The sequence below is a fragment of the Nocardioides sp. AN3 genome (genome assembly GCF_054653495.1).
Map to the genome: position 1 here is coordinate 1 of NZ_BAAIGC010000011.1, position 107,121 is coordinate 107,121.

At 69.5% G+C, this 107,121-nt stretch carries 121 protein-coding genes and 3 pseudogenes (1 of these 124 only partly in view); 45 read left to right on the plus strand and 79 right to left on the minus strand.

The features are described 5' to 3' along the window. Positions 1-23: 23 nt before the first annotated feature. Genes ACYQ1K_RS13585 through ACYQ1K_RS13605 form a run of 5 tightly spaced genes read left to right on the plus strand, consistent with a single transcriptional unit; the run spans position 24 to position 3,025 of the window. Positions 24-332 carry a bifunctional 3-phenylpropionate/cinnamic acid dioxygenase ferredoxin subunit gene (locus ACYQ1K_RS13585; protein WP_459983556.1) on the plus strand — a complete coding sequence of 103 codons (309 nt, stop codon included), beginning with the start codon at positions 24-26 and terminating at the stop codon, positions 330-332. A 33-nt stretch (positions 333-365) separates the two neighbouring features. Continuing rightward, complete coding sequence (locus tag ACYQ1K_RS13590) at positions 366-1,235, plus strand: alpha/beta fold hydrolase (RefSeq protein ID WP_459983558.1); 870 nt, start codon at positions 366-368, stop codon at positions 1,233-1,235. Positions 1,236-1,263: 28 nt separating this feature from the next. After that, complete coding sequence (gene hcaB, locus ACYQ1K_RS13595; protein WP_459983559.1) at positions 1,264-2,052, plus strand: 3-(cis-5,6-dihydroxycyclohexa-1,3-dien-1-yl)propanoate dehydrogenase; 789 nt, start codon at positions 1,264-1,266, stop codon at positions 2,050-2,052. Further along, positions 2,049-2,639, plus strand: coding sequence for a hypothetical protein (locus ACYQ1K_RS13600; RefSeq protein WP_459983562.1), 591 nt, complete (start codon positions 2,049-2,051; stop codon positions 2,637-2,639). Before hcaB ends, ACYQ1K_RS13600 begins: the two co-directional genes overlap by 4 nt. Then, positions 2,636-3,025 (plus strand): hypothetical protein, encoded by a 390-nt coding sequence (locus ACYQ1K_RS13605; protein ID WP_459983564.1) that lies wholly within the window; start codon positions 2,636-2,638, stop codon positions 3,023-3,025. Before ACYQ1K_RS13600 ends, ACYQ1K_RS13605 begins: the two co-directional genes overlap by 4 nt. On the opposite strand, the gene ACYQ1K_RS13610 is transcribed toward ACYQ1K_RS13605, so the two are convergent. Together ACYQ1K_RS13610 and ACYQ1K_RS13615 are read right to left on the minus strand one after the other, a co-directional pair. Then, a complete protein-coding gene (locus ACYQ1K_RS13610) occupies positions 3,022-3,723 on the minus strand; it encodes a hypothetical protein (protein ID WP_459983565.1) in 702 nt (233 codons plus the stop codon). The genes ACYQ1K_RS13605 and ACYQ1K_RS13610 overlap by 4 nt on opposite strands. Before the next feature lie 129 nt (positions 3,724-3,852). Further along, positions 3,853-4,998: an acyl-CoA dehydrogenase family protein gene (locus tag ACYQ1K_RS13615; RefSeq protein WP_459983567.1), complete on the minus strand. Its 1,146-nt coding sequence runs from the start codon at positions 4,996-4,998 to the stop codon at positions 3,853-3,855. Positions 4,999-5,151: 153 nt separating this feature from the next. Between ACYQ1K_RS13615 and ACYQ1K_RS13620 the strand changes: the two genes are divergently transcribed. From ACYQ1K_RS13620 to ACYQ1K_RS13630, 3 genes are all read left to right on the plus strand, one after another. After that, positions 5,152-7,317, plus strand: coding sequence for a malate synthase G (locus tag ACYQ1K_RS13620; protein WP_459983568.1), 2,166 nt, complete (start codon positions 5,152-5,154; stop codon positions 7,315-7,317). A 97-nt stretch (positions 7,318-7,414) separates the two neighbouring features. After that, on the plus strand, positions 7,415-8,389 hold the full coding sequence (locus ACYQ1K_RS13625; RefSeq protein WP_459983570.1) for an NmrA/HSCARG family protein: 975 nt from the start codon (positions 7,415-7,417) through the stop codon (positions 8,387-8,389). Positions 8,390-8,563: 174 nt separating this feature from the next. After that, complete coding sequence (locus tag ACYQ1K_RS13630; protein WP_459983571.1) at positions 8,564-8,704, plus strand: hypothetical protein; 141 nt, start codon at positions 8,564-8,566, stop codon at positions 8,702-8,704. A 122-nt stretch (positions 8,705-8,826) separates the two neighbouring features. Here ACYQ1K_RS13630 and dmpG read toward each other — a convergent pair whose 3' ends face one another. The 4 genes from dmpG to ACYQ1K_RS13650 all read right to left on the minus strand — a co-directional run bounded on the left by dmpG (position 8,827) and on the right by ACYQ1K_RS13650 (position 12,508). Further along, positions 8,827-9,843 (minus strand): 4-hydroxy-2-oxovalerate aldolase, encoded by a 1,017-nt coding sequence (dmpG, locus tag ACYQ1K_RS13635; RefSeq protein WP_459983572.1) that lies wholly within the window; start codon positions 9,841-9,843, stop codon positions 8,827-8,829. Continuing rightward, the gene (locus ACYQ1K_RS13640) at positions 9,840-10,811 is read right to left on the minus strand and encodes an acetaldehyde dehydrogenase (acetylating) (protein ID WP_459983573.1); all 972 of its coding nucleotides are present in this window, start codon (positions 10,809-10,811) and stop codon (positions 9,840-9,842) included. Before ACYQ1K_RS13640 ends, dmpG begins: the two co-directional genes overlap by 4 nt. After that, the gene (locus ACYQ1K_RS13645) at positions 10,808-11,620 is read right to left on the minus strand and encodes a 2-keto-4-pentenoate hydratase (RefSeq protein WP_459983574.1); all 813 of its coding nucleotides are present in this window, start codon (positions 11,618-11,620) and stop codon (positions 10,808-10,810) included. The genes ACYQ1K_RS13640 and ACYQ1K_RS13645 overlap by 4 nt, the downstream gene beginning before the upstream one ends. A 429-nt stretch (positions 11,621-12,049) precedes the next feature. Then, a complete protein-coding gene (locus ACYQ1K_RS13650; protein ID WP_459983576.1) occupies positions 12,050-12,508 on the minus strand; it encodes a hypothetical protein in 459 nt (152 codons plus the stop codon). Between the two features lie 223 nt (positions 12,509-12,731). Between ACYQ1K_RS13650 and ACYQ1K_RS13655 the strand changes: the two genes are divergently transcribed. From ACYQ1K_RS13655 to ACYQ1K_RS13665, 3 genes are all read left to right on the plus strand, one after another. Next, the gene (locus ACYQ1K_RS13655; RefSeq protein ID WP_459983577.1) at positions 12,732-12,965 is read left to right on the plus strand and encodes a DUF2188 domain-containing protein; all 234 of its coding nucleotides are present in this window, start codon (positions 12,732-12,734) and stop codon (positions 12,963-12,965) included. 126 nt (positions 12,966-13,091) lie between these two features. Next, positions 13,092-13,568, plus strand: a complete 477-nt coding sequence (locus ACYQ1K_RS13660) for a hypothetical protein (protein WP_459983578.1) — start codon at positions 13,092-13,094, stop codon at positions 13,566-13,568. Positions 13,569-13,783: 215 nt separating this feature from the next. Next, complete coding sequence (locus ACYQ1K_RS13665; RefSeq protein WP_459983579.1) at positions 13,784-14,563, plus strand: hypothetical protein; 780 nt, start codon at positions 13,784-13,786, stop codon at positions 14,561-14,563. A 353-nt stretch (positions 14,564-14,916) separates the two neighbouring features. On the opposite strand, the gene ACYQ1K_RS13670 is transcribed toward ACYQ1K_RS13665, so the two are convergent. From ACYQ1K_RS13670 to ACYQ1K_RS13680, 3 genes are read right to left on the minus strand one after another with little or no spacing between them, the layout of a single operon-like run. After that, positions 14,917-15,810: a hypothetical protein gene (locus ACYQ1K_RS13670; protein ID WP_459983580.1), complete on the minus strand. Its 894-nt coding sequence runs from the start codon at positions 15,808-15,810 to the stop codon at positions 14,917-14,919. A 9-nt stretch (positions 15,811-15,819) separates the two neighbouring features. Continuing rightward, positions 15,820-16,446, minus strand: coding sequence for a hypothetical protein (locus ACYQ1K_RS13675; RefSeq protein WP_459983582.1), 627 nt, complete (start codon positions 16,444-16,446; stop codon positions 15,820-15,822). Continuing rightward, positions 16,436-16,798 (minus strand): hypothetical protein, encoded by a 363-nt coding sequence (locus tag ACYQ1K_RS13680; RefSeq protein WP_459983584.1) that lies wholly within the window; start codon positions 16,796-16,798, stop codon positions 16,436-16,438. Before ACYQ1K_RS13680 ends, ACYQ1K_RS13675 begins: the two co-directional genes overlap by 11 nt. Positions 16,799-17,029: 231 nt before the next feature. On the opposite strand from ACYQ1K_RS13680, the gene ACYQ1K_RS13685 reads away from it, so the two are divergent. Continuing rightward, the gene (locus ACYQ1K_RS13685) at positions 17,030-17,884 is read left to right on the plus strand and encodes a hypothetical protein (protein WP_459983585.1); all 855 of its coding nucleotides are present in this window, start codon (positions 17,030-17,032) and stop codon (positions 17,882-17,884) included. Positions 17,885-18,101: 217 nt separating this feature from the next. On the opposite strand, the gene ACYQ1K_RS13690 is transcribed toward ACYQ1K_RS13685, so the two are convergent. From ACYQ1K_RS13690 to ACYQ1K_RS13725, 8 genes are all read right to left on the minus strand, one after another. After that, the gene (locus ACYQ1K_RS13690) at positions 18,102-18,329 is read right to left on the minus strand and encodes a hypothetical protein (RefSeq protein ID WP_459983586.1); all 228 of its coding nucleotides are present in this window, start codon (positions 18,327-18,329) and stop codon (positions 18,102-18,104) included. Between the two features lie 124 nt (positions 18,330-18,453). Beyond that, entirely contained in the window at positions 18,454-18,903 is a 450-nt protein-coding gene (locus ACYQ1K_RS13695; protein WP_459983587.1) for a hypothetical protein, read from the minus strand. Positions 18,904-18,920: 17 nt separating this feature from the next. Further along, positions 18,921-19,445: a thermonuclease family protein gene (locus ACYQ1K_RS13700; protein ID WP_459983589.1), complete on the minus strand. Its 525-nt coding sequence runs from the start codon at positions 19,443-19,445 to the stop codon at positions 18,921-18,923. Beyond that, a complete protein-coding gene (locus ACYQ1K_RS13705; RefSeq protein WP_459983591.1) occupies positions 19,442-20,374 on the minus strand; it encodes a helix-turn-helix domain-containing protein in 933 nt (310 codons plus the stop codon). Before ACYQ1K_RS13705 ends, ACYQ1K_RS13700 begins: the two co-directional genes overlap by 4 nt. A 14-nt stretch (positions 20,375-20,388) precedes the next feature. Beyond that, positions 20,389-21,105: a hypothetical protein gene (locus ACYQ1K_RS13710; RefSeq protein ID WP_459983592.1), complete on the minus strand. Its 717-nt coding sequence runs from the start codon at positions 21,103-21,105 to the stop codon at positions 20,389-20,391. Further along, entirely contained in the window at positions 21,102-21,269 is a 168-nt protein-coding gene (locus ACYQ1K_RS13715) for a hypothetical protein (protein WP_459983594.1), read from the minus strand. The genes ACYQ1K_RS13710 and ACYQ1K_RS13715 overlap by 4 nt, the downstream gene beginning before the upstream one ends. Positions 21,270-21,380: 111 nt before the next feature. Next, entirely contained in the window at positions 21,381-21,788 is a 408-nt protein-coding gene (locus tag ACYQ1K_RS13720; protein WP_459983595.1) for a hypothetical protein, read from the minus strand. A 96-nt stretch (positions 21,789-21,884) separates the two neighbouring features. Further along, complete coding sequence (locus ACYQ1K_RS13725; RefSeq protein ID WP_459983596.1) at positions 21,885-22,970, minus strand: IS110 family RNA-guided transposase; 1,086 nt, start codon at positions 22,968-22,970, stop codon at positions 21,885-21,887. Positions 22,971-23,282: 312 nt separating this feature from the next. On the opposite strand from ACYQ1K_RS13725, the gene ACYQ1K_RS13730 reads away from it, so the two are divergent. Further along, positions 23,283-23,528: a hypothetical protein gene (locus ACYQ1K_RS13730; RefSeq protein WP_459983598.1), complete on the plus strand. Its 246-nt coding sequence runs from the start codon at positions 23,283-23,285 to the stop codon at positions 23,526-23,528. Positions 23,529-23,936: 408 nt separating this feature from the next. Here ACYQ1K_RS13730 and ACYQ1K_RS13735 read toward each other — a convergent pair whose 3' ends face one another. Genes ACYQ1K_RS13735 through ACYQ1K_RS13750 form a run of 4 tightly spaced genes read right to left on the minus strand, consistent with a single transcriptional unit; the run spans position 23,937 to position 26,264 of the window. Then, on the minus strand, positions 23,937-24,149 hold the full coding sequence (locus ACYQ1K_RS13735) for a hypothetical protein (RefSeq protein WP_459983600.1): 213 nt from the start codon (positions 24,147-24,149) through the stop codon (positions 23,937-23,939). Further along, positions 24,146-24,781, minus strand: coding sequence for a hypothetical protein (locus tag ACYQ1K_RS13740; RefSeq protein ID WP_459983601.1), 636 nt, complete (start codon positions 24,779-24,781; stop codon positions 24,146-24,148). The genes ACYQ1K_RS13735 and ACYQ1K_RS13740 overlap by 4 nt, the downstream gene beginning before the upstream one ends. A gap of 5 nt (positions 24,782-24,786) precedes the next feature. Then, complete coding sequence (locus ACYQ1K_RS13745) at positions 24,787-24,954, minus strand: hypothetical protein (protein ID WP_459983603.1); 168 nt, start codon at positions 24,952-24,954, stop codon at positions 24,787-24,789. Between the two features lie 5 nt (positions 24,955-24,959). Beyond that, positions 24,960-26,264, minus strand: a complete 1,305-nt coding sequence (locus tag ACYQ1K_RS13750; RefSeq protein WP_459983605.1) for a hypothetical protein — start codon at positions 26,262-26,264, stop codon at positions 24,960-24,962. Between the two features lie 357 nt (positions 26,265-26,621). On the opposite strand from ACYQ1K_RS13750, the gene ACYQ1K_RS13755 reads away from it, so the two are divergent. The 7 genes from ACYQ1K_RS13755 to ACYQ1K_RS13785 all read left to right on the plus strand — a co-directional run bounded on the left by ACYQ1K_RS13755 (position 26,622) and on the right by ACYQ1K_RS13785 (position 31,130). After that, the gene (locus tag ACYQ1K_RS13755) at positions 26,622-27,023 is read left to right on the plus strand and encodes a hypothetical protein (protein ID WP_459983607.1); all 402 of its coding nucleotides are present in this window, start codon (positions 26,622-26,624) and stop codon (positions 27,021-27,023) included. Positions 27,024-27,031: 8 nt separating this feature from the next. Next, positions 27,032-27,742 (plus strand): RES domain-containing protein, encoded by a 711-nt coding sequence (locus ACYQ1K_RS13760; RefSeq protein WP_459983608.1) that lies wholly within the window; start codon positions 27,032-27,034, stop codon positions 27,740-27,742. A gap of 59 nt (positions 27,743-27,801) precedes the next feature. Beyond that, positions 27,802-28,056, plus strand: a complete 255-nt coding sequence (locus ACYQ1K_RS13765) for a hypothetical protein (RefSeq protein ID WP_257754579.1) — start codon at positions 27,802-27,804, stop codon at positions 28,054-28,056. Continuing rightward, positions 28,056-28,370 (plus strand): hypothetical protein, encoded by a 315-nt coding sequence (locus ACYQ1K_RS13770; protein WP_459983609.1) that lies wholly within the window; start codon positions 28,056-28,058, stop codon positions 28,368-28,370. The genes ACYQ1K_RS13765 and ACYQ1K_RS13770 overlap by 1 nt, the downstream gene beginning before the upstream one ends. Continuing rightward, on the plus strand, positions 28,367-29,158 hold the full coding sequence (locus ACYQ1K_RS13775; RefSeq protein WP_459983611.1) for a protein NO VEIN domain-containing protein: 792 nt from the start codon (positions 28,367-28,369) through the stop codon (positions 29,156-29,158). The genes ACYQ1K_RS13770 and ACYQ1K_RS13775 overlap by 4 nt, the downstream gene beginning before the upstream one ends. 8 nt (positions 29,159-29,166) lie before the next feature. Then, on the plus strand, positions 29,167-30,447 hold the full coding sequence (locus tag ACYQ1K_RS13780) for a restriction endonuclease (RefSeq protein WP_459983612.1): 1,281 nt from the start codon (positions 29,167-29,169) through the stop codon (positions 30,445-30,447). A 185-nt stretch (positions 30,448-30,632) separates the two neighbouring features. Next, positions 30,633-31,130 carry a hypothetical protein gene (locus ACYQ1K_RS13785; protein WP_459983613.1) on the plus strand — a complete coding sequence of 166 codons (498 nt, stop codon included), beginning with the start codon at positions 30,633-30,635 and terminating at the stop codon, positions 31,128-31,130. On the opposite strand, the gene ACYQ1K_RS13790 is transcribed toward ACYQ1K_RS13785, so the two are convergent. The 5 genes from ACYQ1K_RS13790 to ACYQ1K_RS13810 form a co-directional block, all read right to left on the minus strand. Beyond that, the gene (locus ACYQ1K_RS13790; protein WP_459983615.1) at positions 31,103-32,182 is read right to left on the minus strand and encodes a competence protein CoiA family protein; all 1,080 of its coding nucleotides are present in this window, start codon (positions 32,180-32,182) and stop codon (positions 31,103-31,105) included. The two genes, ACYQ1K_RS13785 and ACYQ1K_RS13790, sit on opposite strands and share 28 nt — an antisense overlap. Before the next feature lie 189 nt (positions 32,183-32,371). Then, the gene (locus ACYQ1K_RS13795; RefSeq protein ID WP_459983617.1) at positions 32,372-32,860 is read right to left on the minus strand and encodes a GIY-YIG nuclease family protein; all 489 of its coding nucleotides are present in this window, start codon (positions 32,858-32,860) and stop codon (positions 32,372-32,374) included. Then, positions 32,860-33,180 carry a hypothetical protein gene (locus tag ACYQ1K_RS13800; protein WP_459983618.1) on the minus strand — a complete coding sequence of 107 codons (321 nt, stop codon included), beginning with the start codon at positions 33,178-33,180 and terminating at the stop codon, positions 32,860-32,862. Before ACYQ1K_RS13800 ends, ACYQ1K_RS13795 begins: the two co-directional genes overlap by 1 nt. Further along, complete coding sequence (locus ACYQ1K_RS13805) at positions 33,177-33,887, minus strand: hypothetical protein (RefSeq protein WP_459983619.1); 711 nt, start codon at positions 33,885-33,887, stop codon at positions 33,177-33,179. Before ACYQ1K_RS13805 ends, ACYQ1K_RS13800 begins: the two co-directional genes overlap by 4 nt. Beyond that, positions 33,884-34,648, minus strand: coding sequence for a hypothetical protein (locus ACYQ1K_RS13810; RefSeq protein ID WP_459983620.1), 765 nt, complete (start codon positions 34,646-34,648; stop codon positions 33,884-33,886). Before ACYQ1K_RS13810 ends, ACYQ1K_RS13805 begins: the two co-directional genes overlap by 4 nt. Before the next feature lie 110 nt (positions 34,649-34,758). Here ACYQ1K_RS13810 and ACYQ1K_RS13815 point away from each other — a divergent pair, with 110 nt between their 5' ends. Together ACYQ1K_RS13815 and ACYQ1K_RS13820 are read left to right on the plus strand one after the other, a co-directional pair. After that, on the plus strand, positions 34,759-35,187 hold the full coding sequence (locus ACYQ1K_RS13815) for a LexA family protein (protein WP_459983622.1): 429 nt from the start codon (positions 34,759-34,761) through the stop codon (positions 35,185-35,187). A gap of 5 nt (positions 35,188-35,192) precedes the next feature. Beyond that, a complete protein-coding gene (locus ACYQ1K_RS13820; RefSeq protein ID WP_459983624.1) occupies positions 35,193-36,464 on the plus strand; it encodes a Y-family DNA polymerase in 1,272 nt (423 codons plus the stop codon). Between the two features lie 24 nt (positions 36,465-36,488). On the opposite strand, the gene ACYQ1K_RS13825 is transcribed toward ACYQ1K_RS13820, so the two are convergent. From ACYQ1K_RS13825 to ACYQ1K_RS13865, 9 genes are all read right to left on the minus strand, one after another. Then, the gene (locus ACYQ1K_RS13825) at positions 36,489-37,502 is read right to left on the minus strand and encodes a hypothetical protein (RefSeq protein WP_459983625.1); all 1,014 of its coding nucleotides are present in this window, start codon (positions 37,500-37,502) and stop codon (positions 36,489-36,491) included. After that, positions 37,502-38,020: a hypothetical protein gene (locus tag ACYQ1K_RS13830; RefSeq protein ID WP_459983626.1), complete on the minus strand. Its 519-nt coding sequence runs from the start codon at positions 38,018-38,020 to the stop codon at positions 37,502-37,504. Before ACYQ1K_RS13830 ends, ACYQ1K_RS13825 begins: the two co-directional genes overlap by 1 nt. A gap of 34 nt (positions 38,021-38,054) precedes the next feature. Further along, positions 38,055-38,180 (minus strand): hypothetical protein, encoded by a 126-nt coding sequence (locus ACYQ1K_RS13835; RefSeq protein WP_459983628.1) that lies wholly within the window; start codon positions 38,178-38,180, stop codon positions 38,055-38,057. A gap of 92 nt (positions 38,181-38,272) precedes the next feature. Continuing rightward, a complete protein-coding gene (gene dprA, locus ACYQ1K_RS13840) occupies positions 38,273-39,298 on the minus strand; it encodes a DNA-processing protein DprA (RefSeq protein ID WP_459983629.1) in 1,026 nt (341 codons plus the stop codon). Further along, a complete protein-coding gene (locus ACYQ1K_RS13845; RefSeq protein WP_459983631.1) occupies positions 39,295-39,459 on the minus strand; it encodes a hypothetical protein in 165 nt (54 codons plus the stop codon). The genes dprA and ACYQ1K_RS13845 overlap by 4 nt, the downstream gene beginning before the upstream one ends. Before the next feature lie 15 nt (positions 39,460-39,474). Then, a complete protein-coding gene (locus tag ACYQ1K_RS13850) occupies positions 39,475-40,503 on the minus strand; it encodes a DUF4192 domain-containing protein (protein ID WP_459983633.1) in 1,029 nt (342 codons plus the stop codon). Between the two features lie 16 nt (positions 40,504-40,519). Then, positions 40,520-40,909, minus strand: coding sequence for a single-stranded DNA-binding protein (locus ACYQ1K_RS13855; protein ID WP_459983635.1), 390 nt, complete (start codon positions 40,907-40,909; stop codon positions 40,520-40,522). A 119-nt stretch (positions 40,910-41,028) separates the two neighbouring features. Then, positions 41,029-41,445, minus strand: a complete 417-nt coding sequence (locus ACYQ1K_RS13860; RefSeq protein WP_459983637.1) for a hypothetical protein — start codon at positions 41,443-41,445, stop codon at positions 41,029-41,031. Between the two features lie 189 nt (positions 41,446-41,634). Then, on the minus strand, positions 41,635-42,090 hold the full coding sequence (locus ACYQ1K_RS13865; protein ID WP_459983638.1) for a hypothetical protein: 456 nt from the start codon (positions 42,088-42,090) through the stop codon (positions 41,635-41,637). Positions 42,091-42,413: 323 nt separating this feature from the next. On the opposite strand from ACYQ1K_RS13865, the gene ACYQ1K_RS13870 reads away from it, so the two are divergent. The 5 genes from ACYQ1K_RS13870 (at position 42,414) to ACYQ1K_RS13890 (ending at position 46,011) form a co-directional block, all read left to right on the plus strand. Then, a complete protein-coding gene (locus ACYQ1K_RS13870) occupies positions 42,414-44,018 on the plus strand; it encodes a ParB/RepB/Spo0J family partition protein (RefSeq protein ID WP_459983639.1) in 1,605 nt (534 codons plus the stop codon). A 115-nt stretch (positions 44,019-44,133) separates the two neighbouring features. Continuing rightward, positions 44,134-45,138, plus strand: coding sequence for a DUF932 domain-containing protein (locus ACYQ1K_RS13875; RefSeq protein ID WP_459983641.1), 1,005 nt, complete (start codon positions 44,134-44,136; stop codon positions 45,136-45,138). Between the two features lie 76 nt (positions 45,139-45,214). Further along, positions 45,215-45,475: a hypothetical protein gene (locus tag ACYQ1K_RS13880; protein WP_459983643.1), complete on the plus strand. Its 261-nt coding sequence runs from the start codon at positions 45,215-45,217 to the stop codon at positions 45,473-45,475. 57 nt (positions 45,476-45,532) lie between these two features. Next, the gene (locus ACYQ1K_RS13885; protein WP_459983645.1) at positions 45,533-45,763 is read left to right on the plus strand and encodes a hypothetical protein; all 231 of its coding nucleotides are present in this window, start codon (positions 45,533-45,535) and stop codon (positions 45,761-45,763) included. Further along, entirely contained in the window at positions 45,760-46,011 is a 252-nt protein-coding gene (locus ACYQ1K_RS13890) for a hypothetical protein (RefSeq protein ID WP_459983646.1), read from the plus strand. Before ACYQ1K_RS13885 ends, ACYQ1K_RS13890 begins: the two co-directional genes overlap by 4 nt. Before the next feature lie 432 nt (positions 46,012-46,443). On the opposite strand, the gene ACYQ1K_RS13895 is transcribed toward ACYQ1K_RS13890, so the two are convergent. Further along, entirely contained in the window at positions 46,444-46,905 is a 462-nt protein-coding gene (locus ACYQ1K_RS13895; RefSeq protein WP_459983647.1) for a hypothetical protein, read from the minus strand. A gap of 46 nt (positions 46,906-46,951) precedes the next feature. Next, on the minus strand, positions 46,952-47,338 hold the full coding sequence (locus tag ACYQ1K_RS13900) for a hypothetical protein (protein ID WP_459983648.1): 387 nt from the start codon (positions 47,336-47,338) through the stop codon (positions 46,952-46,954). Positions 47,339-47,650: 312 nt separating this feature from the next. On the opposite strand from ACYQ1K_RS13900, the gene mobF reads away from it, so the two are divergent. After that, on the plus strand, positions 47,651-53,557 hold the full coding sequence (mobF, locus tag ACYQ1K_RS13905) for a MobF family relaxase (protein WP_459983650.1): 5,907 nt from the start codon (positions 47,651-47,653) through the stop codon (positions 53,555-53,557). 201 nt (positions 53,558-53,758) lie between these two features. Here the strand turns inward: mobF and ACYQ1K_RS13910 are convergent, their stop codons facing one another. The 7 genes from ACYQ1K_RS13910 to ACYQ1K_RS13940 all read right to left on the minus strand — a co-directional run bounded on the left by ACYQ1K_RS13910 (position 53,759) and on the right by ACYQ1K_RS13940 (position 61,370). Then, on the minus strand, positions 53,759-54,460 hold the full coding sequence (locus ACYQ1K_RS13910; RefSeq protein WP_459983652.1) for a M48 family metallopeptidase: 702 nt from the start codon (positions 54,458-54,460) through the stop codon (positions 53,759-53,761). A 259-nt stretch (positions 54,461-54,719) separates the two neighbouring features. Continuing rightward, positions 54,720-55,091: a hypothetical protein gene (locus tag ACYQ1K_RS13915; protein WP_459983653.1), complete on the minus strand. Its 372-nt coding sequence runs from the start codon at positions 55,089-55,091 to the stop codon at positions 54,720-54,722. Further along, positions 55,088-55,795: a hypothetical protein gene (locus ACYQ1K_RS13920; protein ID WP_459983655.1), complete on the minus strand. Its 708-nt coding sequence runs from the start codon at positions 55,793-55,795 to the stop codon at positions 55,088-55,090. The genes ACYQ1K_RS13915 and ACYQ1K_RS13920 overlap by 4 nt, the downstream gene beginning before the upstream one ends. Continuing rightward, the gene (locus ACYQ1K_RS13925; RefSeq protein ID WP_459983657.1) at positions 55,792-57,255 is read right to left on the minus strand and encodes a type IV secretory system conjugative DNA transfer family protein; all 1,464 of its coding nucleotides are present in this window, start codon (positions 57,253-57,255) and stop codon (positions 55,792-55,794) included. Before ACYQ1K_RS13925 ends, ACYQ1K_RS13920 begins: the two co-directional genes overlap by 4 nt. Further along, positions 57,252-57,539 carry a hypothetical protein gene (locus ACYQ1K_RS13930; protein ID WP_459983658.1) on the minus strand — a complete coding sequence of 96 codons (288 nt, stop codon included), beginning with the start codon at positions 57,537-57,539 and terminating at the stop codon, positions 57,252-57,254. Before ACYQ1K_RS13930 ends, ACYQ1K_RS13925 begins: the two co-directional genes overlap by 4 nt. After that, positions 57,536-58,138: a hypothetical protein gene (locus tag ACYQ1K_RS13935; protein WP_459983660.1), complete on the minus strand. Its 603-nt coding sequence runs from the start codon at positions 58,136-58,138 to the stop codon at positions 57,536-57,538. The genes ACYQ1K_RS13930 and ACYQ1K_RS13935 overlap by 4 nt, the downstream gene beginning before the upstream one ends. 88 nt (positions 58,139-58,226) lie before the next feature. Further along, entirely contained in the window at positions 58,227-61,370 is a 3,144-nt protein-coding gene (locus ACYQ1K_RS13940) for a VldE C-terminal domain-containing protein (protein WP_459983661.1), read from the minus strand. Between the two features lie 206 nt (positions 61,371-61,576). Here ACYQ1K_RS13940 and ACYQ1K_RS13945 point away from each other — a divergent pair, with 206 nt between their 5' ends. The 3 genes from ACYQ1K_RS13945 to ACYQ1K_RS13955 are packed head-to-tail and all read left to right on the plus strand — an operon-like array spanning position 61,577 to position 64,903. Next, positions 61,577-62,662 carry a tyrosine-type recombinase/integrase gene (locus ACYQ1K_RS13945; protein ID WP_284536477.1) on the plus strand — a complete coding sequence of 362 codons (1,086 nt, stop codon included), beginning with the start codon at positions 61,577-61,579 and terminating at the stop codon, positions 62,660-62,662. A gap of 40 nt (positions 62,663-62,702) precedes the next feature. After that, a complete protein-coding gene (locus ACYQ1K_RS13950) occupies positions 62,703-63,062 on the plus strand; it encodes a helix-turn-helix domain-containing protein (protein ID WP_193671128.1) in 360 nt (119 codons plus the stop codon). Between the two features lie 47 nt (positions 63,063-63,109). Next, entirely contained in the window at positions 63,110-64,903 is a 1,794-nt protein-coding gene (locus ACYQ1K_RS13955) for a site-specific integrase (RefSeq protein ID WP_193671127.1), read from the plus strand. Between the two features lie 374 nt (positions 64,904-65,277). On the opposite strand, the gene ACYQ1K_RS13960 is transcribed toward ACYQ1K_RS13955, so the two are convergent. From ACYQ1K_RS13960 to ACYQ1K_RS13985, 6 genes are all read right to left on the minus strand, one after another. Then, a complete protein-coding gene (locus ACYQ1K_RS13960) occupies positions 65,278-65,481 on the minus strand; it encodes a YgaP family membrane protein (RefSeq protein WP_343905879.1) in 204 nt (67 codons plus the stop codon). Between the two features lie 82 nt (positions 65,482-65,563). Further along, entirely contained in the window at positions 65,564-65,746 is a 183-nt protein-coding gene (locus ACYQ1K_RS13965) for a hypothetical protein (protein WP_193591305.1), read from the minus strand. Between the two features lie 53 nt (positions 65,747-65,799). Next, positions 65,800-67,983: an MMPL family transporter gene (locus ACYQ1K_RS13970; protein WP_343905883.1), complete on the minus strand. Its 2,184-nt coding sequence runs from the start codon at positions 67,981-67,983 to the stop codon at positions 65,800-65,802. Between the two features lie 58 nt (positions 67,984-68,041). Continuing rightward, positions 68,042-68,872, minus strand: coding sequence for a sulfite exporter TauE/SafE family protein (locus ACYQ1K_RS13975; RefSeq protein WP_343905885.1), 831 nt, complete (start codon positions 68,870-68,872; stop codon positions 68,042-68,044). Beyond that, on the minus strand, positions 68,869-70,287 hold the full coding sequence (locus tag ACYQ1K_RS13980; RefSeq protein ID WP_343905887.1) for an MBL fold metallo-hydrolase: 1,419 nt from the start codon (positions 70,285-70,287) through the stop codon (positions 68,869-68,871). Before ACYQ1K_RS13980 ends, ACYQ1K_RS13975 begins: the two co-directional genes overlap by 4 nt. Positions 70,288-70,346: 59 nt before the next feature. After that, on the minus strand, positions 70,347-70,667 hold the full coding sequence (locus ACYQ1K_RS13985) for a rhodanese-like domain-containing protein (RefSeq protein ID WP_343905889.1): 321 nt from the start codon (positions 70,665-70,667) through the stop codon (positions 70,347-70,349). Positions 70,668-70,855: 188 nt separating this feature from the next. Between ACYQ1K_RS13985 and trxA the strand changes: the two genes are divergently transcribed. The 3 genes from trxA to ACYQ1K_RS14000 are packed head-to-tail and all read left to right on the plus strand — an operon-like array spanning position 70,856 to position 71,888. Beyond that, entirely contained in the window at positions 70,856-71,215 is a 360-nt protein-coding gene (gene trxA, locus ACYQ1K_RS13990) for a thioredoxin (RefSeq protein WP_343905891.1), read from the plus strand. Beyond that, positions 71,215-71,625: a DUF302 domain-containing protein gene (locus tag ACYQ1K_RS13995; protein WP_343905893.1), complete on the plus strand. Its 411-nt coding sequence runs from the start codon at positions 71,215-71,217 to the stop codon at positions 71,623-71,625. The genes trxA and ACYQ1K_RS13995 overlap by 1 nt, the downstream gene beginning before the upstream one ends. Then, on the plus strand, positions 71,625-71,888 hold the full coding sequence (locus tag ACYQ1K_RS14000) for a metal-sensitive transcriptional regulator (protein WP_343905895.1): 264 nt from the start codon (positions 71,625-71,627) through the stop codon (positions 71,886-71,888). Before ACYQ1K_RS13995 ends, ACYQ1K_RS14000 begins: the two co-directional genes overlap by 1 nt. Positions 71,889-72,032: 144 nt before the next feature. Here the strand turns inward: ACYQ1K_RS14000 and ACYQ1K_RS14005 are convergent, their stop codons facing one another. The 7 genes and pseudogenes from ACYQ1K_RS14005 to ACYQ1K_RS14035 all read right to left on the minus strand — a co-directional run bounded on the left by ACYQ1K_RS14005 (position 72,033) and on the right by ACYQ1K_RS14035 (position 77,024). Beyond that, positions 72,033-72,647 carry a recombinase family protein gene (locus tag ACYQ1K_RS14005; RefSeq protein ID WP_343905897.1) on the minus strand — a complete coding sequence of 205 codons (615 nt, stop codon included), beginning with the start codon at positions 72,645-72,647 and terminating at the stop codon, positions 72,033-72,035. A 334-nt stretch (positions 72,648-72,981) separates the two neighbouring features. Beyond that, positions 72,982-73,821, minus strand: a complete 840-nt coding sequence (locus tag ACYQ1K_RS14010) for an undecaprenyl-diphosphate phosphatase (RefSeq protein ID WP_343905900.1) — start codon at positions 73,819-73,821, stop codon at positions 72,982-72,984. Continuing rightward, complete coding sequence (locus tag ACYQ1K_RS14015) at positions 73,818-74,447, minus strand: phosphatase PAP2 family protein (protein ID WP_343905902.1); 630 nt, start codon at positions 74,445-74,447, stop codon at positions 73,818-73,820. The genes ACYQ1K_RS14010 and ACYQ1K_RS14015 overlap by 4 nt, the downstream gene beginning before the upstream one ends. A 38-nt stretch (positions 74,448-74,485) precedes the next feature. Further along, the gene (gene crcB, locus ACYQ1K_RS14020; protein WP_343905904.1) at positions 74,486-74,857 is read right to left on the minus strand and encodes a fluoride efflux transporter CrcB; all 372 of its coding nucleotides are present in this window, start codon (positions 74,855-74,857) and stop codon (positions 74,486-74,488) included. Further along, positions 74,854-75,221, minus strand: a pseudogene (locus tag ACYQ1K_RS14025) (DUF190 domain-containing protein). Before ACYQ1K_RS14025 ends, crcB begins: the two are co-directional and overlap by 4 nt. Next, positions 75,218-75,790 (minus strand): fluoride efflux transporter FluC, encoded by a 573-nt coding sequence (locus ACYQ1K_RS14030; protein ID WP_343905909.1) that lies wholly within the window; start codon positions 75,788-75,790, stop codon positions 75,218-75,220. The pseudogene ACYQ1K_RS14025 and the gene ACYQ1K_RS14030 overlap by 4 nt, the downstream one beginning before the upstream one ends. Before the next feature lie 280 nt (positions 75,791-76,070). Next, a complete protein-coding gene (locus ACYQ1K_RS14035; RefSeq protein ID WP_207083451.1) occupies positions 76,071-77,024 on the minus strand; it encodes a YeiH family protein in 954 nt (317 codons plus the stop codon). Between the two features lie 221 nt (positions 77,025-77,245). Here ACYQ1K_RS14035 and ACYQ1K_RS14040 point away from each other — a divergent pair, with 221 nt between their 5' ends. After that, positions 77,246-78,190 carry a LysR family transcriptional regulator gene (locus tag ACYQ1K_RS14040; protein WP_459983667.1) on the plus strand — a complete coding sequence of 315 codons (945 nt, stop codon included), beginning with the start codon at positions 77,246-77,248 and terminating at the stop codon, positions 78,188-78,190. 57 nt (positions 78,191-78,247) lie between these two features. Here the strand turns inward: ACYQ1K_RS14040 and ACYQ1K_RS14045 are convergent, their stop codons facing one another. Both ACYQ1K_RS14045 and ACYQ1K_RS14050 read right to left on the minus strand, forming a co-directional pair. Then, a complete protein-coding gene (locus tag ACYQ1K_RS14045; RefSeq protein WP_207083450.1) occupies positions 78,248-78,406 on the minus strand; it encodes a hypothetical protein in 159 nt (52 codons plus the stop codon). A 172-nt stretch (positions 78,407-78,578) separates the two neighbouring features. Continuing rightward, complete coding sequence (locus tag ACYQ1K_RS14050) at positions 78,579-79,382, minus strand: cyclase family protein (protein WP_084622976.1); 804 nt, start codon at positions 79,380-79,382, stop codon at positions 78,579-78,581. 199 nt (positions 79,383-79,581) lie between these two features. On the opposite strand from ACYQ1K_RS14050, the gene ACYQ1K_RS14055 reads away from it, so the two are divergent. Further along, positions 79,582-80,775, plus strand: a complete 1,194-nt coding sequence (locus ACYQ1K_RS14055) for a phosphotransferase enzyme family protein (protein ID WP_224275782.1) — start codon at positions 79,582-79,584, stop codon at positions 80,773-80,775. Between the two features lie 92 nt (positions 80,776-80,867). Here the strand turns inward: ACYQ1K_RS14055 and ACYQ1K_RS14060 are convergent. Together ACYQ1K_RS14060 and ACYQ1K_RS14065 are read right to left on the minus strand one after the other, a co-directional pair. Beyond that, positions 80,868-81,098: pseudogene (locus tag ACYQ1K_RS14060) on the minus strand (dihydrofolate reductase family protein); the annotation flags it as partial. 66 nt (positions 81,099-81,164) lie between these two features. Further along, the gene (locus ACYQ1K_RS14065) at positions 81,165-81,638 is read right to left on the minus strand and encodes a MarR family winged helix-turn-helix transcriptional regulator (protein WP_207083448.1); all 474 of its coding nucleotides are present in this window, start codon (positions 81,636-81,638) and stop codon (positions 81,165-81,167) included. A 59-nt stretch (positions 81,639-81,697) separates the two neighbouring features. Between ACYQ1K_RS14065 and ACYQ1K_RS14070 the strand changes: the two genes are divergently transcribed. The 3 genes and pseudogenes from ACYQ1K_RS14070 to ACYQ1K_RS14080 form a co-directional block, all read left to right on the plus strand. After that, positions 81,698-82,531: a sulfurtransferase gene (locus ACYQ1K_RS14070; RefSeq protein WP_129475681.1), complete on the plus strand. Its 834-nt coding sequence runs from the start codon at positions 81,698-81,700 to the stop codon at positions 82,529-82,531. Between the two features lie 38 nt (positions 82,532-82,569). Beyond that, positions 82,570-82,935: a hypothetical protein gene (locus ACYQ1K_RS14075; protein ID WP_129475683.1), complete on the plus strand. Its 366-nt coding sequence runs from the start codon at positions 82,570-82,572 to the stop codon at positions 82,933-82,935. 283 nt (positions 82,936-83,218) lie between these two features. Continuing rightward, positions 83,219-83,941, plus strand: a pseudogene (locus ACYQ1K_RS14080) (helix-turn-helix domain-containing protein); the annotation flags it as partial. Here ACYQ1K_RS14080 and ACYQ1K_RS14085 read toward each other — a convergent pair. The 4 genes from ACYQ1K_RS14085 to ACYQ1K_RS14100 form a co-directional block, all read right to left on the minus strand. Continuing rightward, entirely contained in the window at positions 83,914-84,762 is an 849-nt protein-coding gene (locus ACYQ1K_RS14085) for a glycoside hydrolase family 16 protein (RefSeq protein ID WP_459983669.1), read from the minus strand. The pseudogene ACYQ1K_RS14080 and the gene ACYQ1K_RS14085 sit on opposite strands and share 28 nt — an antisense overlap. A 92-nt stretch (positions 84,763-84,854) precedes the next feature. Beyond that, on the minus strand, positions 84,855-85,394 hold the full coding sequence (locus ACYQ1K_RS14090) for a fibronectin type III-like domain-contianing protein (RefSeq protein WP_207083446.1): 540 nt from the start codon (positions 85,392-85,394) through the stop codon (positions 84,855-84,857). Between the two features lie 238 nt (positions 85,395-85,632). Then, positions 85,633-85,872, minus strand: coding sequence for a DUF305 domain-containing protein (locus ACYQ1K_RS14095; RefSeq protein ID WP_372456056.1), 240 nt, complete (start codon positions 85,870-85,872; stop codon positions 85,633-85,635). Positions 85,873-86,155: 283 nt separating this feature from the next. Then, a complete protein-coding gene (locus ACYQ1K_RS14100; protein WP_129478242.1) occupies positions 86,156-86,638 on the minus strand; it encodes a MarR family winged helix-turn-helix transcriptional regulator in 483 nt (160 codons plus the stop codon). A 184-nt stretch (positions 86,639-86,822) separates the two neighbouring features. Here ACYQ1K_RS14100 and ACYQ1K_RS14105 point away from each other — a divergent pair, with 184 nt between their 5' ends. Together ACYQ1K_RS14105 and ACYQ1K_RS14110 are read left to right on the plus strand one after the other, a co-directional pair. Then, positions 86,823-87,425: a TetR/AcrR family transcriptional regulator gene (locus ACYQ1K_RS14105; RefSeq protein WP_129478245.1), complete on the plus strand. Its 603-nt coding sequence runs from the start codon at positions 86,823-86,825 to the stop codon at positions 87,423-87,425. Between the two features lie 38 nt (positions 87,426-87,463). Then, the gene (locus ACYQ1K_RS14110) at positions 87,464-89,803 is read left to right on the plus strand and encodes an MMPL family transporter (RefSeq protein ID WP_129478247.1); all 2,340 of its coding nucleotides are present in this window, start codon (positions 87,464-87,466) and stop codon (positions 89,801-89,803) included. Positions 89,804-89,934: 131 nt separating this feature from the next. Here the strand turns inward: ACYQ1K_RS14110 and ACYQ1K_RS14115 are convergent, their stop codons facing one another. Further along, positions 89,935-90,438, minus strand: a complete 504-nt coding sequence (locus ACYQ1K_RS14115; RefSeq protein ID WP_129478249.1) for a GbsR/MarR family transcriptional regulator — start codon at positions 90,436-90,438, stop codon at positions 89,935-89,937. Between the two features lie 936 nt (positions 90,439-91,374). Here ACYQ1K_RS14115 and ACYQ1K_RS14120 point away from each other — a divergent pair. Then, positions 91,375-92,004, plus strand: a complete 630-nt coding sequence (locus ACYQ1K_RS14120; protein ID WP_207083445.1) for a TetR/AcrR family transcriptional regulator — start codon at positions 91,375-91,377, stop codon at positions 92,002-92,004. 723 nt (positions 92,005-92,727) lie between these two features. Here the strand turns inward: ACYQ1K_RS14120 and ACYQ1K_RS14125 are convergent. Next, positions 92,728-93,222, minus strand: coding sequence for a peroxiredoxin (locus tag ACYQ1K_RS14125; protein WP_129478253.1), 495 nt, complete (start codon positions 93,220-93,222; stop codon positions 92,728-92,730). 52 nt (positions 93,223-93,274) lie between these two features. After that, positions 93,275-93,700, minus strand: coding sequence for a DoxX family protein (locus ACYQ1K_RS14130; protein WP_207083444.1), 426 nt, complete (start codon positions 93,698-93,700; stop codon positions 93,275-93,277). Positions 93,701-93,908: 208 nt separating this feature from the next. Between ACYQ1K_RS14130 and ACYQ1K_RS14135 the strand changes: the two genes are divergently transcribed. After that, positions 93,909-94,280 (plus strand): winged helix-turn-helix transcriptional regulator, encoded by a 372-nt coding sequence (locus ACYQ1K_RS14135; RefSeq protein ID WP_207083443.1) that lies wholly within the window; start codon positions 93,909-93,911, stop codon positions 94,278-94,280. Positions 94,281-94,432: 152 nt separating this feature from the next. Here the strand turns inward: ACYQ1K_RS14135 and ACYQ1K_RS14140 are convergent, their stop codons facing one another. Both ACYQ1K_RS14140 and ACYQ1K_RS14145 read right to left on the minus strand, forming a co-directional pair. Next, positions 94,433-94,912 (minus strand): PaaI family thioesterase, encoded by a 480-nt coding sequence (locus ACYQ1K_RS14140; RefSeq protein ID WP_224276416.1) that lies wholly within the window; start codon positions 94,910-94,912, stop codon positions 94,433-94,435. Between the two features lie 5 nt (positions 94,913-94,917). Further along, entirely contained in the window at positions 94,918-95,544 is a 627-nt protein-coding gene (locus ACYQ1K_RS14145; protein WP_207083442.1) for a TetR/AcrR family transcriptional regulator, read from the minus strand. A gap of 197 nt (positions 95,545-95,741) precedes the next feature. Between ACYQ1K_RS14145 and ACYQ1K_RS14150 the strand changes: the two genes are divergently transcribed. Beyond that, complete coding sequence (locus tag ACYQ1K_RS14150; protein WP_224275792.1) at positions 95,742-95,960, plus strand: hypothetical protein; 219 nt, start codon at positions 95,742-95,744, stop codon at positions 95,958-95,960. Between the two features lie 924 nt (positions 95,961-96,884). Here the strand turns inward: ACYQ1K_RS14150 and ACYQ1K_RS14155 are convergent. The 9 genes from ACYQ1K_RS14155 to ACYQ1K_RS14195 all read right to left on the minus strand — a co-directional run bounded on the left by ACYQ1K_RS14155 (position 96,885) and on the right by ACYQ1K_RS14195 (position 106,050). Continuing rightward, positions 96,885-98,432, minus strand: a complete 1,548-nt coding sequence (locus tag ACYQ1K_RS14155; RefSeq protein WP_459983676.1) for an ATP-binding protein — start codon at positions 98,430-98,432, stop codon at positions 96,885-96,887. After that, positions 98,432-99,937, minus strand: coding sequence for an SCO6880 family protein (locus ACYQ1K_RS14160; protein ID WP_459983678.1), 1,506 nt, complete (start codon positions 99,935-99,937; stop codon positions 98,432-98,434). The genes ACYQ1K_RS14155 and ACYQ1K_RS14160 overlap by 1 nt, the downstream gene beginning before the upstream one ends. A 74-nt stretch (positions 99,938-100,011) precedes the next feature. Beyond that, the gene (locus ACYQ1K_RS14165) at positions 100,012-101,976 is read right to left on the minus strand and encodes a type IV secretion system protein (protein WP_459983680.1); all 1,965 of its coding nucleotides are present in this window, start codon (positions 101,974-101,976) and stop codon (positions 100,012-100,014) included. Continuing rightward, on the minus strand, positions 101,973-102,746 hold the full coding sequence (locus ACYQ1K_RS14170) for a hypothetical protein (RefSeq protein ID WP_459983682.1): 774 nt from the start codon (positions 102,744-102,746) through the stop codon (positions 101,973-101,975). The genes ACYQ1K_RS14165 and ACYQ1K_RS14170 overlap by 4 nt, the downstream gene beginning before the upstream one ends. Further along, positions 102,746-103,624: a hypothetical protein gene (locus tag ACYQ1K_RS14175; protein WP_459983684.1), complete on the minus strand. Its 879-nt coding sequence runs from the start codon at positions 103,622-103,624 to the stop codon at positions 102,746-102,748. Before ACYQ1K_RS14175 ends, ACYQ1K_RS14170 begins: the two co-directional genes overlap by 1 nt. Beyond that, on the minus strand, positions 103,624-103,917 hold the full coding sequence (locus ACYQ1K_RS14180) for a hypothetical protein (RefSeq protein WP_011755687.1): 294 nt from the start codon (positions 103,915-103,917) through the stop codon (positions 103,624-103,626). Before ACYQ1K_RS14180 ends, ACYQ1K_RS14175 begins: the two co-directional genes overlap by 1 nt. A gap of 39 nt (positions 103,918-103,956) precedes the next feature. Further along, entirely contained in the window at positions 103,957-104,817 is an 861-nt protein-coding gene (locus tag ACYQ1K_RS14185; protein WP_459983686.1) for a hypothetical protein, read from the minus strand. Continuing rightward, positions 104,814-105,035 carry a hypothetical protein gene (locus ACYQ1K_RS14190; RefSeq protein ID WP_151578547.1) on the minus strand — a complete coding sequence of 74 codons (222 nt, stop codon included), beginning with the start codon at positions 105,033-105,035 and terminating at the stop codon, positions 104,814-104,816. Before ACYQ1K_RS14190 ends, ACYQ1K_RS14185 begins: the two co-directional genes overlap by 4 nt. A gap of 61 nt (positions 105,036-105,096) precedes the next feature. Further along, on the minus strand, positions 105,097-106,050 hold the full coding sequence (locus ACYQ1K_RS14195; protein ID WP_459983687.1) for a hypothetical protein: 954 nt from the start codon (positions 106,048-106,050) through the stop codon (positions 105,097-105,099). A gap of 529 nt (positions 106,051-106,579) precedes the next feature. Here ACYQ1K_RS14195 and ACYQ1K_RS14200 point away from each other — a divergent pair. Continuing rightward, a protein-coding gene (locus ACYQ1K_RS14200) for a hypothetical protein (RefSeq protein WP_459983688.1) crosses the window boundary here: on the plus strand, positions 106,580-107,121 show its 5' portion. Its footprint extends 334 nt past the window's final position; only the first 542 of its 876 coding nucleotides appear in the window; the start codon lies at positions 106,580-106,582; its stop codon lies off the right edge, out of view.

Consider the following 107,121-nt stretch of genomic DNA (forward strand, 5'->3'; position numbering starts at 1 on the left):
TCCATGAAAGGTGTGACCAGCACATGACTTGGACCAAGGCATGCAGCACGTCCGACATCGAGGAGGGCGAGGGGTACCAGTTCGCGCGGCAACGGCCGATCGCACTGTTCAACGTGGACGACGAGTACTTCGCCATCGATGACACCTGCAGCCACGACGATTCGTCGCTGGCGGACGGCTACGTCGACGGAGACATCGTGGAGTGCGCGTGGCACTTCGCGAAGTTCTGCATCAAGACCGGCGAGGCCCTCAGCCTCCCCGCGACGTGTCCCGTCGCGACCTACGCCGTGAAAGTCGAGGGCGACGACCTGTACGTCGACCTTCCCGACTGAGCCCACCTTCGCCCTTCCCCAAGGAGACGCACCATGACGTCCACGGTCGACCCCCGACCCAGCCTGACCTTCGAGAGCACCCACCGCATCGTGCGCACCCCGGACTACGAGATCCAGGTCAACGAAGCCGGCCAGGGTCATCCCGTCCTCCTGCTCCACGGGACCGGGCCCGGCGCGACCGGCTGGTCGAACTTCGAGCCGAACATCGAGCCACTGTCCCGACAGTTCCGCGTCATCGCGGTCACCCTGCCCGGCTGGGGCGAGTCGAGCCGTCAGCCGGTGGAGTCGGGGTTCGACCAGGGTGAGGCCGTCAAGCAGTTGATGGACGCCCTCGATCTCGACCGGGCGGCCGTCGTCGGCAACTCGATGGGCGGAGGAGTCGGGATCATCGCGGCTGCCCGCTGGCCCGAGCGCGTCTCCCACCTGATCACCATGGGATCGGGAGTGTGGGGCGTGAACGTCCTCTCCCCCGCGGGCATGAGCGAGGGCTTCAAGGTCCTGTTCGAGACCTACCAGGAGCCGACGCCCGCCAACTTCAAGCGACTCGTCCAGGTCATGTGCTTCGACCCCGCCTTCGCCACCGACGAGCTCGCCGAGCAGCGGTCCCGAGCGGCGCTGCAACACCCCGAGCACCTCCGCGACTGGCTCGAGCGCACCATGGCCGGCGCCGGACAGGACGCCTTCATGGCGGCCGCCGCCGCGCTGCCGACGTCGACGACTCCTGCTCTGGTACTCCACGGACGAGACGACCGCACGGTGCACTGGGAGGTCAGTCTGCGCGCGATGTCGATGATCCCGAACTCGCGGATGACACTGCTCAACCGCTGCGGGCACTGGGCCCAGCTCGAGCACGCCGAGGAGTTCAACCGGCTGGTCGCGGACTTCATCACCCACCAGGCCTGATCCGACGACGCGAGAGGTGCGGACAGACATGAGAGGAATCCAGGACCAGGTGGTCCTGCTCACCGGCGGCGGCTCCGGCATCGGCCGCGCCATCGTCGAGCGCTTCCTGGACGACGGGGCACGACTCGTCGTCCTCGAGCGGGACGCCGACAAGGTCTCCTCGCTCGAGGAGATCGCGACCGATCGACTGATCACCGTCACCGGGGACGTCACTTCGTTCACCGACAACGAACGTGCGGTCGCTGCTGCGCTCAGTGCGTTCCGACGGCTCGACGTCTTCATCGGCAACGTCGGCCTGTGGGACTTCAGCCGCGCCCTGACGGACCTGACTCCGCAGGAGTTGGAACACGGCTTCGAGGACCTCTTCAAGGTGAACGTACTCGCCTACCTGCTCGGGGTGCGGGCGGCCGCCGATGCCCTCCGGGAATCTCGCGGCGCGATCATTTTGACGCTCTCGAACGCATCCTTCTATCCCCAAGGCGGCGGGGTCCTCTACACCGCCTCGAAGCACGCCGGGCTCGGCATGGTGCGCCAGCTGGCGTACGAGTTGGCGCCGGAGATCCGCGTCAACGGCGTCGCCCCCGGCGGCATGGCGACGAGCCTGAGCGGCCCGAGGTCGCTCGGCCTCGACCAGCAGCAGATCAAGGACATTCCGATCACGGAGTACCTCGCGGAGCATTCCGCGCTCCGACGGGTGGTCGAGCCCGACGACTACGTCGGCGCCTACGCGCTGCTGGCGTCCCGGTCCGACGCGCTGACGGTGACCGGTACCGTCCTCGACATCAGCGCCGCAGGCACTCCACAGCGGCCGCGATGAGCGATCTGCAGCGCGGGGACGGCGTCGACCTTTCGGACATCCTGAATGCGGATCTCCTCTTGGGCAACTCGGCTCTCGCGGCGTCCGCCTGGTTCGGGAGCCGGCGTCTGTCGGGCACCGCCAAGCTGTTCCTGTCGCTGTCCGCAGCGCATGGCGCTGCCTCCCACCAGATCGCTCGTCGGTGCGGACAGGCGGGGCTCGCCGCCCACGTGTGCGCGCTCGCACCGCCCCGAGCCGACTTCGTCGATGCACTCGACGCCGCACAGGAGATCCTGCGGAGGGAACAGGCCGCCCTCGCGGCACTCGATCACGTCGCTCGGGCGAGCACGACACTCGCGCGTGGTTCGGGTGCTCTCGTCGCAGCGGTTCTCCAGACCCAGCGCACGCTCACGCGAGCCTCGTCGTTCCTCGAGAGGGGCACTGCTCGCCACGGCTCCGACGCCGGGCAGTTGGAGCGCTGGGCCTTGCGCGAGGCTCGGCGCTTCCACTCACTGCTCGCCGGGAACCCACCTCGTGTCGACACCTATCCATCACGCCCCCGGTCGGGCCGGCATGGCCGATCCCTCAGCAAGGAAGCCCTCGTATGAACCGTCACATCGATCCCACCACCCTGCATGTCGTCCGGACCGCCGACAACGAAGTCGAGGTGTTCTCCAGTGCGGACGACGCCCGTGAGTTCGCTAGGCACAAGCGGGGTGCCACAGTGCTCGAGCGGACGATCAGGAACTCGCTGCGCGACGCGCAGATCGTCTACGAGCGCCGGGTGCAGGTCACCAAGGGCGTCGTCACGCACGACGCCACCAACGACGAGCCGTTCTTCGCTGTCGGCGCCGACTCCTGGATCCGCACGGCCGAGGTCGAGTCCTTCGAGGGCAAGGACGACGATTGGACGATCGTCGGACTCGGCACCGAGCACCAGAAACTCGACGCCCTGGTGGATCGGGAGATCTCGCGGGTCGTGTCGTCCGCCTAGTGAGAAGCGAGCTCCGTCGGCAGCAGGTAGCGGCGTCGTCCGCCCGTTCGGAGGGGACGGACGGTGGCGAGCCACTTCTGCATGACGTCGACCTCGTTGCTGATGCCCACGAAGCTGCGGAATGCCGCGCCCCATCCCTCCACGGACCAGACGAAGACGAGCTCGTGCTCCCCCGTACCGTCCGGCGAACGCGACGCCATCAGCAGTCGCATCCCATGGCGGCGTGCCGCCGGGAGATAGATCTCTTCGACCGCGCGTAGGTAGTCGTCCGATCGACCAGGAACGACGTCGATGTGCTCGTGCAGGTGCACCTCGGGCGCCGAGATCCCGGCTGCTTCGAGGGCCGCGTCGGCCTGGAAGAGATCCGCCATCGCCGCAGGGTCGACCGGTCCGTCGTCGGTCCAGATAGACCCCGTCGAGCCGACCGCTTTCATCGAGTCGGGCGCATCGGGCGCGAGATGATCGTTGATCAGGTTCGCGTGGTAGGGGTGTCCCGCGTAGAGCCAGAACGCCTCGATATCACGCAAGACGTTGCGCCAGACGAGGTCGTGAGAATCGCTCTCCGGTGCGTCGACCAGCTCCGACTCCAGGAAGCCGGGGATGTGGTCGGGCGCGCGTTCGAGGATCTCGCGCAGCAGTTCGATCCGCTCCGGGGGGATCCCGTCGCGGAGCTTGATGGGGTACTCGCGGTGGAACATCGGTCGATCTCCTTGGTGCGGGACTGGTGGAGGACGGGAGGTGGCGTGCCTATGAGCGCCGAGCAGCGGTGCCCCCGACCACCGGTCGAGGGCACCGCTGGATGCGCACGGGGATGACAGGTCCGTCGGTCACATCGCCTTGCTGATCACGGACTTCATGACCTCGCTCGTACCTCCGTAGATGCGGGTCACGCGAGCGTCTGCATACAGCCTCGAGATCGGGTACTCCCTCGTGTACCCGTAGCCACCGTGCAGCTGAAGGCACTTGTCGATGACCGTGCCCTGGACCTCCGAGCAGAAGAGCTTGGCAGCGGCGGCGACAGCGGGCGTCAGATCGTCGGTCTCGTCCAGATCGAGGCAGGTGTCGATCAGGGTCTGCGCAGCGAGGACCTGCGTCTGGCACTCCGCCAGGACGAACTTCGTGTTCTGGAAACTGTCCAAACGCTGACCGAAGACCTCGCGCTCGGCCACGTAGGACCTCGCCATGCCCACGGCGCCCGCAGCCGCGGCGTAACAGGACAGCGCGATCGAGAGGCGCTCCTTGGCCAGATTCCGGGTGAGGTAGGCCCAGGCTTCGCCCTCTTCGCCGAGAAGCTCGGCGCGGGGCACCCTCACGTTGTCGAAGCTCAGCTCGACCGTGTCGACTGCATGAAGTCCGATCTTGTCGATCTGCCGACCGACGCTGAACCCGGGCAACGAGGTGTCGACCAGAAGGATCGACAATCCCTTCCGCCGGTCCGTCTCGGACGGTGGCGAGGTGCGACAGACCACGAGTACCAGTCCTGCGTTGAAGCCACCGGTGATGAAGGTCTTCGCCCCGTTGAGCACGTAGTGGTCCCCGTCGAGCCGAGCGGTGGTGCGGATCGCGGCCACGTCCGAGCCGGCGCCGGGCTCGGTGATGGCGATAGCCGCCATGCACTCCCCGCTCGAGTAACGAGGGAGCCAGCGATTCTTCTGGTCCTCGTCGGCCAGCTGAAGCAGGTACGGAAGCACCAGATCCGTATGAACCCGCAGTGCGCCGAGGGTCAGGCCGAAGCGGCCGGCTTCCTCCGAGATGACGGCGCTGTACTTGAGATCTCCCACACCGCCGCCGCCGTACTCCTCGGGCACTCGGATTCCCAGGATGCCCAGCTCACCGAGACGTCGGTAGAACGAGCGCGGCGGAGCACCGGCTGCCTCCCACGCGGGATAGTCGGGAACGACTTCCTTCTCGATGAACTGACGGACCATCTGACGGAACTGCAGGTGGTCATCGTCGTAGATCTTGCGCCTCATGTGGTGAACGTAGGGCAACCCATGGATCCCCCAAAGCAGTGTGTTCCGACTGCATGAACATCCCGCCTGTCCGCCGCTAAACGCGCGATCAACAAAGGTGCTGCTACGCACATTGCGCTCGACGCGGACCTTGGGAGCGTGCGAGGATCGGTCGTGAAGGCATCCCTTTCCGCCTACCGGAACGATCTGAGCGGCCTGCAGGTCGCTGAAGTGCTCTACGAGTTCGTCGAGTGCGAGGCGCTGCCGGGCTCGGGGGTCTCTTCGCAGGATTTCTGGTCTGGCGCAGCTCGGTTGTTCACGAAGTACAAGCCGCTGACGCGAGAGTTGCTTGCTCGCCGCGATGAGCTCCAGTCCGCGGTCGACGCCTACCATCAAGGCGGCTCGAACGAGCCGTACGAAGCCTTCTTGCGGCGCATCGGGTATCTAGTCGATGAACCTGCCGACTTCGAGATCACGACCGGGACGGTCGATCCCGAGGTCGCTTCTCTTGCTGGCCCACAACTGGTGGCGCCGGTGCTTGACGCGAGGCTCGCGACCGACGCGGCTAACGCCCGATGGGGGTCGTTGTACGACGCGCTGTACGGCAGCGACGCGATCGACGACTCGGCCGGTCCACGGGAAGGTTCCTACGATCCGAGGCGTGGAGCTGAGGTGATGGGACGAGCACGGACGTTCCTGGACACCTACTTCCCGCTCGCGGGATGCTCGCACCGCGATGTCGACGGCTACCTCGCCGACGAGCGCGGGCTGGTCGCGACGCACTCCGGTGGGAACGCGCGGCTTCTCGACCAGGATCAGTACGTGGGGCGCGCCGACACCCCGGGCCCGCACACCTACTTGCTGCGCCACCACGGCCTCCACGTCGAGCTGGTGGTCGACCCGGCCACCGCGATCGGCGCCGGCGATCGCGCCGGTCTGGCCGACGTCGTCCTCGAATCCGCATTGACCTCGATCATGGACCTCGAGGACTCCGTCGCCGCGGTCGACGCCGAGGACAAGGTCCACTGCTACCGCAACTGGCTGCTGCTGATGCAGGGGCGACTCACGACGGAGGTCGCCGAGGACGGACAACCCGTCAACCGACCCCTGGCACCCGACCGTCACTACCTCGACGCCGCTGGCAACCCAATCGTGCTACCCGGCCGTGCTCTGATGTTCGTACGTCACGTCGGCCACCACATGGACACCGACGCCGTCCTCGATCACGCCGGCGAGCCCGTCTCCGAAGGGCTCCTCGACGCCCTCGTCACCACCCTCAGCAGCCTCCACGACCTTCGCGGATCAGGCACCCTGCGCAACTCCCGCGCCGGTTCGATCTACGTCGTCAAGCCCAAGCTCCACGGCCCGGACGAAGTCGCCCTGACCTGCCGGCAATTCGACGACATCGAGCAGCTCCTCGGCCTCGCTCCTGGCACGATCAAGCTCGGCGTCATGGACGAGGAACGACGCACCTCGGTCAACCTGAAGGCAGCTATCCATGCCGCCCAGGACCGTATCGCCTTTATCAACACCGGGTTCGTCAGTCGTACGGCGGATGAGATCCACACCTCGATGCACGCCGGACCGGCAGTGAGGAAGAACCAGGTTCGCAAGCAGCGTTGGGTCGAGGCCTACGAACGGTCCAACGTCGCGGTCGCCCTGGCCTGCGGGTTCTCCGGACGCGCCCAGATCGGCAAAGGAATGTGGAACAAGCCGGACAACATGGCCGCGATGCTGGCCGACAAGATCGGCCACCCCGACGCAGGAGCCACCTGCGCCTGGGTACCTTCCCCCACCGCCGCCACCCTCCACGCCCTGCACTACCACCACGTCGACGTACGGGCCCGTCACACCGACCCTCGACTCCACGAACCCAGCTCCTTGATCGACCTACTCACCATCCCGATCATCGAGGACCCCGCGATCCTCACCGCAGAAGACATCGAACGCGAACTCGACAACAACCTCCGCAGCGCCCTCGGCTACGTCGTGCGCTGGATCGACGCCGGAATCGGCTGCTCGAAGGTGCCCGCCATTACCGGCACGAACCTGTTCGAGGACCGTGCCACCTGTCGGCTCTCGACCCAACACGTCGCCAACTGGCTCCACCACGACATCATCACCACCGACCAGGTCGAATCCAGCATGCGCAAGGTGGCAATCGCCATCGACACACAGAACACCGCCGACACTCACTACCGTTCCCTGGCAGCCGAGAACTTCACAGGCCCCGCCTTCCGGGCCGTGCACGACCTCATCTTCGACGGAGCCAACCGACCGGCCGGCTACACCGAATCCGTCCTCCACCGTTGGCGACGACACCGCAAGACGGAGCGCTGACGGCCTCACTCGCGATCGCGCCGGGGTGCGCGATCGTCGGTCCGTTCCGCTGAACGACTCCCTCGACCCCTGCGACGGAATCGAGGAGTCTCGCTGCATGACGGAGACGGACGACGTGATCGCGACCAGCACAGACAACCAGTCGGCGGTACTCGTCGTCGGAGCAACCGGCAAGCAGGGCGGAGCGACTGCCCGGGCACTCCTGGCTGCCGGCGTCCCTGTCCGGGCACTCGTCCGCGATCCCGGTTCCGAGCGTTCGACCAAGCTCGCAGAGCTCGGAGCCACACTCGTCGCAGGTGACCTTTACGACCCGGACTCGCTCTTGAAGGCGTGCTCAGGTGTACGCGCCGTCTTCGCCGCCTTCATGCCCGACATGCTCAACCCCGAGAAGGACTCTGAGCGCACCCACGGGAGGAATCTCGTCGAGGCGGCGCACGCCGCAGGCGTGCGCCACTACGTCCAGACGTCCGTGTCGGGTGCCGACAAGCACCGCGCGGCGCCCGGCTGGGATGAGGGTGTCTGGCATCGCGCCTACAGCGACCAAGCTCCGCCGATCAGCGACTACTGGGAGAGCAAGGCCGACGTCAACGACCTGGTCCGCGAGGCGGGCTTCGCGTCGTGGACGATCCTCTACCCCACGACGTTCATGGAGATGTATCTCCGCCCGTCGGTCTACTTCGAGGGATTCACGAGCAACCAGCTCATGGCGGTCGCGAACCCCAACACCATCGTCTCGCTCATCGCGGTCGATGACATCGGTCGAGCAGCTGCAGCCGCGATCGCCGAGCCGGAGCGGTTCAACGAGGTCGAGTTGCTCCTTGCCGGGGACAACCTTACTCATCCGCAGATCGCCGAAGTGCTCAGCAGCGCGTGGAACGAGGAGATCCTGCCCCCGCAGTTGCCGATGTCTCCCCAGGAGGCGCTGGACAGGGGCATGGTTGCTCCGATCGTGCAGGCGACCCAGTGGGTCCGCGACGTCGGTCAGCCGGGCACCCCGGATCTGCTCCGCGAGGTCGGTATCGAACCGCTGACCTTCGAGGAGTGGGCACGCGCCTCAGTCCCCGGACCATGAGCCGCGCAGCGATAACCAAGCGAACCGACGGGCCCGTCTGCCTACACAGGCCGACGGGCCCGTCTGCCTACACAGATCGGCTCTGAAGGGTCGGCTTGGCATCGTCGATTCTGATCGGTCCGCTGCCCGGAACGCCGACCTCGACGGCCTCTGCTCGACGAACAGGCTGTTCAGATGCTGCTCAAGGTGATTCTCGATGGACTGCAGAGTTGGGGCCGTCTGGTCATTTCGGCCTACGCCCAGATGCTTCCCGAATTCGTCATCGCGATGAGGGATTCGGAGGGACGGGGCGACCAACGGATCGAACGAAGGTGACCTCCTCTTCGCCCGTGGCGGGTCGACCAGAACGGTCGGTAGCCGCATCTCGCGGCGCGATGGTCGAGGTACCCGAGATCGCTCCGCAGTACGTGTCGCAGTGGCTGCGATCGCGGCGGTGGTCAGGCGGCAGCCAGCCTCAGGGCGATGTCGATGATCATGTCCTCCTGGCCGCCGACCAGCCCACGGCGGCCGCACTCCATGAGGATGTCGCGCACGTCGACGTCGTACTGGGTCGCGGCGCGCTCGGCGTGGCGTAGGAACGAGGAGTACACCCCGGCATAGCCCAGCGTCAGGGTCTCGCGATCCACCCGCACCGGGCGATCCTGCAACGGCCGCACGATGTCATCGGCAGCATCCTGCAACGCGAACAGATCACACCCGTGCTCGAACCCCACCAGATCGGCCACCGCCACGAACGCCTCGATCGGACAGTTCCCCGCACCGGCACCGTGCCCGGCGAGCGAGGCGTCCACCCGACGTACGCCGTGCTGGACCGCGACCACGGAGTTCGCCACCGACAGCGAGAGGTTCTCGTGGGCGTGGATCCCGATCTCGGTGACCGGGTCGAGCACGTCGCGGTACGCACGGACCCGCGCCGCGACCTCATCCATGGTCAACCGGCCACCGGAGTCGGTGATGTAGACACAGTGCGCGCCGTAGGACTCCATCAGCTTCGCCTGCCGCGCCAACTCCTCGGGCGGCGCCATGTGCGAGAGCATCAAGAACCCGGACACGTCCATCCCCAGCTCACGAGCAGCCTCGATGTGCTGCGCCGCAACATCGGCCTCCGTGCAATGCGTCGCAACCCGGACCGAACGAACCCCCAGATCGAAAGCCCGCTTCAGGTCATGGACAGTGCCGACACCAGGCAACAACAACGTCGTCAACCGCGCCCGCTCCAGCACCGACGCAGCCGCCTCGATCCACGCCCAGTCCGCGTGCGAACCCGGCCCGTAGTTCAACGACCCGCCAGCCAGCCCGTCGCCGTGGGCAACCTCGATCGCATCCACACCCGCCGCGTCGAGCGCGATCACGATCCGCTTCACGTCGTCAGGATCGATCCGATGACGCACCGCGTGCATGCCGTCGCGCAACGTGACGTCCTGAACGAAGATGCAGGTCTTCTGCTCGGTCATGCCATGGCCGCCTTGTCCGTGGAGAGAGCTGCTGCGATGCGCTCGGCGACCTGCAGGCCGGCCGAGGTCATGATGTCGAGGTTCCCGGCGTAGGCCGGGAGGTAATGCCCGGCTCCGGTGACCTGCAGGAAGACTGACACCTGATGGGTGGGGCGGGGCGCGTCGTCGTCGAGGAGGGTCTCGACCGGCTGGTCCGCGGGGATCTCCTGGATCTGGACGGACTGCACCAGCTGGTAGCCGGGAACGTAGGCCGCGACCTTCTCGACCATCGCCTCGACCGACGACTCGATCGCGCGGCGGGTGGCCTCATCCGGTGCGTGGACGAGCGCGAGGACCGTGTCGCGCATCATCAACGGCGGCTCGGCCGGATTCAGGATGATGATCGCCTTGCCCCGGCGCGCGCCACCCACCTCCACGATCGCAGCCGACGTGGTCTCGGTGAACTCATCGATGTTCGCCCGCGTCCCCGGACCCGCGGACCTCGACGCGATCGACGCCACGATCTCGGCATAAGCCACCGGCACCACCCCCGCGATCGCCGCCACCACCGGGATCGTGGCCTGCCCACCACACGTCACCATGTTCACGTTCACCGCGCCCAGATGCTCACCGAGGTTGACCGCCGGGATCACATACGGCCCGATCGCCGCCGGGGTCAGATCGATCAACCGCTTCCCGTACGACGCCAGCACCCCCGCGTTGTGCACATGGGCCTTGGCCGACGTCGCGTCGAACACGATGTCGATCTCGGCGAAACCCGGCAACCCGACCAGACCCTCGACACCCTCATGCGTCGTCGCGACCCCCAGATCCCGCGCCCGCGCCAAACCCTCCGACGACGGGTCGATCCCGACCATCGCACCCATCTCGACGTGCTCGGCCGTCGTCATGACCTTGATCATCAGATCGGTCCCGATGTTGCCCGACCCGATGATCGCGACCTTCACCTTCGCCGTCCCCGCGCTCACCGAGCCGCCTCCGAACCGAAGCTCACCGACACCGAACCCAGCGTGCTGATGGTCGCCGTGACCACATCCCCGATGCCGACCGCGACCATCGGGCCGAGCGCGCCCGAGAGCACGACCTGGCCGGCGCGCAGCGGGTCGCCGAACTCGCGCGCGGTGCGGGCGAGCCAGGCGAGGGCGATCAGCGGGTCGCCCAACGAGGCCGAGCCGCGCCCGGCGGAGGCCTCGACGCCGTTGAGGGTCATCGTCATCTCCACTGTCACCGGATCGATGGTCGCGAGGTCGACCTTGGGGGCGCCGATCACGTAGAGCCCGCTGGAGGCGTTGTCGGCGACGGTGTCGGCGAAGGTGATGTCCCAGTCGGCGATGCGGCTGTCGACGATCTCCAGCGCGGGCGCGGCCCAGGCAACGGCGGCGCGGACCTGCGCCTCGTCGAGGTCGCCGTCGGCGAGGTCGGCCGCGAGGCCGAAGGCGATCTCGGCCTCGACCTTGGGCTGCAGCAGGCGGCCCATCGCAGCGATGCCGCCGTCGGGCACCTCCATGTCGGCGAACAGGACGCCGAAGTCGGGCTGGTCGACGCCGAGCTGCTGCTGGACGACCGTCGAGGTGAGGCCGATCTTCCGGCCGACGACGATACCGCCGGCCTCGCGTCGCTCGTTGTTGTTGCGCTCCTGGATCGCGTACGCCGCCGCAACATCGGTCGAGCCGATCAGGTCGCGCACCGGCGCACAGGGCACGTGGCTCGTCGCGACCGCGAGCAGCCGCGACGCGGCCGCGCCAGTCGCAACGTCATCAGGGGGGGGCTGGATCATGACGCCACCGTCTCGCTTTGGCCGCCTCACGCCGAGCCATTCGTTCCACCCACCGGTACCGCTAACCACGCCCGCTGCCTGCCAAGGTACCCAGCCGAGTCTCACCACTCTGACCTGCGACAAACAGGTCCGTCGGCGGTCCAGAAATGCACCGAGGCCCCCGGTCACCGACCGGAGGCAGCCGTCGTTTAAGGGAAGGAGGCTGAATCGGAAAATTTCACCGCGCCGACCTTCGTCGGCATCTGCTGGCTCCGGTGACTCCCGTTTCCCGGGGGTGTGCAACAGCCATGTTCAGTGGCGGCGGCCACCGTCCCACGACCACAGTGTTGACTCCCACCCGCGTACAAGCGCGAGTGTGAAGTCTGCACCGAGAAGAGCTGGGCCGGACGCCGACAGGAGACCAAGCGCACAGCTCGGCTAGGCGAGATGCTAGGTGCAGTGGTAGTCGATGAGCGGCGCGACGGCCTCATAGAAGCGCACCAGCTCAGGTGCGTACGGACCGCTTTCGTCGGTGATGAATCTCGTCATGACCCGCATCTCGAGCACGGCGTCTTCAGCAGCCCTCACGACGTCGGGCGCGAGAAACTCAGCCGTCTCTGCAGCCGATTCATCTTCATCATCGGCGGCCGAGCGTTCGTAGGCAGCGACAAGCAGGCGAAGCTGCTGTGCCTGGTCCTCATGGTGCGCCAGCCGACGGCGCAGGCGGCGCCGCTCGGTCTGAGCCTCCCTCCGGCACAGCTCACTGCAGAACGATGCCGGCCGCCCGGCTCCGCTCGGACGAGTGAACAAGGTCGAACAGCCGGGTCGCGCACAGGTTCCCTGGAGCACATCTGCGCCAGCGACTCCACCGCCATGGATTGCGGACAACGACTTGTCGGGCGCGGCCATCTCAGATGCTGCGCGAAATCGTTGCAATATTCATGCCGCAATCGTAAGCCCTCTCTGCAGTTCAAAAGCTCCGGACTCGCCGCGAGGTCGCCCGCCAGGCGGGCACGACACGCAGCTGTGCAGCGCGTAACTCGAAAGAAATGTTGCGAATCGAGACTAGTGGTGCGACTGAGGTCGCCGAGACGTCAGATGACGCTCGTATCGACTAGGGAAAGTAATTGAAGTGGCCAACAAGAACCCAGACGTACATGTCACCCCTCGCGACGACGGCCGCTGGACCGTCACCCGCAGTGGCGCAAGTCGTGCGTCCTCAATCCATGACACACAGGCGGAGGCGATCGGTGCCGGCCGCAGCACAGCCCGGCGCGAAGAGACCGAACTCCTCATCCACGGTCGCGACGGTCAGATCCGTGACCGAGACTCGTACGGCAACGACCCGTTCCCGCCCCGAGGCTGAGCGGTGAATCGACGCGAGTTCGCTGAAGTGGACTGAGCAGCGCTCGATGGCACGGGCGGGACCTGGCGTTCGGTTGGGTCCCGTCCATGTCGCCTAGAGATCAACAACCCGCGGACGAGGTAGCCGATGAACAAATGGGAGCCGGTGTTAGCTCTCGGAACAGTGGCCCTGGGTGCACTGTGGACATCCGGCGGTCGAGCAGCACTTCAGCGGCGGACAATCCAGCATGAGCTCGATCTCGCCGCGAGGCTTCACGACCGCGAACTGGTGGAGGCCATGCGCACCAGTGCCCAAGATCGAGCGGCGATCTATCTGGCACGCACCCTGCCATCTGAGGTGTCAGCACGAACATTCATCTTGAACACGCTCCCCATCACCGCTGGCGTGGTGATCCTCTCCGGGACTGGCCTCGCCGGATCTGGGTCGATTGCTCGGGCGGTCGCGCAGCTTGTCGGTTTCCTCGTGGTCGGCGCTGGCTTGGGAAGCATGGTGGACTCCGCGATGCGGGATTGCCGAGCGTGGCTGGACAGCGGCCGCGTCAAGCAGGCGAGGAGCTGGCTGCGGGAGGCGGCAGATGCTGTGTCGAGGGACGCCCGAACCTGATCTCGGTCCTGCGTCGTCGGCTCGGCTGCCGATTTCCTGCTCGAACCCCTCAAGGACGACCGCACGCAATTTACTGGCAGTCATCGGCGTTATCGATTCGTCAGATTGCGGACCGTGGCTCTCGAACCAGCGCCAGCCTCACCCGGGCTGATCCCAGTCCGCTCGCCCCACACGACACGCGTGTGTGCTGGGGGCCGTCCTGACACCATGTAGCGGTGTTGTCAGACCCAGTGCCGGTTGGCGAGATGGACCTTGGCGAACTCCCAGCTCGATGGCAGACACTGGAGGCGCTGTACCGCCTGGCGCGCGATGAACTTCAAGCCCGCGATCCCGACATCCTCCATGCTCGGATGATCGATGAAGGGCAAACCGCTGGTCGACGCGCGTACATGGGCGCGCAACGCTGCTTGAGCGTCGCGTGGGACAACCACGACGCACTGATATCCCTTCTCCGACACCACGGGGCCACGCAGTTCGCTCCGTGGAATCTCCTGCGCCCGACCTTCGAGGCATCCTTCTACGCCCTTTGGCTGCTCGATCCCGAGGACAGCATTGAGCGCCGCAGACGCGGGTTGATGTTTGAGTGGTTAGATGAACTCGAGCATCGGACCTACTACGCCGACCTCGCCGCGGTCGAACGATTCGTGGGCCCTGATGACCTTGAGGAGTTGGCAGCCGCTCGCCTGCGTCAGGACGACGTGCGCAGGGACCACGACCGCATCTACCGAAGCGAGGCTGAGGACCTTGGTCTCGCGTGGCCGCTGCCCCGACGCATCAACGTTCTCAGCGAGCTCGGAAAGCTAGCGCACTGCAACGTGATCGACGGAACGGCTGTCGTGCTGCAGAGCACGTGGCGCACACTGTCGGGCATGCAACATGGCCGGGGCAGCGCCATGCTGCGCGGATCGGATCGTACGAACGAGGTCCCACCGAAGGTGGAGTGCATGCTTTGTTGTCGATCAACGACGAGGCTTTTGTTGGTGCCGCCAGCGTGACTAACGCTCTCCATCAGCAGGCAGTGCTTCGGTTCCGCGAACGGAGCGTCCCTGGGAGGAAGTGATCCCTGAGGCCTCGTAGTCGAGGGGTTACGAGGTAGCCGCTTCGCGGTGAAAGGACATGGCTTGGTGGCTGTCTTGCGACTTTCGAGATAGACACTGAGCTTCCTGCTGTGCAGGTCGGATCAGCTGAACCGGAGATAGCCAACGTCAAGGCACTCGTTCCTCCCTGTACTGCTCCCGAATCCTTCCGTGGCGACTCTTGACGAGTCACCGGATCGCCCGGCTCCCCCGACCCCTTCAGCCCTGCCAATCAAGCGGCACGCATGCTAGAACGGCACTTGGCCAACGACTCACAGCGTTACGCCCCTGCTTTGCTTCGCACCCAACGGCCGCCAGCCTGCATGCGTTCGCGAATCACCCCCCCGCCCCCGGTCGCTCGGGATGCCCCCGACTCGGGCCGGTGGCAAATGTGTTGAAGCTTCGCGGGATGCAGCGCCCGAAGCAGTCGCGGCCGTGGCACTCGCAGCCCGCAGAGCTGTCGCCACGGGTTTCGGCAGCGCTACCCAACGCCGGGCAAGGATGTCGGCCGGAGACACCCATACGACGTCACCTTCGGGCGGAGCGGCGACCATGCCCGAGTCAATGTCGTTGTGCGCTCGGCGCGAGAGCGAGCGAGCCGAACCCGTGAGATTGCGGTTATCGGCCTTCTCAGCGACGACGTGCGCGAGCTCGGAGCTGGCCTCGACAGCGCGCAGGGTCGCGGTCAAGGACCGCGGGAGACCCGGGCGTTCGGCGATCACCTCAGGGCTGGCGAGCGTGGTGGTGTCATTGGTGATCTGGCGGTAGGCGGCGCGGACCTCGGCGGCCGCGCGAGCTAGCGACTCCTGCATCCGGGCGCCCGGGGGAGCGAGGTCGCCCCAGCGGCTCGCCAGGTTGCTCCAGGAGCGGCCGGCGTCGGCGATCGCGGGAACGAGCCGGTCGGACGGCTCGAGGATGCCGCCAGTGGCGGCCGCGTCGACGAGCACCATGCTCGCGCCGGCGATGAGGCCCTGGGTGCGGGTGATCAAGAGGATGTTGGAGGGCTCGAGCTGACGGGCCAGGGCACGGTGGGACTGGATGTCCCAGTTGGCCAGCGCCTGGGTCAGCCGACTGGGGTCCTCGACGGGCCGGATCGCTTCGCCGGCGAGGGCCTGGGTGAACCGGTCGCTCAGGTAGCTGCGCGCGGTGTCCTCGCACGCACTCATGCGGTCGCCCTAGACTCCGGTGGGCGCGACGGCGTAGGGGGAGTGGTGTTGGGCGAGGTGGACGCGGCGACCGGACTCGCGGGCGTCGTTGACGCGGTCGCGGCCATTGTCGTGCAGGGCGACGTTGACGGCGTGGGCGGTCAGGTACAGCCCGTGCATGATCCTGGTGCGGGCTGCCTCGAGGTCGCGGTGGGAGTCGGGCTGTTCGTGGGGGATCTCGGCGCCGTAGCGGCGCACGAGCGCCGCGGCGTTGATGAGGGTCTGGGTCATCTGGTCGAGCCGCGGGTTGGTCGGGCCCTGACCTGGCCAGGCCTTCCGGCCGGTCAGGCTGGCCTCGATGGTGGCGGCCTGCGCATCGAGGCTGGCCATCGCTCGATCGCGCTCGTCGATGCCCGGCCGCCGGCCCGGCAGTGAGGCCCACAGGTCCTCCGCGGCCGCGACCATCGTGGGCCAGCTGCGCAGCAGTGTGCCGGCGTCGTCGCCGTCGACGTCCATGAGCAACTGGCGGGCGAGGTAGTCGACGTCGAAGAGCATCTCGCCGACGCTGCGCACGTCGCGCGTGGTCATCGGGACCTGGTCGACGTCGAAGAGCTCCTGGTCGATGTCGGCGTACGCCAGGCGCGGGTCAGTAGCCAAGGCCGCGCGCTTCCCGGATGAGGTCGCACAGGTCAACGACCAGCTGCGAGCCGTGGATCAGGTCCGGCTGGTGCAGCGGCAGCGGCCGGGTCAGCTCCTCGGCCTCGGTGAGCAGCTGCAGCGGCGTGCGCTCCTCGAGCTCGTCGGCGTCGACGTCGGGCAGCTCGTAGTCCTCAGGCAGCAGGGCGCTGGCCTGGGAGTGCGCGAGGTAGACGCCGAGCCCGAGGTCGTGCAGCGGCGAGTCGGCGGTGTCCCTGTCGGCGTCGCTCCATACCTGGGTGGCGGCCTGGTGCAGCAGGTGCGCGATCGAGCCGAGGCGGTCCCAGGTGCTGACCGGGTTGAGGGTGTCCACGGGTGTTCCTTTCGGTCGGAGGTCGGTCTGGCCCATGAACCCACGTCCGGGTCGGTCCTCGCTCCGCGAGACGGCGGGCTGTGGATAACTCGGGTGGTGTCGGCGGCTGGGCACAAACTGGTCTCGTTCGCCTATGTCGTATGGCGGTCGCCGGACGATCACTGCGGAGAAAGTCAAGAGATTCGGACTAGTGCTGACAGATGGAGGAGGGTTGTAATGATGAGGTTCCCGATGACCGTGCTGAGGGTGGTGACGCTGGCGCCGGCGCTGCTGGTGAGCTTCGTCCTCACCGTGGTGGTGTGCGCCCTGCTCACGCCTGCGCTTGGCCTGGTGGCGTTCCTGGCTGCTGCCGGCCTGCTGGTCGCGCTGGCGCTGGGCCGGTTCGAGCCGCAGGCGATCGCGGCGCTGACCCGTTCCCGGCCCGCGACTGCGGCCGAGCTCCAGGTGATGGGATCAGTGCTTGCCGAGCTGGGCGGCCGCGGGGTCGACGTCGACGCCCTGTTCGTACGCCGGCGTCAGACTCCGAGCACCCCGGTGGCTGTGGCGATCGCGGCTGGCGCTGTCGTGGTCAGCCCCGGTCTGGTCGACGCCACGTACCGGGGAGGGGTGACTGCCGCGGAGGCGGCCGCCGCAATGGCTCATGCCGTCGGCCGGCGGCGTGCGATCCGACCGCGGCTCGAGCTCGCGGTGCTGGCGGCGACGGCGCCGTGGCGGCTGGTGGTCGCGGCGTTCCGCGGCGTGGCCCGGGCGTTCGCCTGGCTCCCGTTCATGCGGCTGGCGTGGACGCTGCGAGGTGTCGCCGGGGTGATCTGCATCGTGCAGTCGGTCGCCGAGGGCCGGGCCTCTCCGGGGATCCTGGGAGGCGCCGTGATCCTCCTGACCTACCTGGTGCCGGCGGCCAGCCGGCGGATCGAGGCCAGCGCGGAGGCCGCGGCCGACCAGCTGGTGGTCTCCCTGGGCCTGGGCGCCGTGCTGGCTGGCCTGCTCCGGCGTCATGGCCATCCGATGACGCTCGAGCGGCTGCAGCGCCTGGAGGCGGCCGCCGAGCCCCCGGCGCGGCCGCGGCTGCACCTGGTCCACGGCTAGGCACACTCTCCGGCGCTGCAGGTCCGCCGGGCTACTCGTCGTCGACGAAGCCGGAGGTGGAGTGGTGCACACAGCCGCGGCCGTTGCACTCGTGCGGCTTGTGGTTCATGCACGGCAGCGAACCCAGCCTGTGGGAGCAGTCGACCCAACGGACCGTTGTCCGGCCGGGGACGTGACTGACGTCCGCTGATGCGAGCGCGGTTGCCATCACGAGCTCCTAGCGGCGCGGGCCGCGGCGGCGGCCGAGCTGGGGCCGCTGGTAGGCGGCCGTGCCGGTGTGGTCGTGCTGGCGACCGGAACGGTGGACCTGCGCGATCTCGGCGTCGGGGGAGGGGCCGGTGTCGGCGGCCGCGGCCTGGGCGGCCTCCTCGGTCGCCCTGATCTCCTCGGCGCGCTGTCGGGCCTCTTCCTCGAGGGCGGCTTCCTCGCGAGCGGCTTCACTCATGTGAACTCCCATTGGATCCCGTGGACCGGCACCGGCTGCGCCAGTGCTCCTTGGTCTCCTAAGTGCGGGCCAGGGGTGGGAGCGATCACCCGTGGCGGATCGGTCTCGATGGGCTCGGGTCCGATCACGCCGACTGGGCGAGCAGTGTGGCTCCCAGCAGCTGCGCGGTGTGCTCGAGGAACGCCAGTGACCCGTTCGCGCCCGGCCGGTCGCAGCACGGGTGGGTGTCGAAGCCCTCGTCGACGACGATGCGGTGCAGCTGGCCACCGCACGCGCGACAGCGGCGGTCGGCGTGGGTGGGGCACTGGTCGGCCGCCACGGCGCAGGGCAGGCACGCAGCAGGCGCCGGCGGGCTCACCTGGTGGTCGCGGTCCCAGTCGCGGCGCTGCCGCAGCAGCGTGGCGGTCTGTTGCCATAGCGCCGGCTCGAGGTGCTCCGGCGCCGGTCGGCCGAGGGCCTGGTCGACGGCAAGGCTGCGCAGCTGCTCGCCGCAGCCGAGGAGGCGTTCGTCGACGCCGCGGGCGTAGCACCACCGGGCCAGCATCTTCGCGGCCAGCGTCATCTGCTCGTCCATCACCTCCACCTGAGCTCTCAGCAGCTTCCCCACAAGCCGCGCTCAGCGCCCTGGGCGTCATCGAATGCGGCGGCGTACGACTTCTCGCGGGCAAGCGCCTGGTCTGCTTCGTAGCGGCGGGCGGCGCCGCTGGCTAGGAGCTCGCCGGCTACGTCGACGTCGTCATGGTCGACGTAGCGCAGCAGCCGGTCGTAGCGGTCACGGCTGGGCTGGGCGGTGTCGGTGACCAGGTCGACGGTGCTGCCCACCGGCGCAAGTCGCTCGAGCAGGCGCGTGGCATCCGTGGCGTAGCACTCGGCCGGCGCCGGCGGATGAGCGACTTCGGGGGCATCGATCCCGAGCAGCCGAACTCGGCCGAGCTGGCGGCCGCCGAGCGTCTCGACGCGGATCGTGTCGCCGTCGACGACCGCTGTCACGCGCACTTGGCTGGTCTTGCCCTCAGCGGGCTCGGGGCCTGACTGGACTCCGGGGATCGCGGCCTTGATCCCGCAGGCGGTGAGAGCGAGGACCGCGGCCGCGGCCAGACCGATCAGGGCCTTCACCGGGCCACCCTCAGCTGCGCCCGCTCGCCAGCAACGGGGATCGCCCGCTGCTGCTCGCGCAGGCCGAGGGAGCGGTGGCCGCCCTCGGGCACGTGCTCGTCGACGTCGAGCCGGCCGGCGCCGGCCGGCTGCTCGGGGAGATCCGCGGCGATCTTGGCGGCCAGGTCCCGAAGCGGCGGGGTCTTCTCGATGCGGCGGGTGGCCTGCAGCACCGTGGTGTGGTCTCGCTCGAAGTGCCGGGCGATCGTGGGCAGGCTGTGCCCGTGGATCCTGGCGGCCGTCATGGCCACGGCCCGGGCATCCGCGGCCGCCCGGCTCCGGTCCGTTCCCAGGAGGACCTCCGGGGTGGTGTTAAAGGCCCCCGCGGCCGCCACCACGGCGTGCTCGACCGGGCCATCGGGCTCGAACGTCGAGGCCGGCGGCCGCTGGGGGAGGTCGACCACGTTCTCCTCGGCGCGGGGGAGACGGGCGGTGTAGCGGCTGTTGATGTGCTCGCTCACCCTGGCCGCGGCGTCGGCGAGCCTGGGCCGCTCGGCGGTGCGACGGACCGCATGGATCACCGAGCCGTGGTCCTTGTTGAAGTGCTCGGCGATCGTCGGCAGGGACAAGCCGGTCTCGCGGGCGGCCGTCATCGCCACCGCACGGGCATCGCTGACTGGCCGGCTGCGCTCGGCGCTGAGGATCGCCTCCGGGGTGGTGCCGAACATCGGAGCGGTGGCGTTGATGGCCAGCTCGCACACCGCGGCCGGGCCTGTTGCCGAGGAGGCTGGCGCGCTCTGGTCGACCTGGGCGGCCAGCACCGTGACCAGCGAGCGCAGCTGCTCGGCGTCCAGCGGTGCGATCAGGTCGGCGACCTGGTCGTGTTCGCCGCGGCCGGCGGCATCGAGGATGAGGCCGGCCAGTTGGCGGCCGCCCTGGTCGAGGTCCATGAGCGTTCTCCCGCCTACCGTGCCGGCGATCCGTAAGCCGGGGCCGCTGCTTGGCGAGGCACCTGGGCGCGGCCCTGTTCGGCCATCCGCCGGCGTGCGTTGTCGGTGATCTCGGTGGCGATGCCGGCCGACTGCCGGGCGCTGGCCGCGGCGTGGTCCACGACGTTCTCCAGCAGGCGCACGTCTTCGTCGGCGCGGCCCAGCTCCTTGCCCGCGGTCGCGATGCTCCGCTCGAGGGTGACCGGTTCCAGCAATGACGGCGGGGTCACTTGCTGAGCCGCGAGGTGGGCGCTGTCGACGTGCTGGGCGGTCAACCGGGCAATCGGCTTGGCCAGGTCGATCATCTCGCCCATGACTGCGAGGCGTGGCTTCAACTGGGCGACCTCGACGGCGAGATCGGGATCGCTGCTGTCGACATCGCGGAGGACGTCGTGGGCATCGGCGATCGCCTGGGATGCACGCTCCAGGTGCCCGGTGAGCTCGTCGGCCAGCTCGGCGTTGTCGCTGCAGCGCCGCTGCAGACGGCTCAAGTGCTCGCCGGCGGCCTCCAGGTAGTAGCCGCCGCGTTCGCTGAGGCGGGCCTTCGCGGAGTCGAGCTCGGCGTCATCAAGCACCCGGATCGCGGAGTTGATCGTGGTGTGCAGCTCGTCGACGACGCCGCGTGCGCGTCCTACGGCCTGCTCGGCCATGAAGACTGCATCTGCCGCCTGCAGAGCGGTGTCCGTGGTCATGACGGCTCACCGCCTCCCGTGGTTGACGGGGGCATGCTGCTCGCCGGCGGGAGGATCTCACGGAGGCGATCGAGCGCGGCCAGGGCCTGCTCGAGGTGTTCGCGGGCCTCCTGGACCGGGTCGCGGTCGGCCGCGGCGGAGGGAGAATCGGTGGGCGTGCTCATGGCCAGCTCCTTGGTGGACCGGGGTCATCTCTCAGTCACCAAAGGAAGGTCGACCCACCGGGGCGATCACCCGGCGCGAAGAAATCTCGCGGCCGCCTCAGCTGGTCCGGGTCAGGGCTGGTCCCAGGGCATCGACTCCTGCCCGTCGTCGACCCCCTGGCTGATGACGTGCGCAGTGGCGTTGCGCGCGGCGTCGAGGTGCTTGTGCAGGTCGACCGCGAGGCCCCGGGCCTCCTCGAGGTGGAGCCGCGCAACGCCGATCGCCATTGCTGGGTCCGACTCGTCGGTTATCGCGTCCGTGCTGAGCACCTGTTGGGCCAGGGCCTGCTCGAGCGTGGTGGACAGCTGCGAGAACGCCTGGGGGAGCGCGGCCGCGAGGTCGGCGAACTCCGCGAGCTGGTCGGAGGTCTCGGACGGGATCTGGTCCCGGTCCCACATAGTTGCGCGGTTGAAGCCGTAGACGTGCTCGCGGGCCGCCGTCGCGTGCCCGCCTGCTGCGAGCTGGTCGTTGTCGTCCACCAGGTGCCCTTCCTGCCGAGAGGTAGGTATTGAGTCTCGCGGATCTCGCCGGCCGGTGCTCGGCCGCGGCGGCGAGGCTGAAGCTCCTATAGATCGTCAAGCGGCAATCTGAGTGGTAGACGCTGGTGCGGGCTTGTCGAGGGCGTCACGGATGAGCGGCAGAAGTTCGCGGGCGACGTAGCGCTTGAGACACCGCATGATCTCCCGCTTGCTGAGGCCCTGCTCGGTCCGCCTGGCGACGTAGTCGCGGGTGCGTTGGTCGTAGCGCATGCGGACCATCGCGACGGTGTAGAGAGCGCAGTTCGCGGCTCTGTCGCCGCCGCGGTTGAGGCGATGGCGATCGGTCCGACCCGACGAAGCGGGCAAAGGGCTCACGCCACACAAGGCGGCGAAGGCGGCCTCCGACCGCAGCCGCCCTGGGTTGTCCCCGGCTGTGACCAGGAGCTGTCCGGCGACCTCGGTGCCGACGCCGACCTGCTCGAGGAGACGGGGGGCGGTGGCGGTGATCAAGGTCTTGAGCTCGCGATCGGCGTCGGTGATCTCTTCGCCCAGGTGCTGGCAGCGGCGTGCGATTCTGCGTAGCGCGGTCTTGATCGCCTGCGTCGGGTCACGCAGGTCCTCGGTCGGCCGGAGTCGGGCGCAGGTGGCGATCAGCTCGGCCTGGCCGAGGCCGGTCATCTGTTCGCGGAGTTCGGCTGGTGCGGTGATCAGGGTCTGCCTCAGTGCGTTGATCGCGGCCGTTCTGGCCTTGATCGCGCCGCTGCGGGCGACTCGCAGTGCGCGGATGGACTCCACGACCCCGTCGTGGGTCTTGGGTGTTCCGGTGGCGGTGCCGGCCTGGACGGCGCGGGCTGCGGCGATGGCGTCGGCGGGATCGGACTTGCCGTGCTTGCGCCGAGCACGGCGGTCGGGCCGGTCGACCTCGACGAGAGTGGTGCCACGGCTGGTGAGGTAGCGGGCCAGGCCAGCGCCGTAGGAGCCGGTCCCCTCGATTCCGATTGCCGAGATGCGCCCGTGCGCCTGGAGCCAGCACAGGAGTTGGCCGTAGCCGTGCGTTGTCGCAGGGAAAGTCGCGTAGCCGAGTTGGCGTCCGAGTTGGTCGAGCGCGGCGACGGTGTGGGTGTCGGCGTGGGTGTCGATCCCGCCGGTGATCTCGTCATCGTCTGGCTGCGTATCTAGCATTGGTGCTGTTCCGTTCTCTCGTACCGATGGGATCGGCACGCACCGCCGGTCGGGCGGACAGCACAGTGACGAGGACGCGGCCAAGCTCCTATCAGGTCACGCTCCGTCCGGCCGGTACGTGCGCCCCCGGACGCCGACGGATCAGACCCAAGGCACGAAGCCGGTGGACAACTGGGTCAAACGCCCGGGGGGCTACCGCGCCCATCCTTGTGGAGAACGTGGCCCTCAGATCATCACTGTGGACAAACGGGGAAGGGGCTTCCCTCCGGGCCTGCGGGACGGGAGACTGAGCGGCCAGACGACCAGGCGGCTTTGATCGCGCGGCGGGTGGTGCTCGCCGCCGCGGCCTGGTTCAACGCTCCGGCCGACGTCGAGGCCTACCGCCGGCTCGCCGCCGCGGTTGAGGAGTGGAACGCCTACGCCTCGCCGCAGCTCGAGGGCGGCGATGTTGATGAGCTGCTCGACGACCTGGCAGACGTCGCCCCGCCGATGCCGCTGGGCCAGGGGGTCGCCGAGCTGGAGGCGGTGCTGCGCCGTCAGGCTCGGCGCGAGCTCTGATCAGCGGGCGATGCCGGCACCGGGTGTGCCCGGGTTGCCGCCGGCGTGCGGTGCGCGTGGTGAGAGCCGACGGCGGGCGGCCTCGTCCGGGCTCTCGGCCGGCGAGCCGATCTCCTTGATGTCCAGATCCGCCGGGGCGACCGCGGCGGGTTGGGCGGCCTCGCTGAGCGATCAGCCAGGTTCTCGATATCGGCCTCCAGGACCCGCTCGAGAAGGTCGGCGATACTCGTGGGGGAGCCGTCGCACCCAGCCACCAGTGCCTCGGCCAGCTGGTCGAGGGCGGCGTTGCCGCGGGCGGTGAAAGTGACGACTCCGGGGACCGGGTTCTCGGCTGGGGAAGTGCTCATGATCCACCTCGCTTCCTGGTCACCTATGTGCACAGGAAGGGTGGGAGCGATCAACCCGCGATCAATCGGTGGCGACTGGCTCGCGCTCGACCCGCAGGGCGATGATCCGCCACCCGTCGGGTACACGCCGGCGGGCGGCCGCGAGCGCCCGGTCGTAGTCGAGGTCCTCGACGATCAGCTCTTCTCGGCCGAGCGTGTAGCCGCCGCGGTGGTCGGGCGGGATCTCCTGAACCGTCGCGTAGAGGGTCACGGCTTGCGCAGGGTTGTCGGTCACGGTCGCTTGTCCTGGCCTGCCATGGTTCGCAGAAGGTCGACGTCGCGGCGCAATGCCGAGGGGAGTCCGGCGGCCTCGTCCGCGTCGCCCTCGTGTCCGACCAGTCCGGTCTCGGCCAGTTGGGCCGCGGTCTCGAGGAGGCGTGCCACACGCAGCAGCAGGGCTGGGGGCATCTGGACCGAGGGCTCGTCGTAGAAGTCCGTGGTCGCCACCTGGTCGCGGATGAGAAGGCCGAGGTAGCTCTGCGCATGGGCTACCTGCGCGACCCGGTCGCGGGTGTGCTCAAGGTCGTCGCGCTCGACCAAGAGAAGGCGGATGACCTCGCCCAGGCCGGCAAGGACCGTTCCCGCGAATCTCACGGGAATCGCTGCGGTTCGCGGGGCACTCATCAGGTCCGCGCCCGGTGTCTCCTCGACGAAGCCGAAGACGACCTCTCTGGCCATGCCGGCCAGGGCCTCGTCGGTGAGGTAGGTCCGTGCGGTGGTTGGGGTGACGCGCATCTGCTCGGCAACGAACTGGACCCGCTCGTCGAGCAGGTCGCCAGCCGCCGACCGGGACATCGTCATGCCGAGTTGGGAGACCGCCTCGAGCAGGTCGTCGATGCGCTTGTCGCGCCAGGTTCGTCTGGCCATCCCGCTCAGCCTTCCCGCACGGTGCTGACCGTGATCCGGAGGATCTGGCCAGAGGCGGTGATGAGGTCGAGCAGGTTGTCGACGACCTGCTTCATCTCCTCTGCAGTCGGGGTCGTGGTCTCGCCCATCGGGTGTGCGTCGGGTCCGCCGAACGCCTCGATCTTGTAGGCCACCTCAATCAGTCCTGGTCCCCGGCCGCGTCAGCTGGCCGGCCGTTGGCTTCGAGGAGACGCGACAACGGCGTCCCGGGGAGATCCTCGGGCGCTGGCGTGTCCATGAGCGCCTGCTCGACCAGGCGCTCGACGACGTAGGGCACGTCGGTGTGGCGGCTCAGATCTGAGGACCAGGTGAGGTCGACATCGACCAGGACGGGGACGGCCAGCCCGGGCAGCGCCCGAGCCGCGGCCTCGACGCGCTCCTTGAGGGCCTGGCCGTAGGCGGCGATCTCGCGGAGCCGCTGCTCCTCGATCTGCTCCTCGAGCGCATAGACAGGTCCCAGGAGGTCCTCGCGCTCCTGCTCGAGGCGGTCGTACTCGGCCGCGAGCTCGGGGGACTTCGGGAGCCACGTCTTGTCGATCGGCACGCCCGTGACACCCATCTCCTGACCGAGGAGCATGCGCTCGAAGTATGCCCGGGTCTCGGGGTTGGGGTCAGGGTCGGACGCCCGCCAGTCTTCGATCGACCACTCCGGTGCGGTTGGGTCGACGGGCTCCCACGGCCCCACCGAGAGCGGGTCGCCGTAGGCGTTGACGGTGCGCCGGTAGATCCACATGTAGGGCTCAAGGTCGACCGGCGGGTTGGCTGCTTCGGCGTCCTCGATCATCTGCCGGATCTCACGCTCGGCCGCGTCGTAGCTCTCCCACACCTGGGTCCGGTCGTTGACCAGGTCCTCGACGTAGAGGGTGATGGCCAGCGGCTCGGCGCGGTGTCGCCACAGGTCGTTCTCGTCGGGCCCGACAGTGCTCTCCAGGAGGCTGCGGACGCCGGCGGCCTCCCAGGAGCCGGAGCGGCCAGCGAGGGCGGTCTCGATGCCGCCGAGGTTCGCCGTGGCGCCGGCCAGGGCGAGGGTGACGAACTCTGCCCAGTCGGCCTGCTCGCTGCGGGTGGGGTCGACCTCCCAGCGAACGTCGCGCAGGCTGCCATCGGCCGGCACGTCGACCGGTCGCAGCACGTCGCGGCGCAACCGGCCTGCCTCGGTCAGGACGGCGATCGCCTCCCGCAGCACGCTCGCGTACGGGCGCGCCGGCGTCGAGGTGGGCAGCACCGTAGTGATCGGCCCGTAGGTGATGGGGTTGCGCGAGGTGTTGTGCAGCGGATCTGGCTGACCGAGCAGGGGATGGTGAGCCAGGATTCGTCCGTCGATCGCGACGCGGTCCTCGCACGGCGCGATGGCCTCGACGGTGCCCACACCTACGACCGTGTCGTTGTAGACGATCACCGCCAGGGTGCACTCGGCGAGCGTTGCCAGCTTCGCCTTCCACACGCCGCGGGCTCGGTTCCACAGCTCGGCCGGTCCGAGTCCGGCGACGTATCCGATGTGGGTGCGACCGAGCGGGTCGGGCTGCGGTGCCGGGCGTTGGTCGACGAGTCGGATGCGGACGGCCTGGACGACCTGCGGGGCGGTCCAACGGTCGGCCGCGGAGGACGGCTGGGGAAGGGGCTGGCTCTCGCTTATGGATGCAACGCTACCGCCCCAGATTCTAACTAGTCAACTAGTTAACTTGCCTACTAGTTAGCATGATAGATGTTACCGGCGGTGTGATTAGCCCTGTGATTTAGCCCGCGATTCCACCCGTGATTCACTATTGGATTGTGCTGCACCCAGTGGCACACTGAGGGTATGAGCACTCAGTCGACCATCGCCCGCGGCGACCTTCGTGCGTACGAGGAGTCGGTGCGGCTGGCCACGCCGGAGCTCGTCGAGCGGCTGCGCGACCTGCTCGGCGCCAAGCTCGTGGCCTACCTGGGTTCGGTCCAGGACACCCGTGCCGTGCGCCAGTGGGCCGACTCGGCCGACACGCGCACCCCGTCCACCGAGGTCGTCAACCGGCTGCGGATGGCCTACCGGATCGCGGCCCTGCTGCGCGGGAAGGACTCTGCCGCTGTTGTCCAGGCGTGGTTCCAGGGCATGAACCCGCGGCTCGACGACGTCGCGCCGGCGCGGCTGTTACGTGAGGGCGATCTGGAGCAGGTCGGCCCCGAGGTCTTGGCGGCCGCGCGCGCGTTCGCTGCGGCTGGGTGACTGCGCCGGTGACCCAGGCACCTCAGCTGGTCGTCGTCGACGCGGCCGAGCAGGTCTGGCGCGTTGGCTTCATGCCGGAGCCCTGGGCCTGGTCGGGTTGGGAGTGGGCGGGCGCCGATGGCCGGTTTCACGGCCGCTGGGATGACCGGCAGGGCAACTTCCGCACCATCTACGCCGGCTCCACTCTCCTGGCTTGCCTGCTCGAGGTCCTCGCCGGGTTCCGGCCCGACCCGACCCTCGCGCTCGAGCTCGACTCCATCGTCGAGGACGACGAGGACGCCGCGGTGCACCCGACCGCCCGGGCCGGCGAGATCTCCTACGCCTGGCTCGAGCCGCGGTCGGCAGCGAGTGCGACGTTGACGGGTCGCTTCTGTGCCGTGACTGCCGCGGAGTCGATCGCAGCGCTGCGCCCGCAGTTCGTCGCCCTCGCGCACCTGCTGAGCCTGCACGACTTCGACGCGGCCGCACTCAGGGACGGGCGCCCGCGAGCGCTAACCCAGTCGGTGGCCACCTACCTCCACGCGACCACCGAGCTCGACGGCGTCACGTTCGCCTCCCGGCACGGGGACGACCTCGCACTGTGGGCCGTGTTCGAACGCGCCGAGGACCCCGCCATCAGCCGGACCCTCGACGCGATCGAGCACCACGCGCTCTCCCCCGAGCACCCCGACATCCAGGAGGCCTTCCGGATCCTCGGCCTCAGCTGGTCGACCACCTGAGGCCGACTGCAGCCGCTGTTCCGCTCCTTCACAGCGGGTCGACATGCCACGATGCGAGCGTGGGAATCTTCAAGCGCAGCGAGGCCGTCCGGGCCAAGAAGATCGGCGCACACGCCCGATATGTCGATGAGGACGTGCAGCGCGTTGACCTCAAGGTGACCAGCACCGACGGCGAGACGGCGACCATCGACCTCAGTCTCGACCAGACACGCCAGCTCGTCATCGACCTGACCAACGCCTACGGGGCATGCCGCCCTGCGCTCCTGGACCAGAAGCAGGTCGACCGGATCACCTCGTTCTTCGGGATGCGCTGATGACGCGCTACGAGTACGACGAGGAGGCCAGCGCAGCGTGGCACATGGACGTCGTGCACGAGGTCGACGACGCCACCGCACCCGTCTCGCGATGGGTCGATGCGATGCGTCGCCTCAACACGCTCAACGACCCGCTCGCCCGCAAGCTCTTGACACTGCATCGCGACTGCGGATCCGGCACCGGCGTCTGCGACTCCCTCGATGACGAACCTGACCCGATGGACCGACGGTCCAGCTGGGGATGCGAGACAACGCAGATCATCGCCGAGCACTTCGACGTCGACTACCCGCGAGGCCGCGAGCGATCGCCGTGACCTCACAGGACTCCAACGCTCGGTTCGTCGAGTTGATCCGCGCCGGTCTGGCGCGAGCTGACGACGCTGGCCTCGCACGCGTCCCGCTCAAGCTCTACCCGGCCGAGGAACGGGAAGAGCTCCTGAACCTCCTCCACGCGTACTTGTGGGACACCGCAGCGCCCTACGACGACGAATGGCATCGCTCGCCGGGCAACATCATGACCCTGTGGGCGGAGCTGCTCGAGATCGGCAAGGAGACGCGCGAGCGGCTCATCCCGCTGCGGACTGACCTCGTCAAGGTCCTCACGGAGCGGGGCCTGGGCTATCGAAGGCATCCACGGTCTGTGCCGGTGCTCGTGTGCGAGTACAGCGGCCCGATCGAGACCCCAGTCCACCCTGGCGACCCACGCGAGACCTCGAGCACCATCGCCGTCGGCGCCTGGGGCGCCGGGTTCGGCGACGCGGCCACGAACCGAAAGGTCGAGTTGGCCGCCGAGGCGGTGGTCCAACGCCACTACGAAGCCGCAGGATGGGCAATCACACGCGTCGCGCACCTCAAGTGCGGCTGGGATCTCACAGCGACGCGCCACGACGAGCAGCGTCACCTAGAGGTCAGGGGCGTATCGAGCTCCATACCCTCGGTGCTCCTGACCCGCAACGAGCTGCGCACCGCCGAGACCGATCCCGACTGGTCCTTGGCCGTGGTGACTGGCGCCCTGACCGACCCGACACTGGTCGAGTACGACCGGCAGACCGTCGTGGCGGCCGCCGACCCATCCGTCTACCGGGTCAACCTGGCCCCCTGACCGCAGCCATGGACGTCAGCACCGATCCGCGGACCCGCGAAGCCTGGGAGGCCTCCACGCGGGCCTCCTCCCACGCGCTACCGGACTCGCGTGTGTGGCGTCGCTTGCTGGCCGAGTTCGACGCGGGCGAGCTGGTGCTGTACCTCGATGTCTTCACCGATGGATCCCGGGACGTGTTCGTCGCTGTCACTTCTGAGCGCCTGCTGTCGTGGACCGTGCTGAGCGACCGATTCCGCAGAATGGTCCGCCGCAGCGTCCAGGTCACCGAGCACACCCGGACCGTGAATGGCGTGCTGCGCCTCTCCGACGGCAGCTCCTCGACCCCCTTGCGCCTGGTCGGTCGGCCCGAGCAACGCACGTCGCTACTGAAGGTGCTGCGGCTGCCGGCAGATGCCCGCCCGGTCCAGGCCGTCGTGCTCGACCTGACCACTTCGCCCAAGACCAAGTCGGCGTATGCAGCCAGTCCACTGCCGCCACCGGCCACCGGGCCAGTCGCCGACGCCGTGCTCAGCGCGCTCGGGTCCGCCAAGGCCCAGTGCCTGGTCCGAGCCGCCCAGATCAGCCTGCACCCAGCCCTTCCCGGCGGGGAGGTCGTCGTCGGCACCGGAACGAAGATCACCTTCGTCGCTGTCGGAGCCGACGCGAAGTCCCGGCCAACCATGGGGATCGGTCGTGGCTCATTGCGCTGGGACCTGCGCGGCCACGACCTGACCCTGTTCCACGACCAGCCCACTCGTTCGACCGTCGCCCAGCTGCGCGGCGATGCGCGTGCGCTCGAGGCAGTGGTCGCCCTCGTTCGGCGCTGGGCTGAGCTCGATGCCGTCGCCGAAGGCCAGCGGACCGTCAAGCAGCAGGCGCGCCGGGTCGCTGCAGCCGATGGCGTCCCTGCCATCCCGGCTATCCGACGCACCGGTCTCCTGGGGCGCAAGCGGGCCGCGCCGATCGGCACCTGGCAACAGGCCGAAGCAGCGGCCTGCGCGTGGTTGCGACAGATGGGGTACCACGACGCCAAGGTGACGCCTACCGGCAAGGACGCCGGCGTCGACGTCATCGCCCGCAAGGTCGTCGCCCAGGTCAAGTGGGAGGCCACCCCTGTCGGGCGGCCGAAGGTCCAGCAGCTCCACGGCGCGGCGGCGCATGCACGCAAGAAGGGAGCATTCTTCTCCCGGTCCGGCTACACCGCCGATGCCCGGGCATGGGCAGAGACGGCGGGCATTGCCGCGTTCGTCCTGCTCGACGACGGCTCGCTGGCACCCACAACCTCGGCCGCAAAGAAGATGATGCGCTGATGGCGCCGCGCGTAGTGGCAGTCGACGTCGGGTCGGTCCGGAGCAACTTCGCTTGGGCCGCAGTCGACCTACCCGGCCGACGGCCGGTTGGCGAGGGTGGCCGCCACCCAGAGGGAGCGGCGCAAGCAGTCCTCGAAGCGCTCGACTCCGGCGTGCCCGTGGCTCTCGGGTTTGAGGCTCCGTTGATGGTTCCAGTCAGCCCGGTCGGGTCCCTCGACGGGTGGAAGACCTTGGGGCAGGCGCGCCAGGGTGAGACCGTCGACGGTCGCTCGCGGCCATGGTCGGCCGGCGCCGGCAGCGGCGCCCTGGCCACTGGGCTGGTGCAGATGGCCTGGGTCCTCGAGCGCGTCGGGTTGGGGCGGCCCGCGCTTCGGTGCACGACCCGTCCTGAGTTGTGGCTGGCCGGCGACGCCAAATTGTTCGTGTGGGAGGCCTTCGTGTCTGGAACAGGGAAGCCGGTGCCGGCCGGGATCACCCAGCATGCCGCAGACGCGGCCGCGGCAGCGGACACCTTCGCCGAGCGCCTCGAGCAGGGCACGCTGAGCGCCTCGGACGTCGTGTGCACGCCGGCGTCGTCGTTCAACCTCGCCGCTGCCGCGGCGGCGTACGCCGGGTTGGCGATCGCCAGCAGCGAGCTGCGCGGCCAGGTGCAGGTCTACCGCACGCGCCCTGCCCTCCTGTAAGTGACCGTCGGCGTCGGCCGGTCCGGGATCTCCACCTCAAACAGCACGATCCGCTGTGCTGGCCCGCACGCCCGGACCAGGGCGTGGCGCTCTGCCTCGGTGGCGACGAACAGCGTCAGGCCGCGGACCCGATCGAGGACCTCGGCCGAGATCCTGCTGACCACCGGGCTGATCACGCCCTGCGGCATGTCGTGGACGAACAGCGGCACACCCATCGCCCACTCAGGCGTCGCGTCTCGCACGCCGACGTAGCCGCGCGCCTCGCGGCCGATGAGCTCGACCGCCTTCGGCGTCAGTGCCTGCTGTCGGGCGAGCTTGGCTGCGATCGCGGCCAGGTGGCGCTCATGCTCCGCTGAGGCCAGGTCGTCGTGTTCACGTCGCCGCTCACTGGCTTCCAGCTGGTTGCGTTCGGTAATGACGTGAGGCCGCGTGGTCCACACGATCCGTGCGGACTCCAGGAGAAACCTGCGGTACGAGAGGGCCTGGTGCGCTCTGATCGTGCCGGCAAGGACGCCGGCGACGAACACGCCTAGGTCTACGCCGGGCTCAACCGGGCGCCACCAGCCATGACCAGGACATGGCCCGGGGGCGCCGCCGTCGTTCTCGCAGCGCCGGCGAGGGCACCACGACTCTCGGAACACGCCGGTCCCGTCGACGACCGTGGCATCCACAGCCGTGGACGGCCCGGGCGCATCGGCCAGGGACAGCCGGATGGCGGGGACCGCTCCGATCCACGGCCGGTCGTGATCGGTGACCCAGCACACCGGCACCCCGGAAGCCTCCATCCGGGCGGTGCGCTCGCGCAGCTCGTCGACGGTGATCTGTGCCAGCTGAGCCTCCCAGGCCATCCTGCGGGCGCCGTCGGGGCTGGTGGCCAGGACGTCGGCCCTCCAGCCGTCTCCGGCGACCTCGAGCTCGGCGTACCAGCCGGCATCGCGAATGGCTGAGGCAAGCTGCAGCTTGAGCAGCCGGTGGGCCCTGGTCTCCCCGACCAGTGAGCAGTCCGGCGCTGCGCGGTCGTGGGCGAAGAACCGAAGCCCTTCGGCGAACACTTGGCGTGGAGCCCGTGCCCGCACTCCCTGCAGGTCAGGGGCGCGCGGGGTCGCGCTCGGTGGATTGCCTCCCAGGGCAGGTCCTCGCCGAGCGGGTCAACGGTTGCGTCCAGCACGCCGGCGTCGGCGTGCTGCGCCGTCAATGGCACGAGTGAACTCTGCCCCAGGGGACCGACGGATGGAGGCGTATCAGTTGCGGTTGAGCCCGTGCCGGCGGGAGTCGAGGGCGTACTTGTAGTGACTCTCGGCGGCGTCGATCTCGCGGGTGGGGGTGGCGGGATCGAACACTCTGAGCACCGACACGCGGAAGCTGGACGGGTCGAGGTTGCGGAGCTCGACGTTGCCGCCGTGGCCGTTGGTCGCGTAGGCGGCCCAGCGCTGCAGGATGTTCTCGGCACCGTCGGCCTTGCCGACGTAGTGGCGGCCGTCGCGGGTGTCGGTGATCAGGTAGACCCCGATCACCGATGAGAGTGCGGTGCGCCAGGCGGCGTAGCGGTGCTCGCGGATGACGGCCTGCAGCTGGGGGTAGTCCAGCGTGAGGGCGTCGAAGCCGGGGAACCTGACCGGCTCGGCGTCGGCGATCTCCATCACCGGGTACGCGGCCGCGGTGGTCGCGTTGATCCGCCAGGTGCGCGGGGAGCGCCACTGGATCACCAGCCGGTTCCGCAGGTCCCCCATCAGCTCGGCGTGCTCGAGGTGGAGGTGCGGCGCAGACCGTCGTGCTCGGTCTCGCCGTGGTTCACCAGGACAGACCACAGCCGGGCGCGGTCTCCGCCCTCGGGCCGGAACACGATCCAGATTCGAGGCGGCGAGGCCGGGAAGGTACGGGTGTTGGCCGACTGGACACTGGTGTAGGCGAGGATCTCGGCGTCGGATGAGTCGCCGTGGATGCCCACGGTCCCGTCGTCGTGTTCGCGCACGTAGGCGTGCCGGATGACCAGGGCCTCGGCCGGGTCCAGGCCGGCGCTGGCGATGACCGAGGCGAAGGTGAGCGTCATGAGGGATCTTCCGTTCCGGAATCGGTGGCGGGCGCCGCGGCAATGCTGACCAGCACGTCGTGGCCCAGTGAGGCGTCGACGGCGACGTGCAGGCCGAGGTCGGTGATCCGCCCGTCCTGCGGGTGCCAGTCGCGGTCCTCGCGGGTGCGGCCCAGGAGCGGGTCAAGAGCATCGATCGTGGGCTTCCACAGGGTCAGCCAGTTGCGTTGTGGGCCGACGACGAAGGACAGCTGCAGCTGCACCGGGCCGGCGGGGATCACCGCGGCGTCGACGACCGCCGACCGGACCTGTTCCTTATAGGCCGTCGTCGAGGCCGAGGCTGTGGTGCGGACCGTGTAGCTGGCTCCTGGCCCCGCGGTCTCGGCCGCAGGCACAACGAGGATCCGCGAGGTGTCGGCGTGCCTCTTGGTGCACCACACCGCGACCAGGCCCTCGTTGCGGAGCCGGGTGGCCAGCGGGAAGGCGTAGTTGTCCAGGTCAGCCATGTCGACCAGGTCGCGGCCGGCGGTCAGGCCGACCTCGAGCATCAGCGTCCAGATGCCGTTGGCCACCAGGTGGGGCGCCACCAGCTGCGCGGTGTCGTCGAGGTACTCGCGCAGTCGGACCTGGTCGGGGTCGGTCGACCTGTTCCAGCTGGCCAGGCGCGGGACCTTCCGGAGCACCAGGCCGTCACCGTCCGGGCGGCGGTACCACCTCGGGACCGTCACGGACGATGCACCATGCCAGCCTGGTCGATCCACCAGACCTCGATCTGTGCCGCAGTGAGAGACCCGACCGTCTCGGCGTGGAGATCGCGGTAGCGAGGGAAGTCGGGCAGGGCGATCACGCTGCCCCACGCCGGTTCCTTGCCTCGCAGCCGCATCGCGGCGAGCACGGCTTGTGAGTACCAGTGGCCGGCCTGGGTGCTCGGGCTGGTGCGCTTGGCCTCGCCGGCGCGTGCCGGGTCGGCGTAGTTGCGGCTGGGGAACCCCTTGACCTCCACCCCGACGGTCCGGCCGTCACGGGAGGCGATCACGTCGATGCCGTGCTCCTTGGTCGCGGTGTTCGCCACCGACAGGATGCGCCAGCCTTCGCCGGCCAAGGCGGTCACGAGGGCGGCCTGCACGTTGGCCTCGTTGTGCCACTCCCCTCCGACCTCGAGCGGGGCGACAGCGGACGGGGCGACAGCGGGCGGAGCTGCGGGCGCGGTCGGTGGCTGCGTCCGGGACTCGACATCGCCGGCGACCTCGAACCCCAGCGCCGCCAGGTGTCGACGAGCGGTGTGAGAGATGAACTCGGACCGCTGGATCCCCGTGGCTACCTCGAAGGCCTGAACCGCGGGGTACCACGTGTCGTTGATCCTCACTGCATGCTTGCGGATCGCATCCGGCGCAACGTCTGCCAGACGGGCCTCAACGACCTCGGGCGCCAGCTCGTAGCGCTGGCCGTTCAGCGTGAACCGAATCGGCGCACGGCCCTGACTCTTCATGGCCAGAAACTACGGCACTGGGCCGACACAAGGAGACCAATGCGGCGGCCGGCTGGCCCTGCCGCAGGTAGGTTCGGCTGCAGCCCCATCGGGCGTCTACTCTTCGCAGTATGTCGAACATACGTTCGACCGCGCGGGGAATGGCGGTCGAGACGACCGCCTCGTTCCCCAACCCTACCCAGGACTACTTCGAGGGCCAGGTCTCGCTCGATCGTCACCTGGTGCGCCGGCCGGCCTCGACCTTCGTGCTGCGGGTCAGCTCGGACTCGTTGGCCAGCATGGGCATCCGCTCCGGCGACGAGCTCCTGGTCGACCGCGCCCTCGCCCCCGCGCCGGGACGCGTCCTCGTGGTCCTCCTCGACGACGAGCGCCGTCTTGGACGCTTCGACGTCGTCGACGGTATGGCAGTTCTGGCCACCGACCTCGAGCAGATCCCACTGACCTCCGACGTCGAGCCCTGGGGGGTCGCCACGGTGTTGCTGCATCACCTCCCTCTCGGCCCCGCCGGAGAACGCGGCGATCGCGACGTCGCGAGGTAGAACCGATGGCTGGCTACACCTGGGGCACCGCCAACTCATCGCCACCGCTCGCGCTCGTCGACGTCCGCTCGATGTTCGTCTCCGTGGAACGGGTTCTCGACCCGACGCTGCGCGATCGCGCGGTCATCGTGCTGTCCAACAATGACGGGTGCGCGGTCTCCAGGTCCGACGAGGCCAAGGCCCTCGGAGTGCAGATGGGCGACCCGTGGTTCAAGCTCCGCGACAAGCCCCATCTGGCCGACCTGGTCGCCAAGTCGAGCAACTACGAGGAGTATGGCGCGTTCTCCAGCAGGTTCCACGAGACCGTCGCCACCATCTCAGCCACCACCGAGACCTACTCGGTCGACGAGGCCTTCGTCGGGCTGCCCCGCACGGACCCGGCCACGGCCACGCTCCAGGCCCGAGTACGCCAGTGGACCGGCCTGCCCACCGCGGCTGGCATCGGGCCGACCAAGACGCTGGCCAAGGTCGCCCAACGACACGCCAAGGCGATCCGGCAGCCGCTCGTCGACCTCACCACCTGGTCCCCCAGCGACGTCGGAGATCTCCTCGCCGCCACCCCAGTCTCTGAGGTGTGGGGCATCGGGTCGCGCCTCACCGCCGGCCTTGCCGGGCTCGGCATCCACACCGCGGGCGACCTCGCCCTGGCCGACGCCGGTGTCCTGCGGCGCCGCTGGTCGGTCGTCCTCGAGCGCACCGCGCGCGAGCTCGCCGGCGTGCCATGCATGCCCGTCGGGTTCACCCCCAAGGACCGCCAGCAGTTGATGTACTCCCGCATGCTCGGGGCCACGGTGAGCTCCTCGGCCGAGATCCGCAGCGTGCTGGCGCAGTACGCCGCGGCCGCGGCGCGACGGCTCAGGGCGCACGGCCTGGAAGCCGCCCTGATGCAGGTCTGGATCTCCAGCAGCCGGTTTCGCGACCAGGTCGACCATCACTCACACTCTGTCGCACTCGACCCGCCAACGTCGGACCCGCTGGCGCTCATGGATGCGACTCGCGGGCTGCTTGCCAAGATGAGGGAGGGGCATCCGTACAACAGGGCGGGAGTGATGCTCACGGGCTTGTCTCCCGCCGGCGCTCATCCGCTCCTGTGGGCGAACGAGAACCGACGATCCGTGCTCGCCGGCACGGTAGAGGAGATCTCCGACCGCTTCGGACGCCAGACGATCGGCTACGGCCCCACCGGGTTCCGGCACCGCCTGCGTTGGGACATGCGCCGCGAGTTGCTCAGCCCTGCAGCAACGACGCGTTGGGACCAGCTCCTGACCGTACGGTGAGCAACCTCGAGAACGCGCGCCCGATCAGGCGACGCCGTCGAGCTCCTCCACGGTGGCGTCCGCGTCGAGGTCCTCGAGCGCGAGCGGGGGCACCCAGCCCTGTTCCTTCGCGTAGCGTCGCGCCCGGGTCGCGGAGACTCGCTGCGGCACTGTGTCGGTGGGCGGCAAGGTCATGCACAGCTGGTCGAAGAGCGCGTTGGCCTTGTGGGCGGTGGCGACGGTGATCCGCCGCTCGCCACGGACGATCGGGATCACGTTCGCTGCGTACCGCAGCCCGAGCCGGCGACCGATCTCGGACATGGACCAGCCCAGCGCGACGAGCGCCTGCAGGCGGCGGGACACCGCGGCCGAGCGTTCCTGGTCAAGCACCGCGCCACCGGCCAACCCCAAGGGCGCCGACCATGCGGGGTCCAGGGCGTAGAGCTTCTCAGCGGTCTCACGCAGCACCCGCCGCGAGGGCGTCCGCGAGCCGTCGGACTGGCGCTTTCCGTACATCAGCTTCCACAGCGCGCCGTGGGCGACACCCGAGCGGACGGCGATCGTCTTGAGCCCCATCCCGGCCTCGCGCAGCTCCTGGACGTGCAGCCGCAGCGGGTAGGCGTCGACATACCGGTGGTAGCGGCCGTAGGCCTTCAACCGGTTGCGCTCGTTCTGTGCGGCGGTGTTGGCCGTCGCGCACGGCGTGCACCGGCAACGATCCAGGACGTAGCAGGCGCGGGTTCCGTGCTGGTGGTTCGCCTGCTTGTGGTGGCACGGCTTGGGTGTCCGGTCCACCGCGGCCGCGCGCTCCTGAGCCAGGGCGGCGAGCAGCATCGCCTCTTCCTGCTTGCGGCACGAATGACGGGAGAACCAGTAGCGGGCCTCGGTTGCGCCGGCGTTCTCGTAGACCGCCTCGAGCCCGCAGCGGGCACATCGGTGCCTGCGGTTCGCGCGGCGCACGCCGGCGGCGCACGCGTGGTCAGCGGCGGCGGCCGACGCCTTCTCCCTGGTCTTGTAGAGGCGCGACCAGCCGCACCCGCACACCGCCCGGGCGGCCATCAGCTGACGCCTCTCCGTGCGCCCTGATCGACCAGGACCAGGCGGGCCTCAGTGCTGGCCACCGACCGCAGCAGGGCGCCCTGCAGGGTGTGTGGCAGGGGCTCGGAGTCGGGGTTGAGGACTGCGGGGACGACGACCCGCAGGGTGCGGGGCCCGTGCGGGATCAGCAGTCCCCACCCCTCGGGCAGGTCGTCGCGCACGATCTCCCGCGCGGCCGCGACAAGCCACCAGTAGTGCATGTGAGGCCGGAAAGCGGCGGCCTTCGACGGATCGCGCAGCTCGGCGAGCCAGTCAGACCGCGACACCTTGACCTCGTGGCCGTGGAACACCGGCGGGGACGCCGTCGGCTGCTCACGACTCCAGGGCGTCGAGTGCATCGAGGTCGCCACGTAGTCGCAGATGCGGTGGCGCTGCAGCCGCAGTCCGGCCGGCACGTGCTCAGCTCGTAGGTACTTGGCGCAGCTCCAGCCGCCGTTGGTGACGCGGCTCGAGTAGCGGACGTTCAGTCGGTCCAGCATCGACCGTTCGGTGTGAGCGCCGCGCATGGTCGACTCACTCGGTGCTAGGTGCGTCGGCCCAGGTGAGCAGGTCGGGTGCGGCGTCCAGGACGCGCTCGACGCTCACGGTCCACGTCCAATCGACGCGGACCGCCGGCGGCTCGGTGGTCACGGTGAACATCGGTGGTTCCTCCTTGTCGGTTCGGATGGTTTCCCGAGAGTAGGTGCGCGCTCAGACCCGAATAGGGTTATCCACAGGGGCCGCCAGCGGCTTCATCGACGGGGTGCGGAGACCCCGGCCGCCGGTGCAGGAATCTCGCGCTGCGTGGAGCGCATCGGACTCGGGACGAAGGACTCGTCGATCTCCTCTGCGCTGCCGGTGGCGGTCGCAGCGTGGTTCACGAGGTCGGTGATCACGTCTTGTGCGGTGGTGACCATGCTGGCCTGGCCGAGACGGATCAGCTGGTTCACGCCGGTGGAGGCCGCGCTGCTGACCGGGCCGGGGACGCCCATGACGGGGCGGTGCAGGTTGGTGGTCCAGTGGGCGGTGTTGATCGCGCCACTGCGCAGAGCGCCCTCGACGACGACGGTCCCCTCAGCGAGGCCGGCGACGATCCGGTTCCGGGCTAGGAAGCGGGTACGGGTGGGGCCGGCTCCCGGGGGTGCCTCGGAGAGAACGAGACCCCGTTCGGCGATCGCCTCGAGCAGCTGGGCGTGCGCGGCCGGGTAGGGCCGGTCGAGGCCGCCGGGCAGGACGGCGATGGTGGTGCTGTCGGCGAGGAGGGCTCCGCGGTGGGCGGCCTGGTCGATGCCGTAGGAGAGACCGCTGATGACGGTGTGACCCATGGCGCCGAGGTCGCGGCTCAGCTCGGTGGCCTGTTCGGTGCCGTAGCCGGTGGCGGCTCGTGATCCGACCACGGCCACTCCCCAGCCAGCGAACCCGCGCAGCTCGTGTGATCCACGGACCCACAGGCCGACGGGTTCGCCGCCACGGTCGTGGAGGGCGCCGGTGTTGCGGAGTGCGCCGAGCTGGGTGGGCCACTCGGCGTCGCCGGGGACGATGAAGCGGATGCCCTGCTCGTCGGCCTGCTCGAGCACCTGGGCGGGGTCGACGCGGCCGAGCTCCTGGGCGAGGGCGAAGCCCCAGTGGTTCTCCACTTCGCTGGCGGCCTCGAGGTAGCCGAGGACCTTGCCGGCGCCGAGTTCGCTGACCAGGCCCGTGACTCGGAGGTCTCCGGGCTCGATGATCTTGCTGAGGGTGACGCGGGCGAGACGGTCGGTGTCGTCGACGCCGCTCATCCCTGGCCTCCCCACAGCAGGTCGAGGTCGGGTTCGTGGATCACGTCGAGACGCTTGTCGGGTGCGTAGGCCGCGGGCTCGGGCACCATCAGGCGGCGCAGCTGGCGCTCGGTGGCGCTGGGCTGGGTCTGGTCGAGCGGGGCGGTGTCGTCGTCGTTCATCGCGGGGTTTCCTTCTCAGCGGCCTGGCGCGGGGCGGTCGGTGGTGGGCTGGGTGCGTGGCAGGTCCCGCTGCTGCTCGGGAGGCTTCGGCACGAAGGACTCGTCGAGCTCGCTGGCGAGGTCGCGCATCTGGGTCTGGTATCGCTCCCACTCGCGGGGGTGGATGCCGTTCTGCAGGGCGGAGGCGACGATGGCGGCCATGGAGTAGGGCCGGTCGGCCGGCACCTGGTCGAGAGCGCACCAGGCCTTGGCGCCGTCGCCATGCAGCCAGCTGGCGAAGCCGAGCATCGAGGCCGGCGCTGCCCGTACCTCGTCCGGGGCGCGGCGGGTGAGGTCGTTCCACAGCGCCATGTGGGAGGTGTGGTTCTCCCGGGTCATGTCCTCCCAGAGCGCGTCGCGGGTGCCGATCGTCTCCAGCGCGACGAGCATCCGTGCGCCGTCGACGTCGGAGATCCGGTTGCCGTCGGTGTGGAACTGCTCGAGACGGTCCAGTGCCCAGTCCCGCTCGACGGCGGGAGTGCTGCCGGCGGCCGCGGCTCGGGCCGTAGGGATCAGCTGGGCGATCGGTTCCCGGTCACCGACCATGGATGCGGCCAACGAGGCCCGACTGGTCGCCGGCTGGGCGGCGCCGGTCAGCACGGTCGCGGCCGCGATCCGCTCGGCGGTCGCCTGCGTCTGCAGCCCGGTCTGGCCGGTGTTGAACTCGCGCCACCGCTCGCCGTCGGCCCAGAGCCGGATGTGGGTGGTGATGCCCACGGTGTCGAGGCGGTTGGACAGGTGCTGGCTGGCCAGCTCGGCGCTGCGGCGGTCCTCGGTGAAGCAGAGGATCGCCAGGCGTGAGCCGGGGCGAGCGTGGCGGGCGTACGGGCCGCTGAGGGCGTCCCAGACCTGGTCACGGTCGGCGGCCGTCTTCGGGAGGTCGACGCGGGTGAACGGGAGCCCGGGCCGGAAGGGTACGAGGACGATCGACTCCTCGGGCTTGAAGCCGAGGACGTGCGGCACTGCGGCGAGCAGCTCGTCCGGGGACTGTACGACGAGATCCATCGGAACCTCCACGCGGTCAGCTGGCCTGGGCGGGACGGGCGGCGCGCTCGATGCGTGCGGAGACGTACTTGAGCGAGACGCCGACTTCGCCGAAGCGGTTGTCGACGACCACGACGTCCTTGGTGCGCTTCTCGCCGGTCTCCTTGTCCGGCCAGGCCTCGGTGCGCTCGAGGCCGTGGACGAAGATCGGGTCGCCGGATCCGCAGCTGTCGTGCACGTGCGCGGCGGCCGAGCCGAAGATCTTCACGTTGTGGGCGGTGGGCTCGTCGTTGACCCACTCCCCCTCGTCGTTCTGCACGCGCCGGTTGACCAGGACCCGGCAGCTGACGAACGGCTTGTTCTCGCGGGTGTAGAGCAGCTCGGGAGCCTCGGCCAGGTTGCCGGCGAAGGTGACGGTGGTGGACATGACTTCCTCCTTGATGACTGCGAGACGTTCGGTTCGGTCCCGCAGTCACCTAGGTCCCATCAGGGTCCGGGAGCGATCACATCGGCGAACTTGTTCGGATCCGCTCGCGCTCGCGCGGCTCAGCAGGGCACCAGGTAGTCGAAGCGGTACTTGAAGACGACGACGCGGATGCCCTTGTAGGTGGTCCGCCTGACGCCGGAGAGGTGGTACTCCCCGACCCGGCACTCCGCGCTGGCCAAGTGGTAGTTCAGCCGCCACTGCCTGTTGCTGAGCGCCCGGTAGGTCTTCGTCGACCAGCCGCGCTTGACCAGGCAGCCGCGGAAGGTGTGCCGCATGCCGTCGTGGGCGTAGGAGGTGTCGAAGACGCTGTCGGAGGCCCAGATGACCATACGGCAGCCCATGTCCTCGACGGGCACGGCCGCGGACGCGGGTGCGGCCGGCGCCAGGCACAGTGCGGCGGCCATGACGGCGGCGAGAGTGACCAGGACGGCCCTGACAGATGCGCCGCGGCGGTCGCGGTGGGGTGAGCTGGACATGCGTTCCTCCTCGGATTCGGGCGGGACGCAGGACGGGCCCCGCGGTCACCTAGGTCCGCGAAGGGGTCCGGGGCGATCAACGAGGACGCAAAGAAGCGCCCCGACCGGCTCTCGGGTACCGGATCGGGGCGCTGAGAAGCACGCTAGGGGAAGGCGCCGACACAACCCCCGTGCCGGCGCCCGGCTGACCTACCGTGCCGGCCGGCGCCGCGGCGGCCGGTTGCTGAGCTTCTGCGGGGGCGGAGGCAGGTCGCGGCCCAGCCGCCGGCGGGCGGCCTCGGCCGCGGCGATCACCGCCTCCTGGGCGAACGCCGAGCGGGCGAGCATCCGGCCGAGCTCCTGGCGGTCGGCCACGAGTGCGTCTTCGACCGCCTCGATGGTCGAGGCCGGCAGGTCGTGCTTCTTGTTGAAGCTCTTGCGGGTCACGCTAACCAGGGCGGGATGGTTCTCGCCGGCGGCCGCGAGCTCGACCCGTTGCTGTGGTGAGCGTCGGGCGTGCAGCTCGAGCGCCTGGGCGAGCCAGCCGACGAAAGAGCCGGGCGAGTCGACGTCGGTGTCCAGGTCGGCGAGGTAGGCCGATCGGGCGAGGTCCCACACGCCGGGCTTCCAGTAGATCCCGACCGGGATCGTGGTCTGGCTCGTCACCTGAACACTCCCCTGGCCGCGGCCGCCGGCATCGAGCTGCAGCGGCTAACACCAACGCCGCTGCATTCCCGGTCGGGGCCCTGCCTATCCGCTCGCGCAGCCGTTCCCACCCTCGCTCGATTCCTTCCGTTCCAGCCAGCTACGAGGTGCAGCTGCGCCGCGCCGCCGCAGCGGAGTCCGCGCCCGGCGAGGCCGGGGTTATCCCCACCCTCACCGGGTGTCCACCTTTCCACAGGTCCGCCCTGTGGCCCGGTAGGCGTCGGCCCCCGCTGGGAGACTTGGTCTTGTCAGTTCTTTCTATTCTACTCACGGAGGACAGCAGCATGACCGACACCATCCAGACCCCCGCCGAGACCACCGCCGACGAGGCCTCCGACGTCGTTCAGGCCGAGGAGTTCGCGTACCTCGACCCCGCCGCGATCATCATCGGCACCAACGTCCGGACCGACCTGCGGCCCGACCACAAGGAGTTCCGCAAGTCGATCAAGGAACGCGGCGTGATCGAGGCCGTGACCGTATACCGCAACGAGGACGGCCAGCACGTCCTGCTGCGTGGCCAGCGCCGCACCGTCACCGCCGCCGAGGTTGGCACGCCCACCGGTCTGATCCCGGCACGTGTAGTGCCGCAGCCCGCCGACCCCGACCGCATCGGTGACCAGATGGTCGAGAACATCCACCGGGCCGGGATGCGCGAGTCCGAGATCGTCGCGGGCGTGGAGCAGCTGGCCCTGCTCGGCGTGAGCGCCGCGCAGATCGCCAAGCGCACCAGCATCGACCGCCCGACCGTGAACGCCGCCCTGGCGGTCACCAAGGCCGACCAGACCCGCAACCGTCTCGACTCCGGCGACCTGACGTTGGAGGAGGCAGCGTTCTTCGCCGAGTTCGAGCACGACTCGGAGGCCGTCGAGCGCTTGGAGTACGCCATGCGATACCGGCGCTCGCTCGCGCACGAGGCCCAGCGGCTGCGCGACGAGGCCGCCGAGCGCGCCGCCGACGCCGCCGAGGTCGAGCGGCTGCGCGGCGAAGGCCTGCCGGTCCTGACCGCCGAGGAGGTCAGCGAGGCTGAGCAGTCGGGCGAGGTGCTGCGCATCGAACGGCTGGTCACCGAGGACGGCGAGCCGCTGGCCGAGGAGGAGTGGCCCAACGTTCCCGGCGCTCGCGTCCACGTCGTCAAGGAGTGGGTCTACCCCGAGGACGAGTACGACGAGGAGGACGAGGACGGCAGCGACAACCCGGACGGCGAGGACGGAGCCGACGAGGACGGCTACGAGACTGCCGAGCCCTACCAGCAGTACGTCCCGGTGTGGGTCGTCACCGACCTCGCCGCCTCCGGCCTGCGTCGTCGCGGCGGCGGCTCCGGCAGCGGCACCGCCGACAGCACCGCCGACAGCAGCGACGAGGGCGGGGAGGAGGCCGAGGCGCAGCGCGAGCAGCAGCGCCAGGAGCGCCGCCGCGTGATCGCCAACAACAAGGCATGGGCCAGCGCCGAGACCGTGCGCCGCGAGTGGCTGGCGGGGTTCGTGGCCCGCAAGACCGCCCCCAAGGGTGCCGAGGCCCTGATCTGCGAGGCCGTCGTCACCGGCCACCACTCGCTGAGCAAGGCCATGGACCACCGCCACCCGATGCTGTTCACCCTGCTCGGGGTCGAGCGGCCGACCGGCTACTACGGCGCGGGCCACGATGAGTGCCGCAAGATCGCCACCAAGGCGAGCACGCCGAAGGCCGCGACCATGACCACGCTCGCCGCCGTCGTCGCCGCATGGGAGGCCACGACCGGCAAGCACTCGTGGCGCAACCCGACCGCGTGGGACGCCCGCGTGCTCGGCGCGCTCGCGGAGTGGGGCTACCAGCCGGGCGAGGTCGAGCGGATCCTGCTCGGCGAGGAGCAGCAGCCGAGCGCCGAGGACGCCGACGAAAACGCCGCCTGACCCGGCCCCCTCCCCCACCTGAGGGCGGTTCTCCCTGTGGAGAACCGCCCTCAGTGGAATAGAAACCATCGACTGAACTCAGTTCGTTTGATCCGCTACCCGGGAGGACCCCGACATGTCACACGAGATCGAGACCCACGGCACGCAGGCCGCAGCCGTCTTCGCCCGCAAGGACGCCTGGCACCGCCTGGGCACCACCGTCCGCGACCGCGCGTTCACCGCCGAAGAGGCCATGCGGCTCGGCCACCTGGGCGGCTGGGACGTCCGCAAGTTGCCGCTCACCACCGCCGAGGTCAGCGAGGTCGGCGTCACCGCGATCGAGGTCCCCGGCTTCGCCACGGTGCGCACCAACCCGTTCACCGGCGAGCCCGAGGCGCTCGGCGTCGTGGGTGGCGGATACACCCCGCTGCAGAACGAGGACCACGCCGAGTTCCTCAACCTGCTGGCCGACGAGTCCGGTGCGGTCTTCGACACCGCCGGGTCGCTGCGCGGCGGTCGTCAAGTGTTCATCACGATGCAGCTGCCGGACTCGCTCACCGTAGGCGGCACCGACCGCGTCGACCTCAACATCGCCGCGCTCAACAGCCACGACGGGTCCAGCGCGTTCCGCATCCTCGTGACCCCGGTCCGCGTCGTGTGCGCGAACACCCAGAGCGCGGCCCTGCGCAACCACGAGTCGTCGTTCTCAATCCGCCACACCCGCAACGCCAAGGCCGCCGTCCAGGCCGCCCGTGACGCGCTCGGGCTGACCTTCACCTACGTCGACGCGTTCCAGGTCGAGGCGGAGCGGCTGATCCAGCAGGCCATGACCGACGCCGCGTTCGACGCGCTGATCGACGCCACGTTCGGCAAGGCCGAGGCCAGCGCAACCAAGCGTGTGCGCGAGACCGAGCGCCGCCGCCGCTCCCGACTTCACTGGCTCTTCGCCGACGCCGACACGCAGGCCGGCATCCGTGACACCGCGTGGGCCGGCTACCAGGCCGTGGCCGAGTACGTAGACCACTACGCCCCGGTCCGCGCCAAGGGCGACGAGAAGACCGCACGGGCAACGCGGGTGCTCACCAGCGACGACCCCGACCGGATCAAGCGCCGCGCCTGGACCGCGCTCGCACCGGCCTGACCCTCCCGCCAGTTCCTCCGGTGGCGGGCTGCGACCACGAGTCCGGCCCGCCACCGGCCCAACCGAAGGAGGAGCCATGACCGACACGACCATCACCCGCGAGCAGACCGCCCCCGCGGCCGAAGGCGCGACCAGCACCGCGAAGGACCGGCACACCCTCAGCGAGACGGCCTGCGACCTGATCGTCATCGAGCACCGGCTGCGCGACGTACGCCGCTGGACCCCCGAGACCGCCCGCGCCCACCTGGACGCGGCCCTGTCCAGCCTCGCCACCGCGCTGGACGCCCTGCACGCCGAGCACACCCACCGCGCCACCACCGAGCAGGAGCAGTCATGACCGATCACGACGCAGCTGCAACCACGACGACGATCAGCGAGCGCGACCAGCGCCGCCATGACCTCGATGCCCTACGCCGCCAGCAGCCGCGTCCCGAAGCCGTGGACAGCGATGCGCGAGACCGTCACCGCCGACGCGATCGTGGCGTTCCTCGACGGCCTCGCCGAAGTCCTGACCGAGGTCTCGGCCGAGAGCGACAAGCACCGGCGCCGCCTGTTCTCCCTCGAGGCCGACGTCGAGGCGTTCCGCCGCGTCATCGGCACCGCACCCGCCGAGGTGACCCCGTGAACGCGCACATCGAGTGGCTGGCAGCCCGAGAGACCAGCGTCCAGGTGTTCACCCCCGGCGAGGACTGGGTGGGTGCCGGTGAGCACCGCCAGCCGGTCCTGACGCTGGCCGGAGACGACGTGGTCGCCATCCAAGGCACTCCCGCCGAGTTGCGGGCGCTGGCCGCCCGGATCACCGCCGTGGCGACCGCCGCAGCCGGACGGCTCGACCTCGCCGCCGCGACCGCGCGGAAGGACCAGCCAGCATGAGCGACGACGCCACGCTCCGCGACCTGGAGGCGCACGCCACCCCCGGCCCATGGACTCCGGCAGGTGACAAGATCCGCGCCACCGCCGCCGACGCCCTCATCCCGGACAACATCCTCGTCGCCTACGTCGGTGCTCACTGGCAGCGGCTCGGGATCAAGAAGTACCCGCGCGGGGGCGACGTTCCCGAGCACGCGCCCGACGTGGAGTTCATGGCCGCCGCGCGCACCGCGCTGCCCGACCGGCTCGACCGGCTCGATCGCATCCGCGCTCTTCACGCCCAGTGGGGCGAGAGCAGTCGCCAGAGGACGCGGACGGCTACCTCGACCTCTGGGAGACGCTCGGTCGGCTCCTCGACGGCGAGCCAGCCTGACTACGAACCGCAAGGCCGCCCGCAACCCTCGACGGTGCGGGCGGCCTTCTGGGTCGGTCTGGTCACCACAGGGTCAGTTGCTCGCCCAGCAACTCCTGGAGCCGCGCGAGGTCGTCGGCTACGAGCTGCGGGTCCTCACGTGCCAGGTCGCGCAGTTCCCGCGCCCGCCGACGCGGCCCACGCGGGTCGGCCAGCGGGCTGTACGGCAGCCGCCGTTGCACCGACCACTCACGGCGATTCTGCGCCGCGCTCGACACCACGACGTGATCGGGTGCGATCCGCTGGCACAGCGGGTTGTGACAGCGGTGCCCGAGCAGCCGCGCCTCCGCGAGGGCGTCCACGCCGTGCATGACCGCGTACGCGAACCGGTGGGCGACCATCACGCGCCCCGGCGCGTACCAGAACCGGCCATGGCCACCGCCGTCGGTGCGCTCGCGCTCGGACCGGCCAGCCACGGCCCCGGTCCACCACAGGCACTCACTGCCGGGCACCGTGGCGACCTTGACCCGGTAGCGCGTGATCACTGCCGGGTCCGCGATTGCCGCCGCGACCGCCGCGAGGCCGGCGTCATCAAGCCGCCGAACCGGCACCCGCTCCCCCGTTCCCGGCCGCCGCGTCGGGCTCGCGCTCGGCGGCAGCGCCGCCCTCAGGCCCCGCGCCGCCGTCCGGTGCGGCCAGTCGCCGCAGCCGCGTCGCCTCCCGCACGGTAATCGTCTCGCCGCACCACTTGACCGCCTCGCCCAGCGACAGCCCCTCGACCTCGGTCAACTCCCGCAGCGCCTCCCCGGCGCGCTTCTCGGTCTCGGCCACCGCCGCGTCGCGCTCACCGATCGCGACCATGACCTGTTCGGCCAGGTCGATCACCCGGCGCTCGCGCTCCTCGCGCTCCTTGCGCCGCTTCTCGGCCATCTCCCGCGCCGTACGCCGCGCCTGCTGCTTGATCGTCTGCTGACTCATCCGGTCCTCACTCGTGTCGACATGGACTCTGACAGTCACCTACGACAAATCCCGGTCCCCGTGCGATCACCACCGGCCAAGAAACCTTCCGAACCCACCAATCTCGACCCCAGCCAGCCCCGCCCACCTCAGCCAGTCCGAACCCGACGCCCCAGCCGTCACCCACGCCCCTCAGCGTCCCCCAGATTTCCGCGACCTCCCAAGTGCCACACACCTCTTGCATTCTCGGTCAGCCGAATAGAAAGAACACAGCAAGAATCCGGCCGGAAGTGATCGCACCGCACGCCCGCGTGCACGTAGGTGACTGTGACGATGAGCCTCCACAAGCTGACGGCGGGGTCGGGGTACGACTACCTGACCCGCCAGGTCGCAGCGATGGACGCCACCCACAAGGGCCACACCGGGCTGGCGAGCTACTACACCGAGAAGGGCGAGAGCCCCGGCGTGTGGGTCGGATCCGGCATGGAGGGACTCGAAGGGCTCGACGCCGGCGACATCGTCACCGCGGACCACATGGAGAGCCTGTTCGGCTCCGGCCACCACCCGCTGGCCTCCCAGCGGACCAAGGACCTGGACCTGCGCATCGGCCGCGACGGTGTCGACCGGCCGACCGACACCGACTACAAGACGGCCCGCCAGCTCGGCACGCCGTACAAGGTCTACGAGAACGACATCAGCCCGTTCCGGATCGAGGTCGCCAAGCGCATCGCGGCCATCAACGAGGCCGCCGGCCTGCCGGGTGACTGGCCGGTCCCCGCAGCCGACCGGGCCAAGGTCCGCACCGAGGTGGGCACTGAGTTCTTCCGTGCCGAGCACGGCCGCGAGCCCACCGACGCACGAGAGCTGGCCGCCGCGATCGCCAAGCACTCCCGCCCGAAGACCAACGCCGTGGCCGGCTACGACCTGACCTTCTCCCCGGTCAAGAGCGTCTCGGTGCTGTGGGCGATCTCCGACCCGAAGACCGCTGCGGTCATCGAGCGGGCCCACCAGGCGGCCATCAAGGACGCCCTGGGCTTCATCGAGTCCAAGGCACTGTTCACCCGCCGGGGCACCAACGGCGTCCGCCAGGTCGACGTCCGAGGCCTGGTCGCCACGGCGTTCACCCACCGCGACTCCCGTGCCGGCGACCCTGACCTGCACACCCACGTCGCGGTGGCGAACAAGGTCCAGACCCTCGACGGCAAGTGGCTGGCCATCGACGGCCGGCCGCTCCACAAGGCGGTCGTCTCGGCGTCGGAGACCTACAACACCGCGCTCGAGCGGCACTTGGTCGACGCCCTCGGCGTGCGGTTCGAGGAGCGGCCGAACGAGGACGCCCGCAAGCGACCGGTGCGCGAGATCGTCGGCGTCGACCCCGAGCTGAACCGGCGCTTCTCCAAGCGCCGCGCCAACGTCGAGGACCGCCGCAAGATCCTCGCGGCCGCGTTCCAGGCCACCCACGGGCGGCCGCCCACGCCGGTGGAGACCATCCAGCTGTCCCAGCAGGCGACGCTGGAGACCCGCGAGGCCAAGCACGAGCCGCGCTCGCTGGCCGAGCAGCGCGACACCTGGAGCCGTGAGGCCATCGAGGTGCTGGGCACCCCGCAGCGGGTCAAGCAGATGGTCCACGGCGCACTGAACCCGAAGGGCGCAGCGCGGTCGCTGGCCGACTCGGCCTGGTTCGCCAAGACAAGCGACCGGATCGTGTCGACGATGGAGGGAGCCCGGAGCACCTGGCAGTACTGGCACGTCTACGCCGAGGCCCAGCGGCAGGTCCGGTGCGCCAACGTGCCCACCAACCAGGTCTCCCAGGTCGTCGACCTGCTCGTCGGCGAGGTCCTCGACGGCCGCTCGGTGAGCATGGCCCGCCCCTGGGACACCATCAGCGAACCGGTCGAGCTGCGGCGCGCGGACGGGGCCTCGGTCTACACCCAGAGCGGCGCCGAGCTGTTCACCTCCGGCAAGGTGCTGGCCGCCGAGCAACGCCTGGTCGAGGCCGCCGGCCGCCACGACGGGTACGCCGTCGAGGCACCCTCGGTCGACCTGGCGCTGCTGGAGTCGACCGCCAACGGCATCACCCTCAACGCCGGACAGGCCACCCTGGTCAAGGAGATGGCCACCTCCGGCGCCCGCCTGCAACTGGCGATCGCGCCCGCCGGATCCGGCAAGACCACCGCAATGCGAGCCCTGGCCAGCGCCTGGGCTGATGGCGGCGGCACCATCATCGGCCTGGCTCCCTCAGCGGCGGCCGCGGACGCCCTGCGCTCCCAGATCGACACCCAGACCGACACCCTGGCCAAGCTGACCCACTCGCTCCAGGAGGCCCGCGAGTCCGGCGCCGCGATGCCCGCGTGGGTCGCCGGCATCGACTCCTCCACCCTCGTGGTCATCGACGAGGCCGGGATGGCCGACACCCTCTCGCTGGACGCGGCGGTCTCCTACATCCTCGAGCGCGGCGGCAGCGTCCGACTGATCGGCGACGACCAGCAGCTGTCCGCGATCGGCGCCGGCGGCGTGCTGCGCGACATCCGCGCCACCCACGGAGCCCTGCAGCTGACCGAGCTCGTCCGGTTCAAGGACCCCGCCGAGGGCGCCGCCTCGCTCGCGCTGCGCGAGGGCAAGACCGAGTCGCTCGGCTTCTACCTCGACCGCGACCGCGTCCACGTCGGCGACCTGGCCACCATGACCGAGGACGTCTTCGCGGCCTGGCAGGCCGACCGCGCCGACGGGCTGGACTCGATCATGCTCGCTCCCACCCGCGACCTGGTCAGCGAGCTGAACCAGCAGGCCCGCGCGCACCGGCTCGAGGGAATCGACCCGGCCGACGTCGCCGCCAGCGGCCCGGTCCGCCGGCTCGCCGACGGCAACGAGGCCTCGATCGGCGAGCTGATCATCACCCGCGAGAACGACCGCCGCCTGCGGACCTCGGCCACCGACTGGGTGAAGAACGGCGACCGGTGGAACGTGCTGGAGATCCACGACGGCGGCGAGCTCACGGTCCAGCACACCCAGCACGGCCGCACCGTGCGGCTGCCCGCTGACTACGTCGCCCGATCCACCGAACTCGGCTACGCGTGCACCGTGCACACCGCCCAGGGCGTCACCGCCGACACGATGCACGGCCTGGCCACCGGCAGCGAGTCGCGCCAGCAGCTCTACACGATGATGACCCGCGGCGCGCACGCCAACCACGTCTACCTCGAGGTCGTCGGCGACGGCGACCCGCACTCGGTGATCCACCCGACCCTGGTCCGGCCGCTCACGCCGACCGACATCCTCGAGTCGATGCTGGCGCGCGACGACACCCAGCGGTCCGCAACCAGCCTGATCCGCGAGCAGGCCGACCCGGCCACCCGGCTCGGCGAGGCATCCCAGCGCTACCTCGACAGCCTCTACGTCGCCGCCGAGGACCTCCTACGCCACGACACGATCGCCGGCGCCGACGGCACCCCGGTCAACCTGGTCGACGCCCTGGACAACGCCGTCGAGACGCTCGTTCCTGGGCTCGCCGACGAGGCTGCCTGGCCGACCCTGCGAGCCCACCTGCTGCTGCTCGGCGCGGCCGGCGAGAACCCCGTCGACGCACTCCGGGCGGCCGCCGGCGACCGCGAGCTTGAGAGCGCGCACGACCGCGCCGCCGTCCTTGACTGGCGCCTGGACGCCTCGGGCCTGCGCAACGCCGGCGCCGGCCCGCTGCCGTGGATGCCGGCTGTTCCGGCCCGCCTGGCCGAGGACCCGCACTGGGGTGCCTACCTCTCCCAGCGCGCGCACCTGGTCGAGCAGCTTGCCGAGCAGGTCCACACGCGCGCGACCGACGAGGGCGCCCTGCCGGTATGGGCCCAGGACGGTCTGCGGCCCGAGGCCAGCACGGTCGCCGACGTCGAGGTCTGGCGGGCCGCTGTGCAGGTCCCGGTCGACGACCGGCGACCGACCGGTGCACCGCACCTGCAGAAGGCCTCCGCGACCTGGCAGCGACGCCTCAACCGCGCCGTCACCGGCGACCACACGCCGGCCCTCAAGGAATGGCGCCAGCTGCTCTACTCGCTCGCCCCGCAGGTCCGCAACGACGAGTTCACCCCGCTGCTCGCCGAGCGCCTGGCCGCGATGTCGCGCGCCGGCGTCACCGCCCACCAGCTGCTGCGCACCGCCACCGCACCCGACCACCCCGCCGGGCCGCTGCCCGACGAGCACGCCGCGGCGGCCGTGTGGTGGCGCATGGCCCGTCACCTCACCCCGGCCGTGGCCTCCCAGATCGGCGACGGTTCCCACGGTGAGGGCGTCACCACCGAGTGGACTCCGAGGCTCGACGACCTGTTCGGTCCCGAGCGCGCCGCGAGCATCCAGGCCAGCACCTGGTGGCCCGCGCTGGTGGCGAACGTGGACCACGGCGTGCAGCGCGGCTGGCAGGTCGAGGCTCTGCTGGGTGCCGGGCGGGCGATGCCGAGCGACGGCTGGGAGGGCGTCGACGAGTGCCAGGCGCTGGTCTGGCGGACCTCGATCGCGCTGGAGACCGCTCCCGAAGAGCACGCGCACGAGTACCACTTCGACGAGCCGCCCGCAGACCTGTGGGACGGGATCGAGCCGGACCCGGCGACGCTCGTCGACCACGCCACCGACCCCGACTGGGGCGACTGGCCGCTCGCCGAGGACCCCGGCCCGTACGACGAGCACGCGGCCGACGAGCACGTGGTCGACGCCGTCGCTGGCGACCTGGCCGACGTCGACGAGGACCAGTTCGTCGAGCCCGACCTGGCGCTGGCCGCCTACATCCGCGACCTCGGCGGCAACCGACTGGAGCCCACCGACGCCGACCTCCGGCTCATGTACCAGCGGGCCGACGAGTGGCGCTCCTCCCCCGTCTCGCGTGAGCGCATGCTCGAGATCAACGACATGGCGCAGGCCTTCTTCGAGGCCCGGTTCACCGACTCGTGGGGCCGTGACTACCTCACCGGACGGTTCGGCATCGACCTCGCCGGCGACGGGCGGTTCCGCCCCGGTCAGGCGCCGGCCGGGTGGACCCACCTGGTCGACCACCTGCGCGGCCGCGGTGTCAGCGACACCGAGATGGTGGCCACCGGCGTCGCCACCGAGGCCAGTACCGGCCGCCTCATCGACCGGTTCCGCGACCGGGTCATGTTCCCGGTCATCCACCAGGGCGAGGTGCTCGGCTTCGTCGGCCGCCGCCGGCCCGACCTCACCGACGCCGACAAGGGCGGCCCGAAGTACCTCAACACCTCCGACACCCCGCTGTTCCACAAGGGCGCCCAGCTGTTCGGCGTCGTCGACGAGCTGCTCGCCGAAGGCGCTGTCCCCGTGATCGTCGAGGGCCCGATGGACGCCTTGGCGGTTACGCTCGCCAGCCACGGCCTCTACCTCGGCGTGGCACCGCTCGGCACGTCGCTGACCGACGAGCAGGCCGCCCAGTTGGCAGCGGTGGGCCGCGACCCGATCGTGGCCACCGACGCCGACCTCGCCGGCCAGGTCGCGGCCGAGCGCGACTTCTGGATGCTTACCCCGCACGGCCTCGACCCCGGCTACGCCCGGTTCCCCGACGGCCTCGACCCCGCCGACCTGCTCGCCCAGCGCGGGCCCGCCGCGCTCACTGCCGCGCTGGCCAGCGGACAGCCCGCCTTCCGCTCGCTTGGCGACCAGCTGCTCACCGAGCGGCTCGACAACCTCGCCCCCGAGCAGGCGCGCGTGGCGGCCATGAGGATCCTCTCGGCCCGTCCCAGCCGCGCCTGGGAGCCGGGCGTGAACCAGGTCCACGCCCGCCTGCAGCTCTCCCAGCTGCAGGCGCGACGCGACCTACGCGACGCCGTCAAGACCTGGGACGCCGACCCGCGCAAGGCGGCGCTGGCCGAGCTCCACAAGAGCAGCGAGGTTCGCGCCCGCCTCGTTGCCGCGGCCGAGAAGACGCCCGCCGAGCGGTGGGCTCCGCTGGCTCGCGAGCTCGACTCGCGTCTGCTCGAGCAGGGCGACTGGCCGGCCACCGCGGCGATGCTGCAGGAGGCCCACGAGCAGGGTCACGACGTCGCCGCTGCCACGCGCGGCCTGGTCGCTGAGAAGCCGCTGGGCGACAGCCCGGCGCGCGACCTGCGCTACCGGATCGTGTCTCGCCTCGAGATCCCGATCGACACCGGCGAGGGCAGCGCGGCACCGCCCCGGTCGCAGGGTGCGGCCCGCGACCGGCAGGACGCGAATGGTCCGCGGCCGCCTCGCCGCGGCACCCCTCGCCGCTGAAGTTCGAGCCACGACCGCGGTCGATCGCTAGCCTTGGGGCGGCCCCGTCCCCAGCCCGATCAAGGTGCCATGCCCGACACGAGCAAGGGCGACGAGCTGGGCTGGCCATCGGCGTTCCGGGCCAAGGATCGTCCGCCTGCTGGCGAAAGAGGGAGTGCTGACCTACGGGTCGCTGGCCGTGGCAGAACGAAGCGGCGAGAGCTAGTCGGTCTGCTGGTCGACCAGGTGTCGCCGCATCGCTGCGAGCCGGGCCTGGGGGGCCGGGTGCGTCGCGAACCAGCGGCGCTCGAACTGCGCCCAGGCGCGGCCGAGACCACCGCTGGTCGGGGGCTTGGTGACGTTCTCCTCGTAGAACCTCATCAGCTCGGCGGCTGCCTCGAGGTCGCGGGTCAGGTCGACGGCGAACAGGTCGGCGGCGATCTCTTCGCGCCGGTCGAACGCGACCTGGAGACCGAGGAAGGCCACTGCGGCGCTCGTCGTCGCCAACGTCGCCGGCCCCGCCAGCTGGGGCGCGGCGAGGAAAGCCGTGGCGGTGAGCCCTCCGCCGGCCAGCATCAGAGCCAGGTAGCCGACCAGCCAGCCGTAGCGCGCCGCGGCCGAGGAGTTCTCACGTCGGACGACGTGGCCGAGCTCGTGCGCGGCCAGGCTTTGAAGCGCCGTACGGCTCAGGCCGGTGAGTGCGGCCTGAGCGAACACCACGGTGGCAGGGTGCCCGGACCAGAACCGGGTCACGGCCAGGCCACCATCGCCCGCGCGGCGTGGGTCGTCACCGGTGGGCGTCCCGAGGTAGGCGACGACGTCGGTCGCCGGAGGCGCGACGTTCGCCAGCGCGGCGGCGGCCGCCATCGCCGCGGCGGCCTTAGCCTGCAGGCCCTCGTCGGCCAGGGCAGCGTGGCTGCGCATGCGCCAGCTGGCGGACCAGGACTAGAGCGCCTTCGCCAGCGCTGCGACCACCAGGAAGGCGCCGCCGAGGTAGGCGATCGCCACGATGAGGAGGAGCGCTGAGGTCATCCGATCGGGCCGTTCTATGCCTGGCCGTCGGCCGCGGCGAGCGCGCTCAGAATCGCTCCCTGACAATCAGACGGGTCGGGAGTGCCCACGAGGCGGGGTTCCGCGTCTCTCAGAAGCGCTGTGAGGCCAGTTCGAGCCCGTCGCGGCCGCTTCATCGCGATGGAGTGGGCGTGAGCTCTACGTCCGTGGTCGGCGACGTCGACGGGATCGCGCGGTCCTCCGCCGCTCGGCCGCGTGCGGCTGTCGCCGGCTCCTCGAGGTCCTCGCCCGCTGCCTCGAGCTGCTGCCGCTGCTCCTCGGTGCTCGGCACGCCGTAGCGGCGTTCGGCCATCGCCTCGACCTGCGCGACGGCACTCCACACATGCTCGCCGGAGGCGTGGGAGTAGCAGGCGTTGACGTGCTCGCGTGCGTGGCCGAGCTCCTTCTTGCTCGAGCGCGGGTGCTCGCCGAGCGCCTTGAGTGCGCGCTGGGCGCGCTGGATCGCCTCGGAGCGTTCCTTCACGTGCATCGTTGCCTGTGTCATTCCCTCGGTCCCTTCTCGGTGCGGGTGCGCGGCCCGGCGCCGCCCATCTCGTCGTCGTGGATTTCGCCGGTGTCGAGGTCGACCAGGCCCAGCCGCGGCGGGCCTGCCGGGGCGGGCGGCTGTTCGTGGGCCTGGCGGTTGACGGGCAGGGCGTCGATGTCGTGGGCGAAGGTGTTCTCGCGTCGCTGGCGGCTGGCGTCGGCCAGGTGCTCGTTGTGGCGCGGCTTGGCTGGCCAGCTCTTGTGCTCGTCGTCGCAGTGCGCGCGCAGCCTGTTGCGCATGCGGTCGGTGAACGCCGTCAGGCAGTAGCGGTGCCACTCCTCAAGCGCGTCGCTGGTCAGCGCCAGGCCGGCCCGTCGGCGCTGGTCGGCCAGAACGGCGATCTCGTGGACCAGGTGCGGGTGCAGGGGCCAGCAGCTGGGGATGAGGCCGGACACGTCCCAGGTGTACTCGCGGTTGAGCCAGATCACGACGTCCTCGAGCCACTCCCACAGGTCGTGACGCAGCTCGGGGTCCAGGCAGGTTGCCGGTTCCCAGGGCCGCGGCAGCAGCGCGTGGTTGCCCAGCGCCTTCTTCTGTTCCTCGGTGCCGTTGATGGCGATGTGGAGCTCGCGGTAGGCCAGCCGGACGTGGTCGCCGGCGACGGGGAACGGGAAGACCATCAGTGTGGGCGCCGCCCGGCGGGTCTGCTGCTCGGTGGTCACAGGTCACTCCTTGTGTGGTCGTTCTCGTCGTCGACGAAGCCGAGGCGGCGGGCCTCGACGAGCGCGGCGGTGGCGCGGGCCTCGGGGGTGATGACCATGCGCCGGTCGTTGGTCAGGCGCGCGCGCAGCGCCCGCTGGTCGGCCAGGAGCCGTTCGCCGGCCTTGCCTTCGACGCAGCGGTGCAGCTTGGCGATGATCGGCTTGCCGTTCTCGGCGATCACCAGGGCTTGGCGCTCGGGCAGCTGGCGGACTTCCTCGGGCCGCATGATCGCGATGTCGTCGCCCTCGTACCCGCCCCCGCTGCCGCGGTGGGTGCGTCGACCGATCCGGACCTGGCCGAGGAGGTCGGAGATCTCCTGGTTGAAGGCGACGTCCTTGGAGCCGCCGAACATCACCAGGGTGTTGGTGAGGCCGAGCAGCGCGCGAGCCTCGTGCTCGCCGAAGATGCTGGTCAGCTGGGGACGGGTCTGTGCGGCCCAGATGAACGACAGCCCCAGTGCACGCTCGTTGGCCATCCGGGTGCGCAGCGTGGGAAGCGGCGCGGTCGAGGGCAGCTCGTCGAGCACCGAGACCAGGGGCGGGCACAGCCGGCCTCCCCACGGGGAGCTGTTGGCCAGCAGTAGGCCGGTGTCCAAGACGTGCTCTGCCACGGCGGTCATCAGCGGGCTGGCCGAGGCGTACGGGTCCTCGCGGCCGAGCAGGTAGATGGTGCCGCGACGGCGGATCACGTCGGCCAGGTCCGTGGCGGGATGGCCGGGGCTGGGGATGCACCGGCGACGGATGTCGGCTTGGAAGAACAGCGACACCGCCTGCTGCACCGTGGTGACGGTGTTGCCGGCGGTGCGGTCGTCGCCGTTCAGGGCTCCGTGCAGAAGGCCGTGCCAGAAAGGCTCGGCATGCGGGTGTCGGCGCAGGATCTCCATCGGCTGGGTGGCTGCGGCAGGGTTCGCGACCCACTGCAACACGTCCTCGAGCGTCTTGCCGGTCAACGCCGCGGCGTGGAAGTAGCCCTGCAGCACCTTGGCGGACTCGGCGGCGTAGAACCGTGCAGCGTCATCGCCGGTCCCGCCCGTGATCGCTCCCTTGACGGTGCCGGCGGTGAACGCCTTGGCGCGCCGCTCGGCCACCTTGGGGTCGACGCAGCCGGCGATCGGGTCCCAGATCAGCTCGTCGACGACGCCCTCGGCCAGGCCGAAGGGGTCGAGCACCACGCAGGGCCGATCGTTCCGGGAGCGCTCGGTGAGGCTGAGCAGCAGGTCCTCGACCTTCGTCAGCGTCACCAGGGCGGCACCCGGTGCACCGAGCAGCGCCGGGGTGAGCAGGTCGAGGGTCTTGCCGGATCCCTGCGGGCCGATCACGCCGGCGGTGCGGTCCCAGGGCACCCACAACTCGCCACCTCGCGGCTCGTGGGCATTGCCGATGCGCCAGCCCACGTCCCAGGGATCGAACCGAAGCTTCATCGCGTCACCTCCGGGATCGTGTCCCCGCACGGAGCCAGGCACCGGCGGCAGATCACCTCGCGGCCCTGCCGCTCCTCCGCTCGCCGGCCGAGGACCGGGAAGGTGAGGTCGGACAGGAGGTCCCGCCCCTCCCCCACGAGCTCTACGGGTCCGGTGGACACGTAGTAGTGGCTCTCGACGAGGATGGGGCGGTGGCCGCGGCGGCGACAGATGATGCCGCCCAGACGGCGGCGGCCGCGGCTTCGCAGGGTCGGGCGGCCTCGCAGTGAGGTCTCGTTGCTCATCGGTGTTCCTTCGTTCGGCGGCCATCCAGGAGCCACGGGCTGAGGCCGTGGCCCAGATGTGGGCCGGGTTGTTCGGTGCGGTCGCCGGCTGCGCGCTGGACCGGTGCCGGTGCTCCGGGGGCGTGCTTGCCGTAGAGGTCCGGGCGGACGATGCCGGCGACCTTGCGGAGCCGGGTCACGCCGAGCAGCTTCTCTGCCTCGGCTGCGGTCGCCATGCCGCGCATGCGGCCCGAGCCCCAGCGCTGGCAGGCCCAGACGCCGAGCCAGATCGTCGCTGCCAGCAGCGCGAGCTCAGTCAGGGCGAGGCTGCCCCAGACCAGGCCTCGGCCGGCCAGGTCGTCGGGAGCGGGGGTGGGCAGCCCGGCTTCGGCGTTGCCGCCCAGAACGCCGGGCAGGCTGGTCCAGAAGGCGGTGCCGATGGGCGAGGGAAACGTGCCGGCGTTGGCGTCGGGCCAGGTCCATCCGGCTCCGGCGACCAGGTTGGCTACTGATCGTCCGAGCTGGATGCCGGCGACGATGACGAACAGGGTCGCCAGCGTCACCGCCAGGGGGACCTCCCAGGTCCACGGGTAGGGGTCTCGTCGTCGCTCGCGCTGCATCGGGGTGGCCACCTCCAGGCGGTCGTGGGTCGTAGGGCCTCGCTGGTCACCTATGTGACGTCAGGGCTTCGGTGCGATCACAGGGCCATCAGATTGGGCGGCTCGGGGGCGATGCGTTCTCTGTGAGCCAGGTCGAGGGGTCGACGTTGTCGGGGCCGTAGATGGAGCCGTTCTTGAGGTGGACCTCGAAGTGGAGGTGGCAGCCGGAGACGTTGCCCTCCTTGCCGACCTGCCCGATCGGCTCGCCGGCGGCGACCGTCTGGCCTCGGCTCACGGTGACGGTCTGCATGTGGGCGTACCAGGTGGTCAGGGATCCGGCGCCGGTGGTGACCTTGACCAGCTGAGGCCCAGCCCAGGAACGCTGCGTGGTGTCGATCTCGATGGTGCCGGCGTGGGCGGCGTAGACGGTGGTTCCGCAGGGTGCGGAGAAGTCGGTGCCGGTGTGCCACTTGGACCAGTAGGGGCCGGTCTCGTGCCAGTTGTGGTTGTCGGTCCCGACGTACTGCGCGGGCACCGGATAGACGACCTCGTCGCAGGAGGCGCCCTCGAGGCCGACCGGCTGGACCGAGGCGCCGGGCTTGACGTTGATGTGCACGTGGTCGAGGTGGTTCTCGGTAGCGCTGCCGCGGTCCTCCATCGGCCGCCAGCCCTCGCCGGCGCGGGCGACCGACCAGATCCGCTGGTACCAGATGATGTAGTCGATGCCGAGCTTCTGGGCATTGGCCTTGGCGTAGGTGGCGAGGCGATCGCCCTGCGCGCGGCCCGCCGCGTTGAGCGGCACCATGAAGTCGGCCGCCAGACCTGCCGGGTGGCCGTTGGGGTCGGTAGCGCTCTCGCGGTAGCCGCCGACGGTCTTGATGTCGAACATGGGGCCGAGGATGTTGACCAGCTGGGTCAGCTGGGGCTTGACCGGACCGAGGTTGTAGCTGGTGTCGGTGGCCACGGCGCACCCGGCGCTGCTGCCGGCGGTGGTGGCGGTCACGAGAGGGTGGTCGGCGATCTTGTTGGCCTTGGTGCTGTTGTCGACCTGGGCGCCGGCCCAGGTGAGGTTGGCCCCGTAGACGTGGTCGATCGGCGCATCCTGCTTGGGCTTCTTGCAGGGCTCGGCCGAGCCACCGAAGGCGTTGCTCAGCTCGGGGGTCAGCGCGCAGTGCGAGGAGTTGTTGCCGTCCTCGCCGTCGTTGAAGTCGCCGAGGATGATGGCCGGGGTGCCGGTGCCGGCGAGCTCGGTCATGGTGGCGGCCTGGCGGCGCAGCGCTTCCTTGCGGTGCGCCGCGGCGTTGCCGTGGGTGTTGGCGGGGTTGTGGATGCTCCAGACCCAGATCACCTGCCCGGCGCTGGGGCCGTCGGCCTTGCCGGTCAGCTGGACCAGCGGCATGCCGACGTCATGGCCGTTGAAGTAGGGGATGTTGACGAGGCGGGCGTCGGTCTGGTTCCACTCGTTGCGGTCCCAGATGACCCGGTTCTGTGCCTTCCCGCTGGCCGGGTAGATCCCCCACTTGGCGGCGTACTGGTTCTCCAGGGCCTTGGCCTGCGGTCCGTGCACCTCCTGGAGGCCGGCGATGGTGACGCCGGCGTTCTCGATCGTGCGCATGGCGCCGGGCAGGCGCTTGTCCCAGGTGTCGTATCCGGGCCGCTCTCCCGGCTTGTCGGTGTGGCCGGCGCCGAGCAGGTTGAGGGTGCCGACCGTGATCGGGTTGACGGTGTCGTTCTGGCAGTTGGAGACGTTGGTGGTGGAGCCGTCGTTGGGGAGGTCGGGAAGGTCGCCGCCGAGCAGGTCGGTGATGTCGCCGGCGACGTTCTCCCACTGGGCGTAGGCGTCGGGGTAGCCGGAGCGCTGCACGGCCTGGGCGGCCTGGGTGAGCGGCATGTTCTGCCAGCCGGGGATGTCGAGGAGGCCGGGGTTGCCGGTGTGCTGGGCCTCGCCGAAGAAGGCCCGCGCGGCGAGCACCGGGTTGGTGACCTCGGCGCGGCTGCCCCAGCCGGCCGAGGGGCGCTGCTGGAACAGGCCGCCGGAGTCGCGGTCGCCGCCGGTGAGGTTGACCAGCTTGGACTCCTGGATCGCGGTGGCGATCGCGATCTGCAGCCCGTAGCGGGGAATCTCGAGGTCGCGGGCGACCTGGGCGATGGTGATCGCGTTGCGGGCCTGCTCGGCCGTCATGGTCGGGTAGTTGGACGCGAACCGCAGGCGCATCAGCTGGGCGAGCACGTCGCCGGCCGGCGGCTCGGCCTTCCGTGCGGTGTGCGCCGCGGGCACAGTCCCACCGGTCGTGGTGGTGGTCTCCGGGGTCGTCTCCGGGCCGGCGCCGTTCATCGCGATGCGAGCCGAGAGCCAGTGGTGGTCCGACACCATCGTGCCGTCCCAGCCCTGCTCGAGGCGGGCGCCCTGGTGGTGGGGGAAGAAGATGAAGTCGACGCCGTGGTTGTGCCAGCCGTAGCCGGCAGCCTTCATCTTCGCGGCCGCCGTCCAAGGGATGTCGGTGTAGGAGGCCTGGGTGTTCATGTCGCCGCCGATCAGCACCGGGCCGTGGGCGGCCAGGGAGTTGCGCAGCTGCAGCAGGATGTCCATGCCGGCGCCGTACTGCTGGGGCCGGGTCAGCGGCGGGTTGCCGTGCTGCTTCGGCCAGCGGTGCGGGTTGGTCATGTGGTGGGTGGAGACCACCGAGACCACGGCGCCGTCGGGGCGGCGCAGCATCACCCACGTCGCGAAGCGGTCCCAGGTGACGGGGCGGCCGTCGTAGAAGGTCTTGTCGTCGTCGACGAGCTGGACCCGGCCGCCGTTGACCTTCGTCCAGGTCGAGCTCTTCCAGAGCACGACGTTGCCCATGGCCTGCTCGGCACCGGCGCCGGTGCCGGCGGCTGCCTCCACCCGGAAGGCGGAGTAGCCGGGAGCAGCTGCTTCGATCTGCGCCAGGCTCCAGCCGCCGGCCTCGTTGAGGGTGACGAACTCCGGGTTCTTGGACAGCACCTTGGGCATCGAGGCCCGGAACCCGTCGAGGCCGGAGCGGCGCGGGATGTTGGCCTGCGCCATGGTGATTTTGCCCTTGACCGGGCCGCCCACCGGGCCGTCGATGGCACCGAGGTCACCGAGCTCGGTGGGTCCGGTCTGGTTGGTCTGCGTGCGGCACTCGGCGGCCGCGGTGGTGCTCATCACCACCATCAAGCTGACGAGGAGCGGAAGCCCCATGAAGATGATCAGGACGGGCAGTCCCGCGAGGAGCAGCTTCTTCATGACAGGTCAGTCCCGAGATCGCGCGCGCTTCAGGCGGCTGTCTCTAGGAACTCAGGTTCGATCGGACGCCCGGAGGCCCTGATCTGAGTTCGTGCAGGTCGTGCCGGTTCGACACTCGTCAGCACTTGAATTGAAGACTCGTCACTCTGGCTGATGGTTTCGATGTACTGTCGACGCATGATCGTCTCGCTTGAAGATGGTGACTGATGGGCTTGGTGGCATTGCCGGGTGGCAGCGCTGCTGGACCGGCACTGATAGGTACGCAGGCGGTCCAGGACTTCGAGCAGGCGCTCGTTGACCAGTACGCACTGGCGATGTCCGCAGCAGGTCTGACGGACCGCCACATCGGGGGGACTCGGGCGATCGTCATCGAGTTCGCTCGCTCGCTGTCGACTCCCCTGTGGGAGGCCACCTGCGCGGACGCGGACGCCTTCTTGGCCCAGCAGCGCCGGCGGGGACTCAGCGTGTCGACCCGCGCGGGCAAGGCCGGCGCGCTGGCGGGCTTCTACGACTTCGTGATCGCCCGCTACGAGGGCACGATCCGCCGCGCGACCGGTGTCTTGGTCGAGCAGCCGATCGATGAGTTCAACCGCCAGTCGGGGGCGTCGCTGGGCAAGGTCCGGGTGCCGCCCTCGGATGAGGAGATCGACTCGCTGTTCACCGCGTGGCGCGGGTCGGTCACGCAGGCGCGCAAGTACCGGCCGGCGGCCCGCGACTACTTCGCCGCCTCGCTGTGGCGCCGACTCGGGCTGCGGATCAACGAGACCGTCATGCTCGACATCCGCGACTGGCGCCCCGATCTGGGTGAGTTCGGCAAGCTCCACGTCCGCCACGGCAAGGGCTCCGGCGGCCGCGGGCCAAAGCCACGGCTGGTGCCGGCGATCAACGGCGCGAACCAGTTGATCGACTGGTGGCTGGCCGAGGTCCGCCCGCAGTACGGCGAGGATTGGGCCGCCCCGGACGCGCCGCTGCTGCCGTCTGAGCGGTTCGACCGCGACTTGGACCGGTGCGGACGTGTCGGCGCGAACGCGCTGCGCCGCGCCCTGGGAATCCAGGTCGACGAATGGTTGCCGGCGTGGTCGGGGCGGATGACGCCACACGTGCTGCGGCACTACTGCGCCTCGTCGCTGTACGCGGCCGGGATGGACATCAAGGCGCTCCAGGAGTTGCTTGGGCACCAGTGGTTGGCGACGACCTCGGGGTACCTTCACGTCCGCAGTGACCACATCGAGCGCGCGTGGAACAGCGCGAGCGACCGCGTCGAGGCCCGCTTGGGCCTCCATATCGACTGATCGAACTGACCCGACTAGTGCACTGAAGGAGAGGATCCAGATGCAGTGGAGCCTGCGGCTTCGGGCCGCCGAACGAGGGATCTGGAAGTCCGCAGAGCTGCGGCGGATGCTGGCAGATGCCGGGCTCGAGATCTCCGCCGGGAAGATGTCGTCGTGGTGGGCCGGGACCCCGCCGACGATGCGCCTCGAAGAGCTCGACGTGCTGTGCGCCGTGCTCGAATGCACCCCGAACGACCTGATGAAAACCGAGCCGGACAAGGTCGCCGCGCGGCGTCCCCGCAACACCGACGCAGCCAACGGCAACGGCGGAAACGGCCATGGCGATCCGAACGGCAACGGCGGCACGCCACCGGCGGTCACACCGCGGCTCGGCAAGCCCCGCTCGACCCCACCGCTGTAGCCCGCACCCCCACCGCTCACGGACACGACGAGCACGAGACGATCGAGATGCCCGCGCCCGGACCCAACGCCGCGTTGCGGCTGCCGCCCAAGTGCAACGCCTGCCAGAGCAACCGCGTCGCGTGGACCAGCCCCAGGGTCGACTTCTGCTACCAGTGCCTGCCAGGCGGGCCATTCACGGCTCCACCGTGCAACCGCTGCCGCACACGAACCGACTACTTCAGCCAGGGCCTGTGCAGCCGGTGCCATCCCCGCAGCCCCGAGCACATCGGATCCTGCAAGGGCTGCCTGGCCTGGGGCGTCTACCCCCGCCACAACTGGACCTGCTGGTCGTGTCGCTGGTGGCAGAGCCACTACCCGAAAGGCACCTGCGCCTGCTGCGGCCGCACCAGCCACGTCAGCGACCGTCAAGCCTGTCGCCTGTGCCTCGAGAATGCCCGCTTCGAACAGGAACCCGGCCGAGCACCCGACGTCGCCGCGGCGAGCAAGGACAGCCAGCAACTTTTCTTCGCGAACATGGTCTTCAAGCGGCGCGTGACACCGCTGCCCGACTACGTCCGCTGGGACCATCGCTGGTCGACGAAGAACAAGAACCAGCTGCCCTGCCAGCCCGGCACCAGCTTCGACGACCACGCGCTCGAACAGCTGACCCTGTTCGACATGCACCCCGACCCCGAGGTGCTGCGCCAACGCCTCCTGGTCGAGGACAGCGAACTGACCCGGTACTGCGCGGCCATCGTCGCCGATCACGCCCGCCGCTATGGCTGGAGCGTCAGGCAGCGCAATGCCGTGATCCAGTCCCTGCGGCTGCTGCAGATCCTGCGTCCTACTCCCACCGCGAAGGTCCGCGCCAGTGACGTCGTGGCGTTGCGCCGCTACGACGGCACCATCACATCCACCCTCGACGTCCTCGCGGAAGCCGGGCTCCTGATCGAGGACGTCCCGACCCGGGTCGAGCGGTACTTCAACGCCAAGTTCATCGCGTCCGGAGCCCTCCCGGACACGATGCGCAATCACCTTCAGTTGTGGCTTCAGATCATGCTCGGCGGATCCCGACAAGCACCACGCCAGCTGCCCCGCGAACCCGAGACCGTCGAGATCCACATCCAAGGTCTCGCGCCCGTCGTACAGGGATGGGTCGAAACCGGGCGCCAGTCGTTCGCCGAGATCAGCACCGACGACATCCTGGCCGCCCTCGCGGCCCTGCCTCCCAGCACCAGCCAACGCCACTTCGCCGAGATCGGCCTGAAGTCGCTGTTCAAGATCCTCAAAGGCCGCCGACTCGTCTTCACCAACCCCATGCGCGGCATCGACCTGACCCGCGTGCCGACGACCCTCCCGCTGCCGCTGGACCCCGCCTTGATCCGCGCCGAGCTCGACTCGCCGAACCCGGCCGTCGCGCTGGCCGTCGCTGTGGTGGCCTTCCACGGGCTGACCGGCAAGCAGGTCCGTGAGCTGCAGCTGAGCGACATCGTTGACGGCCGCCTCCACCTCGATGGCCGCGACATCCCACTCGCCGCACCCGTGAGGACACGGCTGAGCGCCTGGCTCGACCACCGCAACCGCACTTGGCCGGCCACCGCGAACCCGCACCTGCTCATCAACCGACGCACCGCGCCACGTCTCGTCCCCGGCGGTCCGTCCTTTCCCTGGAGGGACAGCCGCATCCGCCCGCGCGCCCTGCGAGAGGACCGCATCCTGCACGAGATCCACGCCACCGGCGGCGACGTACGCCGCATCTACGACCTCTTCGGACTCAGCGTCGAAGGCGCCACCCGCTACCTCAAGACGATCGAGCACCCCGACCTGAGGTATACGGATCACCCCGGAAGCCAGACATGACCATGTCGTTGCGTACCGCGCGGCGTGGGCCGAGAGTCGTCGCAACATCCTCACGCCACGGATAAGCAACCGCGAGGCGCACGAATCGGACACCTTGACGCCACTGACTTTGGTCACGGCCGCAGCGTGGCGGCTCAGCGTCCCCCTATGCGTCCCCCTGGGCCGTCGAAGGGCGGGGGGACGCGGCAGCCCGCGTTACGTTTGCACAGGTCAAACAGCGTCCCCCCGAAATCCAAGGAAATTCCTGAGACCCGGTCGCTCGGACGGTGAAGGAGGAGTCCCGCAAGCGGATCGGCTTCTGGTCACGCTCCGCGCAACGATCCCTGAGACGACGAACTTCTCGCGGCGGGGTGCGAACGTTCGGTGGACGGACCTCAGCGCAGGGCGCAGCCGGCTTCGACGCCGAACCGGCGGAAGACGGCGGCGGCCGGGCAGAACCCGGTGACGCTGGCTTGAAGCAGGTTGAGGCCGACAAACGCGGTGAGCAGCAACCACCATGTGGAGACGAAGACAGCGAGCGCAACGCTTGCAACGGTCATGGTTCCGGCGAGGCCGAGGACGGCGCGGTCGAGGTTCATCAGGGGTCCTGTCAGTGAAGTTTGCGGGTGGAGGTGGTGGGGGCGCGCCGGGGGGAGTGCGCGCCCCCACCGGTTCAGGGGGTCAGCGGCCGAAGAGCTTCGAGAGGAAGCCGCCGCCGGAACCGGCGGCCGCTTTCTCGGCCGGTGTGTGCTGGCCGTCGCACCAGTCCTTGGCGGGGACGCCCGCCTTGACCTGGCTGACGTGCTGGCCGCAGCCGGCCCAGGTGGTCTTGCCGCAGGTCTTGCATCGAGTTGGTCGGCACATGAGGTGCTCCGTTCTGAGGGTGTGTGTGCGGGATGTGAGGCGTCGATACAGGCTCAGCCGTGCGAGAACGTGATTTTCGGCAGCACCCGGGTGAGCCAGCGGGGGGTCCACCAGGCGGCCTTGCCGGTGAGGCGGAGCATCACGGGTAGCAGGACGAGGCGGACGAGGAACGCGTCGAGGAGCACGGCGACGCCGAGGACGATGCCCATCTCCTTGGGGGGCAGGGGGCCGGAGAGCGCGAAGGTGAAGAACACGGCGACCATGACGGCGCCGGCGGCGAAGATGACGCGTCCGGAGTGGGCGAGCGAGCCGACCATGGCTTCCTTGGGGTCGCCGGACTTCTCGTAGTGCTCCTTGGCGGAGGCGAGGAGGAAGACGGTGTAGTCCATGGCGATGGCGAAGATCATCGCGAAGAAGAACACCGGCGCCCATGCGTCGAGGAACCCTTGGGACTCGAACCCGAGGAAGTCGGCGCCGATCCCTTCTTGGAACACGAGGCGGGCGACGCCGAACGCGGCGGCGGTCGACAGCAGGCTGGCGAGCGTGCCAAGCAGTGAGATGAGCGGCGCCTGCAGGGCGATGAGCAGCAGCAGGAATCCGAGGGCGAGGACGACGCCGATGACGAGCGGGGTGGAGTCGTCGAGCTGGGTCTTGAGGTCGAGGTTCTCGACCGCGGCGCCACCCACGAGGGCGGAGTCGGGCAGGTCGGCACGGAGCCGGTCGACGGTGGTGGAGAGCTCGAGGTCGGACGGGTCGACGGTCGGGACGGCCTGGATGAGCACCAGGTCGGCGTCGCTGCCGTCGGAGGCGGGCTGGGCGGGCATGGCGCCGGCGATGCCGGGGTCGGCGGTGAGGACCTTGGCGGTGGCCTTGGCGTCGGAGGCGTCGGTGACGATCTGGAGGGTGCCGGGAGCTCCGTCACCGAACGCGTCCTGGACCTGGTTGTAGCCGATGCGTGCACTGGCGTCATCGGGAAGTACCTGGATGGACGGCATCGCGGTCTTGAGGCCGAGGACGGGGGCGGCGAGGACGAGGAGGACGACCAGGGACGCGAGCCCGAACGCGATGGGTCGCTTCCACAGGCGCTCGCCCCAGGCGGCGAACCTGGCCGAGCGGTGCTCACCGGAGTGGACCCACTTGAGCGCGCCCTTGTTGATGCGGTCGTCGAGCTTGAACAGCACGAGCGGGAGCAGGGTGAGGGTGGCGGCGAGGACGAAGACGACGGCGAGCATGATGCCGCCGGCCATCGACCGGAACGCCGGTGACGGCACCAGCATCACTGCGGTCAGGGACACGAGGACGGTGGCGCCGGAGAGGAGGACGGCCTTGCCGGCGGTGTCCATCGTCTCGGCGATGGCCTGGCGTGGCGTCTCGTGGTGGCCCATGCGGGCGGCACGGAAGCGAACGACCAGGAACAGGGCGTAGTCGATGCCGAGCGCGAGGGCGAACATCATGGCGAAGTTCATCGCCCAGATGGACACCGGGACGAGCTCGTTGATGAGCACCAGTGAGCCCGCCGAGGCGACGAGCCCCGCGAGGGTCAAGATGAGCGGCAGGCCGGCGGCGACGAGGGCACCGAACGCGAGGACGAGGATGGCCAGGGTGACGGGCCACGAGACCATCTCGGACTTGAGCATGGCGTCGAGGTTGGCCTCGTTGAAGTCCGACCACAGCAGGGACGCCCCGGTCGGGTTGACCTCGATGCCGTTCCCGGAGAGGGCCTCGAGCTCGGCCTTGAGGTCGTCGGCGACGCGGACCATCTCGTTGGGGTCGGCGCCGGCGCCGGCGAGGATGACGGCGGTCTCGCCGTCCTGGCTCAAGGTGGCGCCGGGCTGGGGTGCGACGACGTCGGCGATGCGGGGCTCGTCCTTGAGGATGGTGGTGACCTCGTCGATGACGTCAGCACCGGTGCCCTTGGTGACGGGGCCGCCGCCTGAGTGGATGACGACCTGGATGGCGGAGCTCGCGTTGCCGCCGAAGTTCTTGGTGGCGAGCTCGCGCACGGCGACGGACTCGGAGCCGTCGGCCTGCCAGCCGGCACCCGACAGGTTGGCTTCGACCTTGGGAGCGAAGGCGCCGAGGCCGATGACGAGGAGCAGCCACACCAGGGCGGTGGCCTTGCGGTGGTGGGTGACCCACAGGCCGAGCCGACCGAGGGGACCGGGGCGGTAGCCCATGCCGTACGGGTCAGCGTCGGGCGGGGTCTGGGCGTGGCGGCGGGTGGCCGTCGACGTCATGAGAGAACTCGTTTCTGTGTCGGGGGCGAAAGGGTCAGACGAGAGGTCATATGAGGGGTCAGATGAGGGCCGGGATGGCCGTCGCTACGGTGTAAGCGGCGACGATGAGGACCAGGCCGGTGAAGGCGGCGGAGAGCCGGGCGGTGTCGGTTCGGGCGGCCAGACGGGCGCCGGCGACGGAGCCGCCGACGGCGGTGACGGTGAGGGCGGCGACGAGCCACCAGTCGGGCGCGATGCCGGTGCCGGCACGGGTGGCGAGGGCAGCGGTGCTGGTGATGGCGATGACGACCAGCGACGTGCCGGCGGCGTAGCCCATGGGGAGCGCCAGGGCGAGGGTCAGGGCGGGGACGACGAGGAACCCGCCGCCGACGCCGAGAAAACCGGTGAGCAGGCCGACCGCGGTCGCGGTGACGAGCAACTTGAGGGCTCGCGGGCACTGGCACATGAAGGTCGGGCTGAACGTGATGATGGGGTCGTCCAGCCGGGGCCGGTCGACGTGCGAGCCCGCGGAGGCGCCGCGGCGGCTGCGTACCTGACGGGCCGTCATCAGGCCGGCCACGACAAGCATCAGGCCCGCGAACGCGGCCAGCAGCACCGGCTCAGGCGCGGCCGCGGACGCATGCGCCCCGACAACCGCGCCGCCGATGGCGACGGCACCGAACGCGACGCCGCGCGCCAGGAGGACGTTCCCCGCGCGGTAAGCGGTCACGGCTCCTGCGAGGGAGGTGACACCGACGACGACCAGGGACCCGGTGGTGGCCTGCGTCGCGCTCTGTCCCAGCGCGAGGAGCACGGGGACCGCGAGGATGGAGCCGCCGCCGCCGAGCGCTCCCAGGCTGAGCCCGATGAGCGCGCCGGCGACGGCGGCGGCCAGGAGCGCGAACGTCACGCCGGTGACCCGGCGTGGGACTCGGAGTGGGACTCCACGTCGGGTCCAACGAGGTGGAGTCCGACCTTCTCGGCGTTGTCGAAGCTGTCGTCGACGGCGACGAGGTTCCGCCCGGCAGCGGAGAGGAAGGACGCCGCAACGGAGGCTCGGTAGCCGCCGGCACAGTGAACCCACACCTCGCCGGCCGGGACGTCGGCCAGACGCTGGGGCAGCTCGTGGATGGGCACGTTCACGGCGCCAGCGATCCGGGCCTTGTCGTGCTCGTCGGCGCGGCGGACGTCCAGGACGACGACGTCGCGGTGGTGACGGACCTGGGCGAGGTCAGCGAACGTGGCGGTGGGGAACGAGGTCAGCTCGCGGTCGGACCAGTCGTCGGGCCCGCCGGTGGCATGGGCTGCGGGCCGGTCGATGCCGATGCGTACCAGCTCGCGCTGTGCTTCGGCGACGTCGTCGGCGCTCTCGCCGAGCAGCGTGACGGGGGTGCCCCACGGGATGAGCCAGCCGAGGTACGTCACGAAGCCGCCGTCGAGTCCGAAGTTGAGGGTGCCCGGTGCGTGACCGGCCGCGAACGCGGTGCGGGTGCGCAGGTCGACAACCCACTCGCCGGCCTCGATGCGGCGACGCAGCTGGATGGCGTCGGCCTTCGCAGGCGGCGACAGGTCGGGTGCCGACGGGCCGGCCACGTTGGCTGGTGCCATGTGCGCGTAGTAGGCCGGGTACGGGCCGAGGCCCGCCAGGAGCTCGTCGACGTAGGTCTGCTCGTCCTGGGTGAGGACCGGGTTGGACTTCTTCTCCTGCCCGATGGTCGAGGCCGTCGCATCCGACTGGCTGGCGGAGCAGAACGACCCGAACCCGTGGGTGGGCAACACTTCGGCGTCGTCAGGCAGCAGTTTCGCGAGCTTGCGCGCGGACGCGTGCTGGTGGTGCACCAGGTCGTGGGTGTGCTCCTCGCCGAGGAGGTCGGGGCGACCGGTGGCGCCAAAGAGCAGCGACCCGCCGGTGAACACAGCCACCTGCCTGCCGGTTGCGGCGTCGGTCAACGCGTAGGAGAGGTGGGTGAACGTGTGGCCGGGGGTTGCCAGCGCGGTGAGGCGCATACGTTCACCCACCTCGATGACGTCTCCGTCCGCTACGGGGGTGCGGGAGAAGGAGACGTCATCCTCGCCATTGACGAGGTAGGCCGCACCGGTGTGCTCCGCGAGGGCGTAGCCACCGGTGACAAAATCGTTGTGGAGGTGCGTTTCCGCGACGTGGGTGAGGCGGACCTGGTGCTCGTCGAGCAGGTCCAGCACACGGTCGATGTCGCGCTGGGGGTCGACGACGAACGCGACGGAGCCGTCATGGACCAGGTAGCCGCGGTCACCGAGGGTAGGGGTCTCGATGGTGAGGATGGTCAGGTCATTCAGGTCGGTCATCTCGGAGGTCTCCTTCGAGTCGGTCGGCTCAGGTGCGGGGATGTCGAACAGGTCGGGAATCACAGGCCGACTCCGACGGCGCGGCCGGACGCGACCCAGGCTTGGGTGCCGCCGGAGACGGAGTAGGCCTCGAAGCCGGCGGCGCGCAGCAGGTCGGTCATCGCGCTGGACCGGTTTCCGGTCGCGCAGACGACGTACACGGGTGCGGTCTTGTCGAGCTCGCCCATGCGTGCGGTGAGCTGGCCCATCGGGATGAGCACGGCGCCCGGGACGTGCACCTGGGCATACTCGCCACGCTCACGAACATCGACCACCACGGCGCCTTGGTCCACGGCGGCGGCGAGCTGGGCGACATCAACTTCGGGCGTACGGCTGCTCACGAACTGGTCCCCTCAGTGAGATGGTCGATACCCGGTGGGGTATCTCGACGAGCCGAACGGTACACACCCCCGGGGGTATTCCTCAAACCGACGGGGCAGGGCTGTGACCTGTGCCATGGAATACGGTGGGGGGTATCCTCGTTGGGGTGGGTACAACCACGTGAGACACAGCAGAGGAGTGAGGCCCGATGGCCACCATCAACCTGAGCGCGGAGAACTTCGAGCGCACCATCACCGACAACGACATCGTCTTCGTCGACTTCTGGGCGTCGTGGTGCGGCCCCTGCCGCATGTTTGCCCCCGTGTACGAGAAGGCCGCGGTTGAGCACGCCGACATCGCGTTCGGCAAGGTCGACACCGAGGCCGAGCAGGCCCTCGCCGCCGCCGCGAACATCACGTCCATCCCCACGCTCATGGCCTTCAAGGGCGGCACCCTGGTGTTCTCCCAGCCCGGCGCCCTGCCGGCCGCCGCGCTCGAGCAGGTCATCACTGGCGTGCGCGACCTCGACGTCGCCCCCGCCCTCGCCGAGCAGAAGAAGAGCGCCTGATGACCACCTTCACCCTCACCACCACCCTCGCGCTGCCCTACGACGACGCCGTGCAGGCCACACGCGTCGCCCTCGGCGAGCAGGGGTTCGGCATCCTTACCGAGATCGACCTCAAGGCCACGTTGAAGACCAAGCTCGACGTCGACGTCGCGCCCCAGGTCATCCTGGGCGCCTGCCGTCCTGCGCTCGCCTACGAGGCGCTGAGCGTGGACCCGTCCATCGCGGCGGTCCTGCCGTGCAACGTGGTGGTGCGCGCGCTCGACGAGGAGACCAGCCTGCTCGAGGCGTTCGACCCCGACGCGATGATGGGCCTGGCCGACAACGACGCGCTGCACGCCGTCGCCACTGACGCGAAGGAGCGGCTCACCGCCGCCCTGGACGCCCTCACCTCCGCCGAAGGAACACGCTGATGGAGCTCAACCCCGCCGAGATGACCCCGGTCATCAACCGCATCAAACGCGCCCAGGGCCAGCTGGCCGGCGTGCTGCGTCTGCTCGAGGAGGGACGCGACTGCGAAGACGTGGTCACCCAGCTCGCCGCGGTCTCGAAGGCCCTGGACAGGGCCGGGTTCGCCATCGTCGCGACCGGCCTGCAGCAGTGCCTGGCCGAAGGCGACGGCGTCGATTCGGTCGACGTCAAGAAGATGGAGAAGCTCTTCCTCTCCTTGGCGTGAGCCACCGGGTGCGCCTTCCGCTGCCGTATCCGGACGTCACCGTTCAGCGAACCGCTAGCGACGTTGGGTGGCTCAGCCATCACCGGAAGGCGCCGGCGTCCCGGTGAGGTGTGCGATGCGGGACAACCGGCGCCAGGGGCCCGTTCAGCGCCGTGACGGTGTCGCCGCAATACCGGCTTTGGCTGCGATTCGCTGGCGTTCGATCGCGCGGTAGACGGTGGAGCGTCCGACCCCGAAGAGCTCGGCCACTTCGAGGGTGCTGTACTCACCGCTGTGGACTAGGGAAACGAGGTGTGCCTCTTGTTTGCGGCTGAGCTTTGGCTGCTTGCCGCGCAGTCGTCCCTTCGCTCGAGCGACCTTCATCCCCTCCACGGTGCGGAGCCGGATGAGGTCGGACTCGAACTCGGCCACCATCGCAAGGACGTTGAACAGCAGCTTCCCGACAGCATCGGTGGGGTCGTAGACCGACCCGCCAAGGCTGAGGCTGACCTGCCGCACAGTTAGCTCGTCGGCGATGGCTCGAGCGTCGGGTAGCGACCTGGCCAGGCGGTCGAGCTTGGTGACCACCAGGGTGTCTCCAGCCCGACAGGCGGCGAGGGCTTCGCGGAGTCCGGGACGTTCGCGGTTGGTGCCGGTCAGGCCGTGGTCGACGTAGATCCGGTCCGGCTCGACGCCGAGGCCGAGGAGCCCGTCTCGTTGGGCGGTGAGGTCTTGCTGATCGGTAGAGCATCGGGCGTACCCGACAAGCAGGGCGCTCATGGCGCACCTCCAGAAGTGGACCCGGTCGAGACACGGGCTGTGGCCGACTCGGGTGTCGGGCGTCGCCCGACCCCTCAGCAAGCGCCTCGCTGCCGTCTACCGCAAGCAACCCAAGGCCCGAACTGCCGGCGGGCCTCCTTGTCACTCCAATGCGGGATGGGCTCGCGGAGCGACCCGATGCGGGATGGGCTCGCGGAGCGACCCGATGCGGGATGGGCTCGCGGAGCGACGAGCCGTTACGGCGAGGTCACCCCAACCCTGAGCCCAAACGCCACGAGGGCCGTGCCGCTCGGTGCCACCCTCCTCGGTTTGAAGATTCCGGACCAAGGACGAGTCACGTGGCGCTGACCAGGCCTGTCAGCAGTCCCCCGACGAGCACCGCTGCCAATCCCAACCGGTAGGGGACGAAGACGGTGATCGGGTGTCCGGCCACGAGGCGGAGTAGCCACGCAATTGATACGTAGGCCACGACGAAGCTCACCGCCGTCGCCACCACGGTGGGCCCCCAGCCGACGGTGGTGGAGATCTGCGAGGCCGTGATTAGCCCCTCGTAGGCGCCGGCCGCGACCAGCGCTGGAATGGACAAGAAAAACGACACCCGGGTGGCAGTGACCCTGTCCAGTCCAAGAAAGAGCCCTGCGCTGATGGTGGCTCCGGAACGAGAAACCCCCGGCACCAGCGCCACGCACTGGACAATCCCGATCACCACCGCATCGCGCACGGTGAGGTCGCGGCCCGCTTGCCCGCGCCGCGAGGAAGACCGCTCCGCCAAGACCATGACGAAGCTCCACGCCACGAGTGCGACGGCCACGACCCACAGGGAGCGTAGGGAGCCGGCGACCAGGTCCTTGGCGAGCAAGCCCACGACACCGATCGGGACGGACCCCGCAATGACGCACCAGGCCATCCGGTACTCGGGTCGGTGCCGCTCCCCGGGCACGACAAGTCCCCGACACCACGCCACCGCCAGTGTGCGGATGTCGGTGCGAAAGTAGACGAGAACCGCAGCGATTGCCCCGACCTGAATGAGAGCGGTGAAGGCGGTGACGCCGGGGTCATCAACCGGCAACCCGAGCAGCTCCTCGGCGATCGTGAGATGGCCGGTGCTCGAGATCGGCAGGAACTCCGTGACCCCCTCGACGATGCCCAGCAGCACCGCCTCCCACAAGTTCACCACCCGCTCCCGGAGGACGTGACCCGGAGGAGCAGCAGCCACCCCGCCAGAGCGATGCACAGCCCCAGCAGGTTTCCGGCGACGACATCGCTGAGGTAGTGGACACCCAAGAAGATCCGGTCCACCGAGATCACAAGGTAGACCAGCAGAGCGAGTAGCACGACCAGCCGCCGACTCCATCCCGGACCCATCATCGCCAGCGCCACGAGGATCACCGCGGCCGCGAAGGTCCCTGCCATCGCGGCATGCCCCGAGGGGTAGGACAAACTGTGCTCGACCGCGATCGGCTCGAGCCACTCCGGGCGCGGGCGGCTGAGCAGGAGCTTGGTCGAGGGGGCGATGACGTTCTCGGTCACGGTGACGGCGACGAGCCACGCCGCCAAGCACCAGTTGCGCTTCCGGGCCAGCAGCAGCGGGAGAAGCACCAGCACCGCACGCAGGACCATCGGCTGCCCGTAGGTCGCCACCGCGACCCAGAACGAGCTTCGACCGGCGTGGCCCCAGGTGGAGTGGTAGCCCCAGTCAGCGACCGTCTGGTCGAGCCGCGCGAGCTGCTCCGAGCCCACGGCCAACGCGATGGTCAGCACGCACAGCAGGACGGCCGCGACAGCCAGCAGCCATCTCACCCAGCGCGGCCGCGGTCCTCGGACCGGCGTCACCTCGCTCACAGGAGCGCGGCCGTCATCGCGTACCCGCCGGCGCACGCGCCCAGACCGACCGCCAGGCTCGCGAGGCAGTTCAACCCCGCGGTGAGGACCGAGCCTTCCTCGAGCAACCGGACGGTCTCGAACCCGAAGGTGGAGAACGTGGTGAGGGCACCGCAGAACCCGGTGCCGACCAAGGCCAGCACCCACGACGGCACCCCAGCGCCGGTCACCGCAGCCGCCGTGACGCCCAAGACCAGCGAGCCGGTCATGTTGACGGTGAAGGTTCCCCACGGGAAGACGCTGTCGTGGCGGGACTGGACGACTAGGTCGGTGAGGTAGCGCAACGGAGCGCCGATAGCGCCACCCAGCAGCACCATCGCAACTGTCATCGCCGGTCCTCCCCCGGGCCGGCCGGGCCGGCTGGTCCTCTGCCCGCGTAGCGGATGACCTCGACCGGCTCCGCGATCACCATGCCCTCGAGCTCCAGCCGCTCCAGCTCGGGGAAGCCACGAATCTGCTCGTCGGTGTCCACGATGACCACCGCGACAGGCGGGTCCTTGCGGAGCGACCACACCTGGGGGTGCGGATGTGGTTCGACTTGCCGAACCCCTCGATGCCACGAAAGGCGCTGGCCTCGTCCAGCCCGGCCCGGTGCGCCAAATGCACGATCTCGGTGTAAACGGGATGGTGGTGCACCTGGTCGGACTCCCCCACCATGATCGTCAGCCTGCTCGCTGGACCCCGCAGCGTCATCGGTTCCTCACCTCGTCATCGTCGTGCGCGAACATGGAAGACTCGGGAGGTGCTGGATGTCGGCGTCGTGACCGTCTCGGCCTGAGTGCGATCAACCGTGCGGAGGCGATCCCGGCCCAGACGGCGAGCAGGCCGGCCAGGAGGGACCCTCCTAGATATGCGAACGCGGTGAGGACCTGTCCTTCGCCGAGCAGGAGGCGTGCGTCGAGCATGTAGGTCGAAAAGGTGGTGTAGCCACCGAGGAGGCCGACGCCCAGGAACGGGCGCACGTACCGCTGCGACGGCCACACGTCCAGCACGAACACCATCAGCACGCCGAGCGCGAACCCACCAGAGACGTTCTCAACGAAGGTCCCCCACGCGAACTCGGTCCCGGACCATGGGAGGAGCTCACCGACACCCCAACGTGCCAGGCTCCCCAGTGCGCCGCCGGCGCTGATGGCGAGCAGCACGTCCCACTGCGACGTGAATAAGGAAGGCAACCGGTGGACCGTGCCGGTGAGCCTGTCACCGGACGTATCGGGATCGATCGGCAGATCGCCGACGTCGGGGTAACTATTTTCGGGCACACGAACTCCTACCTGTCTCAGGTAGGGACTGTTGGTGGCCTGCCGCCACGGTTGTCGGCGAGCCCCACCGCCATCGTGTGCGCTCATTCTAACCAACTGCGACACTCACCGGCGAACCCGGACACCCCGAACACATCAGCGCGGACCGCCCAGCGTTTGGGATCCCCGACGATCACGCCGAAGGGTCGGGCCAAGTTGGGCCAGGTTGGGCGCAGGAGTGCCCGAACCACACGACCCACCCACCGCGGGGTTGGTCGAACCGACCACCACCCCTTGCCCGTCATGCGCCGGTGAGCTGTACGCCGGCGTAGGCGACCCCCGCGACGAGGACCCATGACATGAGGCCGAGCACCAGCGCGCGGCCTCCGGTGCGCCGCAGCACCGGGAGGTGGATCCCGGTGCCCAGACCGACCAGGGCTGCGGCGAGCAAGACCTCCTGGAGGACCTTCGCGCCGTGCAGGACCGGATCGGGCAGGAGCCCGGTGCTCGCGACGGCGATCGCTGCCAGGAAGCCGGCGACGAACAGGGGAAGCAGCGGTGGGCGGCGCCCCGTCGCCGCCGCGGGGGTGCGACGCCGCAGCGCAACGGCGGTCCCGGCGACGAGCGGGGCGAGGAGCACGACGCGGCTGAGCTTGACGACGACCGCGGTCGTCAGGGCTCCCGGTACGCGGTCGGCTGTCGCGACGGTCTGGCCCACGTCGTGCACGCTTGCGCCGACCCAGCTGCCGAACGCAGCAGGGTCGAGCCCGAGGGGCTCACGAAGCAGCGGGAGCAGCACGATGGCCAGGCTCCCGCACAACGTGACGAGCGCGATTGCGACCGCCGTGTCGTCCTCGTCCCCGCCGGCGACCTCCTCCATCGCGGCGACGGCGGAGGCGCCGCAGATCGAGAAGCCGGTGGCGACGAGCAGGGACCGGGCCGGCGGCACACCCAGCAGCCGCCCAAGCAGGCGCGTTCCGGTGAACGTGACCGTGACGGTGGTGACCACGACGAGGGCACCGCGCGGCCCCAGGTCGAGCAGCTGTTGCAGCCCCAGCTGCAGGCCAAGCAGCACGACGGCCAGGCGCAGGAACCGGTGTGAGGCGACGTGGGTGCCGACGTGCAGGGAGGGGTGGTGCAGCCCGATGTTGACCGCGATCGCGCCGATGACCACAGCGACGGTGGAGGGGTTCACCGCTGGGACCAAGGCATGCACGCCGAACGCGACGCCGGTGGCGGTTGCGACGGCGAGCAACCCAGGTACCGGACTGCGGTGCCCGGGCTCGGGAGTGGGCGGGCAGGACGGGCGGCAGCGGCTGCCGGTGCGGTGTCGGTGGACAGGGGCTTCGTGGGCCGTGGTCACAGGCATTCTCCTTCGTCGGTACTTCCAGCCTGCGCCGGCAGACGGGCGCTCGGTAGACATCCTGGATCGATGACGTCATCCACCGGACTGATGGCGGGCTCTAGAGTGGGTCGATGACTCTCACCCGGGTGCCCGACCTCGACACCCTGTCGCTGCTCCTCGAGATCGCTGCCAGCGGCAGCCTGAGCAAGGCCGGTGCCTCCCGCGGGCTAAGCCAGCCTGCCGTGAGCGCACGGGTGCGCGGACTCGAACGGCTGGTCGGGTTCGCGGTCCTCACTCGCTCAGCCCGTGGCTCGAACCTCACCCCCAACGGTGCACTGCTGGCCGAGTGGGCACGTGGGGTCCTCGCTGCTGCGGACGTCCTCGAGGCGGGCATCGCGTCCCTGCGCAGCGACCGCATCGCGCGGCTGCGGGTCGCGGCGAGCTTGACCGTGGCCGAGCATCTACTGCCGGGCTGGCTCGTCGTGCTGGCCGCCACGCATCCGGACACCGCCGTCAGCCTGACCGCAGGCAACAGCGACACCACGGCGGCCGCGGTTCTCGCGGGCGACGCCGACCTCGGCTTCATCGAGGGCCCCGACCTTCCCTCCGGCCTGTCCGCTCAGGTCGTGGCGACCGACCGGCTCGTGGTCGTCGTCGCGCCCGCTCACCCGTGGGCCCACCGCCGTAAATCGGTAGAGGCTGAGGAGCTGGCCGCAACGCGGCTGGTGCACCGCGAAGCCGGGTCGGGGACCCGCACCGCGCTGGACCGAGCCCTGACCCCGTTCGGCACCCCCACCCAACCCCTGCTCGAGGTGTCGACCAGCAGCGGCGTCCGCTCCGCAGTCATCGCCGGAGCCGGCCCGGCCGTGCTCTCCGACCTGGCAGTGCACGACGACGTCGCAGCCGGCCGCCTAGTCCAGGTCCCCGTTCACGGAGTCGACCTCGACCGCTCGCTACGTGCCGTCTGGCTCACCGGCCAGCGACCGGTCGGCCCGGCAGAGGACCTGCTTCGGCTTGCAGTCCCCGAGAGGCCACGAGCCCGGCGTCTACCCCGGAGCAGAGCGCGAGTTCGTTGAGGATCGCTGGCGCTACCGTGACTCGCGCGAGCTGGTCAACGCGCCACAAACTACTGGTCACAAAGAGCGCGACCGCAGCAGGATCGGCTCGCGGAGCGTGCCAGTGCAGGATCGGCTCGCGGAGCGCGCCAGTGCAGGATCGCTATCCGGGACGGTGTAGCAGCCGACGGTGGCGGTCGGCCGCGAGGCCACGACGGCGTCGGGCAGCTGGTTCACGGCACGAGCATCGCCGACGCCGCCATACGAATCTGCCCGACCGGGCAGGGGGCAGCGGCTCAGGAGATCCGTCGACGGCCCCGGTGCTGGGTCGTCCCCGACGCACAAAGCGCGTCCGCGCCCGAAGACGACCCACGCACAGTGCGCAACCGCACTGCGGCTCCGTGGTGGTTCAGCGCTCGCCTGGCTCTGCGACTAGAGCTACGGCTCGCGTCCACGCTCCGCTGCCGCACTCAACCTTGATCGGGAACGCGAGGATGGTGGCCCCGATCGCAGGCACCGCCGTGAGGTTGGCCAGCTTCTCGATCTGCAGATAAGGCTGCTCGATGCCAGCGAAGTGCGCGGGCCACAGCGCCGCCGGATCGCGCCGCTGCTGCCACTCCGCGCCGATCAGCGGATATGGCCGGTCCAAGCTCCAGGCGTCGGTACCGATGGTCCGCACGCCACGCTCGAGCAGCGCCAGCACCGCTTCACGTCCCAGACCACACCCGGTCTCCCAGAACTTCTCATCACCCCAGAGCCGCTCCGCGCCCGTGTAGAACGCCACCACAGCGCCCGCCTGCAGATCGGGTGCGATGCCCGCAAGGCGCTCGACCACTTCGTCTCGGCCGATCAGGTGCCCGGTGGGCAGGTCCGACACGTCCACCACCACCAGGTCACCGACGCACCACGAGAGCGGCACACGGTCGATGGTGGCGGCAGGTGCACCGCCTGCTGTCGGCGCGTAGTGCCACGGCGCGTCCACATGGGTACCCGCGTGCGTGGACAGCCGGTGCAGCATCTCACCGGCGAAACCCCGTCCGCCTGGCAGAGCCCCACGTGGGATGCCGAACATGCCCTCCCACACCTCGGCGCCTTCCTCATGCGTCTGTGCCTCCAGCCACGGGGGTACCGGCTCGCTCGGCGACGGTCCGAGACGGTGTGTCAGGTCGACGAGGCGAACACGGTGGCCCAACAGAGAAATCAGCTCTTCCACCGGATCATCGTCCCAGCCCTACGCTCGCCTCGGGCTGCGCACCTGCTCGAGATCCTGGTTGCGCCACCTGCCCCGGCCGAGTCGCGTCACCAAGCGTTCGCGAAGAAGCACACTCACATGGCCGCGATCCGTGCATCTGGCGACGTGCGTCTTTATAGCCGCCATCGACGCGGTTGCCCGCCCTGTCAAAGTGGCCGCCATGGACGACGACCTCGATGAGCGACAAACCGTCGACGGCGTGGCTGTCCTCCCCACCACTGCCGATGCGGTGTCGGCATCCGTCGCCTGTGCTCGGGCATTGGGGCTGCCAGCCGACGATCCCGAGGTCATCGCCGAGGGCTACAGCGTTCGCGTACGACTCAGGCCCGCACCAGTAGTCACCCGCGTCGTGACCGTCGGGCGCGCACTGCGCCCACACCCCCTGCCCTGGCTCGAACGTGAAGTGCTCGTCGCCCAGTTCCTCGCCGCCTCGGGCGTACCTATCGTCGCCCCGTGGGAGGACCCGGGGCCCCACATCGCAGAGGGACTGGAAGTGTGCCTGTGGCACTGGACCGAACACGACTCCCGCGAAGTATCAGCCGCCGGCTTCGGCGCGATGCTGGGACCGTTGCACGACGCACTGGCCCGCTACCCCGGTGACCTGCCCACCCTGATCGGCCCTCTCACCGACATCTCCCCGGCGCTGGCGATCTCATCAGATCCGACCCTCCATCGCGCTGCCGCCGAGTTGGTCCCCTTGACCCGGTCCTGGCCGGCCCGTCCCCTGCATGGAGACGCCCACACAGGAAACGTGCTCATGACGCCGGACGGACCACTCTGGACCGACTTCGAGGACGTGTGTGTCGGGCCCGTGGAGTGGGACATGGCCTCGATGACGATCACAGACGACGCATTGGCCGCCTACCCCGGCCCATCGACCGGACCCGACTCTCCGACTGCCGTGACCTGCGCCGTCTGCAGGTCCTCGCCGGCCTCCTGGTCGGGAACCACGACGACCCTTCGCTCTACGAGACGCTGGTCGCGCACCTCGACCGACGCCTCCACGACTGATCCGGCCTGCGAGGGAGGGCCGACTGGTCGAAGCCTTCGCGGTACGACGGCCAGGCCGGGCTGCCGCTGCCGCGTGCCGAAGCGGCCGAGCCCTGCGACGACCGCAGGTACGAAGACGCGGGAGGCCGCCGCGCCCAGCTCATGTCAGCCGGGTGACGACCGGTTGCCGGTGAGGGATGGGCTCGCGGAGCGACCCGGTGCGGGATCGTCATGGGGCGCTCCGTTTCGGAGCATCGCAGACCGTTCGTGTTGTGCACCCCGCGCTCGCGCCACCAATGGTGCGGCGTCGGTGCGCAAGGTCGGCCTCGTGGGATGTCGTTTCCCGTCGGGTGGTAGGTCGTGACCAGAATCTGACCGTCGAGGACCTTGTGGTCGATGAGGTCGAGGTCGGTGGAGGCGATGTCGGTGAAGGCCCAACTCCCGACCCGCAGGTCCCGGGAACAAGGGGAAGGTGACCAGCAGCAGGTTGTCGACGAGGGATGCGTCGATCAGTTGGCGCACAAGCGTCGGACTGCCCACGGTGCGCAGTGGAGCCGACGACGTCTCCTTGAGTCGTTGGATTTCGCCTCTGAGGTCGTCGGCGACTCGTGCGGTGGGCCAATCAAGGTTGGTCAAACGTTCGGGAGAACACCACGGTCTCTCGGTTGACCATCTTTTCGTACTCATCGTCCTTGGCCTCGTCAGGACGCTCGTTCAACGTCTCGTAGGTCGTTCGTCCGGGGCAAGTCGCGGCTAGGACGCGGCGAGTTTCGCTGCTGCGATCACGCCAGTGAGCTGGGCATGCATGGCGTGGAGGTCATCGAGGCTCATGCCGAGACGTTGGACGACCTCGATGGGCACCTTGAGCGCTTGTTGCCGCAGCGACGTCCCCTTCGAGGTCAGCGTGACGGCCAGCGACCGCTCGTCTGCGGGGTCGCGCCGGCGGACGATGAGGTCTGCTGCCTCGAGGCGCTTGAGGAGACGAGACAGGGTGCCGGCATCGACATCGAGCAGGCGGCTCAAGTCGGTCACCGACAGCGGTTGCTCACCCCACAGCGCCAGCATCACCAGGTACTGCGGGTGGGTGAGCCCCAATGGTTCAAGGACCGGTCGGTACACCGAGATGACGGTTCGAGAGGCGACTGCCAGCGCGAAGCAGACCTGACGTTCCAGCGCCAGGGGGTCGAGGTCCTCAATGCGAGATGGATTGCATGCAGCTTCGGGCATACCCGTAGCCTACCAACCGTTGTTCTAACAAGGGATGTCCCACCAAGCATTGGAGAAGCATGAGCCGCGCTACCGCCCTGGTCACCCCCGACTGGCTCGAGCCGCGCCTCGGCGACGACGGCATCGTCGTCATCGAGGTCGACGAGGAGACCAACGCCTACGACGTCGACCACATCGCCGGCGCCATCGCGTTGAACTGGCGCACCGAACTGCAGCACCCGCACAGCCGCGACGTTATCGACCGGGTAGGCTTCGAGAAGCTCCTGAGCGACAAGGGTGTCGCCACCGACGACACCGTGGTCCTGTACGGCGGCAACAACAACTGGTTCGCCGCCTACGCGTACTGGTACTTCAAGCTCTACGGCCATTCCGACGTCAAGCTGCTCGACGGCGGCCGCAAGACCTGGGAGCTGCAGGGCCGACCCCTGGTCGCCGACGAGGTGACCCGACCGGCCACCCACTACGTCGCCCGCGACGCCGACCAGAGCCTGCGGGCCTACCGCGACGACGTGGTGGCGGCTCTCGGCACGGGTACCACCATCGTCGACGTGCGGTCCCCGCAGGAGTTCTCCGGTGAGATCCTCGCGCCGGCGCACATGCCCCAAGAGCAGCCACAGCGCCGAGGACGCGTCCCCGGCGCACTCAATGTCCCGTGGTCGCAGGCAGCCAACGACGACGGCACGTTCAAGTCCGACGACGAACTGCGGACCCTCTACGGCTCCGCCGGCGCCCCGCTGGACGGCACCGAGACGATCGTCTACTGCCGCATCGGCGAACGCAGCGCTCACACCTGGTTCGTCCTTCACGAGCTGCTCGAGCAGCCTGCGGTGCGCAACTACGACGGTTCCTGGGTCGAGTACGGCTCCCTCATCGGCGTACCGATCGAGATCTGATCGCCACCACCGACTACCCACTGGGAAGAAACCCCGCCATGAGCAGCTCCACCCCGCAAGAGTCGCGGCCCGCCAAGCGCCGCAGCCACCTCCTGGACCCCAATGCACCCCGTCCCGTCTACGACCCCGACGCCGAACGCAAGCTGATCCACGTACAGCAGTGGGTCATGTCTACGCTGGCCGTTATCACGTTCCTGCACCTGGCGGCCGGCTTCATCCTCGGCGCCTGGGCACTCGACGACCCGGGGCCGGGCGCCGTCATCGGCCTCAACGTCCTCGCCGGGATCGTCGGAGTCATCTCGATCGCAGCCGCGCGGGCGATCCACCACCGCCGCATCCTGTCGTGGTGGCTCCTCCTCGGTGCGCTCATCACGCCCCTAGGGCTGTGGCTGACCGGGTCCTGAACTCACGAGCCGTTGCTAGGGCGCGGCCCGCCGCGCCATGGACCCTTGATGAATCCCGCCGCCTCGGGCGGTCATAGAAAGTGAACCCCATCTTGGGAGGGTGGCGTGAGCATGGACTGGGTACCTCTTCACAGCGCTGGCGAGCCCCAGCTGGCGACTCAACCAAAGGCTTCTCGTCCTCTTGGCGCTTCGGGTGCGGAGGTCAACACATGCAGACGGTGAGCGGGGTACAGCACGCCGGCGAGGTGCTTGCCCTCTTCACCAGTGACGCCCCGAATGGGGTGCCGCCGGTGTCGGGCGAGCGCTCGGAATGTCGAAGTCTCATGCCCATCGGCTCCTCGCGACGCTGGCTGGGATCGGGCTCCTCGACAGGGTGAACTCGAGTGGCCGCTTCCGGTTGAGTTGGGTATGGCTCTCCTACGCATCTGCGGTGCTCGCCTCGGACCGGCTCGTGACCGCGGGGATGCCCGTCCTGCGCAGGCTGGACCAAAGCTTTGGGGCCGAGTCGATGATGGCCGTGTGGCGCGATGGTGCGGTCTTCGGCCTGCGGTCACGAGGCATGCGAATGGTGACCAGGATCGAGCTCAAGGACTGCCCGTTGGTGGGGTTGGTGCTGATGGCAGGCTTGACCGACGACGAGGTAGACGCAGTTGTGGCCTCAGAGCACGTCCGCAACGGATTGTTCGGCCGCGCAGATGTGCACTCCTGGGTGCGTCATGTCCGCTCCGGAGGGGTACTTACCAGGACCGCCGTGCAGGATGGCGGCGACTGGGTCTGCGCCGCCCCCGTCCTGGACGGCGGGCAGGTGGTCGCCGTCGTCGCTGCGTCATGGCCTGCAACATCCCTTGCATCGGACCACCTGGCCGCGCTGGCAGTGAAGAAGGCGGCGCTCAGCGTCACGTCGTCTCTCGGACGCGGCGCGAGCCGACCCAGAGTCGACCTCACGCCCCCGGGTCGGAACGGGAGATCGCCGTGCCATCAACTCGGGTCTCCCGACGCCCGGTAGACACGAACATGGTCGATGGTGAACGAGACCGGGAACACCACGTCGGCCGCGAGGGCGCCTCCGAAGTTGCCGCCGACGGCGAGGTTCGCCAGCAAGAAGAACGGGTGGTCGAAAACCCACTCATGGGGCGCGACATCGGTCGGTGAAGCTTGATGAAATGCTGCGCCGTCGACCGCCCAGACGATCTTCTGCGGTGACCACTCCACCGTGAACTCGTGCCAGTCCTCGGCCACGGGGCGGCCGATGTCGAGGAAGCCGTTGAACGACTCCCCACCTGCGTAGCCGGGGCCGTGAATCGTCCCGAAAACTTGGTCCGGCTCCCGACCGACGAACTCCATGATGTCGATTTCGCCAGTCTGGGGCCACCCGACCTCACCGAAGTCGGCGCCGAGCATCCACAGTGCCGGCCACGAGCCGGACCCAGCGGGCACTTTGACTCGGGACTCGATACGCCCGTAGGTGAACTTCTGCTTGCCCGCTGTGATCAGCCGCGCCGAGGTGACGGTGCACGGGCCGTACCAGCATTTCAGGTCGGTCGTGGCCGGGTCGACCTCTCGCGCCGTGATGACCAGGTGGCCCTCCCCGTCGAGGGCGGCGTTGTCTGCGCTGTCGGTGTAGTACTGCAACTCCTCATTGCCCCACCCGCTACCGCCGATCTCGTGGCTCCAATACTCACCATTGGGCGGCGTGCCAGCGTCCCCCTCGAAGTCGTCACTCCACAACAGGGTCCACGGGTCCTGGGCCGAGCCGGAAGTTGAGGCCGAGCCGGAAGTTGGGTCGGGCTCGTCTTCAGTCGTGGCGTGCACAACAAGTGAGCTCACCAGAGCCACCAGCACCGCCAGGAACTGCCACAGTCGGCGCGCACGGGTGCCACGACCTAGAGCAGGTCGTGGCACCCGTGAGCCGAGTGTGTCTAACCGGCACTCGGGCCAACGCCGCCACCGGGCGACGACGCGCTCATGGCAAGTTCGCTGCCCTCACTGCACGAACCACCCGGAAGTCGCACCCTGCCCTCGAGGCGGATGTCTGCCGAGGACGCCCCGACCGACAGGTTCACCGGTCCGGCAGGCATAATCCAGCGGCCGTCGTCGGTATCCCAATAGGCGAGCGACTTGCAGGCCAGCTCAACGGTGACCCGCTTTCGCGACTGTCGCTGAATGTCGACCCGCGCCCAACCTGCCAGCTGGGTCACCGGCGTCCCGACACGTCCAGGCAACCCGCCCGCATACACCTGTGCCACTTCCACGCCTCGGCGCTGCCCTTGATTCCGGACAGTGAAACTGGCCCTGACCGTGCCGTCCTCGACAGCGAGCGCGAGATTGCGGTAGCGGTAGCTGGTGTACGAAAGGCCGTAGCCGAACGGGAAGAGCGGCGTTGCTCCCGCAGCCGCGTACCCGCGGTATCCGACGTCGACGCCTTCGGTCAGTTCAACGTCCCGGGTCTCCGGGAACAACAGTGAGTTCCGGATCCCCAACTCGTCCGTCGCCTGGGTCTCCGTAGCGGGATGGCCGGCTGGACGCCTGTGGACGTGCTCAGTCGACACACCTCCGCCGGTGCCATGGCCGAGGGGCGGCGCCTCGACCTCGACAACCGATCGCGCTCTGAGGGCGAGGTGCGGACAGTAAGCCGATCGGGTCCCAGCACGCCTGCCGGGACCCGAGCACGGTCCGTGTGAGCCTCAGTTGTGGCGATCAGGACGCGAGGAGTTCCTTCATCGTCTCGATCTCGAAGGCCTGCGTCTTCTCGATGGTCTGGGCCAGGTCGACGGCGCCGGGGTTCTCGCCGTCTGCCTGCTCGGTCTGGGCCATCTCGATTGCGCCCTCGTGATGCTCGATCATCATCGACAGGAACATCTCGTCGAACGCCGACCCGGACGCAGACGCCAACTCCTCCATCTTGTCGGACGACATCATGCCCGGCATGTCTTCCATGCTGCCCGCCCGCCGTGGTCCATGCCACCCATGTCACCGCTGCCGGTGTCGGGGACGTCCTCAACGCCTCAGCCACGAGCTCATCTTCTCGGTCTCGGGCTCTTGGACGGCACTGATGTCCGCGGCGAGGTCCTTCACCCCTTGGCTCTCGGCGTCGGGCCGGAAACTACCGATTCGCTCGGTGTGGTGAGGGATTCGCCCTCGCTTCCGATCTCAGGATACCCGTCCAGTACCGAGTAGCACGGGCCCAATGTGGACCGTAGGTGGTACCGGGTCGAATCACTCAGGCGAGCTCGGAGACAAGATCAATGATGTGACGCAGCAGCGGGACCGCGATCGACTGCTCCTCGGCGGTGAGGGATGTCCAGGCCACCGCCAACCGGTCGGCAACCAGGCCGCGCTTGGCGGCCAGGAGTTGCTCCCCGCGCTCGGTGAGCGTGAGTACGCGTCGGCGTCGATCGTCCACGGCTGGGATACGGCACAGCAGGCCGGCCGCTTCCAGCCCGGCGGCCTGTTGGGTCACCGTGGGTTGGCTCAGCAGCGTGTATGCCGAGATGGCGGCGATGCCCTCGCGACCACAAGCCTGCACGGCGTCCAGCAGTACCAGCTGTGGCACGGTGACGTCCTCGAAAAGCGGCTGCAGTCGGCCCCTGGTCCGCCGAGCGACTGCGAGCAGGGCCAGCACCGCATCGGCGAACTGTTCCCCGTCAGTCGTCGTCTGGTTCCGTGTACGGTCAACGCCGACCGCTTCGCCATCAGCACCCATACGCGCTCCCCTAGGTCGATGCCGCCGACTGACAGGACCGGCCGTCCAAGGCGGATCAGCAGTCGCGTGTGCCGTCACGCTACCGGCCGCCGCCGGCGGCTACCGCTCAGCAAGGCGTCAGGCGACTGTCTGCGTGCTCACTGGGCAATGTTGCTCATTGGGCAGGCCCGGTCATACTGAGGGCATGGATCGTGGGTTGCGGGACCTCAAGCGGGAGGCGACGGCGCAGGCGCTGGCCGAGGCGGCCTTCGAGCTGACCCGTGAGCGCGGGTTGTTCGGGTTTGTCACTGCGGACGTCGTGGAGCGGGCGGGCTACTCCCGGCGCACCTTCGCGAACCACTTCTCCTGCAAGGAGGAGGCAGTCGCCGCGGTCGCGTTCGGGGGTGTCGACGACGCCAGCGCGATCCTCGCCGACCTGCCGGAAGACCTGCCACTGCTCGATGCCCTGTTGTCCGTGATGAGGGATCAGTTCACCGCGGACACCTTGGTGAGGATGCGCGAGCTGATGGCCATGGCACGGCAGTACCCGACGCTCGAGCCGTACGTCCTCAGCGTTCAGCAGCGCATGCGCCACACCGCCCAGGAGCTCTTGGGATCCGCAGCCGGGGACCGCTATCCCGCCATCTACGTGCCGCTGCTGTTCGGCGCCGTCTATGGCGCCGTGATGGCCGCCTTGGAGGGAACTCTCGACGTGCACCTGGACGGCGAGAACGACGCCACCCCCGCATCGATGGACTACGCCTCGTTCCTCGATCTCACCTTCGACTACCTGCGCCACGGCCTCTAGCCACCGCCGCCCCGCCCCCTCAAGGAGACCCAGAACCCATGTCCACATTCTTGTACCGACTCGGACGAACCGCATTCGGCCGGCCGTGGCTGTTCATTGCCGGTTGGGTGGCGGTCCTCGCCGCGGTCGTCGGTGCCGTGGCCATCAACGGGGTGAACGTCAGCTCCGAGATGAAGATCGAGGGCACCGAGGCTCAGACCGTGCTCGACCGCGTGGCCGATGAGCTTCCCGCGGCGTCGGGAGGCCAGGCCAGCGTCGTCTTCACTGTGCCAGGCGGTGAGCGCCTCGACACTCCGGAGCGTCTTGCGGTGATCAGCGGCACCGTCAGCGACGTCTATGCCCTTGAGAAGGTCGTCAATCCCCTGGACGCCGCTCTGGGTGCCGGGGAGCAGGGCGGACCGGGCACTCCTCAGGAAGGTGCTCCGGCCGATCCCTCAGCCGGGACGGAGCAGGGGCAGGCGCCTCCCTACCAGCCGCTGGTGGTGGACGGGGCCGCGGTGCCCGGCGTGCTGGTGTCCTCGGACGGGCAGGTCGCACTGTTCCAGTTCCAGTTCACAGTCGCCTCGACCTCATTGACCGATGACGACGTCACCTCGGTGGTCGAGGTGGTGGAGCGTGCCGAGCAGGGAACCGGGATCACCGTGCTCCCGAGCGACTCGCTCAAGGCCATCGAAATCCCGGTCGGTATTGGTGAGGTGATCGGTCTCGCCGTCGCCGCTCTCGTGCTGGTGCTCACCCTGGGTTCGCTGATCGCGGCCGGTCTGCCCCTGATCACCGCCCTGGTCGGCGTCGGCATCGGCGTGGGTGGCGCGTACGCGCTCTCCACGGCCGTCGAGATGAACTCCGCCACCCCCGTCCTCGGTCTCATGGTCGGCCTCGCCGTCGGCATCGACTATGCGCTGTTCGTCGTCAACCGGCAGCGACGGTTGATTCTCGATCGGGGACTCAGCGCGCAGGAGGCAGCGGGCAGAGCGGTCGGCACCGCGGGCAGTGCTGTGTTCTTCGCCGGCCTGACCGTCCTTATCGCGCTGACCGCTTTGACCGTGATCGGCATCGCCATGCTGTCCACGATGGCACTGGTCGCGGCGTCCACGGTCGCCTTGGCCGTGCTCATCGCACTGACCCTGCTGCCCGCCCTGCTGGGGCTGGTCGGGGAGCGGATCTGCTCCGACAAGGCCCGATCCCGGCGCCGCGCCAAGGTGGAGGCGGAGTCCCACAGCGTCGCCGACCACTGGGTCAAGGGCGTGATCAGGTTACGGTGGCCCGTCATCGCAGGAGTGGTCGCGATCCTGGGCGTGATGGCGATCCCCGCTGCCAGCATGAACCTGGGCATCCCCACCGGCGAGACCGCGAACCAGGACACCGCCGCCCGGCAGAGCCACGAGGCCGTCTCCCAAGGCTTCGGTGAGGGATTCAACGGCCCCCTCCTGGTCACCGCAGAGCCCACCGGCACCGCAGACCGCGTCACACCCGAGCTGACCGACAAGCTCCTCGCCGAGTTCCAGGACCGAGACGACATCGTGCTGGCCGCGCCGGTCGGCGTCAACGAGGCCGGCGACCTCGCCGTGTTCAGCATCATCCCCACCTCCGGCCCCAGCGACGAGGCGACCAGCGACCTCGTGAAGTCGCTGCGCGAGCCCGACAACGACATCGCCCAGGACAACCAGGTGCAGTTAGGCGTCACCGGGTTCACCGCCATCGGCATCGACATGTCCGACAAGCTCGCCGACGTCCTACCGCTCTACCTCGGCATCATCATCGTGCTGTCCGTCCTGATCCTGACGCTGGTCTTCCGCTCGATCGTCGTCCCACTCAAGGCCACCGCCGGCTTCCTGCTCAGCATCCTGGCCACCTTCGGCGCCACCACCGCCGTCTTCCAGTGGGGCTGGCTCAGCAGCCTCTTCGGGTTCGACACCGGCGGCCCGCTGATGAGCTTCATGCCGATCATCGTGACCGGCATCCTCTACGGCCTCGCCATGGACTACGAGGTCTTCCTGGTCTCCTCCATGCGCGAGGCACACATCCACGGCCAGCCAGCCCGCCAGAGCGTCGTGCATGGGTTCGACCAGGCCAGCCGCGTCGTCGTGGCAGCCGCGATCATCATGGTCGCGGTCTTCTCCGGCTTCATCTTCAGCCACGACATCATGATCAAGCAGATCGGCTTCGCCCTCGCCGCCGGCATCCTCATCGACGCCTTCATCGTCCGGCTGACCCTCGTCCCCGCGCTGATGGCCTTCTTCGACGAGCGAGCATGGTGGCTACCCCGCTGGCTCGACCGCCTACTGCCCGACCTCGACATCGAGGGCGACAAGCTCCTGACCATGCTCAACCAGCAGGCCGAGGCCACCGACCGACAAAGCATCGAGGTCAGCAACTGAGGGACCGAAGCGTCGAGAGACGAACGCCGGGGCACGTCCTGGAGGCCTCACCACACCGATCCGGACCGCAGCCAGGGCCCGAACGCAATCGACCACCAATCCCTGACGGCGCCTCGATCACCGAGGATCGCTCATCCAGGATGTCGGCGGTACTCGGCCCAGCGCTCGAGCATGCCCTCCGTCTCGCCGCGCAGGAACGCGATGAACTCTGTCGCCTCGGCCAATCGGTGGCCGCCGCCGTTCGCGCCGAGCTCGACGGCGGCGGACTCCACCACGGACTCCCACTGCTTGAGAACCGGGATCCAGGCGGCCACGATCATGCCGCACACGTCGCCCTCACAGACCCGGTAGAACTCGGCCCTCCTCCCGGGTTCGCGCTCCTTGACCACCATCCGTGTCGCGGTGAGATGCCGCACGGCCCCCGAGATTGCGGCCGGACTGACCCGGACCCCGTCCGCGAGCGCGGCGGCGGAGTAGCGGTCAGCGTCGTCGGCGAGCATGTAGGCCAACACCCTGGCGGACATCCGTGGGATCCCGGCTTCGTTCAGGATCAGGGCAATACGCTCGACCACGCGAAGCAGCCCCTCGCTCTCGTCCTGCCAGCGGCTCGGCAGCATCTGCTCAGCATCGCTCATCGAGCCAGGCCCATCCGGGTATGCCCGTTGGGATAGCAGCCCTCAGAGATCCCCCTGCGAACGCAGATCCTGGAGGCGTCCGGGCTGTGGGGGTCTGTTTCAAGGTCGGTGCCAGCCCCGGCGCCTCCAGGTCCGAGACCGGCCGGAAGGGGCGGGCCCGTCGTTGAGGTGCGCTGGATCGCGTTCGCGGAGGTACTCCTCAAGGTCGCCCAGCCCGCGGGCGATGTCTCGACGCAGCCTGCGTTCGGCGAAGAACCGTAGGCGGGGCGCAGGATGGTCGCGAACCCACTCGGTGTACATGAACTGCCCCATGCACCAGCATGCACCGAACGCGACGCTGCCAGCCACCAGCGTCCACCACACGACTGCCAAGACATCCCACAGGGCGTTCCCCAGCTGTTGCCATGCCGGCCCGTACGGATTCCCGTATCTCACCTCACCCACCTCCAGCCGTGGCGGCCGAACCCGGGGGATCGCGATCACCCGTAGGTAGCGGTCGGCGCCAGCCTACGCCGAAATACATAGGAGGAAAAGGGTAGAAGTAGAGGGTCCAGCCGCCCACGGCGCCACGCCTGTCCCTGCAGTGGGCGTGCAGTGGGCTACCGATGGCGTTCATCGCCCGGCGTTGCCGCGTCTGGCTGAGCGAGTTCGGCAGACCACCAAGAATCGGCGCACTCAGCATTGTCGCCTCCGCTTTGAGTCGTCGTTGCCCGGATGTCGTGTTGACCACGTATGCAGCCTCGTTGCCCTTCGAGCACCATCGTCCGACACTGTCAGGATGGCGGCACCGGCCTCGACGAGGTGACGCGGTCGCTGACCAGTGACGGACAGGCTGAATTTCATGAGGACTGCCACGCCCCGGCGTGTCGCGTCCGCTCTCCTGAGCCGCCAGCCCTTCGTCGACGGCCTTTGGACGGAAAACTAGGCGGGTGGGGTATGGAGCAACCTTCTGATGGAACGGCGGCCGTGAGCCCGGTCAGAGCACGACCAGGGCGCCGGCCGGGGCACAGTTCTACACGCGAGGAGATAGCTCAGGCAGCCCGCGAGCAGTTCGCCGCTGGAGGCTACGACCGCGTCACCCTGAGGGCGGTCGCAGCACAGGCGGGCGTGGATGCCGCCCTCGTGGCGTACTTCTTCGGCTCGAAACGAGAGCTGTTCGACGAAGTCGTCAACTCTTCTTCGGATTCGTCCGCGCTCATGGCTCGGCTCCTGGACGGGGACCCGAGGCTCGTGGGCGAGCGCTTGGCAAGACTGGTGATCGAGGCACTCGATGAGACGGGCCGGCGAGAGCGCATCCTCGGAACCCTCCGCACCGCGGCGGTCGAAGCCGACACCGCTCGCATGATTGGCGAGAAGTTCACCACTGATCTGCTGGAACCGGTCGTGTCCCATCTCGGGGTCGGGCAGGCACCATTGCGCGCCGCGCTCGTGATGTCGCAGATCCTTGGCCTCGCCTTGGCTCGCCACGTCGTCGGCCTCGAGGATCTGACCTCTGCAAGCCAGGACGAGCTGGTGGCCGCGCTTGCTCCCACGTTGCAGCGCTACTTGGTCGGCGACATCTCCTGACTGGCGTCCGGCTGTCCCCAAACATCGCCCACTTGCGATCTGCGTCTGGTGGCACTGCTGAGCCGCTACACCTGGAGGAGTAGCGCTTATCCCGGCGCCGCTCCGGCTCTGGCCACGCGAGAGACGCTGATGAGCCGGCTGTCGGTGGACACCTCGCTGTGGCTGGCCGGCGTTTTCATGTTCATCACCGGCGCCGGCATAGGGATGGTGATGCAGGTCCTCGTGCTGGCGACCCAGAATGCGGTGCCCCATGCCGACCTCGGCGTCGCCACCTCCGGCGCCACCTTCTTCCGCTCCCTGGGCGGCGCGATGGGAGTCGCCGTCTTCGGTGCACTGCTCACCCACCGGCTCCGCGACACCATCCCCGCCCAGCTGAAGGCGGCCGGGGTGAGCGCCGACCAGATGCCCGCCGGGTCCGCCCCCCCAGGGCAGCCCCGAGCAGATCGCCGCGCTACCCGAGCCCATCCATCTCGCGGTCACCAGCGGGTTCGCCGAGGCGCTGAAGACCACGTTCCTCGCCGCCGTACCGTTCGCGATCCTCGGGTTCGTCATCCTGCTGTTCCTGCGGGAGACCCCGTTGCGACAGACCCGGGGACACACCTCGGGCGAGGACCTCGCCGCCGCGTTCGAGACCTCCGTCGACCCCGACGCACATCTCACCGACGACGAAGACACCCCACGGCCCGAGAACCCCCCGCCCCCGGGGAGGCCACCCCGCCGTCGCTAGGCAGGCCCGGTCCCCCCGGCGTCCGCGCCCCCGTCGGCTGCGAGGATGCGCAACGCCTCGTCGGCATGGGCCTCCATCCGCAGCTCACTACGAATCACTCCCCGCACGCGCTGGTCGGAGCCGATCACGAAGGTGCTCCGCCGCGGCGGCAACCCGAGAAGATTCCGCTGCGCACCGTAGGCAACAGCCACGGCCCCCTCGGCGTCGGAGAGCAACCGGTACCCCAGGTCATGCTCGGCGTCGAACTGACGCTGACGAGCCACGGAGTCGCGGCTGACCCCCACCCTGGTCGCACCGGCCGCCGCGAACTCCGCAGCCAAGTCACGGAAATGGCAGCTCTCCGCGGTACAGCCCCGACTCATCGCCAACGGGTAGAAGAACAGCACCACCGGCCCGGCCACGAGCAGCCGACTCAACCGGACCGGAGTCTCATGCTGGTCGGGCAGCTTGAAGTCCGGAGCAAGGTCACCGACACCTATCGGTCCGCTCATCGACGACCCCATCCGGTACCGGCCAGTCGGTTCGGATCGCCGGACACGCCGCTCAGCCCAGGTCGAACAGCGGGTCGGTCAGGGTGAGCCCCAGATCAGGGCCGGCCCAGCCGTACAGGACCAACACCATCAGCGCCGCCCCGGCCAGCGCCAGGTCTTTGAGGAACTGGGTCTGCTCCATCATCCGCTGCTGAGGATCCTCGACGCCCCACGGGCCGTGCATGACCACCGCCGTCGGAACCAGGAAGACCACCAGGAACAGCGCGCCCAGGTCGCCCCATACGCCCAGCAGGACCATCAGTGCGCCGGCCACGATCAGCAGCCCCGTCCCGAAGACCGCTGTCGGGGCGAGCGCCTGAGGAACCCCGCGCGAGGCCGTGTACTGGGCCATCATCTTGGTCTGGGTCAGGTGCCCGAATCCCGACATCAAGAACAACGCGGCGAACAGGATGCGCCCCACCAACACGAGTACGTCCACGGTCAGCCACCAGACCTTCCACGTCGAGGTGCGGAGCAGAACTGTGGGCCGTCCGCTCCATGGCCATCCTAGCCACAAAACTTACGTATGGTAAGTACTCTTCGTAAGTGGTGTTGAAAGTGGGTGTGCCCTGCGACGACGTGACCCCGCCGCGCGTGGTGTCCGGCCAAAGGTTCCTCGCGACGAACCGAAACGTCATGATGGACCAGTGACGCAGCAGAGCAGCACTCCCGGACAATGGCCGCCTGGCCACTGCCTCGGCCTGCAGCAAGCGCTGGAACTCATCGGCGGCAGATGGACGGGCAGCATCCTGCTCGCAGTGCTCTCCGGAGCCCGGCGGTTCAGCGACATCCGCGTCGCCGTGCCTGGCGTATCGGATCGGCTGCTGTGCGACCGCCTGCGCCGGCTCGAGGCCGAGGGACTCCTTGAGCGTCACACCGCCACGGATCCGGGCCTGGTCGGGTATTCCCCGACCGCGGCAGCGCAGGCGCTCGTGCCCGCGCTACGCGCGTTGTCAGACTGGACCACGCATTGGAGGGGCGGGACCGGGCGCGAATCCGACACCGGGCCCGGCCGTTGAATCCGAGCGCCGTCCTGAGCTGTTCGTGCTGCTCAGGTTGTACCAACCGCTGCCGAGACTCTGAGGCAACCGCCACCAGGATCGGCACCCACGGGACTGCAGACCTTCGGAACACGAGGCGTCGGGAAGTACGGCGCCCGACGATGGGCCCGTCATCGCGGCATGCCCTGGTTGAAGTGGGTCACGTCCACCGAAAGGAAGAGGGCCGTGGCGGAGGCGACACGCGACCCTCCGAGCTGCTTCATGTCGGCTTCCATGAAGAGCTTGCGCCCTTCTGTCCGGACGACCCTGGCCGCGAGATCGTAGGTGGTGCCGAGGATGACCGGTGAGTCGTAGAGCACCTCGAGCTTCCGGGTCACCGCAGGACCGCCCGTGAGGTAGAGCAGGAACCCGAAGAGGTCGTCGAAAACGGTTGCTACGGCACCGCCGTGGGCGATCCCGGGGGCGCCCACGTGACGTTCGTCGAAGACGTGGGTCGCGTGCACCTCCTCGCCTCGACGACGGGCGGTGAGGTGGTGGCCGTGTGGGTTGTCGGGGCCACAGGCGAGGCAGTGGGTGTGGTGCGGCGGAAGCTGAGCACCATCAGCGTGCGGCCGGAACTTCTCGTTCCAGCTGGCGAGGAGCTCCTCCATGCTGCTCACAGCGGCTCACTCCGCCGCTGGTCGCGACTGCCAGGTGTCGCGAGACCGTCGAGGACCAGCTCGCTGACCGCGGCAGAGAAGCGCGCTGCGTCGGCGGATGGGTCGGCGGACGGCCCCTCCACGGCCGCGCTGAGGCCAGCGAGGGTGATGGCACCGAAGACGCTCAAGGCCACGGCGCCCGGATCGGCGACCTGGCGCAGCGACCCGTCGGAGACACCCTCAGCCAATAGTTGCTCGATCGGTTCGTAGAAGGCAGTCCGCAGTGCCGCCGCCAACTCGGGCAGCCGGGTCGCGCGTCCGAGGTCGCCGACCAGTGCCCGACACAAGGACGGGTGCTCGAGCATCACGCCCAGCTGCGCTTGCACAGCCGCCTCCAGTCGGGTCCGCGCGTTCTCCTCGCTCGCCACCGCAACACCGACCGCCCCGGCGATCATGTCCAACAGGTCGCCGAGGAGAAACTCCAGCACCGCGTTCTTGCCGTCGAGGTGGTAATAAATCGTGGCCTTGGGGATGCCCGTGGCCTCAGCGATGTCTTCGATCTTGGTGCCGTCCAGACCGCGCTCCGCGATCAGCTCCGCCGCCCCGTAGAGCTGACTGGCCAACTTCGCTGGAAGCTTCCTCATCCCACACGTCTCCGTTCACTTGCCGCCCAGCTCGGGAGGTCACGGCTCTCGACCTACGCGACATCGTAGTTGTACTTCCAGTACAAACCATGAGTTCAGGAGATGACGTGGTCAACCGAGCGACCTCGGGTGGGCGGCACGCCCGTCGCCCCCACCCACCTGTCCGTACTCGACGTCGATCACACCGAGGGCCGCTGATGAAGGAGCGACCGCGAAGGAGATGTTCGGGGAGCGACCAGCCACTGACCGATAGCCCGTTCGACGCCGAGGTGATCGCCGATCCCTATCCCCTCTACCGAGAGCTGCGCGCCAACGCCCCGGCCCACTGGTCGCGCAAGGCCAACTCGTGGGTCCTCCGCCGGTACGACGACGTCTCCGCCGCGCTCGCCGACCCGGCGACGTACTCCTGGCAATAATGCATTTGACCCCGGATGACCTCCTCGCATTCAACACACACGAGCCGAGCCAAGGTCATCCTCAAGGGACGATGCCCCCTTGCCTGCGGGCGACTGATGCTGGTTCAAGGCATAGCGATCCACCAGGACACATGTGCCTCGCCGGGACTCGGCGGAGGTGGTCAGAACGTGCAGCGACGAACCAGCCAGCATCCAGGGTTGTGCCGAGGTTGAGCAGGCGATCGGATCATCGTTCTCGCAGAGCGCGTTCCTCCTGCGCTTGCCCGCGTCCACCTCGGGGAGGTTGCCGACGAGCACTCGGTCGAGCTTGTCGATCTGGCGCGCACTGTGATAGCCACCGCCGTCGGGTGCGCCATCACCAAGGTTGCCCCAAAGACAGGCGCCCGACGTCGTGGAGATCCTCGACCAGGTATGTGGCGATCTGCTGTCGTAGGCACAACCGTACGGTGCGGATTGGCATTCCAATGTGAGACACATCCTTCTCGATGCCCCACGAGAACGTCCCGCCCACCTCCTCCTCGTTTGCTCCTGGTCAGCGCGGAGTCGCTGATTCAGTACAACCGGGACCTGCGGATGGTATTCGGGGCGACCACCTACCGGGCCCATGCCCAGATGCTCGCCGCAGGCGACCAGATCGAGTAACTCGGACACATGGGTCACCCCCATGCCGGGCCTTCTCGCCATTGTGGCGGCACCCCTGGTCCCGTTGGCCGAACCGCCACTGGTGAAGCCGCGGGACGGCGCGCTCGTCGCTGCTCAAGGGTCCCGGATGACCCGTCCGGTGAGGTTCTCGGTGACGGCTCCCCATCCGGCACGTGACACGCGATCCCATCGCGGCTTCTCTGAACCTGAGTGTCCGCACAGGCTCAAGGACGTTGCGTATGCTCAGGTTCGTCGCAGAACCGTCAAAATTCGCGCGAACTTCTAAAGAGCGGACTCGATGGCCTCGTTGGTGTAGTAGAGCTTCTTCTCCAGCGGGTGGAGCACCGTCTGGACCTTGTAGGTGGCGTCGCCGATGCACCACAGGGCGCGGCCCTTGTCCTGCATGGCCCACCCGGAGACGAGGTCCTGGGCGATCGGGCCGAGACCGAGCATGGAGTCGAGCTCGCGGGCGACACGGGGCTTCTGGGCGCCGAGGATCTTGATGTCGGCCAGCTCGAGGAGGTCCTTGGCGATCATCGCGGCCTGGGAGTCGGCGTCGCCGACCGAGAGCAGGTCGGAGGGCTTGTGGAGGTTGCAGAACTGGATGTCGCCGCCCTTGCCGGCCATGCCGCGTGAGAGCCGCAGGTCGGCGTCGAAGCTCGCCACCGCGGCGGTTCCGAGGCGCATCTGCTTCCAGACCTCGTCGCGCACGACGATGCGCAGGTCGCCGGGCTCGGCGATCTCCCGCAGACCGCGCCCCCAAGAGTTCATGCACAGCAGCGCGATGCCCACGGCCTCATCGCCCAGGCCGTCGAGCCGGGAGAGGCTGAACGACTGGATCGGGGCCCGCCAGTCGACCTCGATGTTGGTGAAGTCGTCGAAGAGGCCGGCGAGGGTGCCGGTGACCAGCTCGCCGAGCGCGTTGCGCAGCAGGCGGGTCTCGTCGAGGAAGACGCGGGTGTTCGCGTACTCGCAGGCCCGGACGAGCTCCTCGGTGGGGTTGCGCAGCAGGTCCCACAGCCGCGGGATGGTGGTCTCGGCCAGGACGCTGTTGCCGGCGGCGTAGCCGGTGAGGATCGCCAGCGCGTTGCGCACGACGTCGGACTCGTCGGGGCCGAATGGCACCCGGCGCTCGTCGTCGATCTTCATGCTGCCGACCAGGCCGCGGACCAGGACCAGCCACCGCTTGAAGATGATCGTGGCCCGGCGCTGGGCTTCCTCGGCCGAGAGCTTCTCCCAGCCGTCGCCGAGCGGGCCCTTGTCCAGCGGGTTGACCCGGGCACTGAAGCCGGGGGCGATGACGAAGGGCTCGACGCCGAGAGCGTGGCACAGCGACTCGTACTCGTCCTTGACGTCTCCGGTGACCAGGGTGCGGTAGCCGAACGGCATCATCCGGGTGCAGAACGCCTTGGTGGTGCCGGACTTGCCGCTTCCCGGCTTGGCGAACTGGAAGATGTTGGGGTTGGTGGCGGGCACGTCGTCGCGCAGCACCCACCCGAACGGGTCGCAGTAGAAGCTGCCGCCGGAGAGCTGGTCGACGCCCATCTGCGCGCCGGTCGGGGGTAGGGCAGGCGCGGAGACGAAGGGCCAGAACACCGGGGCCTGGTCGCTGGTCATCCGCCAGGCCATTGCCGGGGCGGTGGAGGCGGCCCAGCCTCGGCCGCGGCGGGTGGCACCGCGGCGCGGCGCGTAGCGGAAGAGCCGGGGCTCCTTGGCCTGCGGGGCGAGCGTGGGGATCGTGGGCAGGTCGTGCCCGAAGTCGGAGAGCAAAGCCGCCATGTCCCGGCCTCGATCGGCGCCGCGGCGGTTCCGCCGGGGGTTGGTGGTCATCAGGCGTCTCCGCTTCGGGTCAGGCTCGTGCCGAGGGGGATGGTGGACGCGGCGAACCCGACGTCCTGGGCGAGGTCGAGGCGCAGCGGTGCGAACCCGGCACGCCGGACCGAGGCGTCCAGGCGGCGACCGAACTCGGTGATCCGCATCGTCTTGGGGACGGTGACCGTGCACACGCCGTAGGGCCGGGTCAGCGAGTTGCCGCGGGCCAGCTTGGCGTCGAGCCCGCGGGCCTTGTGGGCCTCGTCGCGCTGCTTGGCGCGGGTCTTGCGGCCGAGCTTCTCGTTCATCCCCTCGGCCAGGTCGGCGGCCCACTCGGCGTTGCCGGACTGCCGGTCGGCCTTGGACTGGGACACGATCGGGTAGGCGACGACGAACGAGCGCCGCTCTCCGAACTCGCTGGGGGTCAGGATCGGCGCCAGGGCACCCATGGCGACGCCGCGGGTGGGGAGCTTGATGGTGGCGCTGACCGAGTTCCAGGCGTCGTGGCTGTAGTGCCGCACCGTGGCGTCGGCACCGGACGGGCCGGCCATCGCCCACGGGACGTCGGCGTTGACGCTCGGGTCCTTCTCCCGCAGCGAGAGGGCCTCGACGATGCCGGCGCGGTCGCCGGGGGCGAACCCGGTCCGGCAGGCCAGCGCGAGCTCGGGGCTGGTGAGCCAGCGGACCTGAGTCATCCCCATCGGGCCGCGCAGCTGGGCCTCGATCTCGGCCATGAGCAGGTAGAGCTCGCGGCAGCGGCCCTCGAAGCCACCCCCGGACTCCTTGGCCGACCGCGCGATCCGGGTCTCCGGGACGACGATCGTCACGAACTGCTCGGTGCGCACCGATGCCTGGGTGAGGCCGTGGGCCAGGTCGCTGTTGACGACCTCCGACAGCTCCGGTGCGTTGGAGCGGCGGTGGCGGTTGACCCACAGGTCACGCTCGGCGCCGTCCTCGGGGACGGTGCGAACCATGAAGAGAATCTCGTCGACCTTCTCGGTGCGGCCGGCGACGTCGAGCAGCCCGGCGAGCGCCTCGCCGTAGCGGGCGCGCTCCTCGGTGTCCTTCATGCCGATGCCGGGGTGCACGATCGAGGCCGTGACCGCCCAGGTCTTCAAGGCGTGGTCCTCGATGATCGCTACGCGCTGCAGTTGCGATCCGTGCGGCGGGCCGTCGTGGATCTGCACGCCCTGGAGGACGCCGGGCAGGTCGGGGGTGTCGAGGTCCTCGGCGCGGCCCTGGGTGGCCTTGTTGCGGAACGAGGTCCAGCCGAAAAGGCCGCCGACGGCGTACATCGTCGAGGCGAACACCCAGCCGGTGGCCGAGCGGCCGCGGACCGGGATCACGGTGATGGCCAGCAGGAACACCCAGACCAGGGCCAACAGGAACGCGGAGAACCACGCTCCGCGGCTGATCGCCCAGAACGCCGGCAGGCTGGCCAGCGCCAGGAACATCAGCTGGCCTCCGGAGAGGCCGAAGAACCAGCCGATGCGGTCGCGCTGGTAGTCGGCGTAGGTGGTCATCGTCGGCTTCCCTTCTGGTCAGCGAGGTCGGTGCGTGCTGATCGGTGCTCGAGGTGGGGCTGTCGGCGCATCGGTTACACCGCCACCGGTGGGATGCCGCCAGCCGCCGCGCCGGCGCCGCCAGCACCGCCGGCGGCTCCCCCGCCTCCAGCGGCCGGGGTCTTGGGAACTGCACCCGCTCCCCCGCCGCCCTGGCCGCCAGAACCGCCACCCGAGCCACCACCGGGTCCGCCGCCAGTGGGCAGCATCGGCGGGGTGGGCGGCACAGGAGGCGAGGGCGGGGTCGGCATCGACGAGTCGTCGTCCCCGCTGTTCTGCGAGCCGGGGTGGGTGCCGCCCTGGCCGCCCGACTGGTCGCCGGACTGCCGTCCCCCCATGCCGCTGAAGTCGGGGCCGTAGGTGCTCTGGCCGACACCGGCCTGGTTGGTCTCGTCCGACATCAGAGAGGTCGCCTTCGCGCCGGCGGAGTTGATCCAGCCCATGCCGGTCGACAGCGCCTGGCCGACCGGGCCGAAGCTGCCCAGGGCGCCCTGGGTCGACTTGCTGAACCGGTCGCCAGTCGATGCCTCGGCGCTCTGCTCGCCCGAGGAGCGGCCGTTGGCGTCGGTGGTCGACGCAGCCGACGAGCCACCGCCGGCGCCACCGCCGCCGAGCAGTCCCTGGAGGCCGCCCTGGATGGCCATGCCCTGGCGGAACGACGCGCCGCTGGGGGTGCCGGGGTCGACGAAGGCCAGGAGCTTGAACAGGGACAGCGGTGCGACGACGCTGATCAGGATCGTCATCACGGCCGGCAGCGCGGTGCCGAACGCCTTGGCGGTGTCTTCGGCCAGGTGGGCGGCGACTCCGTTGGCGAACTGCACACCGATGCCCAGCACCATCACCATCAGCACCGGGGTGAACGCCGCGGCGTGGAACCAGCGCAGCGACTTCCAGAACCAGGAGCGAGTGAAGTCCGAGACCAAGCCGGCGGCCGCGAGCGGCCCCGTGGCGGTGAGCACCAGCAGGGATGCCGCGCGGGCCAGGTAGACCAGGACGTGCCCGATGGCGGCCAGCCACAAGAAGATCCCGAGGAAGGCCAGCGCGGTGGCCACGCCGGCGTCGGTGATGTCGTCGATACCGAGGCCGCTGAGCGGGTCCCAGTCGGGCCAGGTCTGCACCTTGAGCAGCGACTTCATCAGCGCCTTGGTTAGCGCCCCGCAGGCCGCGATGATCATGACGCAGTACCCGAACCAGCAGGCGCAGACCAAGACGAACTGGCCGGCGCCGATGAAGGCCCGGGCGAGGCTCTTGCCCTCGCGCTTGAAGGCCGCGGCGCCGAGCTGGATCATCGCCAAGATGACGACCAGGGACAGCGCCAGCCACAGGGTGAAGGCGTAGACGTCCTTGCCCGGGCCGTCAGCACTCAGGTCCGGGGTCAAGAACAGCTCACTGAACGTGAGCACGATGCGCAGCACGAACAGGCCGGAGTTCCAGATCGCGAGCATGGCCGCGGTCCAGGCGTCCGCCGCGGCCTTGGCGATGACGTCGCCGATCGCCTCGAACGGGTTGGGGATGTCGCCCAGACCGGGGATGCCGCCACCGAAGAGGTCACCGACGTTCGGCAGCCCGGGGATTCCGGGCAGCCCAGGGAGGCCCGGGAGGCCGGGCAGCCCGCCGATGTTGCCGCAGATCGCGTCGAGGATCCCGCATCCGTCGGGGAGCAGGTCGCCGGCACCGTCCTTCACATCGCCGGCGACGTCTTTCCCACAGTCGATCGGGTCCTTGGCGCAGTCGACGGCGTCGCCGCCGAGGTCGCACAGGGCGTCGGGCCCCGGGCAGCCCATCTTGACGTTGCGGGTCGGTAGCGTGCCGGTGCCGGTGCTGGCGACCGGGGCGAGGTGCGCCACGCGGACGGCCGGCTCGTTGGCCGCTGCGGCGGGAGGCTGGAGGGTCGTGGCAGCTCCGAGGAGCGTGGTGAGTACCAGGAGCGCCAGGGCGGCGGTGCCGAGTCGGCTCGTCCGGCGCGCAGCGGTGACGACGGTGTTGATGACGGTGCTCACTGGGGAGCTCCGTTGATCCGGATCCAGCCGGCCTTGTCGAACTCGGGGGTGCCGGGCGCCACCGCCTGCGGCTGGCCCTCGGAGACCAGGTGCTCGATGTCCTCTTCGCTGCCCTGAACCAGTCGCCAGTCACCCTCGAGCCACCGCATCAGCTGAGTGCCGGCGTAGAGGCTGTCCTTGACCTGACCGTCGGCGGTGGTGAGGGTGACATAGCTGAGCAGGTTGACCGCGTAGTAGCCGGTGTCGAGCTCCTCGAGGGTGTAGGCGACCGGGGTGACGGCGTACGACGCGGGTGCGGGCACGTCGCCCTCCTTCGCGACGCCGGCCTGCTGGCGGCGCAGCGCGACCGCGGCACGGGAGCGCTCCTCGAAGACGGCCGTGTCCTCGGGGTTGGCGTAGAGGCGGGCGACGGTGACGGCCTGGTCGTAGTCGAACCCGAGCTGTGCCTTGGCCAGCTCGACCTGTAGCGCCACGGCGCCCAGGTCGGTGGCCGGGAATCCGGTCGGGTAGCCGTCGACCTGGTCGTCGCCGGTCGGGATCACGACGCCGTCGGCCGGGGCGGTGTCTGGTGCGACCTGCTCGACCGATGCGTTCTCGACCGTCTGGCTCGAGTTGTCCCCGCTGGCGGTGCTGGGGCCTCCGGAGTCGTCGGCCCGGGTGCGAGCACCGAGCCAGACGACGGTGGCCACCATGCAGGCGATCGCCACCAGGATGCCGATGCGCACCAGGGTGGCCCGCGAGTCGTCGTTGCCGGTCGTCAGGTTCTTCATCAGTGGTCCCCTTCGATGTGGTCAGGGTCGGTGGTGTCGTCGGTCGACCAGGTACGCCAGCCGGCCTCGTGGGCCAGCTGCGTGCCGGGCCAGGTCGCGGGGGCGGGTGCGGGCGGGGCGCCGGGGGCGACCATCCAGCGGCCTCCGACCCACTGCATGCGCTCGCAGTGGGCGAAGGCGATCTGGCCTTCCTGCTTGTAGGAGGCGGTGACCTTCATCAGCACGCAGACGGTGGTCCAGTCGGGCCCGTCGGTGCCCTTCACGAGCCCGGCGGCCGGCTCGAGGGAGACCGAGGAGCTGGGGTCCTTGACCTCGCCCATCCCGGTGCTGGAGAGGAACGCCCGGACGCTGGCGGTGATCCACCACTCCTCGGCGCGGACCCCGCCGGGCAGGGCCCAGGCGTTGTAGACCTCTGCGGCCGTGGTCAGGCTCATCAACTGCAGCACCGCGAGGTCGATCTGGGCGAGCTGCCCGATCGCGCCCTCGGGGGTGTGCGGGAACCCGGTCATCACGAACGCAGGTCCGTTCACGCCGGTTCCGGCCGGGACCTTGATGACGGGCGCCGCGGTGCTGGTGGTCTCGGCCGGGAAGGCGGCACTCTCCGGAACGGCCAGCATCGGCTCGGCCGCGATCTCATCGCGGTGCGCGGCACCCTGGGCCACCGTCGAGCGGTCGGTCTCGCCGGTGGCGACGTCGGTGTTGGCGCTGGCTTCCTCACCGATCCCGGCAACGGCCAGGTAGACCGCGTAGCCGAGGCCGCCGAGCAGGAGCGCAGCCACGACGACGGCGGCGACCAGGATTCCGAGCAGGCGGCGCCGGCCCCACTCCGTGGCGCCCCCTGATTCCTGGGCGGCCTTCTTCGTGGCTGCGCGCCGCATCAGATGCAGCCCTTGCCGAGGATCCCGTTGAGCATGCCGGGCAGGACCAGGTAGGCGATCGCGCAGGCGAACACGACCACCACCGAGATCACGCCGACCTTGGAGGCGTGCGGCAGAGAGAACACGCGGCCGGCGATGATCGCGCCGATGGCGATCACGATGCCGAGGCCGAACAGGACGATGACGCCCCACAGCACGTAGCTGGTGATCTCGTTGGTGGGTCCGACGGCACCCGGCGGCGCCTTCGGGCAGACCTGGGCGGCCATCGGGAGGAGAGCGGTCATGACGTCCATGGATGGACTTCCTTTCTGGGTTTGCTGACCCGGTGCGGGTCAGGCGCTTTCGCTGGTGTCGGTGGGCAGGTGGGCGGCCTCGAGCAGCTGACGTGCTGCCGAGATGAGGGGGGCCGGGACGGGCCGGGAGTCCAGGCCGTTGACCGCGAGCTCGCGGTCCTCGGGGATCTCCACGCACCGGTCTGCGACCAGGGCGCGACGCACGGCGGGGCCGCCGGCGTGCTCGAGGCCCCGGGGCCACTTCTTGCGGCGCGGCCCTCGCACGGCGAGGGCGATCTGCTCGGGCTGCCAGTGGTTGGCCAGCAGCTCGAGCGCGACCGAGGCACGGCGCATCCCGGGGACGGTGGCTGTGGTGACCAGGACGACCTGGTCGGCGGTGCGGACGGCCTCGGCGAGCCAGCAGTCAGTGGCCAGCAGTTGGCCGGCCTCCCAGCCGACGTCGAGGATCGTCAGCTGGGTTTGGTTCTCGGCGTCGATCGGCAGCGGGACCTCATCGACGCCGGCCAGGATCTCGCTGGCCCGCTCGAGCAGGACGTGGTCGCGCTTGCCCTGACGCCAGTCGGTCGGGTGAAGGCCGAGCTCGGCGGTGCTGGCTGCGGCGAGACCGGAGGCAGTGACCGAGCAGCACTCGATCACCCGGACCGGTCCGGCGGCGGCCAGGCCGGCTGCCAGGGCGACGGTGCTGGCTCCCACCGACCCGGCGCATCCGATCACGGCGATGGTGTGCTCGCCGTCGGCTGGTGACCAGTCGTCTGCGGCGGCGGTGCCGCGGCCTCGGGGTCCCTTGCCGGCGCCGGCGCCGGCGCGGAACTCGCCGGCGTTCACGGCGTCCCAGGCCCGCTTAAGCTCGTCGACGCCGACCGGGCGGCTTGAGGCCGGTGCCGTGACTTGGGTGCTCACTGGGCCTCCCCGATGCCGCCGCGGCGGAACTCGAGCGCGGCGCGGACCTCGGCCGGGGTCAGGCTGGCCAGCTGGGCCTTGGCGGCCTGGACCTCGTGCAGCTGGGCGACGCAGCCGGTGAGCTGCTCGATCGCCTCGGTCTCACGACCGGCGATCGCGAACAGCTCGGCGATCTTCTCCGGCGTCCGGCTCTCGCCGTCGTCCTGGGTGTTTGTCATGGGCTTCACCACCTCCAGTCGCCTATGTGTCGTGGGGCGGTGGGAGCGATCACGGTTGGCCTCATTCGTCATGGCCGAACTTCCTGGGGGCGGCGGCGGCGAGGGCGCGCATGCTGCGCGAGCCGTGGCGACGGACGGTTGCCTCGGACACCCCGACGCGGGGCGCGACCCTGCTGGACACCTCGTTGCTGAGCAGGCCGCCGTAGCCGCGGGCGAGGTTGCGGGTCTCGACCCGGTCGGCCTCGTCGACCAGGCACAGCAGCAGGTAGCGGTCGGCCCGACTGATCACCTGGTTCTCACACGCCCACGCCAGCAGCTCCAGCAGCTCCTCGGTGGCCGACGGCTCCTCCTGCTCCGGGCCGGCATCGGCGAGGATCTCAGGACGGTGGAACAGCGCACCGGCAGCCCGCTCGGTCGGCATTGCCGCCTGGTAGTCAGCTCCACCGTCAGGACGGGTCAGGTCGCCGGACGAGAAGGACTCCACGAGGGTGGTGTTCGCCCAGGTGCGGTCGGCCCGGGAGACGTAGAAGAAGTCACCGACCTCGCGGAGGACGCCGACGCGGGTGTTGATGAGGATGTTCGCGGCGACCTTGCGCAGCCGGCGCCACTTGAACGTCCGGACCTCGATCCACAGCTGGGAAGCCACGAGCTCGTCGATCCGCTCGACGGCCGACCAGGAACCGGCCGCGACGGGTTGGCTGTCGCGGAAGACCTCGCGGGGCGGGAGGGTGCTCAGCCAGCCTGCGAGCCGGCACGCGCCGGGCAGGAGGCACTTGGCGAGCGCGGCCGCAGCGGCGATGTCGTCACCGCCGTCGGGGGCTGCCAGCATGGCCAGCGCCAGGAGGACCTCGTCAGAGGCGGCTCTGTCCACCGAGGGCAGCCAAGCCCGGAGGTCGTCGAACTCCTCGACGACTCCAAGCCGTGGATCTGCGTCCACCCAGGCCGGCCACTTCTCGCGGGCCTGGTCGAGCAGTTCGCTGTTGTCGTCGAGGCCGAGCTGGTCGCCCACACTCATCGCACTCGCTCCTTTCGTCCGTGGCTGTGCACGGCAGAAAGGTCGCGATCGGGCGTCCCTGCATCTGTCCCCCCAAACCCCCGAAATGGAGGGGGGACGCACAGGGGGGACGCGCGTTTCCGCAGGTCAGAGGGCGTCCCCCCGAAAGTTTGAAGAAGTTTCCGGCTGACCCTTGGACGGGCGGCTTCTCGGCTTGTCGACCTGCAGCGAGAAAGGACTGAGGCGCCCGGCGTCAGCGGGTGGACGTGCACCCAAAGGCGCGGAAGGGCACGGTCCAATCACCTCGCCGGAACCGTGACCGACGGCGTCCTGTCCCGTGTACCGTCATCATCCGAGTCGGCACCGACGTCGATAGCCGTCGGACGTTCCTCCGGCGTGGTGAGGCCCGCCAAGTGCTCCGGAGGAGGTACCGACAATGGCCGTCAAGCCACTCCCTGTCGTCATCCTCGCTGGCAGCGCTCTCGCCGGGGGCGGCGGCGCGGTCGCAGGCGCAGTGGGTGGAGTACAGATCGGGCGAGCGCAACTCCAGATGCGCCACAACGCGGCGCGCTACGAACGCCGCTACGACTCACACGGCGAGCAGGTGATGCACACGAACGAGGCGCTGCGGGCCTTCGGACAGAAGCAAGAGAACGCACAGTGTGAGGTCATCTTCCGGATGCGCGACTTCCTGGAGCGACACGAGAAGCAGGTTCGAGCTCACGCGCATCTCATCATCGCGGGGGTAGACGGATCCACACCCCGGATCGTCGGAGCGGCCAGACTCGACCGCGACGTCGCGGGCTGGGTCGGCGGTGTGACCGGTTCCATCGCGGTCGGCGCGGCAACGCCAGCAGCGCTACGCAAAGCGGTCACCAGCCAGATGAAGGCCAGTACCGGGACGGCAATCTCATCCCTCCACGGGGCCGCCAAGGAGAGCGCCACCCGTGCTGCTCTGGGCGGCGGCAGCCTGGAGGCGGGTGGCGGCGGCATGTCGCTCGGCGGAACCGTGCTGAGGGCCGCGCCGGTCGGCACCGGACTGCTCATCGCAGGTCTCGCTGTGAAGAACCGAGGAACCAAGGCACGCACCGA

What these genes read in the sequence shown, in the direction of transcription:
- ACYQ1K_RS13585 (WP_459983556.1), top strand. Translation starts at nt 24, where the DNA reads ATGACTTGGACCAAGGCATGCAGCACGTCCGACATCGAGGAGGGCGAG.
- ACYQ1K_RS13590 (WP_459983558.1), top strand. Translation starts at nt 366, where the DNA reads ATGACGTCCACGGTCGACCCCCGACCCAGCCTGACCTTCGAGAGCACC.
- hcaB (WP_459983559.1), top strand. Translation starts at nt 1,264, where the DNA reads ATGAGAGGAATCCAGGACCAGGTGGTCCTGCTCACCGGCGGCGGCTCC.
- ACYQ1K_RS13600 (WP_459983562.1), top strand. Translation starts at nt 2,049, where the DNA reads ATGAGCGATCTGCAGCGCGGGGACGGCGTCGACCTTTCGGACATCCTG.
- ACYQ1K_RS13605 (WP_459983564.1), top strand. Translation starts at nt 2,636, where the DNA reads ATGAACCGTCACATCGATCCCACCACCCTGCATGTCGTCCGGACCGCC.
- ACYQ1K_RS13610 (WP_459983565.1), bottom strand. Translation starts at nt 3,723, where the DNA reads ATGTTCCACCGCGAGTACCCCATCAAGCTCCGCGACGGGATCCCCCCG.
- ACYQ1K_RS13615 (WP_459983567.1), bottom strand. Translation starts at nt 4,998, where the DNA reads ATGAGGCGCAAGATCTACGACGATGACCACCTGCAGTTCCGTCAGATG.
- ACYQ1K_RS13625 (WP_459983570.1), top strand. Translation starts at nt 7,415, where the DNA reads ATGACGGAGACGGACGACGTGATCGCGACCAGCACAGACAACCAGTCG.
- ACYQ1K_RS13630 (WP_459983571.1), top strand. Translation starts at nt 8,564, where the DNA reads ATGCTGCTCAAGGTGATTCTCGATGGACTGCAGAGTTGGGGCCGTCTG.
- dmpG (WP_459983572.1), bottom strand. Translation starts at nt 9,843, where the DNA reads ATGACCGAGCAGAAGACCTGCATCTTCGTTCAGGACGTCACGTTGCGC.
- ACYQ1K_RS13645 (WP_459983574.1), bottom strand. Translation starts at nt 11,620, where the DNA reads ATGATCCAGCCCCCCCCTGATGACGTTGCGACTGGCGCGGCCGCGTCG.
- ACYQ1K_RS13650 (WP_459983576.1), bottom strand. Translation starts at nt 12,508, where the DNA reads ATGGCCGCGCCCGACAAGTCGTTGTCCGCAATCCATGGCGGTGGAGTC.
- ACYQ1K_RS13660 (WP_459983578.1), top strand. Translation starts at nt 13,092, where the DNA reads ATGAACAAATGGGAGCCGGTGTTAGCTCTCGGAACAGTGGCCCTGGGT.
- ACYQ1K_RS13670 (WP_459983580.1), bottom strand. Translation starts at nt 15,810, where the DNA reads ATGAGTGCGTGCGAGGACACCGCGCGCAGCTACCTGAGCGACCGGTTC.
- ACYQ1K_RS13685 (WP_459983585.1), top strand. Translation starts at nt 17,030, where the DNA reads ATGACCGTGCTGAGGGTGGTGACGCTGGCGCCGGCGCTGCTGGTGAGC.
- ACYQ1K_RS13690 (WP_459983586.1), bottom strand. Translation starts at nt 18,329, where the DNA reads ATGAGTGAAGCCGCTCGCGAGGAAGCCGCCCTCGAGGAAGAGGCCCGA.
- ACYQ1K_RS13695 (WP_459983587.1), bottom strand. Translation starts at nt 18,903, where the DNA reads ATGGACGAGCAGATGACGCTGGCCGCGAAGATGCTGGCCCGGTGGTGC.
- ACYQ1K_RS13705 (WP_459983591.1), bottom strand. Translation starts at nt 20,374, where the DNA reads ATGGACCTCGACCAGGGCGGCCGCCAACTGGCCGGCCTCATCCTCGAT.
- ACYQ1K_RS13710 (WP_459983592.1), bottom strand. Translation starts at nt 21,105, where the DNA reads ATGACCACGGACACCGCTCTGCAGGCGGCAGATGCAGTCTTCATGGCC.
- ACYQ1K_RS13715 (WP_459983594.1), bottom strand. Translation starts at nt 21,269, where the DNA reads ATGAGCACGCCCACCGATTCTCCCTCCGCCGCGGCCGACCGCGACCCG.
- ACYQ1K_RS13725 (WP_459983596.1), bottom strand. Translation starts at nt 22,970, where the DNA reads ATGCTAGATACGCAGCCAGACGATGACGAGATCACCGGCGGGATCGAC.
- ACYQ1K_RS13740 (WP_459983601.1), bottom strand. Translation starts at nt 24,781, where the DNA reads ATGGCCAGACGAACCTGGCGCGACAAGCGCATCGACGACCTGCTCGAG.
- ACYQ1K_RS13755 (WP_459983607.1), top strand. Translation starts at nt 26,622, where the DNA reads ATGAGCACTCAGTCGACCATCGCCCGCGGCGACCTTCGTGCGTACGAG.
- ACYQ1K_RS13770 (WP_459983609.1), top strand. Translation starts at nt 28,056, where the DNA reads ATGACGCGCTACGAGTACGACGAGGAGGCCAGCGCAGCGTGGCACATG.
- ACYQ1K_RS13780 (WP_459983612.1), top strand. Translation starts at nt 29,167, where the DNA reads ATGGACGTCAGCACCGATCCGCGGACCCGCGAAGCCTGGGAGGCCTCC.
- ACYQ1K_RS13785 (WP_459983613.1), top strand. Translation starts at nt 30,633, where the DNA reads ATGGTTCCAGTCAGCCCGGTCGGGTCCCTCGACGGGTGGAAGACCTTG.
- ACYQ1K_RS13795 (WP_459983617.1), bottom strand. Translation starts at nt 32,860, where the DNA reads ATGGGGGACCTGCGGAACCGGCTGGTGATCCAGTGGCGCTCCCCGCGC.
- ACYQ1K_RS13800 (WP_459983618.1), bottom strand. Translation starts at nt 33,180, where the DNA reads ATGACGCTCACCTTCGCCTCGGTCATCGCCAGCGCCGGCCTGGACCCG.
- ACYQ1K_RS13810 (WP_459983620.1), bottom strand. Translation starts at nt 34,648, where the DNA reads ATGAAGAGTCAGGGCCGTGCGCCGATTCGGTTCACGCTGAACGGCCAG.
- ACYQ1K_RS13815 (WP_459983622.1), top strand. Translation starts at nt 34,759, where the DNA reads ATGTCGAACATACGTTCGACCGCGCGGGGAATGGCGGTCGAGACGACC.
- ACYQ1K_RS13820 (WP_459983624.1), top strand. Translation starts at nt 35,193, where the DNA reads ATGGCTGGCTACACCTGGGGCACCGCCAACTCATCGCCACCGCTCGCG.
- ACYQ1K_RS13825 (WP_459983625.1), bottom strand. Translation starts at nt 37,502, where the DNA reads ATGGCCGCCCGGGCGGTGTGCGGGTGCGGCTGGTCGCGCCTCTACAAG.
- ACYQ1K_RS13830 (WP_459983626.1), bottom strand. Translation starts at nt 38,020, where the DNA reads ATGCTGGACCGACTGAACGTCCGCTACTCGAGCCGCGTCACCAACGGC.
- ACYQ1K_RS13835 (WP_459983628.1), bottom strand. Translation starts at nt 38,180, where the DNA reads ATGTTCACCGTGACCACCGAGCCGCCGGCGGTCCGCGTCGATTGGACG.
- dprA (WP_459983629.1), bottom strand. Translation starts at nt 39,298, where the DNA reads ATGAGCGGCGTCGACGACACCGACCGTCTCGCCCGCGTCACCCTCAGC.
- ACYQ1K_RS13845 (WP_459983631.1), bottom strand. Translation starts at nt 39,459, where the DNA reads ATGAACGACGACGACACCGCCCCGCTCGACCAGACCCAGCCCAGCGCC.
- ACYQ1K_RS13850 (WP_459983633.1), bottom strand. Translation starts at nt 40,503, where the DNA reads ATGGATCTCGTCGTACAGTCCCCGGACGAGCTGCTCGCCGCAGTGCCG.
- ACYQ1K_RS13855 (WP_459983635.1), bottom strand. Translation starts at nt 40,909, where the DNA reads ATGTCCACCACCGTCACCTTCGCCGGCAACCTGGCCGAGGCTCCCGAG.
- ACYQ1K_RS13860 (WP_459983637.1), bottom strand. Translation starts at nt 41,445, where the DNA reads ATGTCCAGCTCACCCCACCGCGACCGCCGCGGCGCATCTGTCAGGGCC.
- ACYQ1K_RS13870 (WP_459983639.1), top strand. Translation starts at nt 42,414, where the DNA reads ATGACCGACACCATCCAGACCCCCGCCGAGACCACCGCCGACGAGGCC.
- ACYQ1K_RS13875 (WP_459983641.1), top strand. Translation starts at nt 44,134, where the DNA reads ATGTCACACGAGATCGAGACCCACGGCACGCAGGCCGCAGCCGTCTTC.
- ACYQ1K_RS13880 (WP_459983643.1), top strand. Translation starts at nt 45,215, where the DNA reads ATGACCGACACGACCATCACCCGCGAGCAGACCGCCCCCGCGGCCGAA.
- ACYQ1K_RS13885 (WP_459983645.1), top strand. Translation starts at nt 45,533, where the DNA reads ATGACCTCGATGCCCTACGCCGCCAGCAGCCGCGTCCCGAAGCCGTGG.
- ACYQ1K_RS13900 (WP_459983648.1), bottom strand. Translation starts at nt 47,338, where the DNA reads ATGAGTCAGCAGACGATCAAGCAGCAGGCGCGGCGTACGGCGCGGGAG.
- mobF (WP_459983650.1), top strand. Translation starts at nt 47,651, where the DNA reads ATGAGCCTCCACAAGCTGACGGCGGGGTCGGGGTACGACTACCTGACC.
- ACYQ1K_RS13910 (WP_459983652.1), bottom strand. Translation starts at nt 54,460, where the DNA reads ATGCGCAGCCACGCTGCCCTGGCCGACGAGGGCCTGCAGGCTAAGGCC.
- ACYQ1K_RS13915 (WP_459983653.1), bottom strand. Translation starts at nt 55,091, where the DNA reads ATGACACAGGCAACGATGCACGTGAAGGAACGCTCCGAGGCGATCCAG.
- ACYQ1K_RS13925 (WP_459983657.1), bottom strand. Translation starts at nt 57,255, where the DNA reads ATGAAGCTTCGGTTCGATCCCTGGGACGTGGGCTGGCGCATCGGCAAT.
- ACYQ1K_RS13930 (WP_459983658.1), bottom strand. Translation starts at nt 57,539, where the DNA reads ATGAGCAACGAGACCTCACTGCGAGGCCGCCCGACCCTGCGAAGCCGC.
- ACYQ1K_RS13935 (WP_459983660.1), bottom strand. Translation starts at nt 58,138, where the DNA reads ATGCAGCGCGAGCGACGACGAGACCCCTACCCGTGGACCTGGGAGGTC.
- ACYQ1K_RS13940 (WP_459983661.1), bottom strand. Translation starts at nt 61,370, where the DNA reads ATGAAGAAGCTGCTCCTCGCGGGACTGCCCGTCCTGATCATCTTCATG.
- ACYQ1K_RS13945 (WP_284536477.1), top strand. Translation starts at nt 61,577, where the DNA reads ATGGGCTTGGTGGCATTGCCGGGTGGCAGCGCTGCTGGACCGGCACTG.
- ACYQ1K_RS13950 (WP_193671128.1), top strand. Translation starts at nt 62,703, where the DNA reads ATGCAGTGGAGCCTGCGGCTTCGGGCCGCCGAACGAGGGATCTGGAAG.
- ACYQ1K_RS13955 (WP_193671127.1), top strand. Translation starts at nt 63,110, where the DNA reads ATGCCCGCGCCCGGACCCAACGCCGCGTTGCGGCTGCCGCCCAAGTGC.
- ACYQ1K_RS13960 (WP_343905879.1), bottom strand. Translation starts at nt 65,481, where the DNA reads ATGAACCTCGACCGCGCCGTCCTCGGCCTCGCCGGAACCATGACCGTT.
- ACYQ1K_RS13965 (WP_193591305.1), bottom strand. Translation starts at nt 65,746, where the DNA reads ATGTGCCGACCAACTCGATGCAAGACCTGCGGCAAGACCACCTGGGCC.
- ACYQ1K_RS13970 (WP_343905883.1), bottom strand. Translation starts at nt 67,983, where the DNA reads ATGACGTCGACGGCCACCCGCCGCCACGCCCAGACCCCGCCCGACGCT.
- ACYQ1K_RS13980 (WP_343905887.1), bottom strand. Translation starts at nt 70,287, where the DNA reads ATGACCGACCTGAATGACCTGACCATCCTCACCATCGAGACCCCTACC.
- trxA (WP_343905891.1), top strand. Translation starts at nt 70,856, where the DNA reads ATGGCCACCATCAACCTGAGCGCGGAGAACTTCGAGCGCACCATCACC.
- ACYQ1K_RS13995 (WP_343905893.1), top strand. Translation starts at nt 71,215, where the DNA reads ATGACCACCTTCACCCTCACCACCACCCTCGCGCTGCCCTACGACGAC.
- ACYQ1K_RS14000 (WP_343905895.1), top strand. Translation starts at nt 71,625, where the DNA reads ATGGAGCTCAACCCCGCCGAGATGACCCCGGTCATCAACCGCATCAAA.
- ACYQ1K_RS14005 (WP_343905897.1), bottom strand. Translation starts at nt 72,647, where the DNA reads ATGAGCGCCCTGCTTGTCGGGTACGCCCGATGCTCTACCGATCAGCAA.
- crcB (WP_343905904.1), bottom strand. Translation starts at nt 74,857, where the DNA reads ATGACAGTTGCGATGGTGCTGCTGGGTGGCGCTATCGGCGCTCCGTTG.
- ACYQ1K_RS14040 (WP_459983667.1), top strand. Translation starts at nt 77,246, where the DNA reads ATGACTCTCACCCGGGTGCCCGACCTCGACACCCTGTCGCTGCTCCTC.
- ACYQ1K_RS14055 (WP_224275782.1), top strand. Translation starts at nt 79,582, where the DNA reads ATGGACGACGACCTCGATGAGCGACAAACCGTCGACGGCGTGGCTGTC.
- ACYQ1K_RS14065 (WP_207083448.1), bottom strand. Translation starts at nt 81,638, where the DNA reads ATGCCCGAAGCTGCATGCAATCCATCTCGCATTGAGGACCTCGACCCC.
- ACYQ1K_RS14070 (WP_129475681.1), top strand. Translation starts at nt 81,698, where the DNA reads ATGAGCCGCGCTACCGCCCTGGTCACCCCCGACTGGCTCGAGCCGCGC.
- ACYQ1K_RS14075 (WP_129475683.1), top strand. Translation starts at nt 82,570, where the DNA reads ATGAGCAGCTCCACCCCGCAAGAGTCGCGGCCCGCCAAGCGCCGCAGC.
- ACYQ1K_RS14095 (WP_372456056.1), bottom strand. Translation starts at nt 85,872, where the DNA reads ATGGAAGACATGCCGGGCATGATGTCGTCCGACAAGATGGAGGAGTTG.
- ACYQ1K_RS14100 (WP_129478242.1), bottom strand. Translation starts at nt 86,638, where the DNA reads ATGGGTGCTGATGGCGAAGCGGTCGGCGTTGACCGTACACGGAACCAG.
- ACYQ1K_RS14105 (WP_129478245.1), top strand. Translation starts at nt 86,823, where the DNA reads ATGGATCGTGGGTTGCGGGACCTCAAGCGGGAGGCGACGGCGCAGGCG.
- ACYQ1K_RS14110 (WP_129478247.1), top strand. Translation starts at nt 87,464, where the DNA reads ATGTCCACATTCTTGTACCGACTCGGACGAACCGCATTCGGCCGGCCG.
- ACYQ1K_RS14115 (WP_129478249.1), bottom strand. Translation starts at nt 90,438, where the DNA reads ATGAGCGATGCTGAGCAGATGCTGCCGAGCCGCTGGCAGGACGAGAGC.
- ACYQ1K_RS14120 (WP_207083445.1), top strand. Translation starts at nt 91,375, where the DNA reads ATGGAGCAACCTTCTGATGGAACGGCGGCCGTGAGCCCGGTCAGAGCA.
- ACYQ1K_RS14125 (WP_129478253.1), bottom strand. Translation starts at nt 93,222, where the DNA reads ATGAGCGGACCGATAGGTGTCGGTGACCTTGCTCCGGACTTCAAGCTG.
- ACYQ1K_RS14140 (WP_224276416.1), bottom strand. Translation starts at nt 94,912, where the DNA reads ATGGAGGAGCTCCTCGCCAGCTGGAACGAGAAGTTCCGGCCGCACGCT.
- ACYQ1K_RS14145 (WP_207083442.1), bottom strand. Translation starts at nt 95,544, where the DNA reads ATGAGGAAGCTTCCAGCGAAGTTGGCCAGTCAGCTCTACGGGGCGGCG.
- ACYQ1K_RS14150 (WP_224275792.1), top strand. Translation starts at nt 95,742, where the DNA reads ATGAAGGAGCGACCGCGAAGGAGATGTTCGGGGAGCGACCAGCCACTG.
- ACYQ1K_RS14155 (WP_459983676.1), bottom strand. Translation starts at nt 98,432, where the DNA reads ATGACCACCAACCCCCGGCGGAACCGCCGCGGCGCCGATCGAGGCCGG.
- ACYQ1K_RS14160 (WP_459983678.1), bottom strand. Translation starts at nt 99,937, where the DNA reads ATGACCACCTACGCCGACTACCAGCGCGACCGCATCGGCTGGTTCTTC.
- ACYQ1K_RS14170 (WP_459983682.1), bottom strand. Translation starts at nt 102,746, where the DNA reads ATGAAGAACCTGACGACCGGCAACGACGACTCGCGGGCCACCCTGGTG.
- ACYQ1K_RS14175 (WP_459983684.1), bottom strand. Translation starts at nt 103,624, where the DNA reads ATGCGGCGCGCAGCCACGAAGAAGGCCGCCCAGGAATCAGGGGGCGCC.
- ACYQ1K_RS14180 (WP_011755687.1), bottom strand. Translation starts at nt 103,917, where the DNA reads ATGGACGTCATGACCGCTCTCCTCCCGATGGCCGCCCAGGTCTGCCCG.
- ACYQ1K_RS14190 (WP_151578547.1), bottom strand. Translation starts at nt 105,035, where the DNA reads ATGACAAACACCCAGGACGACGGCGAGAGCCGGACGCCGGAGAAGATC.
- ACYQ1K_RS14195 (WP_459983687.1), bottom strand. Translation starts at nt 106,050, where the DNA reads ATGAGTGTGGGCGACCAGCTCGGCCTCGACGACAACAGCGAACTGCTC.